This is a genomic window from Rhodococcus sp. IC4_135 (assembly GCF_011602025.1).
Classification (GTDB): Bacteria; Actinomycetota; Actinomycetes; order Mycobacteriales; family Mycobacteriaceae; genus Rhodococcus_F; species Rhodococcus_F baikonurensis.
Genome location: NZ_JAAOLG010000010.1, coordinates 1 through 112,509 on the forward strand (window position 1 = coordinate 1; position 112,509 = coordinate 112,509).

At 63.5% G+C, this 112,509-nt stretch carries 119 protein-coding genes, 4 tRNA genes and 1 pseudogene (1 of these 124 only partly in view); 90 read left to right on the forward strand and 34 right to left on the reverse strand.

The genetic code is table 11. The annotated features are described in order from the left end of the window. Together G8767_RS18640 and G8767_RS18645 are read left to right on the forward strand one after the other, a co-directional pair. A pseudogene (locus tag G8767_RS18640) lies at positions 1 to 708 on the forward strand (hypothetical protein); the annotation flags it as partial. Beyond that, on the forward strand, positions 705 to 1,463 hold the full coding sequence (locus tag G8767_RS18645; protein WP_166811117.1) for an ESX secretion-associated protein EspG: 759 nt from the start codon (positions 705 to 707) through the stop codon (positions 1,461 to 1,463). The pseudogene G8767_RS18640 and the gene G8767_RS18645, both read left to right, overlap by 4 nt. 15 nt (positions 1,464 to 1,478) lie before the next feature. Here G8767_RS18645 and G8767_RS18650 read toward each other — a convergent pair whose 3' ends face one another. From G8767_RS18650 to G8767_RS18660, 3 genes are read right to left on the reverse strand one after another with little or no spacing between them, the layout of a single operon-like run. Next, complete coding sequence (locus tag G8767_RS18650; protein WP_166811119.1) at positions 1,479 to 2,228, reverse strand: SDR family NAD(P)-dependent oxidoreductase; 750 nt, start codon at positions 2,226 to 2,228, stop codon at positions 1,479 to 1,481. A gap of 15 nt (positions 2,229 to 2,243) precedes the next feature. After that, positions 2,244 to 4,565, reverse strand: coding sequence for an arylsulfatase (locus G8767_RS18655; RefSeq protein WP_166811121.1), 2,322 nt, complete (start codon positions 4,563 to 4,565; stop codon positions 2,244 to 2,246). After that, the gene (locus G8767_RS18660) at positions 4,562 to 5,539 is read right to left on the reverse strand and encodes a TauD/TfdA family dioxygenase (RefSeq protein WP_166811123.1); all 978 of its coding nucleotides are present in this window, start codon (positions 5,537 to 5,539) and stop codon (positions 4,562 to 4,564) included. Before G8767_RS18660 ends, G8767_RS18655 begins: the two co-directional genes overlap by 4 nt. 342 nt (positions 5,540 to 5,881) lie before the next feature. Between G8767_RS18660 and G8767_RS18665 the strand changes: the two genes are divergently transcribed. Further along, positions 5,882 to 7,153, forward strand: coding sequence for an ROK family protein (locus G8767_RS18665; RefSeq protein WP_095970487.1), 1,272 nt, complete (start codon positions 5,882 to 5,884; stop codon positions 7,151 to 7,153). Positions 7,154 to 7,168: 15 nt separating this feature from the next. Here G8767_RS18665 and G8767_RS18670 read toward each other — a convergent pair whose 3' ends face one another. Next, positions 7,169 to 7,528 carry a nuclear transport factor 2 family protein gene (locus G8767_RS18670; protein ID WP_166811125.1) on the reverse strand — a complete coding sequence of 120 codons (360 nt, stop codon included), beginning with the start codon at positions 7,526 to 7,528 and terminating at the stop codon, positions 7,169 to 7,171. A gap of 71 nt (positions 7,529 to 7,599) precedes the next feature. Between G8767_RS18670 and G8767_RS18675 the strand changes: the two genes are divergently transcribed. Continuing rightward, on the forward strand, positions 7,600 to 8,469 hold the full coding sequence (locus G8767_RS18675) for a LysR family transcriptional regulator (RefSeq protein ID WP_124568175.1): 870 nt from the start codon (positions 7,600 to 7,602) through the stop codon (positions 8,467 to 8,469). Here the strand turns inward: G8767_RS18675 and G8767_RS18680 are convergent. From G8767_RS18680 to G8767_RS18690, 3 genes are all read right to left on the reverse strand, one after another. Continuing rightward, the gene (locus G8767_RS18680; RefSeq protein ID WP_166811127.1) at positions 8,435 to 9,439 is read right to left on the reverse strand and encodes a tocopherol cyclase family protein; all 1,005 of its coding nucleotides are present in this window, start codon (positions 9,437 to 9,439) and stop codon (positions 8,435 to 8,437) included. The two genes, G8767_RS18675 and G8767_RS18680, sit on opposite strands and share 35 nt — an antisense overlap. Beyond that, positions 9,436 to 9,828, reverse strand: a complete 393-nt coding sequence (locus tag G8767_RS18685; protein WP_042452984.1) for a PaaI family thioesterase — start codon at positions 9,826 to 9,828, stop codon at positions 9,436 to 9,438. Before G8767_RS18685 ends, G8767_RS18680 begins: the two co-directional genes overlap by 4 nt. A 64-nt stretch (positions 9,829 to 9,892) precedes the next feature. Next, complete coding sequence (locus G8767_RS18690; RefSeq protein ID WP_019744397.1) at positions 9,893 to 10,666, reverse strand: PIG-L family deacetylase; 774 nt, start codon at positions 10,664 to 10,666, stop codon at positions 9,893 to 9,895. A gap of 111 nt (positions 10,667 to 10,777) precedes the next feature. Here G8767_RS18690 and G8767_RS18695 point away from each other — a divergent pair, with 111 nt between their 5' ends. The 8 genes from G8767_RS18695 (at position 10,778) to G8767_RS18730 (ending at position 19,269) form a co-directional block, all read left to right on the forward strand. Further along, complete coding sequence (locus G8767_RS18695; RefSeq protein WP_166811129.1) at positions 10,778 to 12,004, forward strand: MFS transporter; 1,227 nt, start codon at positions 10,778 to 10,780, stop codon at positions 12,002 to 12,004. Then, positions 11,950 to 12,777: an alpha/beta hydrolase gene (locus tag G8767_RS18700; RefSeq protein WP_166811132.1), complete on the forward strand. Its 828-nt coding sequence runs from the start codon at positions 11,950 to 11,952 to the stop codon at positions 12,775 to 12,777. Before G8767_RS18695 ends, G8767_RS18700 begins: the two co-directional genes overlap by 55 nt. Positions 12,778 to 12,819: 42 nt before the next feature. Continuing rightward, positions 12,820 to 14,148 (forward strand): D-inositol-3-phosphate glycosyltransferase, encoded by a 1,329-nt coding sequence (gene mshA, locus G8767_RS18705; RefSeq protein WP_095970485.1) that lies wholly within the window; start codon positions 12,820 to 12,822, stop codon positions 14,146 to 14,148. Continuing rightward, positions 14,145 to 14,642 carry a YbjN domain-containing protein gene (locus tag G8767_RS18710; RefSeq protein WP_166811134.1) on the forward strand — a complete coding sequence of 166 codons (498 nt, stop codon included), beginning with the start codon at positions 14,145 to 14,147 and terminating at the stop codon, positions 14,640 to 14,642. Before mshA ends, G8767_RS18710 begins: the two co-directional genes overlap by 4 nt. Positions 14,643 to 14,781: 139 nt before the next feature. After that, a complete protein-coding gene (locus G8767_RS18715; protein WP_095970388.1) occupies positions 14,782 to 16,383 on the forward strand; it encodes an AMP-binding protein in 1,602 nt (533 codons plus the stop codon). Between the two features lie 46 nt (positions 16,384 to 16,429). Further along, on the forward strand, positions 16,430 to 17,185 hold the full coding sequence (locus tag G8767_RS18720; protein ID WP_003941992.1) for a phosphoglyceromutase: 756 nt from the start codon (positions 16,430 to 16,432) through the stop codon (positions 17,183 to 17,185). Between the two features lie 162 nt (positions 17,186 to 17,347). Continuing rightward, a complete protein-coding gene (locus G8767_RS18725; protein ID WP_019744391.1) occupies positions 17,348 to 18,583 on the forward strand; it encodes an ATP-binding protein in 1,236 nt (411 codons plus the stop codon). Beyond that, on the forward strand, positions 18,580 to 19,269 hold the full coding sequence (locus G8767_RS18730) for a response regulator transcription factor (RefSeq protein WP_003942020.1): 690 nt from the start codon (positions 18,580 to 18,582) through the stop codon (positions 19,267 to 19,269). The genes G8767_RS18725 and G8767_RS18730 overlap by 4 nt, the downstream gene beginning before the upstream one ends. Before the next feature lie 74 nt (positions 19,270 to 19,343). Here the strand turns inward: G8767_RS18730 and G8767_RS18735 are convergent, their stop codons facing one another. After that, positions 19,344 to 20,129: a hypothetical protein gene (locus G8767_RS18735; protein WP_003941928.1), complete on the reverse strand. Its 786-nt coding sequence runs from the start codon at positions 20,127 to 20,129 to the stop codon at positions 19,344 to 19,346. Positions 20,130 to 20,195: 66 nt separating this feature from the next. Here G8767_RS18735 and G8767_RS18740 point away from each other — a divergent pair, with 66 nt between their 5' ends. Genes G8767_RS18740 through G8767_RS18750 form a run of 3 tightly spaced genes read left to right on the forward strand, consistent with a single transcriptional unit; the run spans position 20,196 to position 23,162 of the window. Then, positions 20,196 to 21,146 carry a Ppx/GppA phosphatase family protein gene (locus tag G8767_RS18740; RefSeq protein WP_003941975.1) on the forward strand — a complete coding sequence of 317 codons (951 nt, stop codon included), beginning with the start codon at positions 20,196 to 20,198 and terminating at the stop codon, positions 21,144 to 21,146. Next, positions 21,146 to 22,270: a hypothetical protein gene (locus G8767_RS18745; protein ID WP_166811136.1), complete on the forward strand. Its 1,125-nt coding sequence runs from the start codon at positions 21,146 to 21,148 to the stop codon at positions 22,268 to 22,270. Before G8767_RS18740 ends, G8767_RS18745 begins: the two co-directional genes overlap by 1 nt. A 7-nt stretch (positions 22,271 to 22,277) precedes the next feature. Continuing rightward, on the forward strand, positions 22,278 to 23,162 hold the full coding sequence (locus G8767_RS18750; protein WP_095970386.1) for a sugar phosphate isomerase/epimerase: 885 nt from the start codon (positions 22,278 to 22,280) through the stop codon (positions 23,160 to 23,162). On the opposite strand, the gene G8767_RS18755 is transcribed toward G8767_RS18750, so the two are convergent. From G8767_RS18755 to G8767_RS18770, 4 genes are all read right to left on the reverse strand, one after another. Then, positions 23,142 to 24,575, reverse strand: coding sequence for an HAD-IB family hydrolase (locus G8767_RS18755; RefSeq protein ID WP_166811138.1), 1,434 nt, complete (start codon positions 24,573 to 24,575; stop codon positions 23,142 to 23,144). The two genes, G8767_RS18750 and G8767_RS18755, sit on opposite strands and share 21 nt — an antisense overlap. Continuing rightward, a complete protein-coding gene (locus G8767_RS18760; protein ID WP_166811140.1) occupies positions 24,572 to 26,908 on the reverse strand; it encodes a glycerol-3-phosphate 1-O-acyltransferase in 2,337 nt (778 codons plus the stop codon). The genes G8767_RS18755 and G8767_RS18760 overlap by 4 nt, the downstream gene beginning before the upstream one ends. A gap of 3 nt (positions 26,909 to 26,911) precedes the next feature. Beyond that, entirely contained in the window at positions 26,912 to 28,378 is a 1,467-nt protein-coding gene (locus tag G8767_RS18765) for a wax ester/triacylglycerol synthase domain-containing protein (protein ID WP_124568181.1), read from the reverse strand. Between the two features lie 159 nt (positions 28,379 to 28,537). Further along, positions 28,538 to 29,161 (reverse strand): TetR/AcrR family transcriptional regulator, encoded by a 624-nt coding sequence (locus G8767_RS18770; RefSeq protein ID WP_166811142.1) that lies wholly within the window; start codon positions 29,159 to 29,161, stop codon positions 28,538 to 28,540. A 155-nt stretch (positions 29,162 to 29,316) separates the two neighbouring features. On the opposite strand from G8767_RS18770, the gene G8767_RS18775 reads away from it, so the two are divergent. From G8767_RS18775 to G8767_RS18805, 7 genes are all read left to right on the forward strand, one after another. After that, entirely contained in the window at positions 29,317 to 29,952 is a 636-nt protein-coding gene (locus G8767_RS18775) for a MerR family transcriptional regulator (RefSeq protein WP_095970483.1), read from the forward strand. Further along, positions 29,952 to 30,797: a thioesterase family protein gene (locus G8767_RS18780; protein ID WP_124568184.1), complete on the forward strand. Its 846-nt coding sequence runs from the start codon at positions 29,952 to 29,954 to the stop codon at positions 30,795 to 30,797. Before G8767_RS18775 ends, G8767_RS18780 begins: the two co-directional genes overlap by 1 nt. 34 nt (positions 30,798 to 30,831) lie before the next feature. Continuing rightward, positions 30,832 to 31,647 (forward strand): pyrroline-5-carboxylate reductase, encoded by an 816-nt coding sequence (gene proC, locus G8767_RS18785; protein ID WP_166811144.1) that lies wholly within the window; start codon positions 30,832 to 30,834, stop codon positions 31,645 to 31,647. A gap of 150 nt (positions 31,648 to 31,797) precedes the next feature. Continuing rightward, positions 31,798 to 32,010 carry a helix-turn-helix domain-containing protein gene (locus tag G8767_RS18790; RefSeq protein WP_263284141.1) on the forward strand — a complete coding sequence of 71 codons (213 nt, stop codon included), beginning with the start codon at positions 31,798 to 31,800 and terminating at the stop codon, positions 32,008 to 32,010. Positions 32,011 to 32,254: 244 nt separating this feature from the next. Next, on the forward strand, positions 32,255 to 32,356 hold the full coding sequence (locus G8767_RS18795; protein WP_003402602.1) for an AURKAIP1/COX24 domain-containing protein: 102 nt from the start codon (positions 32,255 to 32,257) through the stop codon (positions 32,354 to 32,356). Between the two features lie 217 nt (positions 32,357 to 32,573). After that, positions 32,574 to 33,707, forward strand: a complete 1,134-nt coding sequence (locus tag G8767_RS18800; RefSeq protein WP_166811146.1) for an NAD-dependent epimerase/dehydratase family protein — start codon at positions 32,574 to 32,576, stop codon at positions 33,705 to 33,707. After that, positions 33,704 to 34,741, forward strand: a complete 1,038-nt coding sequence (locus tag G8767_RS18805; RefSeq protein WP_095970378.1) for a lysophospholipid acyltransferase family protein — start codon at positions 33,704 to 33,706, stop codon at positions 34,739 to 34,741. The genes G8767_RS18800 and G8767_RS18805 overlap by 4 nt, the downstream gene beginning before the upstream one ends. A 39-nt stretch (positions 34,742 to 34,780) precedes the next feature. Here the strand turns inward: G8767_RS18805 and G8767_RS18810 are convergent, their stop codons facing one another. Next, positions 34,781 to 35,776 (reverse strand): HAD-IB family hydrolase, encoded by a 996-nt coding sequence (locus G8767_RS18810; protein WP_124568188.1) that lies wholly within the window; start codon positions 35,774 to 35,776, stop codon positions 34,781 to 34,783. A 200-nt stretch (positions 35,777 to 35,976) separates the two neighbouring features. Between G8767_RS18810 and G8767_RS18815 the strand changes: the two genes are divergently transcribed. The 12 genes from G8767_RS18815 (at position 35,977) to G8767_RS18870 (ending at position 44,755) form a co-directional block, all read left to right on the forward strand. Then, entirely contained in the window at positions 35,977 to 36,237 is a 261-nt protein-coding gene (locus G8767_RS18815) for a glutaredoxin family protein (RefSeq protein ID WP_095970481.1), read from the forward strand. Between the two features lie 140 nt (positions 36,238 to 36,377). After that, a complete protein-coding gene (locus G8767_RS18820; protein ID WP_095970377.1) occupies positions 36,378 to 37,265 on the forward strand; it encodes a redox-sensing transcriptional repressor Rex in 888 nt (295 codons plus the stop codon). Further along, positions 37,262 to 38,623 (forward strand): glutamyl-tRNA reductase, encoded by a 1,362-nt coding sequence (locus G8767_RS18825; protein ID WP_166811148.1) that lies wholly within the window; start codon positions 37,262 to 37,264, stop codon positions 38,621 to 38,623. Before G8767_RS18820 ends, G8767_RS18825 begins: the two co-directional genes overlap by 4 nt. After that, the gene (gene hemC, locus G8767_RS18830; RefSeq protein ID WP_050656226.1) at positions 38,620 to 39,594 is read left to right on the forward strand and encodes a hydroxymethylbilane synthase; all 975 of its coding nucleotides are present in this window, start codon (positions 38,620 to 38,622) and stop codon (positions 39,592 to 39,594) included. The genes G8767_RS18825 and hemC overlap by 4 nt, the downstream gene beginning before the upstream one ends. Positions 39,595 to 39,654: 60 nt before the next feature. Next, positions 39,655 to 41,217, forward strand: coding sequence for a bifunctional uroporphyrinogen-III C-methyltransferase/uroporphyrinogen-III synthase (locus tag G8767_RS18835; protein WP_003941969.1), 1,563 nt, complete (start codon positions 39,655 to 39,657; stop codon positions 41,215 to 41,217). 75 nt (positions 41,218 to 41,292) lie between these two features. Further along, on the forward strand, positions 41,293 to 42,267 hold the full coding sequence (gene hemB / locus G8767_RS18840; RefSeq protein WP_021333925.1) for a porphobilinogen synthase: 975 nt from the start codon (positions 41,293 to 41,295) through the stop codon (positions 42,265 to 42,267). A gap of 73 nt (positions 42,268 to 42,340) precedes the next feature. Continuing rightward, positions 42,341 to 43,003 (forward strand): hypothetical protein, encoded by a 663-nt coding sequence (locus G8767_RS18845; RefSeq protein ID WP_095970375.1) that lies wholly within the window; start codon positions 42,341 to 42,343, stop codon positions 43,001 to 43,003. A gap of 57 nt (positions 43,004 to 43,060) precedes the next feature. After that, positions 43,061 to 43,216, forward strand: coding sequence for a hypothetical protein (locus G8767_RS18850; RefSeq protein ID WP_003941930.1), 156 nt, complete (start codon positions 43,061 to 43,063; stop codon positions 43,214 to 43,216). A gap of 15 nt (positions 43,217 to 43,231) precedes the next feature. Continuing rightward, the gene (locus tag G8767_RS18855) at positions 43,232 to 43,669 is read left to right on the forward strand and encodes a hypothetical protein (protein WP_019744370.1); all 438 of its coding nucleotides are present in this window, start codon (positions 43,232 to 43,234) and stop codon (positions 43,667 to 43,669) included. Beyond that, complete coding sequence (locus G8767_RS18860; RefSeq protein WP_124568190.1) at positions 43,662 to 44,177, forward strand: hypothetical protein; 516 nt, start codon at positions 43,662 to 43,664, stop codon at positions 44,175 to 44,177. Before G8767_RS18855 ends, G8767_RS18860 begins: the two co-directional genes overlap by 8 nt. Then, entirely contained in the window at positions 44,170 to 44,457 is a 288-nt protein-coding gene (locus G8767_RS18865) for a hypothetical protein (RefSeq protein ID WP_166811150.1), read from the forward strand. Before G8767_RS18860 ends, G8767_RS18865 begins: the two co-directional genes overlap by 8 nt. A 16-nt stretch (positions 44,458 to 44,473) precedes the next feature. Next, positions 44,474 to 44,755, forward strand: coding sequence for a metal-sensitive transcriptional regulator (locus G8767_RS18870; protein WP_003942012.1), 282 nt, complete (start codon positions 44,474 to 44,476; stop codon positions 44,753 to 44,755). Between the two features lie 12 nt (positions 44,756 to 44,767). Here the strand turns inward: G8767_RS18870 and G8767_RS18875 are convergent, their stop codons facing one another. Then, positions 44,768 to 45,379 (reverse strand): TetR/AcrR family transcriptional regulator, encoded by a 612-nt coding sequence (locus G8767_RS18875; RefSeq protein ID WP_166811151.1) that lies wholly within the window; start codon positions 45,377 to 45,379, stop codon positions 44,768 to 44,770. Positions 45,380 to 45,633: 254 nt separating this feature from the next. Between G8767_RS18875 and G8767_RS18880 the strand changes: the two genes are divergently transcribed. The 9 genes from G8767_RS18880 to G8767_RS18920 all read left to right on the forward strand — a co-directional run bounded on the left by G8767_RS18880 (position 45,634) and on the right by G8767_RS18920 (position 55,230). Beyond that, positions 45,634 to 46,380, forward strand: a complete 747-nt coding sequence (locus tag G8767_RS18880) for a 3'(2'),5'-bisphosphate nucleotidase CysQ (RefSeq protein WP_166811153.1) — start codon at positions 45,634 to 45,636, stop codon at positions 46,378 to 46,380. Then, positions 46,377 to 47,282 (forward strand): sulfate adenylyltransferase subunit CysD, encoded by a 906-nt coding sequence (gene cysD / locus G8767_RS18885; protein WP_124568194.1) that lies wholly within the window; start codon positions 46,377 to 46,379, stop codon positions 47,280 to 47,282. The genes G8767_RS18880 and cysD overlap by 4 nt, the downstream gene beginning before the upstream one ends. Then, on the forward strand, positions 47,282 to 49,192 hold the full coding sequence (gene cysN / locus G8767_RS18890; RefSeq protein WP_166811155.1) for a sulfate adenylyltransferase subunit CysN: 1,911 nt from the start codon (positions 47,282 to 47,284) through the stop codon (positions 49,190 to 49,192). Before cysD ends, cysN begins: the two co-directional genes overlap by 1 nt. A 15-nt stretch (positions 49,193 to 49,207) precedes the next feature. After that, positions 49,208 to 49,567 (forward strand): nuclear transport factor 2 family protein, encoded by a 360-nt coding sequence (locus tag G8767_RS18895; protein ID WP_166811157.1) that lies wholly within the window; start codon positions 49,208 to 49,210, stop codon positions 49,565 to 49,567. Next, positions 49,561 to 50,352: an SDR family oxidoreductase gene (locus G8767_RS18900; protein ID WP_166811159.1), complete on the forward strand. Its 792-nt coding sequence runs from the start codon at positions 49,561 to 49,563 to the stop codon at positions 50,350 to 50,352. Before G8767_RS18895 ends, G8767_RS18900 begins: the two co-directional genes overlap by 7 nt. 23 nt (positions 50,353 to 50,375) lie before the next feature. Further along, on the forward strand, positions 50,376 to 51,521 hold the full coding sequence (locus G8767_RS18905; protein ID WP_166811161.1) for a sulfotransferase: 1,146 nt from the start codon (positions 50,376 to 50,378) through the stop codon (positions 51,519 to 51,521). 39 nt (positions 51,522 to 51,560) lie between these two features. Next, positions 51,561 to 52,622: a DUF1214 domain-containing protein gene (locus G8767_RS18910; protein ID WP_166811163.1), complete on the forward strand. Its 1,062-nt coding sequence runs from the start codon at positions 51,561 to 51,563 to the stop codon at positions 52,620 to 52,622. Between the two features lie 23 nt (positions 52,623 to 52,645). Further along, the gene (locus G8767_RS18915; protein WP_166811306.1) at positions 52,646 to 54,286 is read left to right on the forward strand and encodes an ABC transporter substrate-binding protein; all 1,641 of its coding nucleotides are present in this window, start codon (positions 52,646 to 52,648) and stop codon (positions 54,284 to 54,286) included. A 68-nt stretch (positions 54,287 to 54,354) separates the two neighbouring features. Then, positions 54,355 to 55,230, forward strand: coding sequence for a TIGR03619 family F420-dependent LLM class oxidoreductase (locus G8767_RS18920; RefSeq protein WP_166811165.1), 876 nt, complete (start codon positions 54,355 to 54,357; stop codon positions 55,228 to 55,230). On the opposite strand, the gene G8767_RS18925 is transcribed toward G8767_RS18920, so the two are convergent. Then, positions 55,221 to 55,781: a TetR family transcriptional regulator gene (locus G8767_RS18925; protein WP_166811168.1), complete on the reverse strand. Its 561-nt coding sequence runs from the start codon at positions 55,779 to 55,781 to the stop codon at positions 55,221 to 55,223. The two genes, G8767_RS18920 and G8767_RS18925, sit on opposite strands and share 10 nt — an antisense overlap. A 131-nt stretch (positions 55,782 to 55,912) precedes the next feature. Here G8767_RS18925 and G8767_RS18930 point away from each other — a divergent pair, with 131 nt between their 5' ends. Further along, entirely contained in the window at positions 55,913 to 56,929 is a 1,017-nt protein-coding gene (locus G8767_RS18930; protein ID WP_166811170.1) for an ABC transporter permease, read from the forward strand. Positions 56,930 to 56,969: 40 nt separating this feature from the next. Here the strand turns inward: G8767_RS18930 and G8767_RS18935 are convergent, their stop codons facing one another. Together G8767_RS18935 and G8767_RS18940 are read right to left on the reverse strand one after the other, a co-directional pair. After that, complete coding sequence (locus G8767_RS18935) at positions 56,970 to 58,901, reverse strand: acyl-CoA dehydrogenase (RefSeq protein ID WP_095970479.1); 1,932 nt, start codon at positions 58,899 to 58,901, stop codon at positions 56,970 to 56,972. A 60-nt stretch (positions 58,902 to 58,961) separates the two neighbouring features. Then, positions 58,962 to 59,309 carry a hypothetical protein gene (locus G8767_RS18940; protein WP_166811172.1) on the reverse strand — a complete coding sequence of 116 codons (348 nt, stop codon included), beginning with the start codon at positions 59,307 to 59,309 and terminating at the stop codon, positions 58,962 to 58,964. Between the two features lie 110 nt (positions 59,310 to 59,419). Here G8767_RS18940 and hemL point away from each other — a divergent pair, with 110 nt between their 5' ends. The 7 genes from hemL to G8767_RS18975 all read left to right on the forward strand — a co-directional run bounded on the left by hemL (position 59,420) and on the right by G8767_RS18975 (position 67,391). Next, positions 59,420 to 60,745 (forward strand): glutamate-1-semialdehyde 2,1-aminomutase, encoded by a 1,326-nt coding sequence (gene hemL / locus G8767_RS18945; RefSeq protein WP_095970365.1) that lies wholly within the window; start codon positions 59,420 to 59,422, stop codon positions 60,743 to 60,745. A gap of 67 nt (positions 60,746 to 60,812) precedes the next feature. Then, a complete protein-coding gene (locus G8767_RS18950) occupies positions 60,813 to 61,472 on the forward strand; it encodes a histidine phosphatase family protein (protein ID WP_003941868.1) in 660 nt (219 codons plus the stop codon). Beyond that, complete coding sequence (locus tag G8767_RS18955) at positions 61,469 to 62,074, forward strand: TlpA disulfide reductase family protein (protein WP_095970364.1); 606 nt, start codon at positions 61,469 to 61,471, stop codon at positions 62,072 to 62,074. Before G8767_RS18950 ends, G8767_RS18955 begins: the two co-directional genes overlap by 4 nt. Positions 62,075 to 62,076: 2 nt before the next feature. Then, complete coding sequence (locus G8767_RS18960) at positions 62,077 to 62,925, forward strand: cytochrome c biogenesis CcdA family protein (protein ID WP_095970363.1); 849 nt, start codon at positions 62,077 to 62,079, stop codon at positions 62,923 to 62,925. Next, positions 62,922 to 64,586, forward strand: coding sequence for a cytochrome c biogenesis protein ResB (locus G8767_RS18965; protein WP_095970362.1), 1,665 nt, complete (start codon positions 62,922 to 62,924; stop codon positions 64,584 to 64,586). The genes G8767_RS18960 and G8767_RS18965 overlap by 4 nt, the downstream gene beginning before the upstream one ends. Beyond that, positions 64,583 to 65,545, forward strand: a complete 963-nt coding sequence (ccsB, locus tag G8767_RS18970) for a c-type cytochrome biogenesis protein CcsB (RefSeq protein WP_050656206.1) — start codon at positions 64,583 to 64,585, stop codon at positions 65,543 to 65,545. The genes G8767_RS18965 and ccsB overlap by 4 nt, the downstream gene beginning before the upstream one ends. A gap of 460 nt (positions 65,546 to 66,005) precedes the next feature. Further along, positions 66,006 to 67,391, forward strand: a complete 1,386-nt coding sequence (locus tag G8767_RS18975) for a MinD/ParA family protein (RefSeq protein ID WP_166811308.1) — start codon at positions 66,006 to 66,008, stop codon at positions 67,389 to 67,391. Positions 67,392 to 67,431: 40 nt separating this feature from the next. On the opposite strand, the gene G8767_RS18980 is transcribed toward G8767_RS18975, so the two are convergent. Continuing rightward, positions 67,432 to 67,638: a hypothetical protein gene (locus G8767_RS18980; RefSeq protein WP_019744349.1), complete on the reverse strand. Its 207-nt coding sequence runs from the start codon at positions 67,636 to 67,638 to the stop codon at positions 67,432 to 67,434. A 164-nt stretch (positions 67,639 to 67,802) separates the two neighbouring features. After that, positions 67,803 to 68,015: a BldC family transcriptional regulator gene (locus G8767_RS18985; protein WP_003942029.1), complete on the reverse strand. Its 213-nt coding sequence runs from the start codon at positions 68,013 to 68,015 to the stop codon at positions 67,803 to 67,805. Positions 68,016 to 68,389: 374 nt separating this feature from the next. Here G8767_RS18985 and G8767_RS18990 point away from each other — a divergent pair, with 374 nt between their 5' ends. Next, entirely contained in the window at positions 68,390 to 68,674 is a 285-nt protein-coding gene (locus tag G8767_RS18990; protein ID WP_007728513.1) for a DUF4229 domain-containing protein, read from the forward strand. Further along, on the forward strand, positions 68,671 to 69,774 hold the full coding sequence (locus G8767_RS18995) for a PLP-dependent cysteine synthase family protein (protein ID WP_166811174.1): 1,104 nt from the start codon (positions 68,671 to 68,673) through the stop codon (positions 69,772 to 69,774). The genes G8767_RS18990 and G8767_RS18995 overlap by 4 nt, the downstream gene beginning before the upstream one ends. Here G8767_RS18995 and G8767_RS19000 read toward each other — a convergent pair. Next, entirely contained in the window at positions 69,672 to 70,310 is a 639-nt protein-coding gene (locus G8767_RS19000; RefSeq protein WP_166811176.1) for a GNAT family N-acetyltransferase, read from the reverse strand. The genes G8767_RS18995 and G8767_RS19000 overlap by 103 nt on opposite strands. Before the next feature lie 122 nt (positions 70,311 to 70,432). Here G8767_RS19000 and G8767_RS19005 point away from each other — a divergent pair, with 122 nt between their 5' ends. Genes G8767_RS19005 through G8767_RS19020 form a run of 4 tightly spaced genes read left to right on the forward strand, consistent with a single transcriptional unit; the run spans position 70,433 to position 72,493 of the window. Next, a complete protein-coding gene (locus G8767_RS19005; RefSeq protein WP_095970358.1) occupies positions 70,433 to 71,170 on the forward strand; it encodes a 1-acyl-sn-glycerol-3-phosphate acyltransferase in 738 nt (245 codons plus the stop codon). 54 nt (positions 71,171 to 71,224) lie between these two features. Further along, complete coding sequence (locus tag G8767_RS19010; protein WP_166811178.1) at positions 71,225 to 71,476, forward strand: HTH domain-containing protein; 252 nt, start codon at positions 71,225 to 71,227, stop codon at positions 71,474 to 71,476. 5 nt (positions 71,477 to 71,481) lie between these two features. Beyond that, positions 71,482 to 72,063: a Clp protease N-terminal domain-containing protein gene (locus G8767_RS19015; protein ID WP_166811180.1), complete on the forward strand. Its 582-nt coding sequence runs from the start codon at positions 71,482 to 71,484 to the stop codon at positions 72,061 to 72,063. Between the two features lie 49 nt (positions 72,064 to 72,112). Next, positions 72,113 to 72,493 (forward strand): phage holin family protein, encoded by a 381-nt coding sequence (locus tag G8767_RS19020; RefSeq protein WP_003941998.1) that lies wholly within the window; start codon positions 72,113 to 72,115, stop codon positions 72,491 to 72,493. A 12-nt stretch (positions 72,494 to 72,505) separates the two neighbouring features. Here G8767_RS19020 and G8767_RS19025 read toward each other — a convergent pair whose 3' ends face one another. Further along, positions 72,506 to 73,375 (reverse strand): 1,4-dihydroxy-2-naphthoate polyprenyltransferase, encoded by an 870-nt coding sequence (locus tag G8767_RS19025; protein WP_166811182.1) that lies wholly within the window; start codon positions 73,373 to 73,375, stop codon positions 72,506 to 72,508. A 49-nt stretch (positions 73,376 to 73,424) separates the two neighbouring features. Here G8767_RS19025 and G8767_RS19030 point away from each other — a divergent pair, with 49 nt between their 5' ends. Then, positions 73,425 to 76,673, forward strand: a complete 3,249-nt coding sequence (locus tag G8767_RS19030) for a BTAD domain-containing putative transcriptional regulator (protein WP_166811184.1) — start codon at positions 73,425 to 73,427, stop codon at positions 76,671 to 76,673. 21 nt (positions 76,674 to 76,694) lie between these two features. Here G8767_RS19030 and G8767_RS19035 read toward each other — a convergent pair whose 3' ends face one another. Continuing rightward, on the reverse strand, positions 76,695 to 77,522 hold the full coding sequence (locus tag G8767_RS19035; RefSeq protein ID WP_095970354.1) for an ABC transporter permease: 828 nt from the start codon (positions 77,520 to 77,522) through the stop codon (positions 76,695 to 76,697). Then, positions 77,519 to 78,526: an ATP-binding cassette domain-containing protein gene (locus tag G8767_RS19040; RefSeq protein WP_095970353.1), complete on the reverse strand. Its 1,008-nt coding sequence runs from the start codon at positions 78,524 to 78,526 to the stop codon at positions 77,519 to 77,521. The genes G8767_RS19035 and G8767_RS19040 overlap by 4 nt, the downstream gene beginning before the upstream one ends. A 154-nt stretch (positions 78,527 to 78,680) precedes the next feature. On the opposite strand from G8767_RS19040, the gene G8767_RS19045 reads away from it, so the two are divergent. Next, positions 78,681 to 79,574, forward strand: a complete 894-nt coding sequence (locus G8767_RS19045) for a type IV toxin-antitoxin system AbiEi family antitoxin domain-containing protein (protein ID WP_166811186.1) — start codon at positions 78,681 to 78,683, stop codon at positions 79,572 to 79,574. A gap of 54 nt (positions 79,575 to 79,628) precedes the next feature. Here G8767_RS19045 and menE read toward each other — a convergent pair whose 3' ends face one another. From menE to G8767_RS19070, 5 genes are read right to left on the reverse strand one after another with little or no spacing between them, the layout of a single operon-like run. Beyond that, a complete protein-coding gene (gene menE / locus G8767_RS19050) occupies positions 79,629 to 80,768 on the reverse strand; it encodes an o-succinylbenzoate--CoA ligase (protein ID WP_166811188.1) in 1,140 nt (379 codons plus the stop codon). Next, positions 80,765 to 81,067, reverse strand: a complete 303-nt coding sequence (locus G8767_RS19055; RefSeq protein WP_095970351.1) for a DUF3349 domain-containing protein — start codon at positions 81,065 to 81,067, stop codon at positions 80,765 to 80,767. The genes menE and G8767_RS19055 overlap by 4 nt, the downstream gene beginning before the upstream one ends. A gap of 4 nt (positions 81,068 to 81,071) precedes the next feature. Further along, entirely contained in the window at positions 81,072 to 81,407 is a 336-nt protein-coding gene (locus tag G8767_RS19060; RefSeq protein WP_095970350.1) for a DUF3349 domain-containing protein, read from the reverse strand. 54 nt (positions 81,408 to 81,461) lie between these two features. Further along, a complete protein-coding gene (locus G8767_RS19065) occupies positions 81,462 to 81,725 on the reverse strand; it encodes a hypothetical protein (RefSeq protein WP_003942079.1) in 264 nt (87 codons plus the stop codon). A 15-nt stretch (positions 81,726 to 81,740) separates the two neighbouring features. Next, positions 81,741 to 82,940: an inorganic phosphate transporter gene (locus G8767_RS19070; protein ID WP_095970349.1), complete on the reverse strand. Its 1,200-nt coding sequence runs from the start codon at positions 82,938 to 82,940 to the stop codon at positions 81,741 to 81,743. A 284-nt stretch (positions 82,941 to 83,224) separates the two neighbouring features. Here G8767_RS19070 and G8767_RS19075 point away from each other — a divergent pair, with 284 nt between their 5' ends. Genes G8767_RS19075 through G8767_RS19095 form a run of 5 tightly spaced genes read left to right on the forward strand, consistent with a single transcriptional unit; the run spans position 83,225 to position 88,836 of the window. Continuing rightward, on the forward strand, positions 83,225 to 84,649 hold the full coding sequence (locus G8767_RS19075; RefSeq protein WP_124568215.1) for an ABC transporter substrate-binding protein: 1,425 nt from the start codon (positions 83,225 to 83,227) through the stop codon (positions 84,647 to 84,649). A gap of 60 nt (positions 84,650 to 84,709) precedes the next feature. Then, a complete protein-coding gene (locus tag G8767_RS19080) occupies positions 84,710 to 86,968 on the forward strand; it encodes an ABC transporter permease (RefSeq protein ID WP_166811190.1) in 2,259 nt (752 codons plus the stop codon). After that, positions 86,961 to 87,704 (forward strand): ABC transporter ATP-binding protein, encoded by a 744-nt coding sequence (locus G8767_RS19085; RefSeq protein ID WP_020968954.1) that lies wholly within the window; start codon positions 86,961 to 86,963, stop codon positions 87,702 to 87,704. Before G8767_RS19080 ends, G8767_RS19085 begins: the two co-directional genes overlap by 8 nt. After that, on the forward strand, positions 87,701 to 88,474 hold the full coding sequence (locus tag G8767_RS19090) for an ABC transporter ATP-binding protein (RefSeq protein WP_206029526.1): 774 nt from the start codon (positions 87,701 to 87,703) through the stop codon (positions 88,472 to 88,474). Before G8767_RS19085 ends, G8767_RS19090 begins: the two co-directional genes overlap by 4 nt. 2 nt (positions 88,475 to 88,476) lie before the next feature. Further along, entirely contained in the window at positions 88,477 to 88,836 is a 360-nt protein-coding gene (locus G8767_RS19095; protein ID WP_003942018.1) for a hypothetical protein, read from the forward strand. 64 nt (positions 88,837 to 88,900) lie between these two features. Here G8767_RS19095 and G8767_RS19100 read toward each other — a convergent pair whose 3' ends face one another. Further along, positions 88,901 to 89,290: a VOC family protein gene (locus tag G8767_RS19100; RefSeq protein WP_095970345.1), complete on the reverse strand. Its 390-nt coding sequence runs from the start codon at positions 89,288 to 89,290 to the stop codon at positions 88,901 to 88,903. A 29-nt stretch (positions 89,291 to 89,319) separates the two neighbouring features. Next, positions 89,320 to 90,213: a 1,4-dihydroxy-2-naphthoyl-CoA synthase gene (locus G8767_RS19105; protein WP_024487301.1), complete on the reverse strand. Its 894-nt coding sequence runs from the start codon at positions 90,211 to 90,213 to the stop codon at positions 89,320 to 89,322. Between the two features lie 83 nt (positions 90,214 to 90,296). On the opposite strand from G8767_RS19105, the gene G8767_RS19110 reads away from it, so the two are divergent. From G8767_RS19110 to G8767_RS19120, 3 genes are read left to right on the forward strand one after another with little or no spacing between them, the layout of a single operon-like run. Continuing rightward, a complete protein-coding gene (locus G8767_RS19110) occupies positions 90,297 to 90,941 on the forward strand; it encodes a PaaI family thioesterase (protein ID WP_095970475.1) in 645 nt (214 codons plus the stop codon). Position 90,942: 1 nt separating this feature from the next. Further along, complete coding sequence (locus G8767_RS19115) at positions 90,943 to 91,938, forward strand: o-succinylbenzoate synthase (RefSeq protein WP_166811192.1); 996 nt, start codon at positions 90,943 to 90,945, stop codon at positions 91,936 to 91,938. Between the two features lie 48 nt (positions 91,939 to 91,986). Beyond that, a complete protein-coding gene (locus G8767_RS19120) occupies positions 91,987 to 92,433 on the forward strand; it encodes a hypothetical protein (protein ID WP_003941973.1) in 447 nt (148 codons plus the stop codon). A 66-nt stretch (positions 92,434 to 92,499) separates the two neighbouring features. Here G8767_RS19120 and G8767_RS19125 read toward each other — a convergent pair whose 3' ends face one another. Together G8767_RS19125 and G8767_RS19130 are read right to left on the reverse strand one after the other, a co-directional pair. Continuing rightward, complete coding sequence (locus G8767_RS19125) at positions 92,500 to 93,327, reverse strand: siderophore-interacting protein (protein ID WP_050655828.1); 828 nt, start codon at positions 93,325 to 93,327, stop codon at positions 92,500 to 92,502. 58 nt (positions 93,328 to 93,385) lie between these two features. After that, a complete protein-coding gene (locus G8767_RS19130) occupies positions 93,386 to 93,988 on the reverse strand; it encodes a flavin reductase family protein (RefSeq protein WP_095970474.1) in 603 nt (200 codons plus the stop codon). A 69-nt stretch (positions 93,989 to 94,057) separates the two neighbouring features. Between G8767_RS19130 and menD the strand changes: the two genes are divergently transcribed. The 4 genes from menD (at position 94,058) to G8767_RS19150 (ending at position 98,061) form a co-directional block, all read left to right on the forward strand. Then, the gene (gene menD / locus G8767_RS19135; protein WP_095970341.1) at positions 94,058 to 95,671 is read left to right on the forward strand and encodes a 2-succinyl-5-enolpyruvyl-6-hydroxy-3-cyclohexene-1-carboxylic-acid synthase; all 1,614 of its coding nucleotides are present in this window, start codon (positions 94,058 to 94,060) and stop codon (positions 95,669 to 95,671) included. Further along, positions 95,668 to 96,111: a DUF3592 domain-containing protein gene (locus G8767_RS19140; protein ID WP_166811194.1), complete on the forward strand. Its 444-nt coding sequence runs from the start codon at positions 95,668 to 95,670 to the stop codon at positions 96,109 to 96,111. Before menD ends, G8767_RS19140 begins: the two co-directional genes overlap by 4 nt. 68 nt (positions 96,112 to 96,179) lie before the next feature. Continuing rightward, positions 96,180 to 97,325 carry a glycosyltransferase family 1 protein gene (locus G8767_RS19145; protein WP_346843010.1) on the forward strand — a complete coding sequence of 382 codons (1,146 nt, stop codon included), beginning with the start codon at positions 96,180 to 96,182 and terminating at the stop codon, positions 97,323 to 97,325. Positions 97,326 to 97,362: 37 nt separating this feature from the next. Further along, complete coding sequence (locus G8767_RS19150) at positions 97,363 to 98,061, forward strand: demethylmenaquinone methyltransferase (RefSeq protein WP_042925614.1); 699 nt, start codon at positions 97,363 to 97,365, stop codon at positions 98,059 to 98,061. Between the two features lie 56 nt (positions 98,062 to 98,117). Here the strand turns inward: G8767_RS19150 and G8767_RS19155 are convergent, their stop codons facing one another. Beyond that, positions 98,118 to 99,386, reverse strand: coding sequence for a geranylgeranyl reductase family protein (locus G8767_RS19155; protein ID WP_166811196.1), 1,269 nt, complete (start codon positions 99,384 to 99,386; stop codon positions 98,118 to 98,120). Positions 99,387 to 99,484: 98 nt separating this feature from the next. Between G8767_RS19155 and G8767_RS19160 the strand changes: the two genes are divergently transcribed. Continuing rightward, the gene (locus tag G8767_RS19160) at positions 99,485 to 100,534 is read left to right on the forward strand and encodes a polyprenyl synthetase family protein (protein ID WP_166811198.1); all 1,050 of its coding nucleotides are present in this window, start codon (positions 99,485 to 99,487) and stop codon (positions 100,532 to 100,534) included. Between the two features lie 174 nt (positions 100,535 to 100,708). After that, positions 100,709 to 101,572: a zinc metalloprotease HtpX gene (gene htpX / locus G8767_RS19165; protein WP_029254860.1), complete on the forward strand. Its 864-nt coding sequence runs from the start codon at positions 100,709 to 100,711 to the stop codon at positions 101,570 to 101,572. Positions 101,573 to 101,642: 70 nt separating this feature from the next. Here the strand turns inward: htpX and G8767_RS19170 are convergent, their stop codons facing one another. Then, entirely contained in the window at positions 101,643 to 102,134 is a 492-nt protein-coding gene (locus G8767_RS19170) for a YajQ family cyclic di-GMP-binding protein (protein WP_003941854.1), read from the reverse strand. Positions 102,135 to 102,358: 224 nt separating this feature from the next. Here G8767_RS19170 and G8767_RS19175 point away from each other — a divergent pair. The 17 genes from G8767_RS19175 to G8767_RS19255 all read left to right on the forward strand — a co-directional run. Then, positions 102,359 to 102,441, forward strand: a tRNA-Tyr gene (locus G8767_RS19175). A gap of 298 nt (positions 102,442 to 102,739) precedes the next feature. Further along, a tRNA-Thr gene (locus G8767_RS19180) sits at positions 102,740 to 102,812 on the forward strand. 45 nt (positions 102,813 to 102,857) lie between these two features. Beyond that, positions 102,858 to 102,930: transfer RNA gene (locus tag G8767_RS19185), tRNA-Met, on the forward strand. A gap of 61 nt (positions 102,931 to 102,991) precedes the next feature. Further along, positions 102,992 to 103,159: a 50S ribosomal protein L33 gene (rpmG, locus tag G8767_RS19190; protein WP_003941903.1), complete on the forward strand. Its 168-nt coding sequence runs from the start codon at positions 102,992 to 102,994 to the stop codon at positions 103,157 to 103,159. Positions 103,160 to 103,245: 86 nt separating this feature from the next. After that, positions 103,246 to 103,800 (forward strand): (3R)-hydroxyacyl-ACP dehydratase subunit HadA, encoded by a 555-nt coding sequence (hadA, locus tag G8767_RS19195; protein WP_019744315.1) that lies wholly within the window; start codon positions 103,246 to 103,248, stop codon positions 103,798 to 103,800. Beyond that, entirely contained in the window at positions 103,787 to 104,212 is a 426-nt protein-coding gene (hadB, locus tag G8767_RS19200; protein ID WP_047268906.1) for a (3R)-hydroxyacyl-ACP dehydratase subunit HadB, read from the forward strand. The genes hadA and hadB overlap by 14 nt, the downstream gene beginning before the upstream one ends. A gap of 173 nt (positions 104,213 to 104,385) precedes the next feature. Continuing rightward, positions 104,386 to 104,458 (forward strand) — tRNA-Trp (locus G8767_RS19205). A gap of 31 nt (positions 104,459 to 104,489) precedes the next feature. Continuing rightward, a complete protein-coding gene (secE, locus tag G8767_RS19210) occupies positions 104,490 to 104,993 on the forward strand; it encodes a preprotein translocase subunit SecE (RefSeq protein WP_166811200.1) in 504 nt (167 codons plus the stop codon). Positions 104,994 to 105,077: 84 nt separating this feature from the next. Further along, positions 105,078 to 105,914, forward strand: a complete 837-nt coding sequence (gene nusG / locus G8767_RS19215; RefSeq protein WP_166811203.1) for a transcription termination/antitermination protein NusG — start codon at positions 105,078 to 105,080, stop codon at positions 105,912 to 105,914. A 66-nt stretch (positions 105,915 to 105,980) separates the two neighbouring features. Next, the gene (gene rplK, locus G8767_RS19220) at positions 105,981 to 106,415 is read left to right on the forward strand and encodes a 50S ribosomal protein L11 (RefSeq protein ID WP_003941896.1); all 435 of its coding nucleotides are present in this window, start codon (positions 105,981 to 105,983) and stop codon (positions 106,413 to 106,415) included. 109 nt (positions 106,416 to 106,524) lie between these two features. Beyond that, a complete protein-coding gene (gene rplA, locus G8767_RS19225) occupies positions 106,525 to 107,244 on the forward strand; it encodes a 50S ribosomal protein L1 (protein WP_003941982.1) in 720 nt (239 codons plus the stop codon). Between the two features lie 119 nt (positions 107,245 to 107,363). Continuing rightward, entirely contained in the window at positions 107,364 to 108,056 is a 693-nt protein-coding gene (locus tag G8767_RS19230; RefSeq protein WP_166811205.1) for a hypothetical protein, read from the forward strand. Positions 108,057 to 108,458: 402 nt separating this feature from the next. Then, positions 108,459 to 109,043 carry a 50S ribosomal protein L10 gene (gene rplJ / locus G8767_RS19235; protein WP_003942074.1) on the forward strand — a complete coding sequence of 195 codons (585 nt, stop codon included), beginning with the start codon at positions 108,459 to 108,461 and terminating at the stop codon, positions 109,041 to 109,043. A gap of 78 nt (positions 109,044 to 109,121) precedes the next feature. After that, a complete protein-coding gene (gene rplL / locus G8767_RS19240) occupies positions 109,122 to 109,508 on the forward strand; it encodes a 50S ribosomal protein L7/L12 (protein ID WP_003941857.1) in 387 nt (128 codons plus the stop codon). A gap of 259 nt (positions 109,509 to 109,767) precedes the next feature. Next, on the forward strand, positions 109,768 to 110,889 hold the full coding sequence (locus G8767_RS19245; RefSeq protein ID WP_206029546.1) for an ABC transporter ATP-binding protein: 1,122 nt from the start codon (positions 109,768 to 109,770) through the stop codon (positions 110,887 to 110,889). A 9-nt stretch (positions 110,890 to 110,898) separates the two neighbouring features. After that, positions 110,899 to 111,693, forward strand: a complete 795-nt coding sequence (locus G8767_RS19250; protein WP_003942038.1) for an ABC transporter permease — start codon at positions 110,899 to 110,901, stop codon at positions 111,691 to 111,693. Positions 111,694 to 111,698: 5 nt separating this feature from the next. Next, positions 111,699 to 112,509, forward strand: partial view of an ABC transporter permease gene (locus G8767_RS19255; RefSeq protein ID WP_003941894.1) — the 5' portion only. 50 nt of this gene lie beyond the right edge of the window; only the first 811 of its 861 coding nucleotides appear in the window; its start codon is at positions 111,699 to 111,701; its stop codon lies beyond the right edge, outside the window.

The window sequence follows — 112,509 nt, forward strand, 5'->3', positions numbered from 1 at the left end:
GGTGGCGGTGGTTCCGGCGGCGGGAACACGTCGGGTTCGGGGAACGGACTCGGCGCGCCATTTACATCGGGTGGCGGAGTTGGTGGAGGAGCGGACGGTGGAAACTCCGGCGGTGCAAACCCGGCCGGAGACGGTTCCGGTCAGAACCCATCCGGCACCGCTTCCGAACGTGGTGACAACCGTAGCGGCGTTGATGCTCAAGGGAATTCGGGTGCCGATGCTGCCCGGTTCGCAAACGATTCCGGCCCGGCCGGGACTGCCGCGGCACATGCCGGCCCACTGCCGTCCGGTGCATTGCCAGGTGGCCTGGCAGGTGCAACTCCGAATGGTGCCCAGCTCGGTTCCGGAGTGCCTTCAGGCCTCATGGGTAGCGGTTCGGGTGGTGGTTCCGCAGGTGGAATCGGTACCGGCGGCTTCGGGCCTGTCGGAACCGGAGGTGGCGCTCTCGGGCCTGGCGGCTCCGGCGGCTCCGGCGGCCTCGCCGGTGGCGGACGTGGGGGCGTCAACGGAACTGGCGGTACCTCGGCGTCGGGCGCGCAGAGCGGTCGGGGCGCGATGGGTGGCGTCGGCGGCATGGCACCGGGACGCGGACAAGGACACGACGAAGACAACGTTCACGACACCCCCGGCTACCTCGTCACGGTCGAGAACGGCAACGCCCTGATCGGCGACCTGCCCATGGTCTCTCCGGCGGTGTTGGGCGAATGACGACCACGCGGTGGCAGTTCACCGGCCTCGAATTCTCGATCCTCTGGGAAGCGATCGGACGCGACCGACTCCCGTACCCGCTGCGATTTCGTCCGGCGGCCGAAACCATGGACGAGCTGACAGCGCAGCGTCGTCGAGCGGGAGCGCACCTGTCTTGCGTACTCGACGATCGGCTGCATCACGTTCTCGGTGTTCTTGCGAATCCTGATGCTCGCGTGGAGGTTTCCGGTTTTCACGGACAGAGAATGAGCACGGCGACGCGATTGCACGGTGCTGTCGCCGGCGACCTGGGTGTGCTCCTGGCTCAACTGCCCGGCAGGACTGTCGACTGTGGCTCCGACGTGGTTCTCACCGTGGCACGGCCATCGGCAATTCCACGGATGCTCGTCGATCACCTGCCGACCTGCCCCGCCGGATCGGAGCGTGGGGTGAGCATCGAAACGTCGAAACCTAATGGTAAACAGGGTTTTCTGCGCAGTGTCGACGGTGCGCGAGCGAGTGAGGAAGTGAGCAGGATCTTCGGCCCAGAGCGGACCTCGATCGGTGAAGTCACTGTATATCCGGGCGGAGCCGTCGACAGCAGGCCGACCGACGACGGCATGACTTTCCACTGGTACGACTATGCCGGTGACGGTCGGTACATCATCACCGCCGGTGAAACCGTGAGTGCCCGCAGCGCTTCCGCGGAAATGACGGAGGCCGAGATTGCACGCAATCTCGGCCTCGTCCTGCACCGGGCGATTCGGACTGGTTAGCCAGAGTTGTTCGAACTAGCTGGTGGTGCGGTGGAACCGACCGGGGCTTGCCTGATCCCGCGGCTTGACGACGATCTGATCGAGGTTCACGTGTGACGGCCTGGAGGCGACGAAACCGATGATCTCGGCGATGTCCTGCGCCACCAACGGTGTGATTCCCTCGTACACCTTGTCGGCCTTGTCCTGATCACCTTCGAACCGGACGAGTGAGAATTCGGTCTCCACTGCTCCGGGCGCGATTTCGGTCAGACGAACGGGCTTACCCAAGAGTTCACCGCGCAATGTCCGATGAAGGACGGCTTGAGCGTGCTTGGCTGTGGTGTAGCCCGATCCGTTGTCGTATGCCTCCAGCGCTGCTACCGAGGTGATGGTCACGACCAGACCGTCACCCGAATCGATCAGTTTGGGCAGCAGTGTTTTCGTCACACGCAACGTGCCCAGGACATTGGTCTCCCACATCCATCGCCAGTCGTCCAGATCGGCGTCCAGGACCGTCGCCAGGCCCTTCGCACCACCGGCGTTGTTGACCAGCACGTCGACACGGGGGACCACGGCGGCAAATGCGTCGACGGAATCCTCGTCGGTGACGTCGAGTTCGAGCGCGGTACCACCGATCTCCTCGGCGATCTTCTCGAGACGATCGACGCGGCGAGCACCGATCACGACATGGAATCCCTGAGCTGCCAGGGTGCGGGCGGTGGCCTCACCGATTCCGGAGCTGGCTCCGGTGACTACGGCGATGCGGGCATCGGAAGAAATGGTCATGACGCAATCGTAGGGCTAGTCGGCGGCATACTCTGCTTCCCGTTCGATGGATTCGATGTGACGACGCGGCACCTTGACCGGGCCGGGGGTGTAGGTGACGGCGCGCAGCGCGCCGCTGTACCGGAATGGTCCGTGGCGTCGTCGTACTTCCCACGACACAGGCCCTCGGGCGTCGACCCCGACCGAGATGCCGGTCCACGGCGCCATCCCGACCAGTTGTACCTGACCCAGCAGTTGACCGGCGTGGACGCCGTCGACGCTGACGTGGAGGTCCCAGCGCAACCGCGGTACCACCGTCACGGACACGTCGATGCGCTTGGTGCCGACCGCCAACGGGCCCGCATCGACCACGGAGTAGGAACCGAACGCGTTGTACCCGAGATGCAGGTGCCCGTCCTCGACGTACAGAAGATATCCACCCTGCGGATCACCATGGGCAACAAGGACACCGGCGTCGCCTTCGCGGTAGCCGTCGAGTTCGATCGTGATGTCGAAGTCACGGAACCCGATCAGTTTGGATGAGCGGTAGCGCTCGAGTGGAGGCGTTCCGGCAAGTAGTCGCACCGGGTGTGAGAGCGCCTCTTCCTCTGGACGGCGGACCGCGCCGACGGTGTTGCCGAGCAGTGGAAATACGGTGTTCGCCCACGCCGAGTGGTCCCAGGCCTCGGCGAGTTCGCGAACCTTGTCGGGAAACCGTGATGCGAGGTCGTCGAGCTCGGTCGGGTCGGTTCGGACGTCGAACAATTGCCAGTGCGGTTTGTCGATGTCAGCTGGAGCGAGCGCCAGCAGTTTCCATCCGTCCTTGTAGTAGCCGCGGATTCCGGTCACCTCGGTGTACTGCTCGGTGTGGGTACTCGGAGCGGTGGGTGAACGCAGAACCGGCGCGCTCGACGCGCCGTCGAACTCCTTGACAGGAAGCCCGTTTCGCACGGTTGGGGTTTCGATTCCGGCCAGTTCGAGAAGCGTCGGCGTCAGGTCGGTGACATACGCGAACTGGTCGCGGATCCCGTTGTCGCCCGCTTCGGGTTTCAGTCCCGCGGGCCAGGACAGGAGGAAGGGAACACGGATTCCACCGGCAAAGGATTGCCCTTTGTAGAACCGGAAGGGGGTGTTGGACGTCTGCCCCCATCCACGTGGATAGTGCACGCCCAATTCAGGTCCGCCGATGAGGGATTCGTCGTGGGGGACATCGCCGACCCAGTCTGGATCCTGGATATGCGCGAACTGCGCGAAGTAGCTTCGAGTCCCGTCCGAACCGCCCTCGGCGGTGCCGCCGTTGTCCGAGGTGAAGACGATGATCGTGTTGTCGAGCTCGCCCAGTTCGTCCAGGGTGTCGACAATGCGTCCGACGCTCTGATCGATCGAGTCGACCATCGCCGCGTACACCTCCATGTAGCGGGCGAACCGAGACCGCACCTCCGGCGTGAGCGAATCCCATTCGGGCACGTCGAAACCGGGTTCGGAGTTTCGTGGTGCCTGCCGTGTCCCCTCCGGAAAGAGTCCTTGCAGGAGTTGAGAGGCGAACCGCGACTCGCGGATTCGATCCCAGCCCTCGTCGTATCGACCACGGTATTTCGCCTGATCGGCGGGCTTGGCCTGCAACGGTCCGTGCATGGCGACGTGTGCGAAGTAAAGGAAGAACGGCTTGTCCTGATCGTGGGCGCGAAGGTCCTTGATGTACCCGACGGCCTTGTCGGTCAGATCGTCGGTGAGGTAGTAGCCCTCGGGATACTCGTCGACGTCGACCACTGAATTGTCGGAGATCAGTTGATTGGGGTAGTAGAAGGAGTTCAGTCCTTCGAGAGAGCCGTAGTAGCGATCGAATCCGCGCTGAGTCGGCCAGGAGTCACGACTTCGTCCCGGGGCGAGGTTTGCGTCGCGCACGAGATGCCACTTGCCCACCGCATAGGTGGCATAGCCCGCGCCGCGGAGGATTTCGGGGAGTGTCTGTACGTCGTCGGCCAATTCCAGGCGCAGTCCGGGGTATCCCGGATCGGCGTTGGCGACGAATCCGTATCCGGCGCGGTGCGGATTGAGGCCGGTGAGAAGAGCGGCGCGCGACGGCGAGCAGAGGGGCGTCGTGTGATAGTTGGTCATTCGAATACCCTGCGCAGCAAGGCGATCGAGGGTCGGAGTCTCGATCTCGGAGCCGAACGGCCCGATGTCGCTGTATCCCATGTCGTCGATCAGAACCACGACGATGTTGGGTGAGCCGGGAGCCGGGGCCGTGGCGGTGGGCCACGACGGGGTCGAATCGGCTGCAGTGCGGCCGATTCGACCTTCGAAGCCTTCGTAGCCGCGGGCATGCGGCGGAAGGGCGGAATCTGCGTGCGTCATGAGTTGGTCGAGGCACCTTCGATAACCGAGTATTCGGAAGCGTCGCCGGCTATGCTCCGGCTTCGTTCCCCGTGGATGTTGACCGGAATGTCACCGGCAAGTGTGATGCGCTCCAGACGGCGGTACTGGTCGTCGTAGTCGGCGATCGCGTAATGCTGGGTGGCGCGGTTGTCCCAGATCGCGACGTCACCCGCCGCCCAGTTCCATCGCGTCGTGTACTCGAGCTTGATGGCGTGATCCTGCAAGAGCTTGAACACACCGTTCGACTGTTCGGTGCTCAACCCGACGAAGTTCTTGACAAAATGCCCGAGGACGAGCGTGCGCTCTCCGGTTTCGGGGTGGACACGCACCACCGGGTGTTCCGTCTCGAAGTACGTGGACTGGAACTCCTCGCGGTAGGCGGCCGTGCGATCTTCGGTGAGCCGCTCGGCGCTTGTGGCCGCGTAGTCGTAGACGTTCGTGTGACGGGCCCAGAGGTTCTCCGCGAGCGCCTTGAGCGGATCCGGCAGTCCGTTGTACGCGGCTACTCCCGACGCCCACGTGGTGGAACCGCCGTACTCGGGGAGCTGCACCGCACGCAGGATCGAGGCCTTGGGGATGCGATCGACGAAGGTGACGTCGGTGTGCCAGCTGTTGGCCTTGCCCAGGTCCGAATCGATGGGCAGAACTTTTGCGCCGTGCGACTTCACCGTGGGGTGGGCAGTGGTCGGGGTGCCCAGTAGCTGGGCGAACTCGTACTGCGAATCGTTGTCGAGGTGGTCCTGCCCGCGGAAGAAGATCACCTTGTGCTCGAGAAGGGCCTGTCGGATGAGTGAGACCGTCGCCGGGTCGAGGTGCCCGCCGAGAGTGATTCCGTCGATTCGGGCGCCGATATGCGCGCCGAGGGTGGTGACAGTGCCGCGAGCGGCGTCAGCAGCCACCCCGTTCGTTGATGCCGTGTTCGTGAGAGTCGGCTTGGCGAAAGCTGTAGACATGGTGCACCTTTCGTGGGGAGTGTGCCCACCCAAACACGCGAGATTTCGCCACGACAGGGTTGCGTTCAGTGTGATCGTTACCGCACCTGATTTGTGAATCTCGGTGAAGCTGCTACTTTTGGAGCCATGTCGACCGACCAGCCTGCCGCTTTGCGGGTCACCTATGTGACCGCTGCGCTTGGTTCGCGTCTGCCTCTGGCGCGAGAGCTGTGTTGTCGCCGCCGTTCTTTCTGCAGCTAATTTCTGCGCCTTTTCTGTCTATTCCTTCGTATGACCAGTGGAAACGCTGAGTTCTCGGTCGGCAGAGATGTGCGCCTTCTCCTCCTTCTGCAAGGGACAGCCATGTCGACACCCACAATCTCCGCCATTCCGAACATCCGATCGCGAACCGCGCTCTCGGGAACCCGGACCCGAACCCAGATAGTTGCGCCGGAGCTGCGCATTGCCGACGGTCCGTCCGCGACGGTGTTGCGCATTGCTCGATCCCGCGGACCGCTCTCTCGCGATACCGCGGCCAAAGCGTCCGGGCTGAGTATTGCCACCGTGAACCGGCAGGTCACGAGCCTGCTGGACCTCGGGATCCTGCGCGAACGCGCAGACCTGACAGCTTCCGGTGCCATTGGGCGTCCGCGAGTTCCGTTCGAGGTCAATCACGAGCCGTACCTGACCGTCGGCATCCACATCGGTGCCGTCGTCACCAGCATCATCGCCAGCGACATTCGTGGCAAGGTGCTCGGCGCCGTCGAGATCCCGACGCCCGCCACCAACTCCGCTGTCGCGCTTGCCACCATTGCGCGCTCGGCCAAATCGTTCGCCTCGCGGTGGCACAAGCGTCGTCCGCTCGCGGTCGGGGTGGCCATCGGCGGTCGCGTCGATTCGGCTACCGGAGTAGTCGACCACGCGCGCCTGGGGTGGAAGGGCGCCAAAGTCGGATCCATCATCGGAGCCGGCTTGGACCTTCCCGTTTCGGTTGCCGCCCACGTCGAGGCGATGGCGGCGTCGGAACTTCTGCTCAGCACCGACCGCGCCGAGGCCCCGACGCCGGGAACCACCGGGCTCTACTTCTATGCCCGCGAGACTGCCGGTATCGCAATCACTTTCGAAGGGCGAGTGCACACGCCGTCCAGTGGGCCAGGCTCGATCGCACACCTCCCCACCGGTTCGTCGGCACGGTGCACCTGCGGTGCGGTGGGTTGCTTGGAAGCGACGATCAGCGACCGCGCTGTCGTCGCGCAGGCACTGTCTTCGGGCGCAGTGATCCAGGGCAGTGAGCGTGTGACGATCGCGGATGTCTACCGTGCTGCGTCGGCGGGTTCCATTCCGGCGCACGAACTTCTGGTTGATCGAGCACGTGTCCTCGGGCGAACGGTGGCGATGTTGCGTGACCTGTTCAATCCGGATCGGGTGATCCTCGGCGGCCAGGCCTTCACCGACTACCCGGCCGGCGTGCCGCACGTCGCCGAGGCCTTCTCGACGGCATCCTCGTTGGAGCGTAAGGACATTCGGATTACCGGGTTCGGCAATCGGGTTCAGGAATACGCGTCCACCGTCGTGTCGCTGAGTTCCTTGTTCGCCGATCCTGCGGCGGCAATGCGGCGTGCTTCGGCCATCTGACTGCGAAGAGGGCAGTCAGAGTTCCGGACGATCGAGCACCCGCAACCACGAACCGTCGGGCTGGCGGCGTGCCACCTGAGTGCGTCCGCCGGTCCCGTCGGAAGGTTTGGTCGAGGTCATGGCGAGGTCGCCGCTGATTACCGTGGGTAGCGCTTCCTCGACGGTGAATGTCGGTGCTGCGGCCAGCATCTGAGAAATGACGTCTCGGATGGCCGTCCTTCCCACAGTGAGTGACCCGGGTGGAAACGCCATCACGGCGTTTTCCTCGTAGAGTCCGGCGACGGCGTCCGCATCTCCGGCGTTCGCGAACTGGACGAACAATCGGGCGATGTCTTCCGGGGTTTCGGCCTTCTGAGCTTCATGTGTTGTTGTCATGTCTTCCATCTTGCGAGTCTGCCGACGATAAGTCCAAGATCTAGTTTGTCTCGAAGCTAGAATTATCAGTTATGGAACTTCGGCAGCTCGAATACTTCGTCACGGTAGTGGAGGAAGCCAACTTCACTCGCGCCGCCGAGCGGCTTCACGTAGCGCAGCCGGGTGTGAGTGCGCAGGTCAAAAGGCTGGAACGTGAGCTGGGTCAGGAATTGCTCGATCGGAGTGGTCGAACCGTTCGTCTGACCGAGGCCGGGCGAGCTGTCCTCCCACATGCCCACGCTGTGCTTGCGTCCGTTCAGAGCACCCGAGATGTCGTCGACGCCCTGAACGGACTGGTGCGGGGCTCGGTAGCGGTGGGGATGGTCACTGCATGCGCGTCTGCCGACCTGACCGACCTGCTCAGTCGGTTGCACAACAAACACCCCGGTCTGGACATCTCCCTGTCCGAGGACGACTCGCGCAGCTTGCTTGCCGGAGTGTTGGACGGAACCTTCGACATAGCCGTCATCGGGGTGGCGGGCGAACTGCCGGAAGGGCTCGAATCGAGGGTGATCACCGACGAGCGACTGGTAGCCGGAGTGGCAGCGGATCATCCGCTGGCCGAGGTGTCGGCTCTGCCGTTTGCCGAGCTCGCCACGCGATCGGTCATCTGCCTGCCGGAGGGAACCGGAATCAGAACGTGTCTGGACTTCGCGTGTGCCGCGGCCGGCACGAAGCCGACGGTGGCACTCGAGGCAAGCAACCTCGGCATCATCGTGTCCTTGGCCGCTCAGGGGTTGGGAATGGCCGTGATTCCCGAGTCGGCAGTGGGGGAGTTGCATCGGATCGATCTCGAACCGGAAGCGCGGTCTCGGCTGGAATTGGTCTGGCGTGCTTCCGGCGGCAAGAATCCGGCGGCCTCAGCTCTCATCGATCTTGCGAGAGCTGTTCCCGCCGAGTGAGTTCGGCCTGCGCCCGATCCAATCCGCCGTGCTCGAGAGCGGCCAATCGGGACCTGTCCTTCCAGACGATGGTTCCGCGTCGTCGGACGATGACGGACATGGTTCCACCGAGATGCTCGAGCGCTCCGGGCACGTTTCGGCGCTCGGCGGGTATCGGAACAGGAAGTATGTGTGCGTCGGCGATGGGCGCGGTCCCGTCGATGTCGACGCTCCACTTCCTGCTGTAACCCCGAAGCGTCCAGCGGTCGTCGGACACGGTTGTCTCCACCTGTGACGTCAGTGGATTGCCCAGCCGCAATACCGTTCCGTCCGGTAGCGCAGCAACGACGGCGGTGACTTCGGTGCGCAGAGGCCCGGCGCTGACCTGTCCGCCGGCAAACGCCACGCAGGCTCGAGGATCGGTGAACCCCTGTGCCTGTCCCCACCACCAGGATTCCGGGAATCCTCCCTTTCCCCAGTTTTTCTCGGCGTACACCTGCGCTCCGGTGAGATCCCAGCTCTGTCCGTCGATGACGGCGCTTCCCTCGACCCGGCCGCCGAGCAGCCACGGATGCCAGTACTGATTGAGCGCGGGAACTGATTGGAAGTAGCTCGATCCGCCGAAGCGGCGGTGCGGCCAGAATCGCTGATTGCTGATCCGCACGTCGAGGTGGCTGTCGCCGAAATCGACCTGCAGTCGATCGGCGTTACCGCGGAAAACGTTGTCGGCGTAGGCCCCCAGTGTGCGGGGATCCGCCGATCCACGCGGATGTTCGGCGGTACGGAGAAATCCGCCCGGATGCGCCGCGAGACCGAGCGTCGACCAGTTGCCACTGTCGGACTTGTTGATACCGGCGAGCGCGATCACCACCCGTCCGCTGGCTGGCATCGTGAATCGCCAGAAGTAACCCTCCATTGCAACGTCATGGGAGGCAAGCAGATTGCCGTACGGCAGGGTGGCGCCTGAAGCGCGGTACGCGGGAAGTTTCACGGTCCCAGTACTGCCTGTGATGCGGTGACCTGAGCGACGAGGCGGCCTTCGTCGTCGCGAATCTCGGTCACGACCGCGATGGTGCTGCGCCCCGCATGCAAAGGGCGGGCGGTTGCGGTGACCGTGCCCTTGCGGACCCCGCGTGTGAAGACGGTCGACGAACTGGTGGTGGAAGTGCTTGCACCGGGCGGAAGATTGAGGAACGCACAGACGGCGCCGACGCTGTCTGCCAGCGTCATCAAGGCGCCGCCGTGCATTCCGTTGCCGGCGGTGGTGCGGTGGCTGTCCCAATCCAGATGGCCGACAACTTGTTCGGGGGCCGCGCTGTCCAACTGAATTCCGGTGTGAACTGCAAAAGGCATGCTCGCGACAAGTTGTTCGAGGTCCATGCCTACCGATGGTAACGAGCCGCCGAAACCTCCGTCGGGACTTCGGTTTATCGAGGGCGGTGGCTCAGAGGGGAAGGGCGGTTTCGGACAGTCCCTCGGGCGCGTTGCGGCGACGGAACCACTCGGTGCCGAATGCCGCGGCGAGCTGCTCCGTCGGCATTTCGAGGAACGGGCCGAAATCGCCGACCTGCGTTGCGTGCGCGTACATGGCCGCGCGCTTGGACGAGATCACCGAACTGACGTCGACGGCGGTGGTGAGTTGATCTGCCGGAAGCCCGAACGATTCGATGTCCGGCGGCTGCGCCTCCTCGGTCCACTCGGGGTTGGCCTGCATCAGCATCTTCATGTGATCGCGGTTGGTGGACGCCTCGTAGACGAACGGCGTGCCTGCGAGTTCGGCCGCCCGGACGCCGACGTGGTGGACCTGGATGTGATCCGGGTGCCCGTATCCGCCGTTGGGGTCGTAGATGGTCAGGACATCGGCGTTCTCTTCACGAAGTACCTCGGCCAGACGCTCGGCGGCCTTCTCGACGTCGACGTTGCAGAACGCTTCCGGATTCTCGTTCTCGGGCGTACCCACCATCCCCGAATCCGGGTAGTGCAGGGACACGACGCGATTGGCGCCCAACGCGTCGGTGGACGCCTCGAGTTCACGGCTGCGGCGCTGAGCCAACGTCTCGTATTCGTCCAACAGGCCGTCGGGGAATTCACCGAGAGCACCGTCGGTAGCGGTGACGACTACGACGCGGTGACCTGCGTCGGCGGCCATTCTCATCACGCCGCCCGTAGTGAAAACTTCGTCATCGGGATGGGCGTGGAAACACACCAGGACACTCATTCGCGCAATCGTAAGGCAAGTTACCGACAGGTCAACCCGAGCGCACAGTGAAAACGATTTGTCGAGTCGGCCTCGGCTCTGTGAACCTTGTTCAGTGCACGAGAAGCTGACATGAGCGAATCCACCAACAAAGGCCTGTTGAGCGCCTACCGCGAGATCTTTGCCGCCCCCGGATCGGTCGCCTTCTCGGCCGCCGGATTTGTCGCAAGGCTGCCGATCGCCATGATCGGCATCGGAATCGTGACGATGATCTCGCAACTTCGTGGTGACTACGCGCTCGCCGGCGCGCTCGCCGCGGTTTTCGCGCTGTCGTCTGCGATCATCGCGCCCGCCGTCTCGCGTGCGGTCGACCGCTACGGGCAGCGAGCGGTCCTGCCGATTGCCGCAGCCGTGAGCGTCACCGCGATCGGGGCGCTCTTGCTCGCCGTACGGATGGAAGCTCCTGACTGGCTGCTTTTCGTTCTGGTCGTCCCCGGTGGCGCCACCCCGACGATCGGGGCGATGATCCGCGCCAGGTGGGTCGCGATCTACGTCGGAAAACCTCAGCTGCGCACCGCCTTCGCCTTCGAATCGGTGGTGGACGAACTCTGTTTCGTGGCGGGCCCGGTCATCTCGGTGGGCCTGAGTATCGGACTCTTTCCCGAAGCGGGACCGCTGGCGGGACTGATTCTGCTGGTGACCGGGACCTTGCTGTTGGTCATTCAACGTGGAACCGAACCGAAGGTGCACCCGCGTCGACCCGGCCGCGGACGATCGGTTCTCGGTAACCACGTGATGTGGATCGTCATCGTGATCATGGTGATGCTCGGAACGATCTTCGGCGTCATCGACGTCGGTGCCATCGCGTTCACCGAGGAACAGAATTCGCCGGGATCCGCGACGCTGGTCCTTGCGCTGTTCGCCGGCGGTTCGGGAATCGCGGGACTGATCTTCGGGTCGATGCACCCGGCGCGATCGCTGCGCGGTCAGCTGATGATCGCGTCCTCGGCGGTCGCCGTTCTCAGCGTCCCCCTTCTCCTCGTCGGCAACGTGGCCGCACTGGCGGGTGCATATGTGCTCGCGGGCGCGACCATTGCTCCGACCCTCATCATCGCGACGGCCTTGGTCGAGCAGATCGTCCCCCCGGAAAAGCTCACGGAGGGAATGACCCTGACGGTCACCGGCCTCGGCGTCGGCGTGGCGCTCGGGTCTGCGCTGGCCGGACAGCTGATCGATCGTTACGGCGTCCCGTCGGCCTACATGCTCGCCGTCGGCGCCGCAGTCGCAGCCTCTATCGTGACGGCATGTCTATTCGTGAAGCCGTCAGCGTCGACGGCACGTCCATCGTCTATCGAGTAACCGGAAATTCGGCTGGGACCCCGCTGGTGCTGCTGCACGGCTGGGCTCAGTCGTCGCAGTGCTGGGGTGAGCAGGTCCTCGCGGACCTCGCCGCGGACTACCGCCTGATCGCCGTCGATCTGCGCGGCCACGGTTACTCCGATGCGCCTGAATCCGGATACGACGACTCCGCGAACTGGGCCGGCGACGTCGCGGCCGTTCTCGCGGCAGAAGACGTCACCGAGAACGCGATCCTGCTCGGCTGGTCGTACGGCGGACTGGTGATCTGCGATTACCTGGCAGCACACGGAACCGGTGCGGTGGCGGGTGCGGTTCTGGTCGGTGCGATCACCAGCATCGGTCGCGGTGAGAAGGGCGGCAAGGTCGGCTCGGCGATGCGGAGTGCGGTTCCCGGCGCGATGTCCGAAGATCCCCGCGAGGCGATCCGGGCTCTCGGTGCCTTCGGCAACGCGCTCACCGGCCCACCCGAGGGCAAGGGCGCAGCGTCGCAGGCCTTGTTCGGGTACAGCCTCTCGACGCGTCCGCGGGTGCGCGCAGCACTGTTCAATCGTGCCGTCGGTCACGACGAGTTGCTCCGCAGCCTCGACATCCCGGTCCTCGTTCTGCACGGAACCGAGGACTCCGTCGTCGACGTGAGCGCAGGTAAGCACGCCGAGGAACTGATTCCCAAGTCCCAGGCGTCGTACTGGGAAGGCTGCAATCACGGACCGTTCGTGGAGGATCCGACACGATTCGTGTCCGAAGTGCGAGCCTTCATCTCGAGCCTCGGTTAGAGTTCGCGCCCGGTGAGGGGGCAGTATGGAGTGGTGACGCCCATGCACATTTCGCGCCCTCGCCGGGTGGCCGTTCTCTCGGTCCACACCTCGCCATTGGCGCAACCCGGCACCGGTGACGCGGGTGGGATGAACGTCTACGTTCTGCAATCCGCCATTCAGCTCGCCAAACGTGGCGTAGAGGTGGAGATATTCACCCGCGCGACGTCCTCGGCCGACGCACCCGTGGTGGACGCCGCTCCCGGAGTGCGGGTTCGGAACATCGCGGCCGGTCCCTTCGAAGGACTGGACAAGGCAGATCTGCCGACTCAACTGTGTGCCTTCGTCGCGGGAGTTCTGCGGGAGGAAGCGCGTCACGAGCCCGGGTACTACAGCCTGATTCATTCGCACTACTGGTTGTCCGGGCAGGTCGGATGGCTGGCCCGCGACCGCTGGGGCGTGCCCCTCGTACATACCGCCCACACCCTCGCGGCGGTGAAGAATCTGTCGCTGGCCGAGGGGGACACCCCCGAGCCCGCAGCACGTCAGATCGGTGAGCAACAAGTAGTCGCCGAGTCCGATCGCCTGGTCGCCAACACCACCGACGAAGCCAAAGCGCTGCACGAGTTGTACGGCGCAGATCCCACGCGTATCGACGTCGTGGCTCCGGGCGCCGATCTCACCCGCTACCGACCGGGCGATCGCGATTCCGCCCGCGCGTCGTTGGGGTTGAACCCGGGCGAGATCGTCGTGACCTTCGTCGGCCGCATCCAACCGCTCAAAGCGCCGGACGTTCTGCTGCGCGCAGCAGCCGAGGTGATCAGCCGTCGCCCCGGGTTGCCGCTGCGCATCCTCGTTGTCGGCGGGCCGTCCGGAACCGGTCTCGCGCGGCCGGACGTGTTGATCGAACTGGCACGCTCACTGGGCATCACAGCGCAGGTGACGTTCTTGCCGCCGCAGGCGCCGCAGCGTCTCGCCGATGTCTACCGCGCCTCGGATCTGGTTGCGGTGCCGAGCTATTCGGAGTCCTTCGGACTGGTAGCCATCGAAGCTCAGGCCTGCGGAACCCCGGTGATCGCCGCGGATGTCGGCGGACTGGGAGTGGCCGTACGCAACGGTGAGACCGGCCTGCTGGTTCAAGGGCACCGCACCGAAGACTGGGCCGGCGCTCTCGAATCCTTGGTGACAGCGCCGAAACGCTTGGCCGAACTCGCCGCGCAGGCACCGCGTCACGCCGAGAATTTCTCGTGGGAACACACCGCGGACGGTTTGCTCGAGAGCTATCGCAAAGCCGCAGTCAACTACAACAACGGAACCGGTCCCAGCGACTTCTCGCCCCGCCGTGCGCGGGGTCTGTGGCGCCTGCGCCGGACCGGAGGGGTGCGTACATGAGCAGCATTTCGGACACCATCGAGCAGGCTCTCTCGGAGCGTGAACTCGACTTCACCAGAAAAGACGACGCGCATTTCATCGTCGAACTTCCCGGCGAACACAAACTCAAGACGTCGACGCTGCTCACCGTCGGTAATCACGGCGTGCGGGTCGAGGCCTTCGTGTGCCGCAAGGTGGACGAGAACTTCGAAGGCGTCTACAAGTTCCTGCTCAAGCGCAACCGTCGTCTGTACGGAGTGGCCTACACACTCGACAAGGTCGGGGACATCTACCTGGTCGGCAAGATCGCCGAGCATGCCGTGACCGGCGACGAACTGGACCGAGTGCTCGGTCAGGTTCTCGAGGCCGCCGACGGCGATTTCAACGTCATCCTCGAACTCGGTTTCTCCTCGTCGATCAAGCGTGAGTGGGCGTGGCGGGTGTCGCGTGGTGAGTCGCTGGCGAATCTCGAGCCGTTCAAGCACCTCATCGAGGAAGAGCCCGCGCAAAGCTGATCGAACGGGGTGAGACACATCGCGGATGTGTCACGTAAAGTGGCCTTTACTTGTGACTGTCGTCACGGAATAATACTGTTCCCGTGAGTCACAGTAAGTTGGTCACACCACCCCGCCGCGCAACTTTTCGAGGAGCACAGTGAGCTTCAAGAGTCCGTTCCCCGACGTTGAAATCCCCAACCTCAGCGTCTACGACTTCCTGTTCGGAAACACCGACCCCGCAGACCTCGACAAGACGGCATTCGTCGAAGGCAGTTCGGGCGCCGTAACCACATACGCTTCGCTGATCGCGCAGATCAACGGCGTTGCAGGCGCTCTCGCAGCGCGTGGACTCGCCGTCGGCGACGTCGTCGGGCTCCATTCGCCCAACGTCCCGGCCTTCGGTTCGGTCTTCCACGGCATCCTGCGTGCCGGTGGCGTCGCGACCACGATCAACGCGCTCTACACCGCCGAGGACATCGCCAAGCAGCTCACCGATTCCAAGGCCAAGTTCCTCTTCACCGTCTCGCCGCTGCTGCCGCAGGCCAAGGCTGCCGCCGAGCTGGTCGGTATCCCGACCGAGAACGTGTTCGTGCTCGACGGCGCCGAAGGCCATCTGTCGCTGCGAGATCTGCTCGGTGAGGGCGCAGCGGCGCCCGAGGTTTCCTTCGATCCGGCCACCCAGCTCGCGGTGCTGCCGTACTCGTCGGGCACCACCGGCCGGCCCAAGGGCGTCATGCTCACCCATCGCAATCTCGTGGCCAACGTCTGCCAGATCATTCCGCGGATGGGGATCGAGACCGACGACAAGATCCTCGCGGTCCTGCCGTTCTTCCACATCTACGGCATGACGGTGCTGCTCAACGCTGCGCTCTACCGCCGCGCGAGCCTCATCACGATGCCGAAGTTCGATCTCGTCGAGTTCCTACGGATCGTCGCCGAGCAGAAGTCGACGTACATCTTCGTCGCACCGCCCGTTGCCGTCGCGCTGGCCAAGCACCCGCTCGTCGATCAGTACGACCTGTCGAGCGTGCACACCATCTTCTCTGGCGCGGCCCCCCTCGACGCGGCGCTCGGCAAGGCCGTCGCGGACCGTTTGAACTGCCATGTGCGCCAGGGATACGGCATGTCCGAGATGAGCCCCGTCTCGCATGCGATCCCGTTCGATCGTGACGACATCGCACTCGACACCTGCGGTCCGACCATCGCCAACATGGAATGCAAGCTCGTCGACCCGGGAACGGGCGAAGAGGTCGCGTACCCCGCGCTCGGCTCGGACGGCGTCAGCGAGCCCGGGGAACTGTGGTGCAAGGGACCGAACATCATGCTCGGCTACCTCGGCAACGACCAGGCCACCAAGGACACCCTCGACGACGACGGTTACCTGCACACCGGTGACATCGCGACCGTCGACGGCGACGGCGTCGTCAAGATCGTCGACCGCCTCAAGGAACTGATCAAGTACAAGGGCTACCAGGTTCCCCCGGCGGAACTCGAGGCTTTGCTTCTGACACACCCGCAGATCGCAGACGCTGCAGTGATCGGTGTGCTCGACGCCGAAGGCGAAGAGGTTCCGAAGGCATTCGTCGTGCTCCAGGACGGCGCCGAGTTGACCGAAGACGACGTGATCTCGTTCGTCGCCGAGCGCGTCTCACCGCACAAGAAGGTCCGCCAGGTTTCGTTCATCAGCACCGTGCCGAAATCCGCGGCCGGAAAGATCCTCCGCAAGGATCTGCGAACAGCGGAAGTAGCTCCGAGCTGATTTCCAGACAGGGTTGATCAAGAAGGGTTCCGGTACTCGTGCCAGGATGAACGCCATGAGTATCGGAACCCTGGTCCTGCTCCGCCACGGCGAGAGCGAATGGAATGCACTCAATCTGTTCACCGGCTGGGTGGACGTCCACCTGACAGACAAGGGCATGGCCGAAGGCAAGCGCGCCGGCGAACTGCTCGCCGAGCACAACCTCTTGCCTGACGTTCTCTACACATCTCTGCTCCGCCGCGCGATCAGCACGGCCAACCTCGCACTCGACGCCGCCGATCGCCACTGGATCCCGGTGGTCCGCGACTGGCGTCTCAACGAGCGCCACTACGGCGCTCTGCAGGGCAAGAACAAGGCTCAGACCAAGGAAGAGTACGGAAACGAGCAGTTCATGCTCTGGCGTCGTAGCTACGACACCCCGCCGCCCGCCATCGAAGCCGGCAGCGAGTACAGCCAGGACACCGATCCCCGGTACGCGAACCTCGACGAGGTTCCCTTGACCGAGTGCCTGCTCGACGTCGTCAAGCGCCTGATCCCGTACTGGGAGGACACCATCTCGCAGGAGCTGCTCGCCGGCCGGAACGTACTGGTCACGGCGCACGGCAACTCGCTGCGTGCATTGGTCAAGCACCTCGACGGCATCTCGGACGAGGACATCGCGGGCCTGAACATCCCGACCGGAATCCCGCTGCGTTACGACCTCGACGAGAACCTGAAGCCGCTCAATCCCGGCGGCACCTACCTGGATCCGGAGGCCGCAGCTGCCGGCGCCGCCGCGGTGGCGAATCAGGGCGGAAAGTAGCAACCCGATGATGTGCGTCGAGGCCCCCCGAACAGTGTTTTCGGGGGGCCTCGGCCAACAACAGATGAACGACGAACCAACGCCGTCCACCTGGCGGATTACGCGGGCGGGAACGTCCGAACCCGCCGTAACCGACACTTCGCGCGAACGTACGATTGCGCCGTGAGTGTCGTGATTGCAGTGCTGCTGGTCGTGGTCGCCGGCTTGGTCGGCTACCTCGTCGGCGGGGTGCTGGTCCCCAGGCTGTCGTCGCGTCAGAGTCAGCGCTCCGACGAACAGACCGGGCTCACGATGTCCCAGGTTCTGGACCTGATCGTGTTGGCGTCGGAAAGCGGCATCGCCGTCGTCGACGGTTTCCACGACGTCGTGCTCTTCAACCCTCGCGCCGAGGAACTCGGCCTCGTCAAGAATCGTCTGGTCGACGAGCGGGCGTGGCGTGCTGCTCAGGAAGTTCTACGGACGGGCCAAGCCGTCGAGGTCGATCTGACGGCGCAGACCGCTCAGCGCGGCCGCGACAAGATCGCGGTACGTGGCACGGCCCGGTTGCTCAGCAAGGACGATCGCAATTTCGTGGTCCTGTTCGCCGACGACGATTCCGAGCAGGTCCGCATGGAGGCGACGCGACGCGATTTCGTCGCGAACGTCAGCCACGAACTGAAGACGCCGGTCGGTGCGATGAGTTTGCTCGCGGAGGCACTGCTCGAATCTGCTGACGACCCGGAATCGGTGCGGCACTTCGGCGAACGGGTGCTGGGCGAGTCGATTCGTCTGGGCAAGATGGTCACCGAGTTGATCGCACTCTCGCGCCTCCAGGGCGCCGAGAAGCTGCCGGATCTCGACGTGGTCGACGTCGACACCGTGGTGTCCGAGGCACTGTCGAGGTCGAATCTGTCGGCCGAGGCCGCCGGGATCACCGTCACCACCGACCATCCGAGTGGGTTGGAGGTGCTCGGAGATCAGACTCTTCTCGTGACGGCACTGTCCAACCTCATCGAGAACGCTATTGCATACTCGCCCAAGGGTTCTCCGGTGTCCGTCAGTCGGTCGGTACGCGGTGACAATGTCGCGATCGCAGTCACCGATCGAGGAGAAGGTATCGCGAAAGCGGACCAGGAGCGAGTGTTCGAGAGATTCTTCCGCGTGGACAAGGCGCGGTCACGGCAGACCGGCGGAACCGGTCTGGGGCTGGCGATCGTCAAACACGTCGCGGCCAATCACAACGGCTCCATCGAACTGTGGAGCAAACCGGGAACAGGGTCTACCTTCACGTTGCAGATACCGGCACACGTGGAGTCGGACGACGACATCGACTCTGACGACGCGGGAACCGCCGGTTCCACGCGGATCGGCAGACGAGAACAAGGCAGTAGAGAAAACGGCATGGAGGCCAAACGATGACGAGTGTGCTGATCGTGGAGGACGAGGAGTCCTTGGCGGACCCGCTGGCGTTCCTGCTCCGCAAGGAAGGCTTCGAGACCACCATCGTCAACGACGGACCGTCGGCGTTGGCGGAATTCGATCGCTCCGGAGCGGACATCGTCCTGCTCGACCTCATGCTGCCCGGCATGAGCGGCACGGACGTCTGCAAGGCGTTGCGATCGCGTTCGGGCGTTCCCGTCATCATGGTGACGGCGCGTGACAGCGAGATCGACAAGGTCGTCGGCCTGGAACTGGGTGCGGACGACTATGTGACCAAACCGTATTCGGCGCGAGAGCTGATCGCCCGCATCCGTGCGGTGCTGCGCCGCGGGGTGGAGAACGAGGCGGACCTCGCCTCCGACAACGGGGTACTCGAGGCCGGACCGGTACGGATGGACGTCGAGCGCCACGTCGTGCAGGTCGCTGGAAACCCGGTGACGTTGCCGCTCAAGGAGTTCGACCTCCTCGAGTACTTGCTCCGCAACTCCGGCCGGGTGCTGACCCGCGGACAGTTGATCGACCGCGTCTGGGGCGCCGACTACGTCGGTGACACCAAAACCCTTGACGTACACGTGAAGCGGTTGCGTTCGAAGATCGAATCGGATCCGGCCAAGCCGGAACATCTGGTCACGGTCCGTGGATTGGGTTACAAGCTCGAAGCGTGATCTAAGTTCGTCGAGAAGAAATTCAGCCGCTCACACGATCGTGTGAGCGGCTGAATTTATTTGTTCTTGCGGAGTCAGCCCTGAGCTTTGTTCTGAGCGATCGTGGTCGCCGGATGGACTGCTATGAGGCCGAGGCCGGCACGACGCCTGCAGAGGCGAGCCAGCTCGTCGTACGCACGCTTTCCGAGAAGCTCCGTCAGTTCCGGCCCGTAGGACTGCCAGACCTGCCGTTCCCCGACATGAGCGTCAGGGGAGCCGGAGCAGTACCAGGCGAGGTCGTCGCCGCCCTCGCCCCAACCGCGGCGGTCGTACTCGGTGATCGTGGTCTTGAGGATCTGGACGCCGTCCGGTCGGTCGACCCAGTCCTGGGTGCGGCGGATCGGTAGCTGCCAGCACACGTCCGGCTTCACCTCGAGCGGCTCGATGCCCTTCTTGAGCGCCATGGAATGCAGTGCGCAGCCCTCACCGCCGGCAAAACCGGGCCGGTTGAGGAAGATGCACGCACCTTTGTAGCGGCGGGTGCGCAGCGCGGGCTCGTCCTCGAGGTCGTCTTCCTCGACGTATCCCTTCTTGCCGAGACCCTTTTCCATGAACTGCCAGTCTTCGGCTGTGAGCATTTTCACTGACGCGTCGAGCTTGTCCTGATCTTCCTGATCGGAGAGGAAAGCGCCGTGCGAGCAGCAACCGTCGTCCGGGCGGTCGCCGATGATGCCCTGACACGCCGGCGTGCCGAACACGCAGGTCCAATGCGAGAGCAACCACGTCATATCAGCGGAAATGAGGTGTTCGGAGTTATCCGGATCGACAAATTCGACCCATTCGCGCGGGAAATCGAGATCGACCTCGGGGCTCGGAGTCATCTTGTGGGACCGGTCTGGGTTACCTGCTGTCACAAGGGCCGACCGTAGACCCAGTAACGTGGCGATGTGCGACTAGGGGTACTCGACGTCGGAAGCAATACCGTCCATCTATTGGTTGTGGACGCCCATCGGGGCGGCCACCCAACACCCATGAGCTCGACCAAGTCCACGTTGAGGCTGGCAGAGAACACCGACGACCGCGGCGATATCACCACGTCAGGGGCCGATCGGTTGGTGTCGACGGTCTCCGAATTCGCCGGTATCGCCAAGACGTCCGGATGCGAGGAAATGATGGCTTTTGCCACGTCCGCCGTCCGTGACGCCAACAATTCCGAAGCCGTGCTCGCCCGCGTGCGCGCCGAGACCGGAGTCAATCTCGAGGTTCTCTCCGGGGTCGACGAAGCACGGCTGACCTTTCTGGCAGTGCGCCGCTGGTACGGCTGGAGCGCCGGACGCATCCTGAACCTGGACATCGGCGGCGGCTCGCTCGAACTCACCGCAGGTGGTGACGAGGATCCGGACGTCGCCTTCTCACTGCAACTCGGTGCCGGACGGTTGACGCGCGACTGGCTCCAGGCCGATCCGCCGGGCAAGCGCCGCGTCGCCGTCTTGCGCGACTGGCTGGACGCGGAGTTGGTCGGACCAGCCAAGGAACTGCGCGCGGCCGGCGACTGGGACCGCACGGTCGGGACCTCGAAGACCTTCCGATCGTTGGCTCGGCTCACCGGCGCGGCCCCTTCTGCCGCAGGCCCCCGGGCGAAACGGACCCTGACTTCCAGCGGACTCAGGCAACTCATAGCCTTCATATCCAGGATGACGGCAGCGGACCGTGCAGAATTGGAAGGAGTGAGCTCGGATCGGTCACAGCAGATTGTGGCCGGCGCGCTCATCGCAGAGGCAACCATGCGGGCGCTCGGAGTGGACGAACTGGAAATTTGTCCCTGGGCATTGCGTGAGGGTCTGATTCTGCGAAAGCTCGACACAGAAATGGGCGGTGAATTGGTGGTGAGTGCTTGATGACCGAGGACAGTCAGCAGATTTCCGTAGCGGAACTGCTCAAGCGGAACGGTCAGAGCGTCGAATCCCGAGGTGGACGACGTCGGCGCGGCGTAGCCGGTGGCATCTCCGTCGCAGAACTGACGGGTGAGATCCCGATCGTTCGCCAGTCGGGATCGCGCGCCGCCGCCGAGCCCGAGTCGGACGAAGCAGCAGCCCAGCCTGAAGCCGCTGCGCCAGAAAACGCTGCACCTTCTGCGCCGGCCGAGGCTGTCGCGGAAACCGCCAAGTCAGCCGAACCGGCACCGAAGGTTCCCGCCGACCGCACCGCAGCCTTCGCCGTCTCGTTCGATGACGATGACGACGATGACGACGAGCCGCAGACACCCAAGGCCGAGTCGAAGCCGGCCGCGCCGCCGGTCACCACTCCGAAGCCGACTTCCACACCGTCTCCGGGACAGACCTCGAAGTCCTCGCCCGGACAGTGGGTGAGCCGAGCGCCGCTCAACTCCTCCTCGCCGACGCAGGTAACGCAGGAACCAGCCCTGCTGTCGGGTCAGACCCTGGCGGGCGACCTGATGCGTCAGGAGCGCGCCGCAACCCAGTCGCCGTCGTTGCGTCCGCCGATCCTGCCGCCGCGTGTCCCGACTCCCGTCGCCAAGGCACCCACACCGACTGCTCCTGCTCCGGCCGCGCCGGAAGAGAGCACCGAACTGATCGACAAGATCGCAGACGCGGATGCCGGCGAGGCCGAATCGACCGCCGTGGTCGATCTGGTCAAGGCGACGGTGGTCGCTGACGGTGCGCCAAAGTCCACTGCCGTCGCCGAGTCCGAGACCGACATGGAAGCCGAACCGGCAGCGGAAGAGGCCGGCGAGCGTAACTCGATCCGTGAATGGGCAGTGCTTGCCGGTCAGGTGGTTGTTGCACTGATCGTCGGCGGCGCGATGTTCAAGGGTTTCGAGAAGCTGTGGGACATGCTGCCGTGGGTGGCGTTGGTGCTCGCGCTGATCGTGATCGTCGGCTTGGTGGCCGTCGTGCGGGTTCTGCGCAAGACGGACGACATCACGAGTTTCGTGATCGCGGTGGTTGTCGGCATGATCGTGACGCTCGGTCCACTGGCGTTCTTGTTGACCTCGGGTTGATCGGACGATGATCGGGGGATCGCAGCGCATGGTTCGTCGGCCGATAGCCGTCGGTTTGTCGACGGCCTCGGTGTATCCGGAGAACACGGAAGCAGCATTTCGCTACGCCGCCGATCTCGGATACGACGGTGTCGAGCTGATGGTGTGGGCCGAATCCGTCAGTCAGGACATCGGTGCTGTTGCTGCCCTCGTTCGCAAGTACGCGATTCCGGTGCAGGCCGTGCATGCGCCGTGTCTGCTGATTTCGCAGCGCGTGTGGGGTTCCGATCCGGTCGAGAAGCTCGAGCGTTCGGTACGCACGGCCGAAACCTTGGGCGCGACGACGGTGGTCGTCCACCCGCCGTTCCGGTGGCAGCGCAAGTACGCCGAAGGCTTCGCGGAACAAGTTGTCGATCTCGAATCGAAGAGCAGCGTCGTGGTGGCGGTGGAGAACATGTTCCCCATGCGCGCCGACAGCTTCTTCGGTGGCAAGGACAAGTCCGCGGAGCGTCTGCGTAAACGTGGCGGTCCCGGGGCAGCGTTGTCCGCATTCAGCCCGTCGTACGACCCGACCGATTCCGATCACGCTCACTACACACTCGATCTGTCGCACACCGCGACGGCGGGCATGGACGCTTTGGAGTTGGCCTCCCGGATGGGCAAGGGCCTCGAGCACCTGCACCTGGCCGACGGCCGAGGGGCGTCGATGGACGAGCACCTGATTCCTGGACACGGTTCACAGCCGTGCGCGGAGTTGTGTCGGCAATTGGCTGCGAGCGACTTCAGCGGCCAGGCTGTCATCGAGATCAACACTCAAAATGCGCGTACCCGTCGGGAGCGGTCGTCGATGCTGGCGCAGGCGCTCGCGTTTGCACGCGAGCACCTGGCACGCTCAGCGGTGGCCGGCAAGTAGCGCAGCTTCGAACTGCGCGCGCACCTTCTCGACGTGTGCGTCGAGGTCTTTGGTCTCCCAGCCTTCGGTGGAGATGGGATCGAGCACCGAGACGTAGACCGGACCGGGATGGGCGACAAGCGAATTGCGCCACATCCGTTCGCCCGCGTTGTGAATCACCACGGGCACGATCGGCACACCGGCCTGGATCGCCAAGTGGAAGCCGCCCTTCTTGAACGGGCCCAGGCGTGGCGTCGGAGAACGGGTGCCCTCCGGAGCGATGACTATCGAGACACCATTCTTCAGCTTGTCGACTGCCGGTTGCAGCGCAGCCTTCGCCTTTGTGGTGTCGGTGCGGTCGATGTAGGCGACGTCGAGCAGTGCACCGACGGGCATGAACCGTGGATCGCTTGCCGCTTCCTTCTTCGCGACGCCGGTCACGTCCCGCTTGATGACGGTGCCGAGGACCAACATGTCCAGGGAACTTTGATGATTGAACATGAACACCGCCGGGCGGTGATCCCACACGTTGTGCTCGCCGTCGATCTCGACGTCGATGCCGAGCAGTGAGAGTGAGATGTCGGGGCCGTACGTGCCCACCAGGTTCGCACCCAGTTGACGGTTGCCGGTGACGATGCCTGCCGACGCACCGAGGGCGGCGGTGGCAGCAAGCGCGCCCATGGCCGTCGCCGTTCGGATCGTCGAGATCGGTGTTGCGCCTCGTTGCGGTTTACGCAGGCTGACCGAAGGCCAGTGATTGCGCAACGCGATCTTGGCCAGACCACGATCGGGGTTCAACGCGACAGGTCGCCCGACGGCCTCGAGCATGAACACGTCTTCGACACCGTTGGAGTACGCAAACGCGTTCTTCAAGTCGGCGCCCATCTTCTCGGCATAGCCCGCAAGGGCATCGGCCTTGGCCGGCCCCCACAGAGCGGGCGAGGACAGTTCGCCGGTGAGCATGCCGTCGACGACTTCGGGCTCGGTGCACAGCACATCTTCGATATCGAGATCTTCGGCGACGTACTTGGCTTGGAACGGAGTCGCCGACGTGGCCATCACGATCGTGTGGCCGGCTCGCCGGTGCGCCGCCAGTAGTCCACGGGCTTCCGGGTAGATCATCGCGGCGATCTCCTGCTTGAACAACCGTCGGCCCCAGTCGTTCAGTTCCTCGACGGTACGGCCGCCCAGGGCGCGCACGCCGATGTCCATCAACGCTCCGACATCAGCGCCGCGGAACTGGGTGTCGATCGCGGCACCGGTGGTGCGCAACAATTCGCCGACGCTGATATCCAAGCGTCGCAGGCGGTCTCGATAGACGACGCTGGCCGAATATCCACTGATCAAGGTGCCGTCGAGGTCGAAGGCGGCGATCGTTCCGGGCCCGGGAGGGGCGGCTTCGATGGCGGAGTGCAGACGCTCGAGTCCGGTCACAGTCCTACTTCCTCGTTCGCGGCGGGCGCTCGGTTTGCTTCGGGAATGGTGACTACTGCAGCGGCGTCGGGCACCGGCATGGCCACCTGATCGAGCCGTGCATGCGCGAGCGCTCGGAGGTGGCGCAGACGCTCGACCTGAACCTTGATTTCCGCGGCGAATGCCAGGCGCCTGGCCCGGACGCCGTCGTCGTCGACTTCGATCAGGTTCCGGTTGCGCGCCAAATTCAGTGCAGTGGCGAACAATTCACCGGAAACCGATTCGTTGCTGGCGATCTGCTGCCGTAGGCGACGCTGATGTGCGACGTCGATGCAGTTGCTGACGAAGGACTTCTCGTCGAACGACGTCGAAATCGGGGCAAGCACAAGCTGATCGGCGACAACCTGGTACGCCTCGAGAAACGGTTGGAGCACACGGTGCGCGAGGTACGGCCGCACCGACTCGATCATGTGCTCGGTTCGTTTGTCGTCGGCCATGACGGTTTCCCAATCGGGATCGATCAGGGTCAGCTCGGTCCGCATCTCCTGCTCGAAGGTGTCCCGATCGCTGAAGAAGAACTCGAATTTCAACAGATCGCGGATGCGCTTGGCCTCGGCCCAACCGTCCCCGATGGGATCCTCGAACCGTTCTTCGACGGCTGCCTGCAGTACGAGTTCGGTGATGGCACGCACGACGAGAAAGTGAATTGTGTTGTTGCGGTAGAAGGCAGCGACAAGGTGCTGGTCCTTGCCGAGGTAGAAGACCTGCTCGCCGCCGCGATCGAAGCGCTCGAGGACACCGGAATCGACGTGTGTCTGCAACGCCTTCTCGATGACGCGCGGATCGGACAGTTCGACGTCGCCGGCGATCGGAAGATTTCGCGCGGTGATGTACCCGAACAGCGGCGTGAGGATCGCGGTGAGCTCACGAACGGTCAACGCCCGGTCTTCGATTCCGAGGAACGCCAGCATCGCAAGCGAAGACACGGTCACCGGTGTGACCTCGTTGATGCGGTGACACACCTCGATGCCGGCCTTTTGAATGGCGAGGCGCTGATCGGTTTCCTGGCTGAGTGCGTCCGCAAGTGAGAGCGGCCGGCCGATGGTCACGTGTGCGACACCGTTCCGTTTTCCCTGTGCGCGTACGTAACCCACCATCCAGCGCAGGCCTTCCGGTGTCTTCTCGGCGCCGAGAGCCTCCGCAGCCATGGCCCCGACCTCGTAGAGCTGGTCGTAGCTCAGCGCGACCGGGACGAGATACACGTCGGATGCGCCGCTGACCTGAAAGGCCTTGGTCAGGTAGGTCAGGAGACCGAAGCGCGGCGGGCGTAATTTCCCGGTACGCCCGCGCCCACCTTCGATGTACCACTCCAGATTGAAGCGCTTGGTCAGCAGGTAGCGCATGTACTCGTGCATCGACCACTTGTAGACCTCGTCGTTGCCGATGCTTCGACGAATGAAGACGGTGCCGCTGCGCTTGAGGATCGAGCCCATGGGCCAGAAGCTGATGTTGAGGCCGCCCATGACGTGATTGAGCGGCAAGCCGTTCGCGATCAACGCCGGGCGCAGGACGAGGGGATCGAGGTACGAACGGTGACTGGGGAGGAAGACCAGTGAGTGTTCCTTGTTCAGCTCACGGAGTTCCTCGAACCGGCTCGTGTCCACGTCGAGCTTGTAGGCGCGAGCGAAATAGCGCCCCAGACGATCCCACACCGCGATGGCTTGGCGACTCTGGGTGGCAACCATTTCTTCGAGAGCTTCACGCGCGCGGCGGTCGACTTCGGCGACGGCGATGTTCAAGCGGTCGGCCAGAGCCATGACCTCGGTGGCGAACCGGCGGGTGTCGGTGATCTCGTCGACGACGAACCGCGACACCTTGTACTGGCCACCCAGAAGGCCCAATTCGGCACGCTCGAGCGCCAGGGCGGCCTGCCGTCGGATGAACTCGGGTAGCGAACCGCCACCGCTCTTTTCGAGACGACGCTCGAGATCGCTCAGTGGCGCCGGCTCGCCTTCGATGACCTGGCACCGTGACGGGTCGGTGCGCAGAGTTCTGCGTTGTGCGCCGCGTCCGGGGTGGAGAGGATCGCGTGGTGCCAGTGCGTCACGCAGTCGCACCGCGACGTTGTGCTTGGTATGGGTGTCCGGAATCCACACCACGCGAAGCGGCGCGAGCATCGGGTCGTCGGTCCGTGCCGCCAGTTCGGCCAGAGTCTTGTCGGTGATGTTGACGGTGACCGGCCGAGTTTCGGATGCGGTCGCCTTGTCGGCGAGCCACTTTCGCAGCACTCCGGCTTCGGCCTCTGTCATGGTTTCGGTGAGGTACACGCGCGGGTTGGTCGTGTTTTCGCTCATGACTCACGCACCTTCCGTTGTGACTCCGAGAGCCACGATCTCGTCGAGGCTCTCCTGCAAGCACTGCATGAGCAGTGCGGGCTTCGTGACCGCGGCGGTGTCGAGATTGATTCCGATGCAGCACACTCCGACGTGGGAGACCAGCGTTGCCATTGCTGCGCAACCGGGGGCCGGGCCGAACGGGAACATCCGTTCGATCTTCGCTCCGGCGAGATACACCGGTACCGGTACGCCGGCGACATTGCTTGCCTGCAGGTCCAGTCCTGTCGACTGGGACAGATACCAGTTCGCGAGTAGATAATTCGGCAGGCGGGCGAGGATCGGGGCGGCGACGTCGAGAGCGTCCAACGCCGGTTCCTCACGCAGACCCAGAACGATTTCCCGCACCTGCCTGATGCGTTTGGCGGGATCCGTCTCGGCGACCGGACCGTTGAAGCGAACGGCTGCAAACCGGTTGCCGCCGTTGGCGTCCGCGCCGGTGCGCATGCTGATGGGCATACCCATCGGGATGCTCTCGACGGATTGTCCGAACGACTCGTGGTAGCGACGGAAACCGCCGAGCAGGGCGGCGACGTAGGCGTCGTTGAGTGAACCACCGGCAGCCTTCGCTCCGGCCTTGAGTTCGGGAACACCCACTTCGAGAGTTCCGAACCACCGTCCGAGACCACGATCGTGAAGAAGAGGGGAACCGGAACGAGCTGGGGGAGTGACGATCTTGCGGAGTGAATTGGCGTAGCCGAGGACCTCGGAAGCGGTGCTGAACGGACTCGAGATCGCCGTGGTCGCAACATTGGTGGCGCCGCGGACCAGCTTGGCGATACGGGAGGGCGCACGCCGGATCTCGCTGACGACCTCCTCGCCGAAGGCGCCTACCGACGACAGGTGCTCAGGAGCAGGCGGCGTGCGGTCGGGCTTGTTCGGGGTGGGGTCCGGGCGACGGCTGTGCAGGAGCGTCATCATCTGGATGCCGCCCATGCCGTCGGTGATGGAGTGGTGAGTCTTGACCACGAACACGGCACGACCGTCGTCGAGACCTTCGATGAGCAGCGCGCTCCACGGCGGTCGAGCCTTGTCGAAAGGTTCGGTCGCAAGGTGACGACACATGCGCAGCGCGTGATCGAAGTCCGCCGGTGCGGGCAAGCGGACGCGTCGTAGGTGGTAGCCGATGTCGAACTCGGGATCAACCGACCACACCGGATTGCCCAGTTGCATCGCCGGTTCCACCGCGCGCATACGAATACGCGGAACCACGTGCGATGCCCACTCGACTGCGTCGAGCAGCCGGTCCCAATCCGGGGCACGATCGAGAACCTCGACCGCAACGATCGGTGAGCGCAGTTGCGGCTGCGCCTCTTCCATCCGCCACATTCCCGTCTCGAAGTCGGACATCGTGCGGTTCGCCCCCCAGGCAACCGCGGAAAGGTCGACGTCGACCGCGCTCGGAGGAACAAATGGATTGCTGTTGGCCATACGTCAAGAACTCCCTCGGTCTGCGGATCCACCCCGCGCATCTCTGCTTCTCAGTGTGGACCCGTGACCGTGGGCGCGTCCCGGTTTCGGTGTCAGCCGACAGGTGTGACGTTCGTCAGTTAAGGGCTAATCGGACATGACTGGAAATTCGACCAGCGCTCACGCAGTGACACCGACGGCTTTCAGAGCTATCTCGCGATAGAGAACACTGACTTCGCGCGGAGTCTGCGGTCCGTCGAGTCGATACCAGAGGACGACGGACTGACACATGCCCAGCAGTGCGCGGCCCGTTCCGGTGATGTCGGGGACCGTGAACTCACCGCTCTGGACGCCTGCCGTCAGCACGTCGACGAGTAGGTTCTCGAGCTTCTTTCGTTTGGCGGCGTAGCTCTTTCGTTCCGCTTCCTCGAGGTACCGCAGTTCGGAATCGAGGAAGGCTATGTCGGAGCGACTGGTCATGTGCAGAACACACGCCTCGATGAGATTGCCGAACTGTGCCGTCGGCGACGGTCCGGCAGCGTCGACCGCAGCGCTCGCGCGTGCGGTGACGTTCTCGATGCCCGGTTCCATCAGCGCGACGAGGATGCCCTGTTTGTTGCCGTGGTGGTAATACAGCGTCGGCACGGTGACGCCGGCGCGTTTTGCGATGTCACGAACCGACGCTCCGTGGTAACCGAGTTCGTGGAAGACCTCGAGTGCGGCGGTCAGCAGGGGAGTCAGCGTCAGTGGTTCGACGATGCGCCACTGTTCGTCGGGCTGAGCCTCCGACTGCAAATCCGTCATTCCGCCTGTTCGCTCCGTTCGGAAATTTCTGGTGGTGTGCGCGAAGAAGGTTCAACCCTAGCGCAAGGCGTGTCCTCCTCATCGGTGCTCGGCCGTCATTGGATAGCATCACTATCCAGTAGTGGGCCGAAGCGAGTTGGATGGACGGAGGAGCGGTGAAGGTTTCCGAACTGGCCGCGCAGTCCGGTGTCGCGCTGGCCACGATCAAGTACTACCTCCGTGAAGGTCTGCTGATGCCTGGTGAGCCGACCAGCGCAACGGGAGCGAGGTACGGCGAACAGCACGTGCGGCGACTCGCGTTGATCAGAGCCCTGGCCGGGGCGGGACTCGCGATTCCGAGGATTCGCGCGGTGCTCGAACTGGTGGACAGTGACGAGCGATCCGAATTCGAGACGTTCGGCCGCGCAATCGCGCAACTACCGCCGTACGTCGAACCTGAACCGGATCCAGAGTTCCCCAGGGCTCGCAAGGTTCTGGAGTTTCTCGGTCAAGTCTTCGAGCCGAGGTACGTGGCGGTCGCTCACCTCGAGCGGGCACTGATCGGCCTCGAGGACGCAGGACTGAGTCTCTCGGACGAGCGTCTGCGCGCCTACGGTGACCACATCCGAGGGATTGCCGAGGTGGAAATCGAACTGATGCCCACCAGCACGACGGAGGACGGCATCCGATATGCCGTCCTCGGAACCGCCATGTACGAACCCGTTCTGACAGCTTTACGACGCTTGGCGCACCAAGACTTGGCCGCACGACATTTCTCGCAACACCGAGACAGCACCGAACAGGAAAATTGATGAGCACCAGCCCCTTTCAAGATCTCAATCGCCTCACCTCGCTCGGAGACGGGCGATACACCGCAACGATCGATCCGATCTGGACCATCGGGCCGAAAGTGCACGGCGGCTCCATGATGGCTGTGTGCGCCGCTGCCGCGCGTCAATGTCTGCGAGACGGCGCGGGTGAGAACGACTCGCTGGTGAAGATGCAGCCACTCGCGGTGAGCGCCAACTATCTGTCAGCGCCCGATCCGGGTGAAGTCGAACTGGAGGTGATCGTCCGAAAGCAGGGACGCCAGGTCGCGTTGTTCGACGTCGAGTTGAGCCAGGCGGGACGCAGCGCTGTTCGCGCGGCGGTCACGCTCGGATTCCCCGATGACGGCGATCCCACCTTCGTCACGGCCTCGTCGATCGACGACATGTCACCGGAACCGCCGGAGAGTGCGGTGGCAGTGATCGGCGATCACCCGATGGCGCAGGTCGTGCACGTCGGGCAGGGCTGCGACATGAGGATCGACACCACCTCGGCGCACTTCCTCACCGGGAGCCAAGGCGAGGCCGAGGTCAGGATGTGGGTTCGTCCTCGACCCGAGGACGAAAACGACCTCGACACCGCCGTGCTGTTCGCGATCATGGCCGGTGACATCAGCGCGCCGGTGACGATGAACCGCGGCCTGTTCGGGTGGGCGCCGACGGTGCAGTTGACGACGTACCTGCGCCGACTACCGACGCCGGGATGGCTTCGCGTGCGGGCAAGCTCGGATGTTCTGGGCAGCACGTGGTTCGAAGAGGATCATGCTGTTCTCGATTCGGCGGGCGCAGTCGTCGTACAGAGTCGTCAATTGGCGATGATGCCCCGCTAGGGTCGATCGCTGCGGTCGTGGCAGGCTGTTCGCCATGACAAGAATTGCGATTATCGGTGGCGGCAAGATCGGCGAGGCGCTGATTTCCGGGCTGTTGCAGGCCGGCCACGCCATCAAGGATCTGGTTGTCGCCGAGCCGTATCAGCCTCGCGCAGACGAATTGATTGCCGAATACTCCATCCGCGTCAGCACGATCGCCGACGCCGCCGAGGGTGCAGACGTCATCGTCATCGCGGTCAAGCCCAACGACGTCGAATCAGCGCTCACAGCGTTGACCAAGGTCGATCTGGACGGTGACCTCGAGCAGCTGATCGTTTCTCTCGCGGCGGGAATCCCCACCGGATTCTTCGAAACGCGACTGCCCGCAGGCTTTCCGGTCGTCCGGGTCATGCCGAACACCCCCATGTTGGTGGGAGAGGGCGTGAGCGTCCTGTCACCCGGACGCCACGTCAAGGCCGAGCATCTCGAGCTCGTACGCGGCATCCTCGGCAGCGTCGGCAAGGTGGTGACGGTTCCCGAATCGCAGATCGACGCGGTCACTGCTGTCTCCGGTTCCGGCCCGGCCTACTTCTTCCTCGTCGCCGAAGCGATGATCGACGCGGGAGTCGGTCTCGGCCTGACACGCCCGGTCGCCACCGAATTGGTGGTGCAGACGATGGTCGGTTCCGCAGCGATGCTCGATCGCACCGGCGACAGTGCGACGGATCTTCGCGCCGCAGTGACGTCACCGGGCGGAACGACGGCTGCAGCACTGCGTCAGCTCGAAGCGGGCGGCCTGCGGACGGCGTTCTTCGATGCCTTGGATGCCGCGAAGTCGCGTTCGGCCGCGATGGGTGCAGCTGCGGAATAGTCGTCCGTTTAGCCACACCCGTCGCTTTAACCCCACCAGTACAGCTAAGCTCGACTTAGTACGTACGTGTCTGTTCCGCCGGAGGGGAAGCCGGCGGCGCGAGTCGTGCTGGAGGTATGTGGATTAATGGTGTCTGCAAACAAGCCGTCCATGGGTTCGTCCCACGACGGAAAGCCGGCAGTGGCCGGCACGCAATTCCTCACTGTTGCTGAGGTAGCAACTTTGATGAGGGTGTCGAAAATGACTGTGTACCGTTTGGTACACAGTGGCGAATTGCCCGCTGTACGAGTGGGTCGTTCGTTCCGTGTACATGCGAAGGCAGTGCACGATTACCTCGAAACCTCGTACTTCGATGCCGGCTGACCAGCCGGTTCGAGGAGGATGAGCTCGGCGTGAGCCGAGTCGCGGGCACAGCGGTTGCTGTGCCGGAGGCTCGGTTTATGCCGAGTGACTCCACACCGGTACGATGAGTCACTGTCGTACCAGCAAGCTGGTGTCGTAAGGCGCTGAGCTAGTTAAAACGAGGGCCAGGCGCCAATTGCTTGGCGCAGGCGTACGTGACCGGCGTGCGCAGGAACGCTAGAGAAGAACGTGAGGGACACCCGCTATGGGTTCAGTGATCAAGAAGCGTCGCAAGCGCATGTCGAAGAAGAAGCACCGCAAGCTGCTTCGTCGTACCCGAGTACAGCGCAGGAAACTCGGTAAATAAGCAGTACCTGTTGATGCCCGCCGCCCCTTCCGGGGTGGCGGGCATCAGCATATTCGGGGGGAAGCGATGTGTGCCGCGTCTCATCGGCTGGGCGGTTTGTCTTGAATGGCCGAATTTTGGGTAGTCAGCGCGGGACCCCCTCTGCCCGTAAAGTGGGGGAAAATCGCGGGAGGGACGCTTCGGCAGAGCGCGTTTCTACTGGATATGGGGGTACTTGGTGGTTGAAGGTGACAACACTTCAGGGGGCACGACGCCTCGCGTCGTACTGGTGACCGGGGCGAGCAGATTCCTCGGCGGGTACCTGGTGACCAGGCTTGCGCAGAATCCGTCGATCGAGCGTGTCATCGCCGTCGACGCCGTCAGTCCGAGCAAGGACATGATGCGCAGGATGGGCCGCGCGGAATTCGTGCGAGCAGACATCCGCAATCCGCTGATCGGCAAAGTGATCCGAAACGCCGAGGTCGACACCGTCGTGCACGCGTCGACGCTTCAGAAAGCCCCCAAAGCCGGCAGCCGCGCCGCGATGAAGGACATGAACGTCATCGGCGCCATGCAACTGTTCGCGGTCTGCCAGAAAGCTCCGACGGTTCGCAAGGTGGTCCTGCGCTCGGCTTCGGTCGTCTACGGGTGCAGTGCGAAGGATCCCGCTCAGTTCACCGAAGAAATGAGTGCGCGCCGCCGGCCGCCGGGCGGATATGCCCGCGACAGTCTCGAGATCGAGGGATACCTTCGCGGAATGGGGCGTCGGCGCCCGGACATCTCGGTCGGGATTTTGCGGTTGGCGCCGTTGATCGGACCTCAGCTGACTGCGACCGTCGGCCACTACGTCACCGCCCCGCTCGTGCCGACCATCGTCGGCCGCAACGCGCGCCTGCAATTGCTCCACGTCGAGGATGCGCTCGCAGCGTTGGAGAAGGCGACCATCGGCCACGCCTCGGGTACGTACAACATCGCCGGCGACGGAGTGGTGATGATGTCGCAGGCGATCCGCCGGGCAGGACGCGTGGAAGTTCCCATGCCGCTCGCTCTGTTCCGCAGCGTCGGGAGCGCATTGGTGGGATCGTCCATGAGGCTCTACACCGACGAGCAACTCGAGTACTTCCGATTCGGCTGCGGACTCGACACCACTCGCATGCGCAGCGAACTGGGGTTCGAGCCGCGATGGACCACCATGCAAGCACTCGACGATTTCATGCGCGCGATGCAGACCCGCCGGATCATCAAGTCCGAGTGGATCGATCGGGCGGAGAATGCGTTGACCACCATCCTCGGCGGTGACTCCGCGGCGGCGACAGCAAGTGCAGACGTGATGCACATGCCGTTGGCGGGACGAAGTGCGGTGAAGGGGTGACTGACGTGGCGAAAGTAATTCCCCTGCGGCCCAGCGCAACTCACGCCGGAAAGTCGGCAACTTCTCGTTCGCGTGAGTCCGTCACCGGCGCGGAGCGTGACATCCGTGAACAAAGTGAGCGTCGGCATCCGTCCGGAGCGTCGTCGGCAGCCGACCACGGCGGCGAGAACACGTTCGTCGATGCGGCCCGGTCTGCGCTCGTCGACCAGATCGCCTCGGCAGCAGAATTCTTCCGACGTCGGGTCTCCGGCGACTACGAGGTCGACGAGTTCGGATTCGACCCGCATTTCGCGGACAACGTCGTCATGCCGATGTTGCGGCCGTTGTTCGAGAAATGGTTTCGCGTCGAGGTCAGTGGGATCGAGAACATTCCCCTCACCGGGGGAGCGCTGGTGGTCGCCAATCACGCCGGTGTGATCCCGATCGACGGACTGATGACGTCGGTTGCCGTGCACGATCATCATCCGGCGCATCGTCCACTGCGAATGCTGGCTGCGGACATGGCATTCGAGATGCCGGTGGTGGGCGGACTGGCGCGCAAGGCCGGTCACACGCTCGCGTGCAACCCCGACGCCGAGCGTCTGCTCAACGACGGTGAAGTCGCAGCCGTGTTCCCGGAAGGATTCAAGGGCATCGGGAAACCGTTCAGTGAGCGGTACAAGTTGCAGCGGTTCGGGCGCGGTGGTTTCGTGTCGGCCGCGATGCGTACCGGCGTCCCGATCATTCCGTGCTCGATCGTGGGTTCGGAGGAGATCTATCCCAAGATCGGTGATCTGACCACTCTCGCACGAGTTCTCGGTCTTCCGTACTTCCCGGTGACACCACTGTTTCCGCACTTCGGGCCGCTCGGCTTGGTGCCGTTGCCGTCGAAGTGGTACATCGAATTCGGAAAGCCCATCGTCACCGACACGTTCGAGAGCGGTGCTGCCGACGATCCGATGGTCCTGTTCGAGGTCACGGACCACGTTCGGGAAACGATTCAGCAGACGCTGTATCGGTTGTTGGCCAAGCGGCGCAACGTCTTTCTCGGCTGAGTTCGGTCCGGAGCGAGAATCGATCCGGACCGAACCCGCTCAGGCGTTCTGTTCTTTGCGCCGGGCGAGAATCGCCGCCAGCGCACCGCCGACCGCCCCGAGCACCAGTGCCGTCGGCACGCCGATCTTGGCGGCCTTTCGTCCGGTGCGAAAATCGCGAACTTCCCAGCCGCGGTTCTTGGCGAGTTCACGAAGATCCGCGTCGGGATTGATCGCCACCGGCGTTCCCACCAGTGAGAGCATCGGTACGTCGTTGTGGCTGTCCGAGTAGGCGGAACAGCGCTTGAGATTGAGTCCTTCACGCACCGCCAACGTCCGCACGGCGTGCGCCTTGCCCATGCCGTGCAGGATGTCGCCGACGAGTCGACCGGTGAAGACGCCGTCCTCACTCTCGGCGACGGTGCCCAACGCACCGGTCAGTCCGAGTTTCTCGGCGATCACCTGAGCCAGTTCGACCGGAGTGGCCGTCACCAACCACACCTGTTGCCCGGCATCGAGGTGCATCTGGGCCAACGCCCTCGTGCCTGGCCAGATCTTGTCGGCGATGACCTCGTCGTAGATCTCCTCGCCGAGGCGGGCGAGTTCGGCGGTGGATCGACCGGCCACGAAGGACAGTGCTTTCTCGCGGCCTTCCGCGACGTCGTCACTGCTTTCTCGGCCGGTGACTCGGAACTTGATCTGCTTCCACGCGAAATCCACCAGATCCGAGGTCTTGAGATACTTGCGTGCGGCGAGACCACGGGCGAAGTGGATGATCGAGGCACCCTGCACCATGGTGTTGTCGACGTCGAAGAATGCGGCGGCCGTGAGGTCGCGCGGAACGGCCGGGGGCTCTTCGCCGGTTTCCGGTTCGGAGGGGTTGGCAGCTTCGTGCAATGCCAGAGCTGCGTCAGCGCTCGCCTCGCCGGCGAGATTGGCTCGAACTTCCGACTCACTCGGGCCCAGCGGATTCTTCACATGTCGACGTCCGGGGAGAATGACCCCGGCCAGCCCTGATCCGAATCCGGAGCCGTTCGGTAGTGATCGCGCAGGCACCCGCACCTCCCGTGTTGCACTCTCGAGCAGAGAACTCTTCGAGTCAGCCTATCCTCCGCGATGAGGCCCGATGGGTTGGATGGCGACCTTCCCTGTGGTGTGTGACGTTCCTCTCCGCTGATTTGGTACCGAGTGGGGCTCTGGAGGCACACTCGACCGATCAAGTAGATGGCGTCCCAGTAGAAGAAAGGTATGCGTCGATGACTACAGCTACGCATGAAGTAACCCTGTTGACACGCGCAGGATGCGCGTCCTGTGTCGGCGCGGCGGAGGTACTACGACGGGTCTGTTCCGAGTTCCAGCTCGAATTGACGTGCATCGACGTGGACGAAGCTGCTGCGACGGATCCGGAGCTGAGAGCGGAATACGGAGACCGGTTGCCGGTGATTCTTCTCGACGGACGCGAGCACGGTTATTGGGAAGTTGACGAAGAGCGCCTTCGTGACGATTTACGCAAGTAAGGCAACCCTCAAAGTTGTCCGCGGAGCCGCTTTGCAGGTGAACGGCACATCGAACCCGTCTCGAGCAACTTTGTGCATGGGTTCACAAGCGGTTACCGTGGTGTGAACATTCCCCCGGAGCATCGTGGAGGTCGACAGTCGTGTCGACCGGACGAGGAGCCAGCGACGTGACCGAACCGCACCAGACGCATGAGCCTGTGGCTCAGCGCGTCACCGGCGCTGCGGGCTCTTCCGTCACCGACGCTGCCAGCGCCTCGGTTACCGACTCGATCACTCAGGATCGCGTCATCCCCCAGGCTACGGTGACGCGCTTGGCCGCATACCTGCGGGTCCTCGGAGTGATGTCCGATCGCGGTACCTCCATCGTCTCGAGCGAGGAGCTCGCCCAGGCGTCGGGCGTCGGATCAGCGAAATTGCGCAAGGATCTCTCGTTCCTCGGACCCAACGGCGTCCGCGGTGTCGGGTACGACGTCAACAGGCTCCGCATTCGCATCGAGCGTGCACTCGGACTCGATCGTGGGCACAAGGTCGTTCTCGTCGGAGTCGGAAATCTCGGCAAGGCGCTTGTCGGGTACGGCGGATTCAGTCGCCGAGGTTTCGAGATGGTCGGACTCTTCGACAGTGACGCAGATCGAATCGGAAGCCGAGTCGGCGACCTGGTCGTGCGTAGCACCGAGGAACTGACCGTCGCCTGCCGCGAACTGAACGCCACCATCGGCGTCATCTCCACTCCGGACGAGGCAGCGCAGGGCGTGTGCGACCAGTTCGTCAGCGCCGGGTTGCGTTGCATCATGAGTTTCTCGCCGATCGCCCTCGACGTTCCCGATCACGTGGAGCTGCGACGCGTAGATCTTGCCGTCGAGATGCAGGTTCTTTCCTTCAACAGCGCACGCAATGCCGATCAGGCATCCAGTGCGCCGCGAGTACGCGTGGCTCACGCCGCATCCGCTTCGTCAGTCCCATCCACCAGTTCACCCGCTCCGGTCGGAGCAGGTTCGACAAGAAACGGATCAGTGATCGCGCCGTGAGTGTTCTGCTTGTCGGGGTCTCGCATCGAACCGCGCCCGTCCCGGTGCTCGAGCGAGTGGCTGTTACCGACACCGATCGTCCGAAGCTGATCGACAAGCTTCTGGCGTCTTCGCACATCTCCGAAGCGATGATCGTCTCCACCTGCAACCGGGTGGAGGTCTACGCGGTGGTGGACGCGTTCCACGGTGCACTCACCGAGGTCGGTGAAATCCTGGCCGACCATTCGGGTCTCGATCTGACGGCGCTGCACACTCATGCGTACGTCCGATACAGCGAAGCAGCGGTCGAACATCTTTTCGCCGTGGCCAGTGGCCTCGACTCGATGGTGATCGGCGAACAGCAGATTCTCGGCCAGATCCGTTCGGCCTACGCATCTTCGGACGCGCAACACGCCGCCGGACGCGTCGTCCACGAACTGGCTCAGCAGGCATTGCGCGTCGGTAAGCGGGTGCATTCCGAAACCGGAATCGACTCCGCCGGAGCATCTGTCGTGTCCGTGGCTCTCGATCGTGCAGCCGGCATCATCGGCGAGGGAGGCCTGGTCGGCCGCACCGCCGTGGTCGTCGGGGCAGGTTCGATGGGCGGTCTGTCGGTTGCGCATCTCACCCGCGCCGGAATCGCACGCATCGTCGTCGTCAACCGGACCCAGGAACGCGCCGAGCACCTCGCCGAGACGGCACGATCCAACGGCGTCGACGCCGACGGTGTTGCCTTCGACCAGCTTTCGGCCGCGATGGCGCAGGCAGATGTCATGGTCACCTGTACCGGCGCGGTCGGGGCAGTGGTCACCCTGGCGGATGTGCACCGCGCACTCGCCGAGCCCGATCGCGACAACACCAAGCACCTGGTCATCTGCGACCTCGGGTTGCCGCGCGACATCGATCCCGCCGTCGCCGGCCTGCCGGGTGTCACCGTTCTCGACATGGAGACGCTGCAGCGTGATCCGGCGGCAGGCGCAGCCGCGTCCGACGCAGATGCCGCACGCACCATCGTCGCCGGCGAACTTGCGACCTACCTCGCCGGACAACGCCTCGCCGAGGTCACTCCGACCGTGACGGCTTTGCGTCAGCGCGCCGCCGACGTCGTCGAAGCCGAACTGATGCGTCTCGATTCGCGTCTGCCCGGCCTGGACGATCCGCAGCGCGACGAGGTTGCACGCACCGTGCGACGCGTCGTGGACAAGCTTCTCCACGCCCCGACCGTGCGCGTCAAGCAACTGGCGTCGGCCCCCGGCGGCGACTCCTACGCAGCAGCGCTGCGCGAACTCTTCGAACTCAGCCCCGGATCTCCCGCGGCCGTGGCCACACCCACCGATCTGGTGGACGGCGACCGCACTGGAAGGGACCTGCAGGCATGAGCGTCACCACCCCTCGATCGGGGAGCCCGCTGCGGATCGGCACTCGCGGAAGTCTTCTCGCGACCACGCAGGCCGGTACCGTGCGCGATGCCCTCATTGCAGCGGGACATCCCGCCGAGTTGGTCATCATCAAGACCAAGGGCGACCAGTCCACCGATCCCGTCCAGAAGATCGGCGTCGGAGTGTTCACCGCAGAGCTTCGGGAAGCCTTGCTGGACAACCGCGTCGACGTTGCTGTGCATTCCTACAAGGACTTGCCGACCGCTCAGGATCCGCGCTTCGTCATTGCTGCGATTCCGCCTCGTGAGGATCCGCGTGACGCGCTCGTCGCCCGCGACGGTCTGGTCCTCGGGGAGCTTCCGGCCGGTTCCAAGGTGGGAACCTCGGCGCCCCGCCGTGTGTCGCAGCTCAAGGCACTCGGGCTCGGCCTCGACATCGTGCCGTTGCGGGGCAACCTGCAACGCCGTCTCGGCAAGGTCGAATCCGGTGAACTCGACGCCGTGATCCTCGCTCGGGCAGGCTTGTCCCGGATCGGTCTGCTCGACCTCATCACCGAGAACATCGAGCCCGTACAGATGCTCCCCGCTCCGGCCCAGGGTGCTCTGGCCGTCGAATGCCTCTCTGCCAATACGGAATTGGCGGCGATCTTGGCCGAGCATGACGACGCCGGTACCCGCGCGGCGGTCACTGCCGAGCGTGCCCTGCTAGCCGAGTTGGAAGCCGGCTGCACCGCGCCGGTCGGTGCGATCGCGGAGATCGTCGAATCTCTCGACGACGACGGCAGAATCTTCGACGAACTGTCGGTACGCGGCTGCGCAGCCGCCATCGACGGTTCGGACGTCATCCGTACCGGCGCAGTGGGTGCGCCGGACAAGGCCGAGGAACTCGGCCGAGCGGTAGCGCGCGAGTTACTCGAACTCGGCGCCCGTGAGTTGATGAACGTGACTACAGGCGAGGCAGCCGATGTTTGACGCCCCACTTCGCACTTGCACCAAGTTCCCATTTCGATACAGCGCACTGGAGAATCACCGATGACCCGAGTCCGAAAGAACACTCCCGGACGGATCCTGTTCGTGGGATCGGGACCGGGCGACCCCGCCCTGCTCACCGTTCGCGCACGTGACGTCCTCACCGGCGCCGCAATGGCATTCACCGATCCGGACGTCGACAAGGGCGTCGTCGCGCTCGTCGGCATCGACATGGGCCGCGACGAGGAGACCGGCGAGCTGATCGCGGACGTGCGTCCGGCACTCGGTGAACCTGCCGAGGTTGCAAAGACATTGGTTCACGAGGCCAAGAACGGCCACGACGTCGTGCGTCTGGTCTCCGGCGACCCGCTGACCACGGATTCCGTGATCGCGGAGGTCACCGCAGTCGCCCGCACGCAGGTTCAGTTCGAGGTTCTCCCGGGTCTGCCTTCCGGTTCGGCTGTGCCGAGTTACGCAGGCATGGCGCTCGGCTCGGGTCACACCGAGGCCGACGTTCGCGGTGAAGTCGACTGGGCTGCTCTGGCCGCTGCACCGGGACCGCTTGTCCTGCATGCAACGTCAGGACATCTCGCCGAGACCGCCAGCGCGCTGGTCGAGAACGGCTTGGCTCCGCAGACGCCCGCTGCCATCACCGTCCGCGGCACCACTCGTCAGCAGCGAACCGTCGAGGCAACTCTCGCCACTCTCAACGAAGCCGGATCCGAACTGGTGGGCTCGCTCATCGTCACGGTCGGCAAGGTTGTCGCGCAGCGCAACAAGATGTCGTGGTGGGAATCGCGCGCACTGTACGGCTGGACCGTCCTCGTGCCGCGCACCAAGGATCAGGCCGGCGAGATGAGCGACCGTCTGGTCACTCACGGAGCCATCCCGATCGAGGTTCCGACCATCGCCGTCGAGCCGCCCCGCAGCCCGGCTCAGATGGAGCGTTCGGTCAAGGGTCTCGTCGACGGTCGCTACCAGTGGGTCGTCTTCACTTCCACCAATGCCGTTCGCGCAGTATGGGAGAAGTTCGAGGAGTTCGGTCTCGACGCTCGCGCCTTCTCCGGTGTGAAGATCGCCTGCATCGGCGAAGCAACCGCTGCCAAGGTTCGCTCGTTCGGTATCAACCCCGAGCTGATCCCGACCGGTGAGCAGTCCAGCGAAGGCCTGTTGGCCGAATTCGCTCCGTACGACGACGTTTTCGATCCGGTCAACCGGGTTCTGTTGCCGCGCGCGGACATTGCAACCGAAACCCTCGCCGAGGGCCTACGTGAACGTGGTTGGGAGATCGACGACGTCACCGCCTACCGCACCGTCCGGGCAGCGCCGCCGCCGGCCGAGACCCGCGAGATGATCAAGACCGGTGGATTCGACGCCGTCTGCTTCACCTCGTCCTCGACCGTGCGCAACCTCGTCGGCATCGCCGGCAAGCCGCACGCCCGCACGTTGGTCGCGTGCATCGGCCCGAAGACGGCTGAAACCGCTATCGAGTTCGGTCTGCGCGTCGACGTGCAGCCCGAGACCTCGCAGGTGGGACCGCTGGTGGAGGCTCTCGCCGAGCACGCAGCTCGCTTGCGTGCCGAAGGCGCTTTGCCGCCCCCGCGCAAGAAGTCTCGAAGGCGCTAGCGCACCCGTGAGTGGTTGAGGAGTCTGTGGACTCCTCAACCACTCACAGGTCCCGACGAAGGAGGGCTACTTCTCGTGTTTCCCACTCATCGCCCTCGCCGGCTCCGGCGCACCCCTGCGCTCCGGCGACTCGTGGCTGAGACCTCGCTCGAACCCCGGCACCTCGTTTTGCCGATGTTCGTTGCAGACGGCATCGACGCCCCGCGTGAGATCAGTTCCATGCCAGGCGTTTTCCAGCACACCCTCGATTCGCTGCGGTCCGCCGCGGTGGAAGCGGTGGAAGCCGGAGTCGGTGGCCTGATGCTCTTCGGTGTACCGAAGGCGGAGGACAAGGACCCGCAGGGGTCCGGCGCCTCCGATCCCGACGGCATCCTCAACGTCGGATTGCGCGCTCTGGCAGAAGAACTCGGCGATTCAACGGTCATCATGGCCGATACCTGCCTCGACGAGTTCACCGATCACGGCCACTGCGGCGTGCTTACCGCCGCCGGCGCCGTCGACAACGACGCAACTTTGATCCGGTACGTCGAAATGGCTCTCGCGCAAGCTGAATCGGGTGCGCACCTGCTCGGCCCCAGCGGCATGATGGACGGTCAGGTGGCCGCGATCCGCGGTGCGCTCGATGCATCCGGGTATGTCGAGGTCGGTCAGCTCGCCTATGCCGCGAAATATGCGTCAGCGTTCTACGGGCCGTTCCGTGAAGCCGTCGGATCCTCACTGCAAGGTGACCGTCGTACTTATCAGCAGGACGGCGCCAACCGCCGCGAGTCGATGCGCGAGGTAGACCTCGACATCGCCGAGGGCGCCGACATGGTGATGGTCAAGCCGGCAATGTCCTACCTCGACATTCTGCGTGAGACCGCCGACCGGTCTCCGGTTCCGGTCGCTGCGTACCAGATCTCGGGGGAGTACTCGATGATCACCGCCGCCGCGCAGAACGGGTGGATCGATCGGGATGCGGCGATTCTCGAATCGCTCACCAGCATTCGCCGCGCCGGTGCCGACGTGGTCCTCACGTACTGGGCGTCGGAAGTTGCCGGATGGCTGTGACGGAGTCACACATGGTGGCTGTGACGGAGTCACGCATGGTGGCTGCGCCGGCGTCGACCGATACGCTGGTGTCATGACCGAGCAGTGGCCGCCGTCGCGCCAGGAACCGCCCCGCCGGGAACCTCCCTACGACAACCAGCCGTTCGAGAATCAGCCGTACCGCGAACTCGGACCGATGCCGACGGGTCAGATCCCGGGATACGGCCCCGGTTACAACGGATACCCGGGGCCCCAGCCGAAGCTCGAGCCGCCGACGGACGTCGTGACTGCGATTCAGCTGTGGTGGGCCGTGACGGCTCTGGGGTTGGTCCAGGGCGGCGCGATGATCTGGATGCTGCTCGGGCAGAAGTCGATGTTCGTCGACGAGATGCTCAGAAACCAAGCAGCTGTCGACGCCGGCCTGACGCGTTCCGACGTGGAGGGCATGTTCCCACTGGTCATCGTGTTCTCTGCGGTTCTGGTCGTGATCGTCACCGCGGTGTTCCTCCTGTTCGTGCGCGCGATGAGTCGCGGCAAGAACTGGGCTCGAATGTTGCTGACGTTCTGTGGCGTCTTCATGCTGGTCTCCGCGATCCCGGTGATCTTCGGGCTCGGCGGCGACGGCGGTGCGGCCACTCTGCTGTTCGGCGGAGCGGAAATCCTGCAGGCAGTTGCGGCTGTCGGGGCGATCGTGATGATGCACCGAAAAGAGTCCAATCCGTACTTTCTTCGTTTCCCCCCGGCGGGGAACCGGTAGGTAGCTCGGGGTACTGTGAAACGGGTCACTGAAGTAGTAGGGGAGAGGTCGGACGCGATGAGTTCTCAGGAAGCCCTGCGTACGGAAAGCACCCACGACGCGCCACTGCGCCAACGTGGTTCACGCACCGAAGTGATCTTGTTCGCGATCCTCGGAGCCTCTGTTCTGGTGACACTCCTGATGCTCATGATTCCGGGCATCGTCAGCGGATAGCGCACACTTGAACCCGTGAGTATCTCTACGAAGGTCAGGCGCCCGACGGCCGTCGAGGCAGCATTCTGGCTGTGGATCGCCAGCGCGTTCCTGCTCATACTCTTCGGCCTGATCAATGTCACCAGCGCGTCGTATTCGCTGCGTGAGCAGTTCACCGATCAAGGCGTTTCGGCCGGAAACATCGACATCTACGTCACCTTCGTGAGGGTGTCCGGACTGGTTCTGCTGTTGACCGGCCTCGCGATCGGCGGCCTCGCCGGTCCCACCCGCGCCGGCAAACCTCTGTGCCGACGGATCCTGGTGATCGTGTCCGGGGTGTTCGCGGTGCTGCAGATCGCGCTGGTCGTCGCGGGGATCAGTACCGTGCTCGCGCTTGTCGTTCCCGTCATGCTGATCTGTGCCTGCGTCGCGATCTATCGCGACACCACCCGAAGTTGGTTCGCCCGTGGTTGACCGTGCTCCCGAAAGCGGCCCGGACGTTCTGTACTACGAACCGGGTTCTCGGTGGTGGGCCATCGCGTTCGGTCCGATCTTCTGCCTGATCGCCCTGGTCATCGAACTGTTCACCGGCCCGGTGGTGCACTGGTTCGGTCTGGCGATGTTCGCCGTGATCCTCACCGGATTGGTGTACGTGCAGGTGATTGCCGCGCGCCGGCATGCGAGCGTGCTTCTGACCGCGACCACGTTGCGTCAGGGAACCGAAGAGGTACCGATCACCGAGATCGCCGAGGTGTTCCCGGAGTCCGACGACGCAGCCTACGAGGACGAAATGGAGCCGTGGGAAACGGCTCGTGCGCTCGGTGAGTTGTCCGGAGTGCCCCGGCGACGGCACGGGATCGGCTTGCGTCTGACCACCGGGGGATTGGTGCGAGCGTGGGCGAAGGACGATCGGGCACTTCGCGAGGCGTTGAGCCAGGTTGTCACGGTTGGTGTAGAACCGGACGGGTCTGCCGATGAGTGAGCCGCAGCCGTCTCCATTCGTCGACGTGAAGACGTGGATCGGTGTCCTCGGGATCGTCGCCGCCACGATTCTGGCGGTCGTGTGCTGGCGAGCGGGTACCACGACGTCCGACTTCGGGCCGATACTCGAGGGCGCTCCGCCGTTCGAGAGCACACACTACGACGGGCTCTGGATCTCGGGTGCCGGGCTGTCGATTCTGGTGGCGGGGCTGATGGCCATCGATGTCGTGCGCCGCGTCCGGGTGGGCTTCGTCGCATCCCGGAAGCCCTCATACGGGTAGGGGGTATAGTTGCGGTATGAGTAGTTACAGCCCCGAGCAGGACGATCTGCTCAAGCGCCTTCGTCGTATCGAAGGTCAGGTAGCCGGAATCTCGCGCATGGTCGCAGACGACCGTTACTGCATCGACGTGCTCACCCAGGTGTCCGCCGCGACGAGCGCGTTGCAGTCCGTATCCCTGAAGCTTCTCGACGCCCACCTTGCTGGTTGCGTCGTCGAAGCTGCCAAGCAGGGTGGTCCGGAAGCGGACGTCAAGATCAAGGAAGCTCAGGCGGCCATCGCTCGTCTCGTTCGTTCGTAAGGTGCCGGTCCGTCACTGCGTGATGGACCGCGCGAGCGCCCGGGCGGAGAAGTTCACGAAATGCTCGGGTGTGATCTCTTTGGCGACGTTGATGACGATGGTGTCCGACAGGCCTTTGAGCCCGGAGAGCACCACATGGACAAGCGCGGGGTCGTCGATCAACCGGTTTCCTTCGGCTGCAGCAGATTCCGTGAGCGCTTGAACCAACGCCGAGTTGAAGACCGCTACGGATGCGTGAAGTTCCCGCATGCTCTCTCGGTCGGAGCCGGCCATGCCTTCGATGTCGCGCCAGGTGGTGGTGAGTCGGCCCACCCGTGCCCAGTGCCGAGCAAACTCGGAGATCACGGACTCGAGTAATGCGCTCAGCCCCTGCTCGCGGGGGAGCGAGTTCACGAAATCGGCCATTTCCAGCTGACTCTCGCTGAGGAGGGCGGCGAAGATGTCCTGCTTGTCGACGAAGTACTGGTAGATCAGTCCGGTGCTGGTGCCGGCTCGTTTGGCGACCGCGCGGATGGTGAGCGCGGAGTAGCCGCCCTCGTCCAGAAGCGAAATCGCCGCGTCGAGCGTTCGGCGTCGACGCACTTCGGCGTCGCCGTAGATCGACTTGCTGCTGGTACTGCTCATTTGATCACCGTAGTCGCGGTGGTCGGCATCCTCAATTCACATCGAACACCGTTCGTTGTTGAACGCCACCCAGAATGAAATGTGATACAGATCATAGAATGAACATTGTTCGAAATAGAATGAACATCGTTCATTCTGGTGTTACGGTATGGCGCAGACCACATCGAGACCAGTGCATCGCGCTGGACACTCTGCGGTCGGCCTGACCTTTCTTCCCGTATCGATCGGGAGGTCTACACAGTTGTGGAGTACCTATGACACGCACTAACGATGAACGCGCGGCGATCGACATCGCCACCGCGGCTGGAGAACTTCTGCTCGAACACCGCAAATCCCTCGGCGAAAACGACGGTGATGTCGCGACTTTCAAGAACGCGGCCGATCGACTCAGTCATGAATTCATCGTCGCCGAACTTGCCCGACGCTTCCCTGCGGATGCAATGCTGTCGGAGGAAGGTGTTGACGACCTCGCGAGGCTGGCTGCGGATCGGGTGTGGATCGTCGACCCTCTCGACGGCACCCGTGAGTACGGCGAGGCCGGCCGATCGGACTGGGCCGTGCATGTTGCACTGGCCGAAAACGGCGTCCTCACAACAGGTGCGGTCGCAATGCCTGCCCTCGGCGTCACCTATTGCAGCGGTGATGATCGAACCGGGCGGGATTCCGCGACGCCGGTTCGTGTCGTCGTATCGCGGACGCGGCGTCCGGAACCGGTCATGCGCATGGCCGACTCCATGGGCGCGGAGTTGATCGAAATGGGATCCGCCGGAGCCAAAGCAATGGCGGTCGTCTCGGGTGACGCAGACATCTATGCGCATGCGGGCGGACAGTACGAGTGGGATTCGGCGGCGCCCGTTGCCGTCGCACGTGCTGCAGGACTGCATGTTTCACGTATCGACGGCAGTGAGCTTTGCTACAACCAGGAAAAACCGTGGTTGCCGGATCTCCTCATCTGCTTGCCCGAACTCGCCCCGAAAGCACTGGAGGAACTGGGCCGATGACCGCGACACTGACGCACCTCGAACGACTCGAAGCCGAGAGTATTCACATCATGCGTGAAGCTGCCTCGCAGAGTGAGAACCCGGTGATGCTGTACTCGGTGGGCAAAGATTCCGCGGTGATGCTGCATCTGGCGCGCAAGGCCTTCTATCCGTCGAAGCTGCCGTTTCCGCTGTTGCATGTCGACACCACGTGGAAGTTTCGCGAGATGTACAAACTTCGTGACAGTACCGCTGCTGCAGGCGATCTCGATCTCATCGTCCACACCAATCCGGACTGCGTGAAGCAGGGGATCAACCCGTTCACTCACGGCAGCGCTGTCCATACCGACATGTGGAAAACAGAAGGTCTCAAACAAGCCCTCGATCACTACAAATTCGACGCGGCGTTCGGTGGTGCCCGGCGCGACGAAGAAAAATCCCGTGCCAAGGAACGGATCTTCTCGATCCGATCAGCTGCGCACCGCTGGGATCCCAAGCAGCAGCGACCAGAGTTGTGGCGGATGTACAACGTCCGCAAAGCGCCGGGCGAAAGCCTGCGCGTCTTCCCGCTCTCGAACTGGACCGAGCTGGATGTGTGGGAATACATACGCCAGGAAGAGATTCCGATCGTTCCGCTGTATTTTGCCGACAAGCGGCCCGTCGTCGAGCGGGACGGTGCGCTGATCATGGTCGACGACGACCGGATGCCGTTGCTGCCGGGCGAGACTCCGGAACTCAAGAGCGTTCGTTTCCGCACCCTCGGCTGTTACCCGCTGACCGGTGCCGTCGAATCGGCCGCAACGAGTCTGACCGAGATCATCTCGGAAATGTTGCTCACCACCACTTCCGAACGCCAGGGACGGGTCATCGACCACGACTCGAGTGCGTCGATGGAAAAGAAGAAGCAAGAGGGGTACTTCTGATGACTGTTTCCTCTGAATTGATCGCTGACGACATCGAGGCGTACCTCGAACGTCATGCGAACAAGAGCATGCTGCGATTCATCACCTGCGGCAGCGTCGACGACGGCAAGAGCACCTTGATCGGCCGTCTGCTCTACGAATCGAAACTCGTCTTCGACGACCAGCTCACGGCGCTCGAAGCCGATTCGCGCAAGAGCGGAACGCAGGGGGAGGGGCTCGATTTCGCTCTCCTGGTCGACGGTCTCGCCGCCGAACGTGAGCAGGGCATCACGATCGACGTCGCCTACCGCTACTTCACGACCGAGCGACGCAAGTTCGTCGTCGCTGATACTCCGGGGCATGAGCAGTACACCCGGAACATGGTGACGGGCGCATCGACGGCCGATCTTGCTGTGATCCTTGTCGATTCCCGCAAGGGCATACTGACTCAGACCCGTCGGCACTCGTATCTCGTGTCCTTGCTCGGGATCAAGCACGTGGTGCTGGCCGTGAACAAGCTAGACCTCGTCGACTACTCGCAAGAGGTCTTCGATGCCATCACCGCGGATTACGCAGAGTTCGCTCACGAGATCGGTCTCGACGGGTTCGTCGCCATTCCGATGTCGGCATACATGGGTGACAATCTCACCGAGCGCAGCGCGAATACCCCGTGGTACTCCGGACCCAGCCTGATCGAACATCTCGAAAGCGTGGACATCGACGATGCTGCCGCTGCGGCTCCGTTCCGGATGCCGGTGCAGTGGGTCAACCGACCGGACCTCGACTTCCGGGGATTCTCCGGCCAGATCGTCTCCGGCACCGTATCTCCCGGAGATCCCATCCGCGTACTCCCCAGTGGAAAGACGTCCACGGTCGAGCGCATCGTGACCATGGGTGGCGACCTCGACGTTGCCGGCGCGGGCCGCTCGGTCACCATCACGCTCGCCGACGAGATCGACATCAGCCGCGGTGATGTGCTGTCCATCGGCGACAACCCGCCGGCCGTCGCCGATCAGTTCGAGGCCTGCATCGTCTGGATGGGTGAGGCTCCCATGCTGCCTGAGCGACCGTTCCTGTGCCAGATCGGTACCGTCACCGTCACTGCGCGCATCACGAAACCCAAACACAAGATCAACGTCAACACTCTCGAGAAGACTGCAACGACTACTCTCGCGCTCAACGAAATCGGAGTGTGCAACCTCAGTTTCGATCGGCCCGTCCCGTTCGACCCGTACGTCGGCAACCGTGACACCGGTAGCTTCATCCTCATCGACCGCCTGACCAACAGCACTGTCGGTGCGGGCATGATCACGCACTCGCTGCGTCGATCGGACAACATTCACTGGCAATCCGTCGACGTCGACGAGGCCGCGCACACCAGGCTCAAGGGTCACCAACCCGCAGTTCTGTGGTTCACGGGCCTCTCCGGTTCGGGAAAGTCGACCATCGCCAACGATGTCGAGCGTCAACTGCACGCACTCGGCGCGCACACCTACCTCCTCGACGGAGACAACGTCCGTCACGGGCTGAATCGAGACCTCGGATTCACCGAAGCCGACCGCGTCGAGAACATCCGCCGCGTCACGGAAGTCACCCGCCTGATGGCGGATGCCGGCCTGATCGTGCTCGCGTCCTTCATTTCACCGTTCGAGGCCGAGCGTCATGCCGCCCGTGAATTGATCGGCGACCAACAGTTCGTCGAAATCTTCGTCGACACCGCTCTTGCCGTCGCAGAGGAGCGAGATCCCAAGGGGCTGTACAAGAAAGCTCGACGTGGGGAATTGGTGAACTTCACCGGCATCGATTCGCCGTACGAACCACCTCAGCACCCCGATATCCACATCGACACCAGTGTCACGACGACCGAGGACGCTGCGATCGCGATCATCGACTATCTCCGCGCCCGCGGAACCATTTCTCGATCCGTCTGAACTCGAGGAGCATCCATGCCTGACAGGGCTGAAATAGTTTCTGCTGTAGAAGATTACGTCAATTGTCTCGCAAGTCACGACGTCGACGGCCTGGTTGCGCTGTTTGCGCCCGACGCAGTTCAACATGAGCCGCTGGGTGTCACGACTTACCGCGGGATCGACGAGATTCGCGCATTCGACACGGCGTGCGCCCAGGTCGACTTCACCGTCAGCCTGCTCGGGCCGATTTCGGTGACGGGAAAGTACGCAGCCATGCAGCTTCGGGTTCAGCGGGTCGGGATGCCCGACTTCGCCGCCACCGACCTGTTCGAGTTCGACGATGACTGCAAGATCGTTTCTCTCAGTGTTGTTCTCGATCCGCAGGCACAGTGCTGACCCATCCGGGCCTGTTGGCAGGCAAGGTTGTCGTCGTCTCGGGAGTGGGCCCGGCGCTGGGTCGTTCGATTGCGCTGCAGAGTGCGGCGTCCGGAGCGAAAGTTGTTCTGGCTGCCCGCACACCCGAGCGCTTGGAATCAGTGGCAAGGGAGATCCGAGACCGCGGCGGAATTGCGTTGGCCGTACCGACGAACCTCACCGACGTCGATTCGATCGCTTCGTTGGCGGAGACAACTGTCGCTGAGTTCGGTGCGGTGCATTGCCTGGTGAACAATGCGTTTGTTCAACCCGCGCAGGTGCCAATCCTGGACGCCGACGTGGCGTCCATCCAGTCGGGCATCGACATCAACTTGCTCGCGGCGTTGAACGTGACCAGGGAATTTGCTCCGGCATTGATCGAGTCGCACGGGTCTGTCGTGATGGTCACGTCCATGGTGCTGCGCAACCAACTTCCCGGTTTCGGGGCCTACCGCATCATGAAATCCGGGCTCCTGGCAATGGCACGCAGTTTGTCGATCGATCTCGGCCCCAAAGGCGTTCGAGTCAATTCGGTTGCTCCCGGCTATATCTGGGCGGACTCGGTGAAGAACATGTTCGAGAAGAAGGCAGCGGCAGCAGGAGTCGACCCCAAGGCCATTTACGACGAAATCGCGGCGGGCACCGATCTACGCCGGCTACCGGAGCCGGACGACATTGCCAATGCTGTGGTCTTCCTCCTGTCCGATTCGGCCAGGGCCATCGCGGGGCAATGTCTCGACGTCAACTGCGGTCACACCCACCACTGAACCCACCCCACAAGGAATTACAGATGACACAGGATTGCGACGGCATCGGTTCCGTCGACGACTTGCACCAGGTCGCGCGTGAGGAGACCGGGTACGAAAACTTCGGCAGCGACAGCTATCTCGAAGGGCTTCGAGTTCTCCTCGAGTCGTTCCAGAACGAGGCCGACCTCACTCCGCACGGCAAGGTGATCGCTCGCAAGATGATCATCGGCGCGCTCGCGGGTCGCCTGACCAGTGAGGCCGGATTTGCGAAATATCCAGAGCACATGGACGTTCCGATCGAGCGCCCGATCTTCGTGGTTGGGTTGACCCGCACCGGCAGCACCGCGCTGCACCGCTTGCTCGGTGCCGACCCAGCGCATCAGGGCGCCGAGATGTGGCTCGCCGAGACGCCGCAGCCGCGCCCCGAGCGCGACAAGTGGTCGGAGAACGCAGACTACGTTCGCTCCGACACTTTCTATCGTGCGCGCCAGCGCAACGAGGCGGACCTGATGAAGGTGCATTTCATGGGGGCGGAGGAAGTCGAGGAATGTTGGCGTCTGCTGCAGCAGACGATGCTCTCGACCGCGTTCGAGACCGTGGCGTACGTACCGAGCTACACCCGGTGGCTGGCGAAGCAGGACTGGACCGAAACATATGCGCGGCACAAGAAGAACCTGCAGTTGATCGGGCTGCACGACCAGGACCGACGGTGGGTGCTCAAAAGCCCGAGTCATGTCTTCGCGATCGACGAGATCATGTCGGTTTATCCGGATGCGCTGTTCGTCCGGACCTTCCGGGACCCGTTGACGTCGATGGCGTCCACCTTCAGCCTTGCCGAGCAGGGCGGACACGACATGTCGAGAGCCTTCGACCGTCCGGCCATCGGGCGCACGCAACTGGACCTGTGGGCAAGAGGGAATGCGAACTTCAACAGTGCCCGTAGCCGCTACAACCCGGATCAGTTCATCGACGTCGACTACAAGGACTTCATCTCCGACGCGGTCGGCACAGTCGAGAAGATCTACGCACAATTCGATCTGCCCTTCACAGACGACGCCCGCGCCGCGGTGGAGGCGTCGCATCAGGCGAGCCTGGCCGAGCACCGTCGTCCGTCGCACCGCTATTCGCTCGAGGAGTTCGGCGTGAGCGCTGCCGACGTCGAAGCGAAGTTCGCCACCACACCCTGATCGACCCAGACCTAGCCCCACTACAACAAGGAGATTTACATGAACGCTGTTTGGGAAAAGTTTTGCGCAGATCTGCTCGAGGTCGGAAAGGTCCTGGAAGACGAGATCGTCCCTCAGGATCCGCTGACTCGAGCCGAGGGCGTTCGCTACCTGAGCCGGTTGCTTCGGTACGGCACGATCAACTGTGTCGAGTACACCGATCCACGGTGGCCGCAGTTCTCGTCCGCGCCGAACCCGAACATGATGACGAAGATCGGTGCCGACAACCCGGACAACGTCTACATGCGTGCCAACATCTCCGGTAAGTACAACTACCGGATCATCGGCACCCGAGGCACCGTCCCGCTGATCACCTTCGGCTCGCGCGTAAATCGGTACCACATCGACGGCACCATGCTGCAGACCGGCGATCTGCATATCCACGACCTCGAGGTCGACGAGAACGGCCGTTTCGAGTTCATCGCGAGCGTCGACAAGCCCGCCGAGGGTGCCTGGCTGCCTTTGGCGCCCGAAAGTAACCTCATCTCCGTTCGGCAAACCCACAAGGATCGGCGCAACGAGGTCGTCGGTGATCTGACCATCGAATGCCTGAACCCGGACGGGGAGTTCGTCCCGCTGACTCCGGAAGAGATCGGCGAGCGCCTCACCAAGTCCGTCGGGATCGTGAAAGGGATGGCGGAGACCTTCCTGGAGTGGTCGCGCAAATTCCAGCCCCGCGCCAACGAGATCTTCGACTGGGGACAGGACTACTTCCAGGACGCCGGCGGTGATCCGACGATCTTCTACTTCCACGGTTACTGGAAGCTCGCCGAGGACGAGGCGTGGGTCATCGAGACCGAGGTCCCGAACTGCGAGTACTTCAACTTCGTGCTGCAGAACTTCTGGGTCGAGTCTCTCGACTACAACCGCACGAACATCTACATCAACAATCACACCGCGAAGCTCAACGACGACGGCACCATGACGATCGTCGTGGCGGCGAAGGATCCCGGCTACGGCAACTGGATCGACACCGATTCGCACACCGAGGGGACATGGGCGCTGCGCTGGATCAAGGCGGACTCGCATCCGATCCCGACGTCGACGGTAGTCAAGATCTGATCAGCGGACGAGATTGGGAACGTATGTACACCAGAAAGATTCGGTTCGTACCTCGCTTTGTCGCGCTCGGGCTTGCCGGTGCATTGTGGTTGACCGGGTGTGCCTCCAGTAGTGGGGGCACCGCGGGATCGGATTCACCGACAAGTAGTGGCGCAGCGGGTTTCGTGGGAGCTCGGGATACTGGGGAACGGGTCGACGGAGGTGTTCTCACCTTCGGGTCCTATTCGTTCCCTTCCTCGTTGGACCCCGCCAGAACGCAAGCCGCCGGTTCGACCGGCGGAACCGAAATGGCCGCAATTTACGACACGCTGGTACGCAGCGATTCCACAAGCGGGGGCTTCGTACCGCAACTCGCGAAGACTCTGTCGAACAACAGCGACTTCACCTCGTACACCGTCACTTTGGCTGATGGTCTCACCTTCAGTGACGGGAGCCCGCTCGACGCGGAAGCGGTGAAGTGGAGTATCGATCGATTCGTGGCAGGTAAGGGCGATGTATCGCAGACCTGGCTCAACATCGTGGATCGGATCGAGACGCCCGACGCCACCACTGTCGAATTCATCCTCGAGCGGCCCTGGAGTCAATTCCCGGCGCTGTTGTCGCTCGGCCCCGGAATGATCGTTGCGCGAAGTTCAGGCGGAGAGGCAGGGTCTGTTTCAGGAACCGGGGACGGAGCGTTCACGCCGATCGGGGCGGGCCCGTTCACCTTGGCCAAGTTCGCGCCGCACGAAGAACTGGTACTCGCCGCACGTACGGATTATCAGGGCGGTAAACCTTCACTGGACACACTGCGGTTCGTTCCTACTTCGGGCGCACAGTCTCAGTACGAATCGCTGAAGAGCGGTCAGATCGACATGACGTACATTCTGCGAGACGAGGCCGTCATCAAACAAGCTCTCGACGACGGATACTCGGGTTACCTCAGTCCGACCGGACAGAACGGGATCGGCACGATCAACAATCGCGAGGGCAAGCCCGGGGCCGATGTGCGTATTCGTCAGGCGATCGCCTCCGGGGTGGATCCGGCGGCAGTCAATACCCGTGCGAACAACGGATTGGGCACCGCCAGTTCCGAACTGGTCCCGCGGACATCACGTTGGTACAACAACACAGCAGGCATTCCGTTCGACCCGGCGAAGGCAAAAGCGCTGCTCGATCAAGCGAAGTCCGACGGGTACGACGGGAAACTCCGTTATCTCACCACCTCGGAGCCGAGCCAACAAGCGACGGCACTGACGGTTCAGGCGTCGCTGAACGCGATCGGTTTCGACGTCACCATCGACTACGCCACCGATGTGACCGATCTGGTTCGACGGGTATACAGGGACCACGATTTCGACATGACCAGAGGTGGCGCTCCGGTCGGAGAAGAAGCGCCGTACCTCAATGTGTACAACAGTATGGCCAGTGATTCGAAGAACAACCCGTCCGGCTTCGCGGACCCGGAGATGGACGCGCTGATCACGGCTGTGCAGACTGCATCGACGGACGATGCTGTCCGTGAGGCGATCAGCAGGGTGCAGGAGTACGCCAATGTGACTGTGCCTTACGTGATCTGGGGTCCCGCATCGGTGTTGACTGCTTGGGACGGCAACATTCACGGCGTCGTACGCACTATCACCGACATCATGTTCTTCGGCGATGCTTGGATGTCGCCGGCGTGAGTTCCTGCAGATGGAAGGGTTTTCGACGTGCGATTGACGAAATGGTGTAGCGGCGAAATGGTGGAACGATGAAGTGGTCCTTGGCGGGCGCGATGATCGACGCCCTGGAGTTGTGCGAGTTGGCGCAGGTCGCAGAAGAGGTGGGTTTCGACGGAATCGCGATGCCGGATTCCGTGTTCTATCCAGAGCGGGTGTCGGCGCCGTATCCGTACACCGCTGACGGGAAGCGGATGTGGTCGCCCGAGACACCGATGCCCGATCCCTTCATTGCCATGGCCGCAATGGCGGCCGTCACGTCGCGAATTCGGTTTTACACCAACGTGTTCAAACTCCCACTGCGTGATCCGCTGTTGACGGCCAAGCAGGTATCGACCATGGCGGTGATGTCGCGGAACCGCGTCGCTCTCGGCGTCGGTTTGTCCTGGATTCCCGAGGAATTCACTTTCACCGGTACCGAGATGCGAACCCGCGGTGCGCGTACCGACGAAGCCATCGAGATCATCAAGGCCGTGTGTGCGGGACGTGGACCCGAATGGGTCGAATTCCATGGCAAGCACTACGATTTCGACGCGCTGATGATCAGTCCTGCTCCGGAGATTCCTGTTCCGATCTACATCGGTGGGCACAGTGAACCGGGATTGCGGCGCGCAGCCAGGTTGGCTGACGGTTGGATGTCGGTGAACACGACGAAAGCCGAATTGGCCTCCGCCATCGATCGTCTCACGGAATTGCGGGACGAGTACGGTCGTGCCGATGCTCCCTTCGGCGTCAACGTCTCGCCGACGGATGTTCGCGATCTGGACGGATATCGCGAACTCGAGACTCTCGGAGTCACGGAAATCAGAGTGTTGCCGTGGTATCGCTACGGAGTTGATGTCGGTGATCGTCAGGCGCGACTCGACTCGATTCGACGGTTTGCCGACGAGGTCATCGCTCAGTACTGATCGATCAGCGTCTGCATCGCCCGGCCGTAGAGTTTTGCCAACTCGTCGCGATCTGCCGACTGGGGGATGCTCTCGTCGCTGAGGACGCTCAACAAGCCGGACACCTGGGCGGAGACCAGGAGTGCTCGGGTGTACGCGTCTTCGCCGTCGAGGCGAGCGGCGAGATTGGTGGCAAACGTACCGGTCATCTCGCGCAGTCGCTCCCGGATCCGTGGACTGTCCGACGCCCGCATGAGCGCTGTGTACACCGACAGCATCCGGGCGTCGGCCTTGCCCAGGACGAATGCTGCGATCCGCTCACCGAGGGTGTCGAGTGGGCCGTCGAACTGGCCTTCGAAGTAGTCCGCAACCGGCGTGGTTTCCAGGAACAGCGCTTCTTTCGACCCGAAATGCCGGATGACCAGGGCCGGATCGATTCCGGCAACTTTGGCGATGGCGCGAACCGACGTGCCACCGAACCCGTGCTCACCGAATAGTCGGAATGCTGCGGCGCGAATCGCCTCGGACGTCGAGGGCTGTTCCTGCTCTGGCGTGTGCTTCGTGGGTGTCACGACATCGACCTCTGTGCTCGCGTGCCGACTTCGTTGTCAACGACGTTGACTATAACGTGTCAACGGTGTTGACTGTTGAGTCTGTCAACGGTGTTGACAGCTAGATGTGGTGAGTGAAGAGAGCGTGGAATATGACAGATACCGACGTCCGGGTTCCCAGCGAAGAGGTTGTCGATCCGCCGACCAATTGGAAGATGGTGGGCAGTGGACTCGCATTTCCGTTGTTCTTCGTCATCATGTTCTGCCTGTGTTACGTCAGCGCGTTCCACTCACCGACGCCGAATCAGGCCCCGATCGTGGTGGTCGGTCCGTCGTCCGTCACGGCCCCGCTGATCGACGGAATCCAGGCGTCGTCGGGTGACAAGTTCGACATCGTTGCCACCGCCAACGCCGCCGACGCACTCTCTCGGATCGACAACCGCGACGCGATCGGCGCCATCGAGATCGGTGACACCGTGACCGCACATATCGCCACCGGCGCGGGCGCCTCGACGGTTTCCGTGGTGAGCAGCTTGGCGCATTCCGTCGCGGAGCAGACGGGGCAGCAGGTCACGGTGATCGACTCGGCGCCCGTCACGGCGCGCGACTCCTCGACCGTCGGGCTCTTCTACTTCTTGATCGTCTGCACCCTCGGTGGCTACCTGACCATCACGGTGCTCAGTCAGGTTGCGCCGAGAATGCGGCTGCGAGAGCAGTATTCGATCCTGGCCGGTGCGGCGGTACTCACCCCGCTCATCGCCTTCGGAATCACCAGCATCTTCATGCACGCCTTCGGGGCGTCGGTCGGTCAGATCGTGCAACTGCTGGGGATCTCGATGCTCTACACGTTCACCGTCGGTGCGGTGAGCATCCTGCTCAATCGACTGCTCGGGCAGGCCGCGATCTTCGCGGTGCTGACGGTGCTCGTCTTCATCAACTTCCCGAGTTCGGGCGGTGCCATCCCGGTGTCGTTCCTGCCCGGATTCTGGCAGCACATCCATTCGTTCTGGCTCGGATCAGCGGCCATGGAGCCCATCCGCTCCGTCATCTACTTCGGTGGGAACGGCGCCGGACCGCACCTGCTCGTTCTGGGGATCTGGCTGGTCGCGGCACTCGGCCTGACCGGACTGCTCGCCTCTCGGCAGTCGAAGAAGGCAGCAGCACACTGAGCGTGGTGGGGCCGGCGATTGCCGACCCCACCCGAACTTTTTACTTCAGCCGTACGGCGTCCGTGCCCGGACCGTCCAACATCGCCGACCCCAGCAGGATGTCCGGGATGCCGAAGCCGTCGATCAGCGTCTCGACGTGCGGACGCAGGGTGCGGCACCGCTCGTTGATTCCGCGCGTCACGGCCTTCGAACGCTCGACCGACAGATGTCGGTGCTCCATGAACCAGGCCTTGTCCTCCTCGATGACGGACAGCGCGTAGAGATCGCACACCTCGCCGAAGAGTTCCTTTGCGGTCTCGTCCTCACACGAGTCGATGCCCGCGACGAATGCTTCCAGGATGACGCGCTCGATGTGCGCCTGAGCGGCTTTGAGCACGTGGTCCTGTACGAAGTTGAACGCGTCGAACGGGTTTTCCTCGCGCTTCTGTGCTGCCTGCAATCGCCTTGCCGCAGTGGAGAGTAGGTACTCTTCGCGATCTTCGAACATCTTCATCTGGGTGCCGCGGTTGAAGAGGCTGCCGTCCTCTTCGTTGTCCTGGCGGGTGTCGACGATCGTCTGCAGGATCTGCTGCGCTGCCGTGCGCTTCTTGACCACGTCGGAGACCGTCGTAGCGGCGAAGCGCATCCAGTCGACCGGGCTCATGCCGCGAACTTCGTCGGCGTAGGAGGTGAGTAGTTCCTTGGCAACCAACTGAGTCAGAACGTGGTTGTCACCCTCGAACGTGGTGAAGACGTCGGTGTCAGCCTTGAGCGCGGTGAGGCGGTTCTCGGCGAGATAGCCTGCGCCACCGCAGGCTTCGCGTGCCTCCTGGATGGCCCGAGTGGCGTGCCACGTGTTGGCGGCCTTGAGTCCGGCGGCGCGACCCTCGAGTTCGCGCTGCTCCTGCGGGTCCGGGTCGTCGCTGCTCTGAATGTCGTGCATCGCGGCGACCAGTTCGTTCTGTGCGAACTGCAGAGCATACGAGCGGGCGATCAACGGCAGCAGACGCTTCTGGTGGACCAGGTAGTCCATGATCAGGACCTCGTCGTCGCTCTTCGGAGCACTGAACTGTCTGCGCTGCAGGGCATATCGACCGGCAATGGCCAATCCGACGCGGGCGGCCGCTGCCGCCGAACCACCGACGGTCACACGTCCGCGAACCAACGTGCCGACCATCGTGAAGAAACGACGGTTCGGGTTCTCGATCGCCGAACTGTACGTGCCGTCCTCGGCGACGTCGGCGTAACGGTTGAGCAGGTTCTCACGCGGGATGCGGACCTGGTCGAAGACGATGCGGCCGTTGTCGACTCCGGGTAGCCCGCCCTTGAGCCCGCAGTCGGACGTCGTGACACCGGGGAGGTCGTTGCCGGCGTCGTCACGAATCGGCACGACAAAGCAGTGGACGCCCTGACTTTCGCCTCCGGTGATCAGCTGTGCGAACACTGCCGCGACGGTCGCGTGCTGGGCAGCGCCGCCGATGTAGTCCTTACGAGAGGACGGAGTGGGGGAGTTGACGACGAACTCACCCGTCTCGACGTCGTAGGTTGCCGTGGTTTCGAGTTCCTGGACGTCGCTGCCGTGACCGGTCTCGGTCATCGCAAAGCAACCGAGCAGGTCCAGATCGATCAGCGGCTTGACGTATGCCTGGTGGTGACGCTCGGTGCCGAGGTTTTCGATGGCGCCGCCGAACAGACCCCACTGGACACCGGCCTTGACCATCAGTGAGAGGTCGGACATCGCGAGCATCTCGATGCTGGTGACGGCGCCACCCGCGTCGCCCGTTCCGCCGTGAGAGACCGCGAAACCGTTTGCGGCGTAGCCGAGATCGGCGAGGACGCGCATCTGTTCGAGAGCCTTGGAGCGCGCAATGGCGGTGTTGGGTGTGTAGTGCGGAGCAAAACGTTCGTCGTTCAATTCGCCGCGAACGCGCTCACGCACCTCCCGCCAGCGTCCGTCGAGTGTTGTCCTGAGGTGGTCCGCTGTGGTGGCCATGGAACCGACGATAGCGCGTAGCGCACCGCGGGCAACCCGGTTCGATCCCAACCCTCACATTCAGCAGGAGCCCGCGGCACCCGCTTCGATTCCTTGGCGGAAGAGTTCCTTCTCGCTCTCGGACATAGCCTGGTACGAAGGGTCGTTCTCGACGATCTTCAGGAAGTCGGCGCCCGCTGTCTGCGTCGACGTCTCGCCGCTCTGAACACGCTGCTGAACGTAGACGGACACCGCTGAACACCCTCCGAGAAACGCCGGGTCGGTGCTCGTTGCCGCGGTGGTTCGAGCCGAGTCGGTGGCGCTCGGCGGCGACGACGTTGTCGCCTTGTCGTCATTCGAAGCGTCCGAACCACACGATGTGAGAAGAATCGCAGCCGAGACCATCAGCGTCGTCAACAGTCGCTTCATGCCGGAAATCGTCTCACGCGGGGCCCGGTTCGACCGGAAAACTCGCCTCGAGCACCGAAGTCCTACACCCTGTCGTTGTCAGATTCGACAGAACTGGGACACTGGAAGCCGTGACTGTGTCTTCCGGTGATCCCGACGTGCATGCAACGAACTCCGCTCGGCTCTTCGAACGTGCCGGCAACGTGATTCCGGGTGGCGTCAACTCGCCCGTCCGCGCGTTCGGTTCGGTCGGCGGAACACCGCGGTTCATCCGCGAGGCGTCCGGTTACACCCTCACCGACGTCGACGGAAACGATTACGTCGACCTGGTGTCGTCCTGGGGTCCGATGATTCTCGGGCACGCTCACCCGGCAGTCGTCGAAGCAGTTCGCGAAGCAGCCCTCGGTGGTCTCTCCTTCGGTGCGCCGACCGAAGGCGAAGTTGCCCTCGCCGAGGAAATCGTCGCCCGCGTCGCGCCCGTGGAAAAGGTTCGCCTGGTCAACTCCGGAACCGAAGCCACGATGAGCGCAGTCCGCCTCGCCCGTGGATTCACCGGACGCACCAAGATCATCAAGTTCTCCGGTTGCTACCACGGCCATGTCGACGCCCTTCTCGCCGATGCCGGATCGGGCCTCGCGACGTTCGGGCTGCCGACCTCTCCCGGTGTGACCGGCGCTCAAGCCGAAGACACCATCGTCGTCCGCTACAACGATCTCGATGCAGTGGCCGCGGCGTTCGCCGCCAATCCGGGCGCCATCGCGTGCGTCATCACCGAAGCTGCCGCCGGAAACATGGGCGCCGTCGCGCCGCTTCCCGGTTTCAACGAGGGTCTGCGTCGTCTCACCCGTGAGCACGGCGCGCTCCTGATCATGGACGAGGTGATGACGGGATTCCGCGTCAGCGCCTCGGGTTGGTACGGCATCGACAACGTCGCCGGCGACCTCTACACCTTCGGCAAGGTCATGAGCGGCGGACTGCCCGCCGCAGCATTCGGCGGCCGCGCCGACATCATGGGCCACCTCGCGCCAGACGGTCCCGTCTACCAGGCCGGCACCCTTTCGGGTAACCCCGTAGCTGTCGCCGCCGGACTCGCAAGTCTGCGCGCCGCCGACGCCGAGGTGTACGCCAAGCTCGGTCGGAACGCGACCGCCCTCGGCGACCTCATGACCCAAGCCCTCACCGCCGAAGGCGTCGAGCACCGAGTGCAGTACGCAGGCACCTTGGTGAGCGTGTTCTTCACCGAGAACACCGTGACCAACTACGACGAAGCCAAAGCCGCGCAGACCTGGCGATTCCCCGCGTTCTTCCACGCACTGCTCTCCCGCGGCGTGTACCCGCCGCCGAGCGCGTTCGAAGCGTGGTTCGTCTCCGCAGCACTCGATGATCGAGCATTCTCGATCATCGCCGACGCCATGCCCCACGCTGCCAAGGCCGCAGCCGCTGCCGTCAAGTCCTGACACGTTCAAGCTCGAGCAACAACCGCACGCTTCCGACATCCATCTTCTTCAGCGAGGACCCTCGACTGTGACCGACGCCGATCACCCCGACCACACGTCCACCCGCACCATCGTCCACGTCCTTCGCCACGGCGAAGTTCACAACCCGCGCGGGATCCTCTACGGACGGCTCCCGGGCTTCCGGTTGTCGGTGGCGGGCGAAGCCCAGGCGCGTGCGGTCGCGTCGGTGCTCGCCGATCACGACATCACGCACGTGGTCGCGTCGCCGCTGCAGCGAGCACAGGAAACTGCGACGCCGATCGCCGAGGCACACAAGCTCGACATCGTCACGGACGAAAACCTCATCGAGGCAGGCAACGAGTTCGAAGGTCTCAAGGTTGCCGTCGGGGACGGTGCGCTCTCACGTCCGCGTCACTGGTGGAAACTGCGTGACCCGTTCACCCCGTCCTGGGGCGAGCCCTACCTGCAGATCGCGCATCGCATGCTCGCAGCCGTCAACGCCGCACGCGTCGCGGCAGTCGGACACGAAGCCGTCGTCGTCAGCCATCAGCTTCCGGTCTGGACCCTGCGCCGATTCCTGCAGGGCGAGCGACTCTGGCACGACCCTCGCCACCGTCAGTGCGGCCTGGCCTCGTTGACTTCACTGGTCTACGAGGGCGACACCCTGGTTGACATCGTCTACTCCGAACCCGCCGGCGCCTCCGACCCGAGAGTGACAGGAGCATGATTTCGCGCCGCATCGCTGCAGCACTCGCAGCCGCTGCGTCCGCGATGCTTCTTCTCTCGTCCTGCGCGACCGGCGACGACGCCGTCGCACAGGGCGGAACTTTCGACTTCGTATCACCGGGCGGACAAACCAAGATCTTTTACGATCCGCCGTCCGACCGAGGCACCATCGGCAAGCTCTCCGGGCCAGACCTGATGAACGAAGGCCAGAAGGTCGGCGTCGACGACTTCGAGGGCAAAGTCGTCGTCCTCAACGTCTGGGGTCAGTGGTGCGGACCGTGCCGGGCCGAAGCCGACGACCTGGAACAGGTCTACGAGCAGACCAAGGATTCGGGCGTGCAGTTCCTCGGCATCAACGTCCGCGACGACACCAAGAACAAGGCGCAGGACTTCGTGGTCGACAACAAGGTCTCGTACCCGTCGATCTACGACCCGTCGATGCGTTCGCTGATCGCCCTCGGTAAGGGCTACCCCACGTCGGTCATTCCGACGACGATCGTCCTGGACCGTCAACACCGCGTCGCCGCGGTGTTCCTCCAAGAACTACTCGCCGAGGATTTGCTGCCCGTCGTCCAGCGAATAGCTCAGGAAGACGCGCAGTAGACATGACAACCACGACCACCACGCTGCTGGCCGGCAGCGAAACACTGAGCGCCGGTGTGGGCGAGGCATTTCAGAACGCGGCGTCTTCGGGTCCGCTCCTGCTGGCCCTCGGCGCCTGCGTGCTCGCCGGTCTGGTGTCGTTCGCTTCGCCGTGCGTCGTTCCGCTCGTTCCCGGCTATCTGTCCTACCTCGCCGGCGTCGTCGGTGCCGACGCTCCCGCGATCACAGCCGAAGAGGCGAAGACACGAACGATCACCCGCAGCAGTCGCCTGAGGGTGGCCGGTGCGGCCGGACTGTTCGTCGCCGGCTTCACCGTCGTCTTCGTTCTCGCGACTGCGTCGGTGTTCGGCGTGATCTCGACTCTGCTCGTCAACCGCGAGGTCCTGATGCGTGTCGGCGGCGTGATCACGATCGCGATGGGCCTCGTGTTCATCGGACTGATCCCCGCCCTCCAGAAAGACGTTCGCTTCGAACCCCGTCGCGTCTCGTCACTGGTGGGCGCCCCGTTACTCGGGGGAGTGTTCGCGCTGGGCTGGACGCCGTGCCTCGGACCCACGCTGGCAGGCGTGATGTCCGTAGCCGCGGGAACCGACGGGATGACCGCCGCGCGTGGTGTCACGTTGATCGTCGCGTACTGCATCGGACTCGGCCTGCCGTTCATCATCTTGGCGCTGGGATCGGCGCGTGCGCTGACCGGCGTCGGCTGGTTGCGTCGTAATGCACGCACCATTCAAATTTTCGGCGGAATCATGTTGGTGGCAGTGGGAATCGCCCTCGTCACAGGCGCGTGGGACCAGTTCGTCGGCTGGGTTCGCGACGCATTTATCTCGGAGGTGACGCTGCCGATATGACAGCTGACGACAATAACGACAACCCGAAACCCGCGCTCCCGAAGCAGTCGGTGATCGGTCGAGTCGTTGCACTCGGGCGCAACACCTGGCGCGGACTCACCTCGATGCGGACCGCGTTGGTTCTGCTGTTCCTCCTCGCGCTGGCTGCTATCCCCGGCGCCCTGCTGCCACAGCGAACCCTCAACGAGGGCAAGGTCGCCGACTACATCGCCGCGCGTCCGACGCTCGGCCCGTGGATGGACCGCCTCGAACTGTTCGACGTGTTCAGCAGCTTCTGGTTCACCGCGATCTACGCATTGCTCTTCATTTCGCTGGTCGGCTGCATCCTGCCGCGTTGCGTGGAGCACGCGAAGGCGCTGCGTACCCGTCCGGTGAATGCGCCGCGCAATCTTGCTCGCCTGCCGCACCACACCAAGAGCGTCGTCGACGGCGAGACTCCCGACGAACTCGCTGCCCGGGTGTCGAAAGAACTGCGTGGGTGGCGCGTCGAAACGCGTCGCGGCGATACGAAATCGCGCCGTGAAGGCGAGATCACCATCTCGGCGGAAAAGGGATACCTCCGCGAATTCGGCAACCTCGTGTTCCACCTGTCGTTGGTCGGATTGTTGATCGCGATCGCCGCGGGCAAGTTGTTCGGCTACGAGGGCAACCGCATCGTCATCGCCAACGACGGACCTGGCTTCTGCACAACCTCGCCGGCCGTGTTCGACTCCTTCGTCGCCGGTTTGAGCCTCGACGGCACCGGCATGACCCCGCTGTGTGTTCGTGTGAAAAATTTCCAGGCCGACTACCTCGAGACCGGTCAGGCCGAGATGTTCACCTCGGACATCTCGTATCAGGCAGGCGACGACCTCGAGTCCGATACTTGGCGGGACACGACCATCCAGGTGAACCACCCGCTGCGGATCGCCGGCGATCGTGTGTACCTGCAGGGACACGGATACGCGCCGACATTCACCGTCACCTTCCCGAACGGCGAGACCCGCACCGAGACGCTCCAGTGGCGTCCCGACGACGCCACGACGTTCCTGAGCAGTGGCGCGATGCGTTTCGACCCGCCGGGCGGCATGTATCCCGATGCGGACGAGCGTCGGAAGAATCAGATTGCCATCGAAGGATTGTTCGCGCCCACCGCGCTGTTCCACGGCAACCTTCTGTCGTCGAGCTACCCGGCGATGAACGACCCGGCAGTCGCCATCGACATCTACAAGGGCGATACCGGACTCGACACCGGCAACCCGCAATCGCTGTTCGAACTCAACACCGAACTGATCAATCAGGGTCGACTGGTCAAGCAGGATCGAGTCAATCTCTTCCCAGGGGAGAGCGCGACGCTTGCCGACGGCACCCAGGTGCGATTCGATGGTGCCGTCGACTTCGTGAACCTTCAGGTGTCCCACGATCCCGCTCAGGTGTGGGTGTTGGTTTCGGCGTTGACGATGATGGCGGGTCTGCTCGTCTCGCTCGTGATCAAGCGTCGCCGCGTCTGGGCACGTATCTATCCCGATGACGAACGACGTACTGTAGTAGAACTTGGTGGGCTTGCCCGCACCGACCACGCAGGCTGGGGCGACGAGTTCGACCGCCTCGCCGACCGCTTGCTGAAAAGCAATCCGACCACCGCGGTGAACCAACCGCACGCGCAGGAGAACGCCCGATGACAACCAACGAGACACTCGCGCAGTACAGCGACTGGGCCTTCAAGTCCGCCTTCACCGTGCTCGTTCTGGCGTTCGTGCTGCTTATCGTGCAGTACGCGTCGGCCAGAGCCAAGGCGGTTCAGGACAAGGAACTGGTCTCGGCCGGCGGAGTCGACGCTTCCGTGCCGGGCAGGGTCGCGGAGACTCCGACCAAGTCGCTCTCGGAGCGGTTCGGCGGAATGGGCCGAGCTGTCCTGGTTGTCGGAACGGTTCTGATCATCGCGTCGATCGTGCTCCGCGGATTTGCGACGGAACGGTTCCCTCTCGGCAACATGTACGAGTTCGTGGCGATGGCGTGTGCGGCGTCGTTGCTGGTCGGGCACGTCCTGCTGATCAAGCCGGCGTACCGTCCGATGTGGGTCTTCCTGCTGGTTCCCGTCCTGATTCTGATGTTCCTCGCCGGCACGGTTCTCTACGCCGACGCGGCTCCCGTGGTTCCGGCGCTGCGCTCGTACTGGCTGCCGATTCACGTGACGATCGTCAGCGTCGGCTCCGGCATTTTCATGATCGGCGGTATCGCTTCCCTCTTGTTCCTGCTGCGACTGAAGTTCCCGCCCGGTGACGAAGGCTCGAGCATCGGTGGCCGGATCGCGGAGCGACTGCCGGACGCCCAGACCCTCGACCGCTTGGCCTACAAGAGCACGATCATTGCCTTTCCGCTGTTCGGCGCCGGTGTGATCCTCGGTGCCATCTGGGCGGAAGCTGCGTGGGGACGCTTCTGGGGTTGGGATCCCAAGGAGACGATGTCCTTCATCGCCTGGGTGATTTACGCCGCTTACCTCCATGCGCGAGCAACGTCCGGTTGGCGAGAGACGAAGGCGGCCTGGATCAACATCGCCGGATTCGTCGCGATGTTGTTCAACCTCTTCATCATCAACATGGTCGTGTCCGGCCTGCACTCCTACGCGGGACTCAACTGATCCTCTCGAGGTACCGTGGGTGGCTGCCGACCGGTCTGTAGGTATTACCGGTAGGTAGGTCAGGGGCGGCAACAGTTACGATGCAGCTCGGTGAGTTACTAGCTGCTTGGTAGCTGCGGGATCGACGAGGGGGAACGGCGAGATGGCCGACAAGATCGAAGACGCCGGAGCAGGATTGTGGGAGCCTGTGCGCCCTGCCGAGCCGACGCGGAGCGAGTTGCGCACATCCGCACCCGAGACGTCATCCGACTCGGTTCCCAGCGATGTTCGTAGTCTCTTCGTGGCCCCGGTCGACTCCGGTCCGCTCCAGCAGGTCGCCGGCCCGGGGCCCAGTGCACCCGCCGCTCAGCCACCGCTGACGACGCCGGCAGCTCCGGCGCCAGGTCCCAAGACCCCGGTCATCCAATATCCGGAAGCACAACCAGGCCCCGTCAACGGCCAGTTCTCGACCTCGCCCGCGATGCCGATGCAGACCTACGAACCCACGAATCGTGCAGGGTCGGTTCCGGATTCGCGAACTGGCGCTCCACAGTCCTTTCAGCACCCACAGTCCTTTCAGCACCCACAGCCCGTCCAGAGCGCGCCGCCCCTCCAGAACCAGCCCGCTCCGGCCGCGCGACCGTCCGCGGGACCACCCCAGCAACCACATGCACTTTCTTCGCCTGCCGTTCAGCCACCCAACCCCGAGATTCGGCAGTTCGGCCACCCCGGCGCTGCGCCGGTGCAGAACGGCCACACCCTGCAATACGGTCAACCGCTGCAAAACGGGCAGGCGATACCGAACGGACAGGCGCTGCCGAACGGACAGGGGCTGCCAGTTGCTCCGGCGGCGCCGGTTCATCCTCAGATGCAGCAGAGCGGATTCAACTCCGCTCCCGGCAATCTCCCTGAGCAGGCTCTCCCCATGACGGCACAAGACCTTTCGGCCGCGCTGCTCGTCAAGCCCGTCCGACCCGCCCCGGCCGGTGGTTGGCGCAAGGCGTTGTACACGATGTCCGGCCGATCGGTGAACCTTGGAAACGGTGCAAAGGATCAGCATGTCGTCGAGTTGACGCGCCAGATCAACCAGCCACTGCAGGGCTGCTACAAGGTTGCGGTTCTCAGTCTCAAAGGTGGCGTCGGTAAGACCACGACCACCGCGACGCTGGGATCGATATTCGCGTCGATTCGCGGTGATCGCGTCGTCGCAGTCGATGCAAACCCCGACAGAGGAACCTTGAGCCAGAAGATCCCGCTCGAGACTCCAGCAACAGTGCGGAACCTGCTGCGCGACGAGAACAGCATCGAGAAGTACAGCGACGTCCGTGGTTACACATCACAAAATCGCCACCGGCTCGAAGTGCTTGCATCCGACAGTGATCCAGCAGTTTCAGAGGCCTTCAGCGGCGGGGACTACACGCGTACTGTCGACATGCTCGAAAAGTTCTACAGCATCGTTTTGACGGACTGCGGTACCGGATTGATGCACTCGGCGATGCAGGCCATTCTCGAAGGTGCAGATTCGTTGATCGTCGTCAGTTCCGGATCCGTCGACGGTGCACGTAGCGCCTCCGCAACACTGGACTGGCTCGATGCTCACGGTTACAGCAGGTTGGTCGCCACGTCCGTAGCCGTCATCAATGCGGTACGCCCTCGCTCGGGCAAGGTTGATCTGCCACGGGTCGTCGAGCATTTCGAGCAGCGCTGTCGAGCGGTGAGACTTATTCCGTTCGATCCGCATCTGGAAGAAGGTGCCGAAATCGATCTGGACCGGCTGCGTCCAGGCACCCGCCAAGCGGTGTTGGAATTGGCCGCCGTGGTTGCGCAGGACTTTCCGACCTCCCCGTTCGGCTTTCCAGGGCGGTAACTTTCCGGGGCGGTAAGCGGTAGCCGGGTGAGCCCGGACGCTACGTCGACGTGTCAGTCGGCGGTACGTCCGGACCTTCCGTGCGCTTGCGTCGTGTTTGCTGGTTCACATTCCACAGGAATTCGGGATCGTCGTCCGGCCCGCGCACGCCGCTCACCGGGGTACGCGTCGACGGATCGGGCCCGAATGCCTTCCACATCAGAACGATCAATGTCACCAAACCCACCAACGCCAACAGATACAACACGGCGCACCTCCTCAGGGAACTGAGGTCGAGCCTACTCAGTCTCCGGCCCGCTTCACCAGAAGCGGTGTGGAGAAGGGTTTCGGTTCAGTGCGTCAGTGCTGTATCTGTCGGGTACTGCAAGATCTGTCGGGTGCTACAAGTACTTCGAAGTGAGCTGAAGTTGCTCAGTTGTTGTCCGCTTCGGTGGTCAGTGAGCGCAGAAGCTGCATGACCTCGGTCTCACGGAATCGACGATGCCCCCCTGGCGTGCGAAGCGAGCCCAGTCGTCCTGCGTGTGCCCAGCGGGTCACGGTCTTGGGATCGACATGAAACAATGCCGCTACCTGTCCTGGCGTCATGAGTGCGTCTGCGGCGGTATTGAAGGTTGGTGCGCTCATTGTGAGGTCCTCCATGTTGATGTCGAACGTTGACGAGCAGTGACTCTGAACAGTGATACCGAACCGGTGTGTCGAGCAGTTGCCAAAAACCTGCGTCGAGTTTGTTTCGAAGTCCTTCGCTCACATTCGACCGTTTTCTGAGTGGTAGCGCAATGTTTGCACAGATATAGCCGGGTAGTCGATCTTTCAAGACAAAGTAATGTTTAAGTAAAGGACAAAATGGATATAGCGGGCTTGATCCCACCCGCATTCGGAATGGGTAACCTGAGAGGGTGAGCCAGTTGTCTGAAAACCCCGAAAATGTTCCTTCTGAGCCGGTCAAAGCCAGTAAACCCTCCGCAAACTCTGCACAGGCAAAGTCGACTGCCGGGCCGGTGACCAAGGGTCAACTGGCCCGCGACGTGGTGCTGTACTCGGTCGCTCGACTGCTCTTGGTCGTCGTGATCGGTGCCGTCATCATCGGCGGTGGAAAGCTCGCCGGCACTGACGTTCCCCTGATCGTCGCGGCACTGTTCGCAGTTCTGATCGCGCTGCCGCTGTCGCTGCTGCTCTTCGCGAAACTCCGCAAGCGTGTCAATGCGGGCATCGCGGCCGTCGACGCCCAGCGCCGGTCCGATCGTGACGATCTTCGCTCCAAGCTGCGCGGGGACGGGCGGTGACCACGGGGTCGCTCGACGTCGACCGTCGGACGTCACGCCAGTGGGTCGACAACGCGGTGCGGTTGATCGAAGCCGACGCGCAACGCAGCGCGGACACTCACCTGCTGCGGTATCCGCTACCGAGTAACTGGACCGTCCAACTCTATCTGAAGGACGAGTCGACCCACATCACGGGGAGTCTCAAGCATCGACTCGCGCGGTCGCTTTTCCTGTACGCGATCTGCAACGGCTGGGTTACCGAAGAGACCACCGTCATCGAGGCGTCGTCCGGTTCGACGGCTGTCAGCGAGGCGTATTTCGCGAAGTTGCTCGGCCTGGATTTTGTCGCGGTGATGCCCGCGAGTACGAGTCCCGCCAAGATCGCATTGATCGAGGCGCAGGGTGGACGTTGTCATTTCGTGAGCGATCCGTCCTCGATCTACTCGGAATCGCATCGGCTCGCGAGTGAGTCGAACGGCCACTACATGGACCAGTTCACCCATGCCGAGCGCGCAACGGACTGGCGCGGAAACAACAACATCGCCGAATCCATCTTCACTCAGCTCGAGCACGAAGAAAACCCGATCCCCGACTGGGTCGTCGTCGGAGCCGGGACCGGCGGAACCGGCGCCACGATCGGCCGCTTCCTTCGCTACCGGAAATTCGACACCGGACTGTGCGTCGTGGACCCGGAGCACTCCGTGTTCTTCGACGCGTGGCGGGCCGGCGATCCGTCGATCGTCGGTACTCGGGGTTCCCGGATCGAGGGCATCGGCCGTCCGCGCGTCGAACCGTCGTTTGTCGGTCAGGTGGTCGACCGAATGATCAAGGTCCCTGATGCAGGCTCGATCGCGGCTGCACGGCACGCCAGCGCCGCCCTGGGGCGCAAAGTCGGCGGCTCGACGGGTACGAACTTGTGGGGCGCCTTTGCGTTGATCGCGGAGATGATGGCGGCCGGACGCAGCGGCAGCGTCGTCACGCTGCTGTGCGACGGCGGAGAGCGTTATTCGGGCACATACTACAACGACGAATGGGTGGCGTCGGAAGGGATCGACCTGCTCGGTCCGACGGCCGTGCTGGACGAGTTCGTACGGTCGGGTGTGTGGACGGCGAATTCCTGAGCCGTGTACTTCTGCGCTGGTGACACGTGACCACGGGCGGGGCGGCTCATCGTCACGCGTGGCCAGGCATCCAGCCCGGACGATTGCTCGTCGGTTCTGATGCGGATCAGTCCGGGGGAGAGCCTGTTCTCGGCCAGGCGCACGAACCCGAGTCGCTCGTAGTACGGCGCGTTCCACGGGACGTCGACGAAAGTCGTCAGAGTCACGAGATCGTGGTGATGGTCCGCCGCCCATTCGGTGACGGCGTCGATCAGCTGGGCGCCGAGGCCTTGGCGGGCATGATCGGGGTGAACGGAAACCTGCTCGATGTGTGCGCCGCCGTCCACGATTTCGACGAGCGCGTACGCCACGGGTACGTCGTTAGCGTCGGTCTGAACCCAGATGTGCTCGGCCGCGAGGAAATCGTTCAACTCGTCGAGCGTGGGCGGTGGATCGTCTGCGATGGCGTCCATCCCGATGTCTCGGAACGGTTCGCCCGCGGCGATCTCGATCTGTTGCAGTGCGGGTAGGTCGGTGGATATGGCCGAGCGGATCACAGAAACCGTTTTACCTCGAGAGCGGAGTTTCGCCCAGCGCTACGCCGTGTGAAACACAAACCTACGCAACCGTAGGTTGTGTATCGTTTGTCCAAAGGGCACTTCTCCAGCGAGGGCGGATCATGGGCAATCCTGAAGTTTCACTCGACAATTACGAAGCGGTGTACGAGTACTACCGCAGCCATCAGCAGAACCGGTTTGTGGCGAAGCTCGCCTACGCCGCCTTGGCGCTGAAGTACCGCCCGCGAGTGCGATACGCGCCGGGGGCGGAGGCTGCGCTGAAGACTCTGCTCGAGCGCAAGACGCAATTGGTCGTGGCGGTCAATCATCTGACGGAGAGTGACCAGTTCACGCTCGCCGCGACCGCGTGGCGCACTCCGTTGCGCCGAGTGATCGGACGGACCAGGGTCCTCGCCAAAGACGAACTCTTCGTTGATCCCTCGCAGCGCAAGAAGATCGACATGATGGGCAGTATCCCGGTTTTTCGCAGCAAGAACTACGGCCTTCGCGCTGTTTCGGATGCCGGCCGAGTGATGATGGACGTCGCGGCGGAGCGTCTGGGCAATGGCGATTGTCTGGCGATTTTTCCCGAGGGGACGTGCAATACCGAAGATCCGACGCAGTTGCAGCATGTCAACAGCGGAATCGGCCACATCGTGGCCCGGGCCGAGAAGTTGGGGTGCTCGCCGGCTCTGGTGTCGATCGGCATCAACTACGGCCCGGTCTCCGGTGACGTCAAGGCGGCGAGTGTCTTTGTCGGAATGCCGGTGACCGAACTTCCGGACAAGCCGATGGATATCGCCCGAACTGTGCAGGCTGATTTGCAGGTGGCAGTGAACGGGGCAGTCGCAGGGTACTGAGGCATGTTGTCAATTTTGGTTGACAGATTCCGTGTGTCAACCTAAATTGACAACATGACCGAAGCAACCTCTCTAGCCGCTGCCGCCGGCAGCCCGGATCCCACCGAGGGATTGCGTGCCGTTCGAGCGCTGCGACGTCTGCTCGACAAACTCGAGGCCATTCAGGTCGCCAATGCGCGCCGGCACGGATGGTCCTGGCAGGCGATCGCGGAAGCTCTCGAGGTCAGCCGTCAAGCCGTCCACAAGAAATATGCGTCCGCGCAGTCGGAATCGATGCTGCGTCCACTGCGCGAGAAGGGCAGGTAAGTGCCATGTTCGAAAGGTTCTCCGCGCAGGCGAGGGGAGTAGTCGTCGATGCTGTCGCCGGATCCGGTCCTGTCACGCCGACGGAACTTCTGACCGCCCTGCTCACCGCTGATCGGGGCATCGCCACCGAGGTGCTCACCGAGTCGGGTGTCACCCTCGACGCGATCCGCCGCGCCGGCGCCGGCGCGAAAGGCGGTGACTCGAAGGGCGGTGACTCGCACAACCTCGACGACGACGCCGAGATACTCAAGTCGATCGGCATCGATCTCGATGCGGTGCGGGAAAGTCTGGAGCAGTCGTTCGGTGAAGGTGTGCTGGACGAGACTCCCGTGCCGGACGGTGTCGGTACGTCGCGGAAAGGCCGATTCGGGTTTCCTCGATCGCGATTCGAGAAGGACTCCAAGAAGGTGTTGGAACTCTCGCTCCGTGAAGCGCTCGCGCACAAGGACAATCGAATCGGTGCCGAACACATCCTGCTCGGCATCCTGCGTGTCGCCGACGGGCCCACCCGTCAGGCCCTCGAAACGCAGGTCACGATGTCGGTGATCCGTGAGCGATTGGAAGCGAAGATGAATCGCGCCGCCTAGATTCGGCACGGCTCCGCATGCACGGGGCGGGATGTGCCAGCATTCAGACATGACATTTCTGGCACGTCTCATCATCAACGGCATAGCCATCTGGCTGGCGTCGGCGTGGGTCACCGGCATCACGATCGCCAACCACGACAACGGCACCTGGGGCACGGTTCTCGTGATCGCGGTGATCGCCTTGATCTTCACGGTGGTCAACGCCTTCATCAAGCCGGTGGTGCAGCTTCTCTCGCTACCGCTGCTCATCCTGACTCTCGGACTGTTCACACTCGTGATCAACGCCCTGATGCTGATGCTGACGGCGTGGATCTCGTCCGGAACGTCCTACGGCTTGACGGTCGACGGCTTCTGGACGGCAGTCTGGGGCGCGCTGATCATCTCGATCGTGAACTTTCTGCTCAGCGCGTTCGTCCCCGACAACCGTTGAGTACGGCGAAGTTCAGGCGAGACTGAGCGCAACTGCGGTCGCGGCGCCCCAGACGAGCATGGCGAGTCCGGTGTCGCGCAACGCGGGGATCAGAGCCATTCCCTGGCCCCCAGAACGCAGCGGGGCGTTGGCTCGGATTGCGAGTGGCAACGCGAGCAATCCGAGCAATGCCCACGGAGTACGCAGGATCAGCAGCAGGGTCGCGACGAACGGGACGGCCAGCAGGATCACGTGCAGCGTGCGGGTCTTCGCGTCGCCGAGTCGGACTGCAAGAGTGATCTTTCCGGACTCGGTGTCGGTCGGGATGTCCCGAAGATTGTTGGCGACAAGCACTGCGCTCGAGAACGAACCGATGGCTATCGCTCCGGCCAGTCCGGCCAGGTCCACCCGCTCGGCCTGCACGAACTGAGTTCCCAGCACTGCGATCAACCCGAAGAAGATGAACACGGCGATCTCGCCGAACCCGCTGTATCCGTACGGCTTCGTGCCGCCGGTGTAGAACCACGCACCGATGATGCAGAACACTCCGACCGCGACCAGCCACCAGGCCGTGGTCGCAGCCAGAACGAAACCGGCTACCGCGGCAACGGCGAAGCAGCTGATCGCTGCGGCCTTCACCGCTCCGGGACTGACCAACTTCGATCCGACCAAGCGCAGTGGCCCGACGCGGTCGTCGTCCGTTCCGCGGATTCCGTCGGAGTAGTCGTTCGCGAAATTCACCCCGACGATCAAGGCCAAGGAGACGATCAGTGCCAGGAGCGCCTTCCACCACACTGCGAGGTCCAGTGACGCCGCGGCTCCGGTGCCGACCAGCACGGGCGCAATCGCGTTCGGGAGTGTGCGCGGCCTCGCGCCTTCGATCCATTGAGCAGCTGTTGCCATACGACGATCTTTGCACTGTGCAATACGATCGAACGCGGTGGATCAGCACATGACTCGAGACGTGAGTGAGCGCGCCAGGTACGCGCAGTCGGGCGCAGACCTGGCAGACATTGCCTTGCTCGGACCCGTTTCGACCAAAGTGGGTGATCGTCTGGTGCCCCTCCCGGGGCCGCGAGCTCGAACTCTCCTGGTGGCGCTGGCTCGTAATCCCGGTGAGCCACGTACCGCGCAGAGCCTGATCGACGACGTCTGGGGGCTGGAGCCGCCGCGCTCACCGATGAACGCGCTCCACACTCAGGTCTCGCGCCTGCGATCTGCACTCCCGGACGGGGCCCTCGAGGTGACGGCGGCCGGATACCGGCTCACTCTCGCTCGGGAGCGTGTCGACCTGGCCAGGGCAGCGGACGCGGCCCGTCGGTTGCGCTCGGGCGGCGCCGACGCGTCCGAGGCGCTTGCCGTCACGACCGACGCGCTGCGCCTGTGGCGCGGTACCCCCGGAAGCGACGTCGTCGGCGACGTCGCAGATCGCCTCGCGCTCGACGCGGGCCGCGTGTACGACGAACTGGAGTCGGCGCAGATCGACGCATTCCTCACGTTGGGGGAGTACGCGGCAGCCATTCCACTGGTGCGAGGACGGCACCTGGCGAGTCCATTCGACGACACGGCAGCCGAAGCACTGATGCGCGCGCTCGCCGGAGCCGGCCGCGTCAACGAGGCACTGGAGGTGTTCGCAGAGTTTCGAAACCACCTCGCCAACCGTCTGGGCGCTGATCCGTCACCTGCGCTGGTGACTCTGAACGCAGAACTTCTGGGCGCGCCGGCAGCTACACCACGGGCTGCGCGTGCGATCGGTCTACGCGCTGCCCCCAACACCTTGCTCGGTCGCGATGGCGACATCGACCAGATCGAATCCTTACTCGCCCGCTCTCGCGTCGTCACGATTCTCGGACCCGGCGGTGCCGGAAAAACCCGTCTCGCACACGAATTGGGCCTGCGCGCATCCGTGAACCGGCCTGGCGTCTCGGTGGTACTCGTGGAGCTGGCGTCGTTGCGCAGCAGCGAAGACGTCATCGCGGCCATCGGCGGCACCCTCGGAATCAGCGAATCCGATCTGGCGCCAGGAAAATTGACCGTCGGCCGGACGCATTCGGCGCGAGAGCGACTCAAAGAGGCGCTGTCGGCCGGTCCGATGTTGCTCATCCTCGACAACTGCGAGCACGTGATCGGCGCGTGTTCGGAGATCGTGGCCGAGATGATCGCGGCCGGTCCTCAGTTGACGGTACTGACCACCAGTCGTTCGCCGCTCATGATCAGTGCCGAGGCGGTGTACCCGTTGCCGCCGTTGGCGATCGACGACGGATCCGGGTCGGCAGTCGAACTCTTCTCGGCGAGAGCCCGCGCGGTGCGGCCGTCCGTTCATCTGGACGTCGACGCGGTCGTCAAGCTGTGTACGACGCTCGACGGACTCCCGCTGGCGATCGAGCTCGCTGCCGCTCGGGTCCGCACGATGAGCGTCGACGAAATCGGTTCGCGACTGCGAGATCGGTTCGCGTTGTTGCGCTCCGACGATCCGACGTCTCCGGACCGGCATCGGACGCTGCACGCGGTGATCGACTGGAGTTGGAATCTGCTGGGCAGCGGGGATCAGATCGCGCTGCGTCGGCTGTGCCGATTCCCGGCAGGCTTCACGCTTTCTTCGGCGCAGGCAGTTGCAGGGTGGGGCGAGCTGACCGATGTGGCGGGCGCCGTCGAAGCTCTGGTCAATCAGTCGCTTCTTTCCGTCAGCGACGGACAGGGCGATCTTCGGTACTACATGCTCGAGACGGTCCGTGAATACGGCGAGGAGCAACTCGCCGCGTCCGGGGAGGGGCCGGAAGTGATTCGGCGCCTCGACGACTGGGCGATCGCGATCGCCGAGGACGCCGTCGTGCGATCACGAACGGACCAGCTTCGCCTGATTGCCGACTTGGACGCCGAGCACGACAACCTTCTCGCTGTTCTTCGCTGGGCCGTGGAGCGCGGCGACGCGGTTACGGTGGCCAACGTCTTTCCCGTCCTCGCGATTCTGTGGGCCGTACGAGGATCGAACTCGGAAATCTCGAATTGGGCGTCGAAGATCGTGGGGGCGACCGCGGACAACGATCTGCGCGACGTGAATGCGGAACTGGTCGGCGCGACGTTCATCCTGGTGGCAATGCATCTCTTCTTCGGGGAGGCCGATCGAAACCATGCCCGTGCGCGGGTCCGCCTTCGAAAGCTGTTGCGTGAGCGCGATGATCTCGGTCCGTTGTTCGCATTTCTGATCAAGCTGACCACGAGTGGGATCGCCAACCACAAACTTGCGCGGTTGGTGGCCGAAGGCGTTCGCAGTTCCGATCCCGAGACCCGAATGGCGGCGCTGTCCGCGCGTTCGAACATGCGGGAGAACATCGGGGATCTGCGCGGTGCATTGCTGGACGGCGAGGCGTTGTTCGACTACGCCACCAGCATCGGTGACGAGTGGGGTCTGGCGATGGCGGCCCAACATGTCGGGTCGGTTCACAGCCAATCCGCCCGTTACGGCGAGGCCATCGAGTTCTACGCGATCGCGGCGGCGTCGATGGAACGTCTCGGTGCGCGTGACGAGGCGATGCAGCTCATCTGCTTTCAAGCCGGAGCAATGATCGCGGCCGGTGACACCGCTGGTGGTCGGGTACTTCTCGATCGGGCACGCCCGGCCTTGGCCCACTCGGGTGGGACCGGAGCCATCGAAACCGATCAACGGCGCGCGGCGCTCATGGCGAGTATCGCCGAGGCGGATCTCGAGGACGGCCGTATCGAGGACGGCCTGGCTCGGTATCGAGAAGCGCTGGAGCTGTTGGGTTCTGCGATCGAGAACATCTTCGGTGATCCCTTCGTCGTTCTGCTCGGTGCCGCGGCGGTGTGCGCTCACGCGGTTCACGGCCGGCACGAACTCGTGGCGGGTCGCGTTCTGCAGATGAAGGAGTCGAGTGCTCTCAAGCTCGATCCCAACGGTTACGCGGACCTGCCGCTCGCGGGTTCGTTGGCGTCGGCGATCGGGTCGTTCGATCTTGTGACGGGCAACATCGATCGCGGGGTCGAACTGATGGCACTGTCGTTGAAAATGCCGGGGAGACAGGACTTCGTCTCGCTCCACCATGCGCGCCTGTCCGACTTCGCTGTCGGTGTGGTCGGGTCCGACAGGTGGTCTGTGGAAACCGAGAAGGTGTCGGGCTATTCGCGCAGAGCGGTCCGCGAAGCAGTGTTGGCTGCGCTTCGCGGACCGGTGCTGGACTAGAGCTGGACGATGTTGCGGGACTTACGTCTTGCGCATGTACATCCGGACGGTCAGAGGTGCCATGACGGCAACGATCACCGCGGCGCCGACCAAGGACCAGACCACGTGGATGCCGAAATGGCCGTCGTTGGCCAGCTCGCGAACCGCGGTCACCAAGTGCGAGACCGGATTGACGTTGACGAACTTCTGAAGCCAACTCGGCATGGTGGCAGGATCGACGAACGCATTCGACAGGAATGTCAGCGGGAACAGCACGAGCATCGAAACGCCCTGCACCGTGGACGCTTTGTTCATCAGCACGCCCATGAGGGCGAAGATCCAGCTGATGGAGAACGCACACACCATGACCAGGATCGCAGCGGACAGGATGCCGACCACGCCGCCTGCCGGGCGGTATCCCATCGCGAAACCGACGATGAACGTGATCGTCGTGGCGATGCCGTAACGCACGACGTCGGCGAGCAATGCACCGGACAGCGGGGCGATGCGCGCGATAGGAAGGGACTTGAAGCGGTCGAACACACCCTTGTCCATGTCTTCACGAAGCTGGGTGCCCGTGACGATGGAACCGGTGATGACGGTCTGAACGAGAATGCCGGGGATGATCGTCGGCAGGTAGGCAGTCACGTCACCGGCGATCGCGCCGCCGAAGATGTAGGTGAACATCAACGTGAAGATGATCGGCTGGATGACGACGTCGAACAGTTGCTCGGGGTTGTGCTTGATCTTGAGAATTCCGCGGTACGCCATCGTGAACGTGTTCGCGAAGCTCTGCTGCAGACTGATCCGGCGGGGCGCAGAGTCCGGTTGCGCAATCGGCGACCGGGGTTTGGTGAGGGTGGTTGTCATGCGACGCTCCGATCGGAGTCGTTGTCGGACTGGGCGTCGTTGCGTCCACCGTCTTCGGGCTGGTGCCCGGTGATGGTCAGGAACACTTCGTCCAGGCTGGGTTTCTGTACGTTGATCTCGTCGACGGCGATACCTTGCTCGCGCAGGCGGATCAACAGGTCCGCGGTGATCGACGGGTCGCTCAGCGGGGCGGTGATCCGACCGACCTCGGGCGTGACACCCACCTCGACGCTCAGCGCAGCGGCGATGAGCGAGCGAGCTTCCTCGGTTCGATCACGATCGACCAACTTGAGCTGTAGCGAAGAGATCCCGACCGACGCCTTGAGTTCGTCGGCGGTGCCGTTGGCGATCACGCGGCCGCGGTCGATCACCGCGATGCGATCGGCCAACTGATCGGCCTCGTCGAGGTACTGCGTGGTGAGCAACACCGTCGAACCCTCTGCGACGAGTCGCCGGATGGTCACCCACATCTGGGCGCGGGTGCGCGGATCGAGGCCGGTGGTGGGCTCGTCGAGGAACAGCAGCGGCGGGCGAGCGATCAGGCTGGCCGCCAGATCCAGGCGTCGACGCATACCGCCGGAGAAGTTCTTCAGCGGTTTGGTTGCGGCCTCGACCAGGTCGAACTCCTCGAGGAGTTCGAGGGACTTGCTGCGTGCGTCGCGGCGGCTCAGACCGAGTAGTCGCGAGAAGATCACGAGGTTTTCGGTTGCAGTGAGGTCCTCGTCGACGGAGGCGTACTGCCCGGTGACGCCGATCAGGGAACGGACCGCGGTGGGTTCACGGCTGACGTCGTGGCCGAAGATGCGTGCCTCACCGCCGTCGGGGCGTAGGAGGGTCGCGAGCATGCGGACGGTGGTGGTCTTGCCGGCACCGTTCGGCCCGAGGACGCCGAACACCGAGCCGGTGGGGACGGTCAGGCTGACGCCGTCGACCGCGCGGTGCTCGCCGAACTTCTTGACGAGTCCGTCGGCCTCGATGGCAAGAGGCGAAGCTGTGTGGTTCATGGAGTGAAGCTTGGCAGATCGATCTTGCATGGACCTTGCGTGGAACTTGCGGTTACTTGCACAGCGCGCGAGGTCGGTGCTCCACAACCGGCAAACACTCCCCAGACGGATCTTGCTCGTCGGTCCGCGGGCGCGGTGGCATCAGGCTCACTGCATGGAAATTCTCACGCGGGCACAGGCACACCGCGACGGCACCAGCGACGAACAGTTGCAACGAGCGGTCAAGCGAGGTGAGCTGCACCGAATCGCGGCGGGGATCTACATGCGGGCCGATCACTTCCGCGAACTCGATGCGAGAGCACGCCATCGCTGCGCTGTCATGGCAGCCGTCGAAACCTGTGGACCCGGCGCAATCGTGAGCCATGCTTCGGCAGCCGTCGTGCACGGATTGGATTGCGGCGGATTGCGATTGGAGACCGTACACATGACGCGTAGCCGACCCTCGGGTGGGCGGAAGGGCCAGACCTTGCATCTTCACCCGGCGGTGGTCCCGCCCGAGGAAGTCGTGCTGATCGACGGTGTCGCAACCACGTCGTTGGCGCGAACGTTCGTAGACCTCGCGCGGACGACGTCGTTCGAGAACGCCGTGGTGATCGGTGATTGCGCCCTGCGACGCGGGATGAGACGTGAGGACGTCGACGCCTCTCTCGATCATGCGCGCGGACGGCTGGGGATGAGCCGGGCGCGGGTCGTGGCCGAGTTCGTCGAACCGGGTGCCGAGAGTCCCGGGGAGTCCATCAGCCGCGTACGGATGCGCGACCACGGTTGGCTGAAGCCGACTTTGCAGCACGAGATCCGTCACGGTGGACGGTTTGTCGGAAGGGTCGACTTCTTCTGGAAAGAGCACGGTGTGGTGGGCGAGTTCGACGGGATGGTCAAGTACCGCGGCGACGATCCGGGTAGGGCGGTCGAGCGCGAGAAACTGCGCGAGGACGCGATTCGGGACGCGGGGTTCGAGGTGTTCCGGTGGGTATGGGCGGATCTGCGTGACTTCGAACGCGTCCGGGAAAGGTTCGAGCGGGCTTGCCTCCGCGGAGCCGCGCGCTGATTGTGCAGCCGCACCCCTGATCAGGCCTGCGGCTGAAGAAACGTGCTGCGGCTGCTAGCTGAACCGAGCAACCAGGGCGGCGCGATCGAGCTTGCCCGGGCCACGGAGGGGGAGCGCGTCCACCACGAACAACTCGCGCGGCGCTGCGGTCACGTCGAGTGTCCGCTGAGCATGTGTGCGCAGCTCCTCGAGCGTCGGAGCTTCGCCCTCGGCTACGACGACGGCCACCACCCGCTGCCCGAGTCGCCGGTCTTCGATGCCGATCACCGCGCACTCGCGAACGGCGGGGTGATCGGCCAGCGCGGCCTCGACGACCTGCGGTACGACGGTCAGTCCGCCGGTGGAGATTGCCTCGTCCAACCGGCCGCTGATGCGCAGAACTCCGTCGACCACTGATCCGGCGTCGTCGGCCCGGAACCATCCGGGTTCGGCGAACGCGGGGTGGTCGGGAAGCCCACGATACCCGGACGCGAGCATCGGTCCACCCAGTAGAACCCGGCCGCCGTCGATGCGAATCTTTGCCCCGGACAACGGGATTCCGTCGTACACGCAGCCGCCGGAGGTCTCGCTCATCCCATAGGTGCGGACGACGGTGACGCCCGCTTCGGTGGCCTGCGCGAGCACCGGCGCAGGCGTCGCAGCGCCGCCGAGCAGAACGGCGTCGAGCGAGGCCAACGCCTCGACCGCGGCGCGATCACCGAGTGCCTTGACCAACTGAGTCGGCACCAACGAGGTGTAGCGGCGCGGTCCGCTCATCGCGGCGACGGCGCCCGGAAGCGCTGCCGGGTCGAAACCCGCACTGACGTCGACGATCACCGGCTGTGTTCCGGCGAGCACACTGCGCAACAGAACCTGCATACCGGCGATGTGGTGCGGGGGCAGGACCAGCAACCAGGATCCGGTGCCGCCGAGGCGTTCGTGGGTCGCGTCGCCGCTGGCTCGCAGTGCAGCCGCGGTGAGCATTGCCCCTTTGGGAGTGCCGGTGGTTCCCGACGTGGCGACCACCAGCGAAATACCGTCGTCGATGGGCTGATCGGGGTGCAGAGCGTCGCTCAGGCGAGCTGTCTCGCGTGCGTCGGCCGCCGGGACGGGGAGCACGGCGTCGTGCTCGCCGCCCAGGATCTGCGCGATGCGCGGCAATACCTCGAAGACCGCCTCGCCCTGCGGAACCGCGAGCGTGCGAAGAACGTTCACCGGATGTCCGGCCCGGCAAGCGGCCAACCACCGTCAGCCAGATGGCTTCGCACGCGGTCGACGTCGGTTTCGAGAGGCATCTCGTTGGTGATCTTCGTGATGAGGACCTGGATGTCGGTCTTCTCGATAGGCAGATCGCCGTCCTCGATCAACGCGTCGGCGACGGCGTCGACCTCGGATTCGGAGAGTCTGCGGGTGAGGAGCGCGAAGAGCGGGATGTAGTCCTGTTCGGGGACGCCGTTGGGATAGCCGGCCCGCAACCAGCCGACTATCGACGTGAGGAAGGGCGGAAGGGCCATGACGTCAGCTCACGTCTCGAACTTCGTTGTCGGCGTCCGCGTCTTCGATGACCGGCCATCCACCTGCGCGCAGTCTTTCGGTGACACGATCGACGTCGTCCTCGGACGGCTCCTCGTTGAGGATTCCCTCGATGATGGCGCGGATGGTGTCGTAGTCGACGTGCCGGTCCGGTACCTCGTGTGCGGACTCGATGGACATCGAAACGACCTGCTCGATCTCCTCGTCGGTCAGTCGGCGACGGAGAACCGCGAGCAGCGCGAAATGATCCTTGTCCGGGATGCCCTCGGGGTACCCGGCACGCAGCCAGTCGAGCACGCTGCGCAATGAATACTTGCTCAAATCCTCGGCCTCATTTTCGTTTCGGTGGTTTCAGTGGTGTACCGCGACGACCACTCAGAAGACGTGTATTCCGAACGTGCTGGCCAAGAAGTTCTTCATCAACAACAGTATTCCGGCGAAGATCGTGACGAGCACGACCGCAAAACAGAGGTACGCACCCATTTTACCCAGGGTGGACGGTCCTTCGGTGCCGTCGGCGTTCGGCAGGCTCAGCGACTTGAGGCCGAAGGCGAAGATCGCCGGAAGTCCCGCTCCGAAGAGCAGTCCGACTGCCACTACCTGCCAGAGCGAATCGAGGGTATCGGTCAGTAGATGCATTCTCTTGCGCCCCTTTCAGGAGTTGCGGGTGGCTTCGGTGGACGGAGTGGGTTCGGCTGCCGGGATCTCGGCAACTGCCGCATCTGAATTCTCGTCCCATTCGGCAGTCACGTTCGCCGCGTCTACGGGTTCCTTACGCGAGCGTATGTACATGAAGATCGCGAAGGCGATGAGTGCAGCGAAGACGACCAGCACGCCGGCCAGTCCGCCGATCAGATGCGCGAGTGCCCAACAGATGGCGCCGACGACCGCGGCCGACGGCAACGTGATCAGCCAGGCAGCGGCCATCCGGCCCGCGACGCCCCAGCGGACCTCGGCGCCCTTGCGGCCGATGCCGGTACCGAGGATGGAGCCGGTGGCGACGTGAGTGGTCGAGAGGGGGAGTCCGAGGTGGCTCGACGTGAGGATGATGGCGGCGGACGACGCTTCGGCAGCAAGTCCCTGCGGAGCGGCGATCTCGACGAGGCCCTTGCCCAGGGTGCGGATGATGCGCCAACCGCCGAGGTAGGTCCCGAGGGCGATCGCGACGGCACAGGTGAACTTCACCCAGAACGGCATCTCGGTCTCGGCGGTGATGGTGCCGTGAGCGACGAGGGCCAAAAAGATGACGCCCATCGTCTTCTGGGCGTCATTGGTGCCGTGTGCAAGTGAGATCAGTGAGGCGGTGCCGATCTGTCCGAAGCGGAAACCGCGCTCGCGCTCGTCTTCCTTCACGGATGCGGTGATGCGGTACACGAGCTTGGTGCCGACGCCTGCGACCAGAGCCGCGACGACCGGCGCGAGGATTGCGGGGACGACGACCTTGGTCAGAACTCCGCCCCACTCGACTCCGCCCATACCGATGGAGGCGATTGCGGCGCCGATCAATCCGCCGAACAGTGCGTGCGAGGAGCTCGACGGCAATCCGAGAAGCCAGGTCGCCAGGTTCCAGATGATTCCGCCGACAAGACCGGCGAACACGATCAGCAGCAGATCCTGCCCGCTGACCGCGCCGAGGTTGACGACACCTTTGGCCACCGTCGCTGCCACCTCGACGGACAGGAACGCACCGACCAGGTTCAGGATCGCGGAAAGTGTGACCGCAACTTTGGGCTTGAGTGCACCGGTCGCGATGGAGGTGGCCATTGCGTTACCGGTGTCGTGAAAACCATTCGTGAAATCGAACGCGAGGGCGGTGACAACTACCACCAGGAGGATTACGAGCTCTGCGGTCACAACGTGAATTGTGCGTATCGAACGCGTAAAAGTACAGCGAACGGGATGCGAACAGGGGCTCAGTGGAGTACGTCCCCGTGCGTGGGCTGCGGCGCTGCCGTTCGCGATGTGTTCAGCGCCACGAAATCGGAACCCTGTGTGGGACCTCACTTTTTGGTCTCACTCACCGGGAAGGCACATTCGGACCGTTTTAAACGCTGATTACCTACGGGCACCGAGCGCACCGGAACAGGGGTTTCACCCCTGTTTCTCGGTGTCTGTCAGTGAGAAGGAGAGCTCCGACCGTGAAGCCCAACAAGTCCACGAAGCTGATCGTGGCACTCGCCGCGACCGCCGTTCTGGCGTCAGCCTGCGCATCGAATCGTGGTGACGATCCCTACGCCGTCGCTGTCGGCGGATCCGGCGTCGGCGCCGACCTTGCGTCGAGCACCTCCGATGCGAAGTTCGGCACCCTCGATTCGCCGTGTGGCGAAGGCGACGCCACCGGCGCAACCGATCAAGGCGTCAGCGACACCGAGATCAAGATCGGGTTCGGTGACGACCGCGGGTACGTGAAGTCACCGGGGCTGAACAAGGAAATGAGCGATGCCGTCAACGCGCTCATCTCTTGGTGCAACGATCAGGGCGGCATCAACGGCCGCAAGGTCGTCGGTACCGACTACGACGCCGCGATGACGCAGGCCAACTCGGTCATGCAGGAAGCGTGCGCGAGTCAGTTCATGATGGTCGGGTACGGCTTCGCCATGGATCAGACCGCCGAGCAGACGCGTGTCGCCTGCAACCTGGTGTCCGTACCGGGCTTCACCGTCTCGCCGGACGCCGCGAACGGACCCATGACCTTCCAGGGAGTTCCGTTCCCCGTCGACTACGCGAACGGTTCGCAGTGGTTCCAGATGGCCGAGATGCACCCCGATCTGGTGAACGACTTCGACGTCGTCAACAGCACGATGCCCACGATCATCAGCTCCACCACGAAGATTCGTTCGATTGCCGAGGCCGCGGGCTTCAAGCTCAAGGATTGCGGCGTCACACTCAACTACGAGGGCGAATCGAGCTACGTGCCGTTTGCCGAGAAGTACAAGGAGTGCGGCGCGAAGGGTATCTGGACGTCACGATCGGCGAGCCCGTCGGAGCTGAACTTCGTGAAGGCCCTCGACCAGGTCGGGATCGACCCCGTCTTCTTCGGCGAAGCCACCTGGTACGGCGCGACCGTCTCGGATTGGAACAAGGACACCGGACTGCTCGACAACCTCAACGCGGGCATGACCTTCCAGATGCTCGAGAACGCGGACAAGGTGCCCGCAGTGAAGAAGTACGTGGATCTGGTCTCCGAGCAGGGCGGCAAGACTGCGCTCCTCGGGATGCAGGCGGCGTCGTCGTTCCTGTTGTGGGCCGCCGCCGCGGACGAGTGCGGCAGCGATCTGACGCGCCAGTGCATGGTCGACGAACTCTCGAACATTCACGAGTGGGACGGCGGCGGATTGCATGCCGTCACCGATCCCGGCAAGAACATGCCGGCCACCTGCGGCCTCATGACCTCGCTGAAGGGCAATACCTACGCGCAGGCGTTCCCGTCCACCGCGGGCGAATTCAAGTGCGACCCCAAGTACCTCGTCGCGACCGACAAGAGCACCTGGGGAACCGAACTCGGCGCTGACCGCGTGTCGACGAAGTACCAGAACGCCAACGTCATCAAGCCGCAGTCCTGATTCTTCCGACTCGGGCGGCGCGCGCCAACCGCCGCCCGAGTCCCTAACGAGGGTTCAGCCATGAACACTTTTGTCACTTTCACGATCCTGGGCCTGGTCCTGGGGTCGGTGTACGCGATCGCCGCCTCCGGGTTGGTGCTCACGTACAACACGTCAGGCATCTTCAACTTCGCGCACGGTGCACAGGCAATGCTCGGTGCGTTCATCTACTGGCAGTTGCGCTACGGCTGGGAACTTCCCACCGTCGTCGCCTTGCTGATTTCACTGGTCCTCGTCGGTCCACTGATGGGTCTCGGGCTCTACGTCCTGATCATGAAGGGCCTGCGCGATACTGCCGAGGTCACAAAAATCGTTGTGACGGTGTCGATCCTGCTCGGAATGCTCTCGATTTCGCACTGGTTCTGGCATCCCGAGACCGCCCGAACGATGCAGATGTTCTTCGGCGACCAGTCCAAGATCACGGTGTTCGGAGCGAGCATCCGCTACCACGAGTTGATCTGCATCCTCGTTGCGATCGCAATCGCAGTCGGCCTGCGTGTTCTTTTCACACGCACCCGCGCCGGTGTTGCGATGCGCGGCGTCGTCGACGATCCGGAACTACTGCGCCTCAACGGCCACAACCCGGAGCGTCTCGCGGCACTGTCCTGGGCGATGGGTTCGACGCTCGCAGTGCTGGCCGGCATCCTGATCACCCCGATCAGCGGCGGCACACTCGAGGCGAACATGTTGACGCTCTTGGTGATCGACGCGTTTGCCGCGGCCATGTTCGGCCGGTTGCGCAGCATTCCGCGCACGTTTGTCGGCGCCGTGGTTCTCGGCCTTGCCGGTACGTACGTGTTGGCGTACTTCCCGACCAGTTGGAGTTGGACGTCGAACTTCCGTGTCTCCCTGCCGATGATCGCGCTGTTCGTCGTGCTCATCGTCCTACCTCAGGACCGGCTTCGCGGTGCGGTCACTCGTACCCGTGAGCGCTACCACGTGCCGAGCGTGCGCAAGGCCGTCGTCTGGGGCGTGGCGCTGATCGTCATCGTGTACCTGATCCGTCTGCTGATGGTGACGTCCGCCGTCACGACACTGACCATCGGAATGACGTTCGCGATCATCGCGCTCTCGCTCACACTCCTCACCGGCTACGCGGGTGAATTGAACTTGGCGCCGGTGTCTTTCGGTGCTATCGCCACCATCGTGGCCTTTCACTTCGGGATCTCCGGTTCCGGGTTGGCTGCGCACCTCAACCTGTGGGGCATCGTCGTCGGAGTCCTGGTCACCGCAATCATCGGCGGCCTCGTCGCCCTGCCGGCGCTGCGGCTGAGAGGGCTGTATCTTGCGCTTGCAACCATGGCCTTCGGAGTGTTCCTCTCCAACATGGTTCTTCGTGACACCACCGAACACGAGATGTTCGGCATGAAGTACTCGCTGTTCAAGGACGGCAACATCGCCCTCCCGCCGCTGAAAATCGGCCCGCTCGATCTGAGCAACGAGACGGTGTTCCTGATGACCGTGACCGCCCTGTTCTCGGTACTCGGCGTCGGCGTCATCGCGTTGCGTAACAGCGGTTACGGGCGCCGACTCGCTGCGATGAAGGACAGCCCGGCCGGTTCGGCCATGCTCGGCCAGAGCCTGGTTCGGCTCAAGCTGAGCGTCTTCATGATCTCTTCGGGGATCGCCGGACTCGGCGGCATTCTGATGTCGAGCGCGATGGGTTCGGTCTCGGGTGAGAGCTTTGCCATCATGGTCAGCCTCTCGCTGCTCATGCTGACCGTCGTCGCCGGAATCGGATACGTCACCGGCGCACTGTTCGGTGGGCTCATGGCCGGAATCGGTTTTGCCGTCATCATGGTCTCGTTCACCAATCTGGCTTCGGCGCAACCGGAGCTGGAGGGAATGTGGCTGCTCTTCGGCAACATCGCCGCGGTGAGCCCGGCGCTGATCGGTATCGGTGTCGGCGCGAACCCCAGTGGCACCGTGCACAGCGTGATCGAGGGCTACCGACGGCTCGCCGATGCCAAGCCGGTTCTGATCGGCGGCGCCGCGGTCGTTCTGCTGACCTACGTCCTTGCTCTGACCGGCGTTTTGGGCAACTGGTGGTTCGCGTCCATCACGATCGCAGTGGTGTTCATGCTGCCGGTGATCGGTGAGATGGTGATGCCCCGTGCGGTTCTCACCACGGAAGAACTGGCCGCCAAGGCAACAGTCGTCCCCGAGGACGTCGGGATCGACGTCCCGTACAGTCCCGAGATCCGTGACGAGATCGACCGCGAACTGGGGCTCCCTCAGTACCAGGGCAGCTCGCGGAAGGAGTTGACCGCCCATGTCTGATGCACCACTACTCGAAACGCGCGGTGTGAGTGTTCGTTTCGGCGGGCACGTCGCGGTCAAGGACGTTTCGCTCACCGTGCAACCCGGAACCGTGACCGGACTGATCGGACCGAACGGCGCCGGCAAGACGACGCTCTTCAACACCATCACCGGGCTGCAGAAACCCACCTCCGGTCAGGTGTTTCTCGGCGGCGTCGACGTGACGAAGCTGCCGCCGCACAAGCGGGCAGGTCGCGGGCTGGCACGTACCTTCCAGCGGCTCGAGTTGTTCGTCTCGCTGTCGGTGCGTGACAATCTGCGCGTCGCCGGCGACATCCACAAGGCGAACGGCCGCAACAAGATCGACGTGGACAGCGAGACAGATCGTCTGCTGGAGCTGACCGGGCTGACGGATGTCGCGGACAAGGATGTCGCAGACATCCCCACCGGACGCGCTCGCGTCGTCGAAGTTGCGCGAGCCCTCATGACCGACCCGCGAGTGCTTCTGCTCGACGAACCGGCCTCGGGTCAGACCGAGCAGGAAACCGAGGTCTTTGCCGAGATGCTCACCGAACTGGCAGCGGGGGGACTCGGAATCTGTCTGGTCGAGCACGACATTCCACTGGTGATGAAGGTGTGCTCGACCATCCACGTACTGGACTACGGCGCAGTCCTCGCCTCGGGTGATCCGGAGAAGATCCGGACGGATCCGGAAGTGATCGCGGCCTACATCGGGACCGAGGAGGAGGCAGTATGACTTCAGCGAAATTTGGCGAGGAGAAAATTGGCGCGGTGAAAATCGACGAGGGATTACGCGGCGCCGACCGCCCCGAGCCGCTGCTCGAACTCTCCGGTGTCCGTGCCGGTTACGGATCCATCGAGGTTCTGCACGGGGTCGATCTGGTTCTCGAACCCGGCGCCGTGGTGGCGCTACTCGGACCCAACGGTGGTGGCAAGACGTCGACGCTCAAGATCTGCTCGGGTGTCCTTCCGGTCACCCGCGGCGAGTTCCGGCTCGCGGGCCAGGTCGTGAACGGCGTCGAGCCTTCGGAGTTGGCTCGGCTGGGGGTGTGCTCCATCCCCGAGGGACGCGGGATCTTCGCCAACCTCACTGTGCGGGAAAATCTGTGGATCGCGACCGGAACGGGCGTCGGCTTGGCCGAACTCGAAGAGGTTGCGTACGGCAGGTTCCCGATCCTGGGGGAGCGGCGTGGTCAGTTGGCGGGATCGATGTCCGGTGGCGAGCAGCAGATGCTGGCGCTGTCTCGGGCACTCGGCACTCACCCGACGGTGCTCCTGCTCGACGAGCTGTCGATGGGTCTCGCACCTCGAATCGTCTCGCAGATGTACGACGTCGTCGGCTCGCTTGCAGCCGAAGGCATTTCCATTCTGGTTGCCGAGCAGTTCGCACGAGTGGTGCTCCCCATCGCGACCTCGGCCGCACTGATGTTGCAGGGACGCGTCGTGAAGACCGGCGATCCACACGACATCGAAAACGAACTTTCTACCAGTTATCTAGGAGGATGACGATGACTACTCTCGCCGAAGATCGCCGTGAGGAATTCAAGAAGAACATCGCAGAGTTGAAGCTGGACAAGAAGCAGGCAGGCGGCGACGCGGCGACGCGCATCGCAGGCCTGGTGCTCATGGTCGTCGGAGTGGTCGGCGCCTTCGTCGTCTACATCTCTTCGCTGACGCTCTCGGACCTACGGGATCTGGTGTCGTACCAGATTCTCACCGTGGTTTTCCTCGCCCTGACAGTGGTCGGTGCTGCGCTCTTCCTGGCCGCATCGGTGGCAAAGGTGCTGCGGCTGTGGTTGGTTCGCCAACTGCTCGAGGGCCAGGCCCAGACAGATCAGATCTCGCAGGCGCTGAGCACGCGCAACTGATCTCTGCGAAGAACCGACAGATGCCCGCCACGGAAGTTCGTGGCGGGCATCTGTCGCTGCTCGACTATTCCGCCGGCGGCCGGGAATCTTTTCGGATCGGATGATCCTCGGGAATCTGCACCATCACGATCGGCGTCCCGTCGGGGTCGGCGATCCACATCTCGTGCAGACCCCACGGTTCCTGCCTCGCCTCGCGGGCGATCTTGACTCCGGCGAGAACCAGTTCGGTCTGCACCGCAGTGAGATCACGGACCTGCAGCCAGATCGCGCCGCGAAACCCACCCTCGCCGGTGCCACCGTGAGCGGCGACTTCGATCAGCCCTTGGCCGGCGAAGAAGACTGTGCCGCCGGGGTATTCACGAGCGATCGCCAGACCGAGGGTGTCTCGGTAGAAGCTCAGCGTTCGTTCGTACTCGCTCGGGCGCAATATGGTACGGCTACTCAGAATCTCCACGTCCGGCCTCCCGTCTCACACCTACTGTCTCAGAAGTACCAGGGATATGGTGACCAGTCGGGGTCACGCTTTTCGAGGAACGAGTCGCGACCCTCGACGGCCTCGTCGGTCATGTACGCCAAACGTGTTGCCTCACCGGCGAACAGCTGCTGGCCGACCAACCCGTCGTCCTGCAGGTTGAACGCGTACTTGAGCATCCGCTGTGCCTGCGGCGACTTGCCGTTGATCTTGCCTGCCCAGTCGATCGCGACGTTTTCGAGTTCCGCGTGGTCGACAACCTTGTTGACCGCGCCCATCTGATGCATTTCCTCGGCGGTGTACGTCTCACCCAGGAAGAAGATCTCGCGGGCGAACTTCTGGCCCACCATCTTTGCCAGATAGGCGCTGCCGTAGCCGCCGTCGAAGCTTCCGACGTCGGCGTCGGTCTGCTTGAACCGTGCGTGCTCGCGGCTGGCGAGCGTCAGGTCGCACACCACGTGCAGGCTGTGACCGCCGCCCGCAGCCCAACCGTTGACCAGGCAGATCACGACCTTCGGCATGAAGCGGATCAGGCGCTGGACCTCGAGGATGTGAAGGCGTCCGGCGCGTGCTTTGTCGACGGTGTCCGCCGTTTCACCTTCGGCGTACTGGTAACCGCTGCGGCCACGGATGCGCTGGTCTCCGCCCGAGCAGAACGCCCAGCCGCCGTCCTTCTCGCTCGGTCCGTTGCCGGTGAGCAGGACCGCTCCCACGTCGGAGGTCATACGGGCGTGATCGAGCGCGCGGTACAACTCGTCGACGGTGTGCGGGCGGAACGCATTACGTACTTCCGGTCGGTCGAAGGCGACGCGAACGGTGCCTTGGCTGACGTGCCGGTGGTACGTGATGTCGGTGAGGTTCTCGAATCCGGGGACAGGGCGCCAGAGCTGCGGGTTGAAGGTCACCTGAGCCACGATAGAGGCAAGCGTCGCGCGTCTAACGGATACCTGAGGTAGAACATGTTCCCGGGCGCGCTAACGTGCAGGTCATGAGCGAACAAACCGCAGATGGCACGGAGATCGTCACAGACGGTGAGAACCGGGGCGGATTTCCGCGGTTCCGGCACACTCCCGCAGGTCCGGACTTCGGGCGTTTCGTCGAGGCTATGCGCAGGTTGCAGGACCTTGCGGTCTCGACCAACGTTCCCGACGACGTACTCGCTGACATCGCCACGCAAGCCGAAGAGCTTGCCGATCGGCTGACGCCGTACGAGGTGCCGGAGGGCAAGTCACCTGCGGGCTCCAACATCCAACTGCCCGGACGCGGCAGCCTCCTCATGCTCCCGTGGATGGTCGAGAAGTTCGACACCGAAGGAGTCCGCAGTACCGGCGTCTTCCGCCGCTACCACCTGGGTGGCAACGGCGCCGCTCACGGCGGTGTACTGCCCCTGTTGTTCGACGACATTTTCGGGATGACGGTCCACGCGGGCGGCCGTCCGATCTCCCGGACCGGCTACCTCCACATCAACTACCGCGCGATCACTCCGCTCAACACGCAACTGGTGATCGAAGGGAAGGTGGATCGGGTCGAGGGGCGCAAGACCTTCGTCAGCGCGCGCCTGACCGACCTCGACGGCAAGCTCCTCGCCGACGGTGATGCGCTCATGATCGAACTGCTTCCAGGACAGCCCTGACATGTTCCCCTCGTTCGACGATCTGATCGCGGACGCCGTGGTGCTCGCGCTGCCGATGCGAGTTCGCTTTCGCGGCATCACGACTCGTGAGGCTCTGCTCGTTCGTGGCCCGGCCGGGTGGGGAGAATTCGCACCCTTCGTCGAGTACGACGACGGCGAGGCGTCGCAGTGGTTACTCGCCGGGATCGAGGCGGCGTGGCTGGGGCCACCGCCTGCGCTTCGTCCGGCAGTGCCCGTGAACGCCACTGTTCCGGCGATCGACGCGTCTGCCGTTCCGCAATTGTTGGAGCGTTTCCCCGGGGCCCGGACCGCCAAGGTCAAGGTCGCCGAGAAGGGACAGACGTTGGCGCAGGACGTCGCCCGGGTGAACGAGGTGCGTCGGCACATCCCGAACGTGCGCGTCGACGCCAACGGCGGTTGGAGCGTGGACGAGGCGATCACGGCTTTGCGTGCCGTCACCGAAGACGGTGAACTCGAATACGCCGAGCAACCGTGCGCAAGCGTCGAGGAACTGGTCAGGGTCCGCGCGGCGGGGACCGGTGTGCGGATCGCTGCCGACGAGAGCATTCGCCGTGCCGAGGACCCGCTGCGTGTCGTACGAGCCGGGGGAGCGGACGTCGCCGTCGTGAAGGTGCCGCCGTTGGGCGGGATGCGTGCTGTGGTGGCCCTGTCGGCGCAGCTGGCGGACTACGGGGTACCGGTGGTGGTCTCGAGTGCGCTGGACACGGCTGTGGGGATGTCCGCGGGACTGGCGGCCGCGGCAGCCTTGCCCTCGCTTCCGTTTGCCTGTGGTCTCGGCACGGGTGGCTTGTTCGTCCGGGATGTCGCGGTCACCGAAGCAGCCGCCGACGGCGCTTTGTCCGTTGGTGCCGTCGAGCCTGATCCGGTTCTGCTCGAGACGTTGGCGGCGCCCGCCGACCGGCGCGACTGGTGGTTGGAGCGCGCCAGGCGCTGCCATCGGATACTCGGCAGTAGAGACCAGCCGAATTTCGTATAGTCTCGGGCGCGACCTGATGAACATCAGTGAAGAATGAAGGGATCGAAAGTGGTTGCAGCTCTGAACGAAACCCTGCTCGAGGAATCACGGGTTCCCGCGGTCGTCGCGGACGTGCAGACCTTGATCGACGCAGAGGTTTCGGATAAGTCGGGGGCCTCAGGGCTGGCTCTCAAGGGTGGCTACGGCGCGGTCAAGAAGGTGAGCCCGTCCATCGTGCCGGACGCCGTCACCGCGCTTCTGCCGGCTTTCGTGGCAAAGCTCGAGCCGTACTGGCAGGAATTCTCGGCTTCCGGTGAAGGCAGCTTCGCCGATTTCATCAGTGCCCGCGGCGACGCGGTCGCCGATTCCCTCCTCGAGGTGACGGACGAGCGCATCGAGGGTAGCGACAAGGCTGTCGTCAAGTCGATGTACTCGAAGCTGCGCGGTTCGGCCAAGAAGCATGTGACTGCAGCTCTGCCGCGTCTGGGCGATGTGATCCAGAAGCACGCTGCATAAGCGAACGTAAAACAACGAGTGGCCCGGGAGTTTCTCCCGGGCCACTCGTCGTTGTCGGTGCTTTTGTCAGTGAGCCGAATGTCCGTGACGCCAGAAACCGGTGAAGGTGATGTCGGTTTTGGCGAACTTTCGATCGTTCACGAGATGTCGACGCAGCCCTGTGGTGAGAGCCTGTTCGCCGGCGACAAACGTGTACGACGGCCCCTCGGGCAGCTCGGCAGCGCGGACGGTTTCGAGCGTGAGAACACCCGGCGTCGCATGTTCGTCCTCGCGAACGAGCCAGTGAACGTTGACGTTCGCCAGCTCCGGAATGTCTTGCTTGTCTTCGATGTTCGGAATCTCGACGAAGACCTCGGCACGCAGATCTGCTGGCGCGGTTTCCAGAATGCCGATGATCGCTGGGAGCGCACTCTCGTCGCCGACGAGCAGTTGCCACTTGGCCTCGGGTGTGGGGTTGTAGATGCAGCCTTCGTCCAGCAGCGCGACCTTGTCGCCGGCCGACGCGGTGTCCGCCCACGCGGATGCCGGGCCGATGTCGCCGTGGTAGGCGAAGTCGATGTCGATCTCCGTGGTCTCGCCGAAGAGGCCTGCTCCGGCAGCACGGTAGGCGCGAATCGTGTAGTTGCGCACGACGGGTCGCGTGTCCTTGGACATCAACAGATACTGCGCGTACCAGAGATTGCTTGCCGCGCTCGGCAATCGGAGTTCACTCTGGCCGACCTGTGGGATGAACATGCGGAACCACTGATCGGCACCCATCGGTGCGATGGTGGACAGTTCTTCGCCGGCGATGGTCACTCGGATGAAGCTGGGGCTTATACGTTTGTTCGCCACGACCTGCGCCGACACGATGCTGCGTGAGGCCGGTTTCACGAACTTGGCGCGCTTGGCCATGACTGGTTGCTCCCTGATTATCTGTTACTCGTACCTAATCAGGTAACCCTAACCTGATTTAGGGTCGCTGTGGAGTGGTGGGTCTGTCCTTTTCGACGACTTCGGGCGGAAGACCCCATTGCGCTCGGCCGAGTCGGCTCATCGGTGCGATTGCCGCGAAGTCCGGTAGCCCGTCGTCGGCGACGGCCTCGGGACGTACTGCGACCGCGACCACGTTTCCCATCACGACAAAGGAATTACCGACCTCGATGACCTGGTGGAGCGTGCATTCGATGGCGATCGGGGAGTCGGCGACCCGGACGGGGCGAACCCGCTCGCTCGGCTCGCTACGAACGTTCAACTCGAGAAATTCGTCGGCCTCGGCGTCGTAGAAGGCGGAACTCTCGTTCACCACGTCGGCGAGCGCGGCGGTCGCCAGGTTGATCACGAATTCGCCGGTCGCTTCGATGTTGCGCAGACTGTCCTTGCGTCCGACCGACGTGAACTGCACGATCGGCGGCGCCGAACTGGCCACGGTGAAGAAGCTGTACGGAGCCAGATTGCCGACGCCGTCGCCCGACACCGTGGACACCCACGCAATCGGCCGGGGAACCACCGAAGCGGTGAGTAACTGATAGAACCGGCGGGGTTCGAGCTCGGCTGGATCGAAGAGTGTGCGCACCCACACATAATGCCGCCCCTCGCTGCCCCTCGGCACGCCTGCGCCTGAACATCTGACACTCTTGAAGGCGTGAATCCGTCCACTGCACAAGCCACAGCCGTCGTCGACGAACTGGTTCGTGGTGGCGTGCGTGAAGTCGTGCTGTGTCCAGGCTCTCGCAACGCACCCCTCGCTTTTGCCCTCCAGGCTGCCGATCTCGACGGCCGGTTGCGTCTGCACATGCGGATCGACGAGCGGACGGCAGGCTTTCTGGCACTCGGACTGGCAATCGCCGGTAAACGTCCGGTCCCCATCGTGATGACCTCCGGGACCGCCGTCGCGAATCTCGGACCTGCGGTCCTCGAGGCCAACTACGCGCGAGTGCCGTTGGTGGTCCTGAGCGCTAACCGGCCGTACGAGATGCTCGGCACCGGAGCCAACCAGACCGTCGAGCAACTCGGGCTCTTCGGCAGTCAAGTCCGCGCAACCATCAGCCTGGGCTTGGCCGAGGACGATTCGACACAGAACAGCCAATGGCGCTCGGCGGTTTGCCGGGTCCTCGCCGCTGCCCGCGGAACCCGATCCGGAAACGCGGGTCCGGTGCATTTCGACATCCCACTCCGTGAGCCGCTGGTGCCGGACGTGCACGTCCAGGGACCGGTTCCGGAAGGCCGTCCCGGCGGTGCAGCCTGGACCACCACCCAGAACGCGACGCTCGATGTTCCGGTCGATCTGGACCTCACCGCAGATACGGTGGTCATTTCCGGACACGGCAGCGCACTTCGACCCGAGCTGGCCGGCCTGCCGACGGTGGCCGAGCCGACGGCTCCGATGCACGGGATCGCACTGCATCCACTCGCGCTCTCGCAACTCAAGCCCAAGCAGGCGATCATCACCGGCCGCCCGACGTTGCATCGTCAGGTCTCGAAGGTGCTGGCCGACCCGAGCGTCGACGTCTATGCGCTGACAACCGGGCCGCGCTGGCCCGACGTGTCCGGCAACGTACTCGCCACCGGAACCAGGGCAGTGGTCACCGGGACGCCCGATCCCGCCTGGATTGCTCGCTGCGCCGCGCTGACCGAACACGCCGAAACTGCCGTCCGCAAACAACTCGACGCCCACCCCAAGGCCACCGGCCTACACGTGGCAGCTGCTGTGATGGATGCTCTCGCGGACGGCGACCAGCTTCTGCTCGGCGCATCCAACCCTGTTCGCGATGCGGCACTCGTGAGCTATCCCAAGCCCGCCGTGCGGGTGCTGTCGAATCGCGGCGTCGCAGGTATCGACGGCACCGTCTCGGCGGCGGTCGGTGCCGCATTGGCGTACGAGGGCGGACGGACCGTCGCTCTCATGGGCGACCTGACCTTCCTGCACGACGCGTCCGGGCTGCTGATCGGGACCGGTGAGCCGAGGCCGAGCGACCTCACCATCGTCGTAGCCAACGACGACGGCGGCGGTATCTTCGAGCTCCTCGAACAAGGCGACCCGCAGTACGCCGGCGTCTTCGAGCGAGTGTTCGGAACACCCCACGGCATGGACCTCGCTGCGCTGTGCGCCGCCTACCGCGTGCCGCACGCAGCCGTCAGCGTCGACGCCCTGGCAACGACGCTGGCGCAACCGGCCAACGGCATTCGGGTTCTCGAGGTCGCGACGGATCGCAGTGGACTGCGCGAACTCCACGCTTCCGTGCGGGCACAGCTGTGACGCAAACGGTTCTGCGTCGCCTCCGCATCGGCGTACTGGTGGTTGCGGTCGGCATTTCGGTGCTCGCGGTGATCCTGGTTCTCGGTGCCTGGCGCAACGATCGGACCATCGAATCGAACATGGGGACCGCAACCGCCGAGGTGCTCTCGGCGGGCTCGCTACGGTCGGCGATCAGCTTCGTGACTCCGGACGGCGCGAATCACAACCCTGAACTGGGCGTGCTCTATCCCACCAATCTGACTGTGGGACAACGTATCGAAGTCGAGTACTCCAAGGTCGACCCCGATTTGGTCCGGGTGGCAGGACGCAACGCGACGGTGGCGCTGATCCCGGCCGGATCCGTGATCGTCGTGACATGGCTCCTGGCCGGATCGTCGATCTGGTACCTGCGCAAGCGGGAAGCGCAGGCGGCAGGTTCGGCGCCGGTCGCCTCGAGTTAGTTCGCGCTTCGCCCGAACTTCACACGAACATGACGTGGACTTTTCCTGGCCCTGTCACCGTTCTCGATGTGAGAGTAGCCATCGTTGCGGAGTCATTCCTGCCCAACATGAACGGCGTCACCAACTCGGTACTACGCGTGCTCGAACACCTCGATCGCACTGGCCACGACGCCATGGTCATTGCGCCAGACACCGTCGGATCCGACACCTCTGCCGCCACCGAACACGACGGCGTGCAGGTGGTTCGGGTGCCGGCGGTCATGGTTCCCAAAGTCAGTTCACTTCCCGTCGGTCTGCCGCAACCACGATTGACCACAGCCGTGCGGACCTTCGCGCCCGACGTCGTCCATCTGGCATCGCCGTTCCTGCTCGGCGCCGGGGGAGTGGCCGTCGCCAAGAGGCTCGGAATCCCCACCGTCGCGGTGTATCAGACCGATGTCGCCGGATTTGCCGAAAGCTACGGGCTCGGCGTCACGAGCCGCGCCGCGTGGGCGTGGACCCGTCGAATCCACAAGAGCTGCAACAGGACCCTCGCGCCCTCCACGTCGGCAGTCGACGCGCTCGAAGAGCACGGCATTCCGCGTGTGCACCGATGGGCCCGGGGCGTCGACGCACAACGATTCGCGCCTTCGCGTCGTAGCTCGGTGTTGCGGCAGTCCTGGATCGGCGACAGCGACCGGTTGGTGGTCGGTTTCGTCGGTCGCCTCGCGCCCGAAAAGCACGTCGAGCGACTGGCCGTGCTGGCCGCCGATCCCAGTGTGCAGATCGTCGTCGTCGGCGACGGCCCGGACCGGCAGAATCTGCAGCGACTGATGCCGGACGCGATCTTCACCGGACAACTCGGCGGTACCGACCTGGCCGATGCGTACGCGAGCCTGGACGTATTCGTTCACCCCGGCGAGCACGAGACCTTCTGCCAGGCGGTCCAGGAAGCTCTCGCCAGCGGTGTCCCCGTCGTGGGACCGGACGCCGGCGGCCCGCGTGACCTGATCTCGCATTGCCGCAACGGCTACCTTCTGCCGACCGACAGGTTCACCGAACTCCTGCCAAGCGCGGTCGACGCACTTCGTCAGCGGGATCTGCGGGTGCAGTTCGGCTCCGCGGCAAGGCGCTCGGTGCTTCACCGGACCTGGCCGGCACTCTGCGAAGAGTTGCTCCGTCACTACGAGGACGTGCAGGGCCTCGGGCGGCGAACAGGTGTCAGAGCAGCCTGAACGCCCTCGCTGCCCGAGGGTTGGTAGCGTTTCGGGTGTGGCCACTACACACGGAACCCGAGCAACTCTCGAGAAGCAACCGCACGAAGTCGCGTCGATGTTCGACGACGTCGCGGAGCGATACGACCTCACCAACACCGTGCTGTCCTTCGGCCAGGACAAGGGTTGGCGCAAGGCCACCCGCGAAGCCCTCGACCTCAAGCCGGGCGAGAAGGTACTCGACCTCGCCGCCGGAACCGGTGTCTCGACCGTCGAACTGGGACGCTCCGGTGCGTGGTGCGTCGCCACCGACTTCTCCAAGGGAATGCTGAAGGCCGGAATCTCGCGCAAGGTTCCGATGGTCGCAGGTGACGCGATGTACCTGCCCTATGCCGACAACGTCTTCGATGCCGCGACGATCTCCTTCGGCCTGCGCAACGTCTCCGACTTCGAGGCCGGACTGCGTGAGATCGCCCGCGTCACAAAGCCGGGCGGACGTCTCGTCGTCAGCGAGTTCTCGACGCCCGTCTTCGGACCCTTCCGCACGGTCTACATGGAATACCTCATGAAGGCGCTCCCGCGGGTCGCACGCACTGTCAGTAGTAATCCCGACGCCTACGTCTACCTCGCCGAATCGATCCGTGCCTGGCCGACCCAGGAAGAGTTGGCCCGCAAGATCGAGGCAGCCGGGTGGAAGAACGTCAAGTGGCGCAACCTCACCGGCGGAATCGTGGCGCTGCATTACGCAACTGCCTGAACCTGCTGTGCGCCTTTATTAACCCCCGGCGGTTAATAAAGGCGCACAGCACTTGCTCAACCGAACAGCGGTCGGGAGTCGATCTTTCTCGACGCGGCCCCCGACGCGCGCCAGGCCTTCGCCGTCAGATCGGCGTCGGCATCGGTGACGAGGTTCCCCATGACCCGCACGGCGACCGTCATCAGCGCCCGTGAGCGCATCGCGATCGGACCCGACGCCGGCAGGAATTGCGGAACTGTCAGCAGGCCTGCGAGCCGGCGCGCGACCGAGAACGCCTGCCCGTAATGCTCCCGAAGCACGCTCGGCCACAGCTGCGTCAGATCGTCGGCGCCGAGCTGTTCGACCACCAAACGTCCGCCTTCGAGGCCGTAGTCGATGCCCTCACCGTTGAGCGGGTTCACGCACGCCGCGGCGTCACCGATCACGGCCCAGTTGCGTCCGGCGATGTTGGAAACTGCTCCTCCCATGGGTAGCAAAGCCGAAGCGACGGAATGTATTTCGCTGCTCCACTGCCACTCGCCTCGGCGCTGATCGGTGTAGAGGTCGAGCAAGGGTCGCAGGGCACCTGGTGCCGGACGCTTCGACGTCGCCAGTGTCCCGACGCCGATGTTCACCTCGCCGGTGCCGAGCGGGAAGATCCAGCCGTACCCCGCCTGCAACGTGCCCTCGCCGTCCCGCAGTTCCAGATGCGAGGTGATCCACGGATCGGCGCTGCGCGGCGTCGCGACATACGCGCGTGCCGCGACGCCGTACGCGGTGTCCCGGTGCCACTGCCGTCCCAGCTTCTTGCCGAGCGTCGAGCGAACGCCGTCGGCGATGATCAGCGTCCGACAACGAAGGGTGCTGCTTCCCGAGGGGCCGGCGAGTACGACGGCGGCAACTCGATCACCGTCGAGTTCGACGTCCACTGCTTTGGTGCCCTCGACCATGACCGCGCCGGATTCGACTGCGCACCGGCGAATGGCGTCGTCGAGTTCGGTGCGGGGGATGGCACTGCCGATCGGCGGGAACGACGTCCCCGGCCACTCGAGTTCGAGTTCTTGTCCGAAACCGGACAATCGCAGGCCCTTGTTCGTCGTATGTGACCGAACCCACTCACCCAGGCCGAGGAGATCCAGTTCCGCTACGGCGCGCGGAGTGAGTCCATCACCACAAGTCTTGTCTCGCGGGAACACGGCAGCGTCCACGAGGACGACGTCTCGGCCGCTGCGGGCGGCCCATGCAGCGGCCGAAGAACCCGCGGGACCTGCGCCGATGACCACAATGTCGGTTTCGGTCGGAAGCGAATCGACGACGGGGGACTGCTCTTCTACGGACACACTCACATCTTCCCAGGCTCGCGATCGCCACCGTGGCGAGGCCGTCCCGAGTGCGAACCGCTAGGTTCACTACCGTGGGAACCGAGCCGTCACTGACGACAGGAATGGGTACTGACATCGTGAGCACCGAAAAGACTGCTGCCGACGCAACCGCATCGAGCACCGTCGTTGCAGGCATCGACCTCGGCGACGAACAGCTCGCCGCAGTAGTGCGTGGTGGACTCTCCGATGTCGAGGAGTTGTTGGTCAGCGAGCTGTCCGACGGAGAAGACTTCCTCACCGAGGCAGCGCTGCACCTCGCGCGCGCCGGGGGAAAGCGCTTCCGTCCGTTGTTCACGATCCTGACCGCGCAGCTCGGACCGGTGCCGAACGATCCGTCGATCATCACCGCAGCGACCGTCACCGAACTCGTTCACCTCGCAACGCTCTATCACGACGACGTCATGGACGAGGCCTCCATGCGGCGCGGAGCACCCAGCGCCAACGCCCGCTGGGGAAACAGCGTGGCGATCCTGGCCGGCGACTATCTGTTCGCGCACGCATCACGCCTGGTATCGACGCTCGGGCCTGAAGCCGTTCGGATCATCGCCGAAACCTTCGCAGAGCTGGTCACCGGCCAGATGCGCGAGACGATCGGCGTCAAGAAGGAACAGGATCCGGTCGAGCATTACCTCAAGGTCGTGTGGGAGAAGACCGGTTCGCTCATCGCTGCATCCGGACGATTCGGCGGCACTTTCTCCGGCGCCGACGCAGCTCACATCGAGCGCCTCGAGCGCCTGGGTGACGCCGTCGGCACCGCATTCCAGATCTCCGACGACATCATCGACATCTCGTCCGTGTCGGCGCAGTCCGGCAAGACACCGGGCACCGACCTGCGCGAGGGCGTGCACACCCTGCCTGTTCTGTACGCGTTCCGCGAAGAAGGAGCCGACGCAGATCGCCTGCGGGAGCTGCTCGCGGGCCCGGTCACCGAAGATGCACTGGTAGACGAGGCACTCGAACTGCTCGAGCGTTCGCCGGGCATGGTCAAGGCAAAGGCAAAGCTCGGCGAGTACGCCGTCGCGGCAAAGGCTCAGTTGGCCGAACTGCCCCAGGGGCCGGCGAACGAAGCGCTGGTGCGTCTCGTGGACTACACGATCGAACGAGTCGGCTGACACTCGACGAATCGGGGTTCCCGGGTGGAAACCCCGATAGTCCCTGGGGTGAATCCCTGACGACCCTGGGTGGGAACCCTGATGACCCTGTCCTTCGTTGACTGAACAGACCCGGTGCACACGCCGGGCAGTTCGGGTGAGCCTTCGGCTCCGGCGAGGCAAGAGGTGAGCAGTTTGCACGGCTACGCGAACGGTGCGAAGACATTCGGGTTGTTGGTGGGGATGTCGGCGCTGATCGTCTTCATCGGCTCGCTGTTCAACAGCCCGTTCCTTCTGTGGGGATCCGTTCTGTTTGCCGTCGGCATGAATGCCTACGTCTACTTCAACAGCGACAAACTGGCGCTCCGATCGATGCGCGCGCAGCCCATCACCGAGGTCGAGGCACCGGCGATCTACCGGATCGTGCGCGAACTCGCCACGACAGCGCACCAACCGATGCCTCGGCTGTACATCAGCCCCACGAACGCCCCGAACGCGTTTGCCACCGGTCGTAGCCCTCGTCACGCCGCGGTATGCGTGACCAGCGGAATCATGCAGATCTTGAACGAACGCGAATTGCGGGCCGTGCTCGGGCACGAACTCTCCCACGTCTACAACCGGGACATACTGATTTCGTCCGTTGCCGGCGCGATGGCCAGCGTCATCTCGGGTCTGGCCAACTTCGCTATGTACGCGAGCATCTTCGGTGGCCGAGGGAACGGGCAGGGAAGTAATCCGATCGCGCTGCTGCTCGTCTCCCTATTGGGACCGATCGCGGCAACCGTGGTCAAGCTGGCCGTCTCGCGCTCTCGCGAGTATCAGGCCGATCAATCGGGAGCCGAGCTCACCGGTGACCCGTTGGCGTTGGCGTCGGCGCTACGGAAGCTCGAGTCGGGCGTCGCGGCCGCGCCGTTGCCGCCCGAACCGAAGCTCGCCGCGCAGTCTCACCTGATGATTGCCAACCCCTTCAGAGCGGGGGACAAGGTGAGCAAGCTGTTCTCCACGCATCCGCCCATGGCGGACCGGATCGAGCGTTTGGAGAAGATGGCCGGGATGTAGGGCCTTCGGCCCCTGTGCGCGGTTAGGCAGTCCCAGGACTCCTTAACCGCGCACGGGGGCGCAGCCCCTACTACCGGTAGTTCACGAACTGCAGGGCGATCCCGAAGTCCTCACCCTTGAGCAGGGAGATGACGCCCTGGAGGTCGTCGCGCTTCTTGCTGCTCACACGAAGCTCTTCACCCTGGATCTGCGCCTTGACGCCCTTGGGGCCCTCGTCGCGGATCTTCTTGGTGATCTTCTTCGCGTTCTCGCTGCTGATGCCCTGGACCAAGGTTCCGGACAGCTTGTAGATCTTTCCGGACTGCGCCGGCTCGCCGGCATCGAATGCCTTCAGCGAGATGTCACGACGGATCAACTTCTCCTTGAACACGTCGAGGGCGGCCAGCAGTCGCTCCTCGGTGTCGGCGTTCAACGTGATCGTCTCTTCACCAGACCACTCGATCGACGCTCCCGTGTTTCGGAAGTCGAAACGCGTGGTCAACTCCTTGGCAGCCTGATGTAGGGCGTTGTCCACCTCTTGACGGTCAACCTTGCTCACCACGTCGAAGGACGAATCAGCCACTTCACACTCCCGCTTTCCGGTAGTTCACGAACATCGAGTTCCGCCCACCTTCCATACCGGTGGACACCTCGACGTTATCGGGTCGGCACCGCCCGTTACCACCCGGTTTGCAAAATGGGGGTGTGTTCGTTGTATTCTTCTCACCGCACCGAGGAAGCCGTTTTCGGCCGCCGCACGTCGCGATATACTTGCGAATGCGCCGGATCGAAACCTGGTGCAAGCACGGCAGATTGCCCGAGCGGCCAATGGGAGCGGACTGTAAATCCGTCGGCTTATGCCTACGTAGGTTCGAATCCTACATCTGCCACCCCAAGTCAGCCCCGATTCTCTTCACGAGAGTCGGGGCTGACTTTTTTGTGCGTGTTCCGAGGTCGGACGCGCTGGTGACGCCGACGCCGGCCGCGGCTCAGGGGCCTCGGGGGAGGGTTTCGGGGGAGTGCAGGGTCAAGCGGGTTCCCGCAAAGCCCTCGCCAGCGGCCCCGATCGGTGCAACAATGGGCTCCGGCACCATTTTTGCCCCGATGACCAGCGGATTTGGTGCTGGCGCTCGTTCGTGTGTAATCTTTCGGAGGCTTCAAGAGAGCGGCAACGCACTCCTGAGCCACGCCCCCTTAGCTCAGTCGGTAGAGCGTTTCCATGGTAAGGAAAAGGTCAACGGTTCGATTCCGTTAGGGGGCTCGCTGGATTGTGGTGCCGTGCTTTCCGCGCGACACTCGACACCGAGGCGGTGTAGCTCAGTTGGTAGAGCAAACGACTCATAATCGTTGCGTCGCCGGTTCAAGTCCGGTCACCGCTACACAATATGCATGATCCACCCTGATTGCTCGTAATCAGATACACCCGAAAGAAGGCATCCCGTGGCCTCCTCGACCGACGTTCGGCCCAAGATCACCTTGGCCTGCGAGGTATGCAAGCACCGCAACTACATCACCAAGAAGAATCGGCGCAACGACCCCGATCGCCTGGAGCTCAAGAAGTTCTGCCCCAACTGCGGAACCCACCAGTCGCATCGCGAGTCGAAGTAGTAAGTCCTTAACAGGACGACGATTTTCGCGGAAGACCCTCTCTGGGCCTGCGTCTTCGGGTCCTAGCTAGAAGAGAGTCTCACCGCGTGACAGATTTGCAAGAGAACCAGGCAGCGGCCGAGGTCCCTACGGACCCGGCCGCTCATGCCGTCCAGATGGTCGGTCACCACTATCGTGTCGAAGACTTCTACGAGGTCGGACGCGAGAAGGTGCGCGAGTTCGCTCGCGCCGTCCAGGACGCTCATCCCGCGCACTACGACGAGTCGGCAGCCAAAGGCCTCGGATACGACGGCCTGATCGCTCCCATCACGTTCGTCGCCATCGTGGGTGCCATTGCTCAGCGACGTCTGTTCGAAGAGATCGTCACAGGCTACGACCTGAGTCAGATTCTTCAGACCGATCAGCGACTGGTGCTGCACAAGCCCATGCAGGTCGGTGACCGACTCTTCTGCGACGTTTTCCTGGATTCGTTCAGGCAGGCCGCAGGTAGCGACATCATCGTGACCAAGAACATCATCACCGATCAGAACGACGAAGCAGTTGTCACCACGTGGACGACGCTCGTTGCTCGTACGGGTGGGGAAGTGGACGAGAACATCGCCCACGCAGTCAAGGACGTGATGATGCATGTCGCTTCGTAAATTTTCCGACGTCAGTGTCGGCGAACTTCTCCCCGAGAAGTCCGTCACCCTGACGCGTGGAAACCTCGCCAACTACGCGGGTGTTTCGGGAGATCCTAATCCGATTCACTTCAGCGACGAGGTCGCTCGACTTGCCGGCTTGCCGGACGTCGTCGCGCACGGCATGCTCTCCATGGGTATCGGTGCCGGCTACGTCACTGAATGGCTGGGAGATCCGGGCGCAGTGACCGAGTACAACGTACGGTTCACGAGCCCGGTGATCGTGGCAGCCGACAAGGCGGCCGAGATCGAGTTCACCGCCAAGGTGAAGTCGGTCGACGAAGAAAGCAAGACTGCAGTACTGGCAATCGTGGCCAAGTCCGAAGGTAAGAAAATCTTCGGTCGGGCCACCGCCACGGTCCGTCTAGCCTGATCGCAGGGCGGATTGTGTTTGTTCCGGGGCTTTGAAGTACACTGAGATTTCTGGGATTCCTCAGCGCTGCGCGCTGCCCTGAATGTTGCAAGGCATTCACCTCGGGTAGCGCGTATGTTGTGTGATCGCAGAACGGTTGATTCAGGCAGGGTCTACCTGTCGAGGTCAACCAAAGGGGCGTAGCTCAACTGGCAGAGCAGCGGTCTCCAAAACCGCAGGTTGCAGGTTCAAGTCCTGTCGCCCCTGCCCCCGGATGCCAGCGACTGAGAGGAACGACGTGAGCGAGGAGCGCGCCAAGCGCGACGCCGACACTTCGGATGCGGAGACTTCAACGTCTGCCGATTCGACCGGTGTCGACGACACTGCAGCTGACGCGACTACGCGTTCCGATCTGTCGCTGGACAAGGAGGGCGCCGAGAAGGCACCCTCCGCACCTAGTGGGGTTTCCAACAAGCCGACCGGCAAGCGCGCTGCACGCGGCGCCTCGGTCAGCGCGTCCACCGTGAAGACTCCGGCCCGGACGGCATCCCGGACATCTTCGGCCAAGCCGACTGCAACGAACCCAGGCAAGAAGCCCAAGGCGAAGAAAGACAACATCTTCAAGCGCCTGCGCAAGTTCTTCCGCGAGGTAATCGCAGAACTCCGTAAGGTCATCTGGCCGAACCGCAAGCAGATGATCACCTACACCAGCGTCGTGCTGACGTTCGTGGTCTTCATGGTCGCTTTCATCAGCGGCGTCGATATCGCTGTGATCAAGGGTGTCACCTGGCTGTTCGGCTGATCGCCGTAGCAGCCGGGCGTCTTTGCCTGCGAGCGCGACAAGACCCGACCCGGGTCCGAGTAACGAGAGGAAGCGAGTGCCCCAGTGAGCACCCCCGAGAACGACACGAATGAGGCTTTGGCCGAAGAGCGTGTTTCTGCCGAGGCGGCAGCCGAAGTAGACGTCGTGGTTGCCGAAGGCACCGATGCAGACGTTGCCGAAGGCGCCGACGCAGACGCTGCAGCGACCGAGGACGTCATCTCCGACGATGCCGAGAACTCCGACGAGGCCGCTCCCGCCGCCGAGCTCGAGGTCGAGGATCCCGTTGCCGAACTCAAGGCTGCGCTTCGTCGCGCCCCGGGCGACTGGTACGTCATCCACTCGTACGCCGGTTACGAGAACAAGGTCAAGACAAACCTCGAGACTCGCGTTCAGAACCTCGACGTCGGTGACTACATCTTCCAGGTGGAAGTTCCCACCGAAGAGGTCACCGAGATCAAGAACGGCCAGCGCAAGCAGGTCAACCGCAAGGTTCTGCCCGGATACATCCTCGTTCGCATGGAGCTCAACGACGAGTCGTGGGGCGCCGTGCGCAACACGCCTGGCGTCACCGGTTTTGTCGGTGCCACGTCGCGTCCCTCGCCGCTGACCCTCAACGAGGTCGTCAAGTTCCTGCTCCCGCAGCAGGAGCAGAAGAAGCAGCAGGCTGCAGCGGCCGCCGTCGCAGCAGGCGAGGCACCGTCCGAGTCCTTCGGCAAGCCCCTCATCGAGGTCGACTTCGAGGTCGGCGAGTCGGTCACCGTCATGGACGGCCCGTTCGCAACCCTTCCGGCCAGCATCAGCGAGGTCAACGGCGAGCAGCAGAAGCTCAAGGTTCTCGTGTCGATCTTCGGTCGTGAAACCCCGGTTGAGCTCAACTTCAACCAGGTCGCGAAGATCTGACCACCCCAAAACTTGCAATTTGTTCGACGCAAGACACACACCCAAGCTAGAAACTAGGAACTAGAGATGCCCCCAAAGAAGAAGAAGCTCGCCGGGCTCATCAAGCTGCAGATCCAGGCAGGTCAGGCTAACCCTGCACCTCCCGTGGGTCCCGCGCTCGGTCAGCACGGCGTGAACATCATGGAGTTCTGCAAGGCCTACAACGCGGCGACTGAGTCCCAGCGCGGCAACGTTGTGCCGGTCGAGATCTCGGTCTACGAAGACCGGACCTTCGATTTCAAGCTGAAGACCCCTCCCGCCGCCAAGCTGCTCCTCAAGGCAGCCGGCGTCGCCAAGGGCTCCGGCGAACCGCACAAGACCAAGGTCGCCTCGGTGACCATGGATCAGGTGCGCGAAATCGCGAAGACCAAGGCTGAAGACCTCAATGCCAATGACATCGAGCAGGCCGCGAAGATCATCGCCGGCACCGCTCGTTCCATGGGCATCACGGTCCAGGGCTAGTAGTCCGCTCCACAGCATTACGTGGGAGGGCCGGCCAGGCCCCGACCACAACTGAACCATTCACCACTGCACAGGTAATTCGCTGCAGTGATAAGTAAGGACAGAACAAATGGCAAAGCGCAGCAAGGCGTACCTCGCCGCCGCTGAGAAGATCGACGCAGACAAGCTCTACAGCCCGCTTCAGGCTGCAAAGCTCGCCAAGGAGACGTCGTCCACCAAGATGGATGCAACCGTTGAGGTTGCAGTTCGTCTGGGCGTCGACCCCCGTAAGGCTGACCAGATGGTCCGCGGAACGGTCAACCTGCCCCACGGCACCGGTAAGACCGCTCGCGTCATCGTGTTCGCTGTTGGCGAGAAGGCAGCAGAAGCCGAGGCTGCAGGCGCTGACGTAGTCGGTGCAGAAGACCTGATCGAGCGCATCCAGGGTGGATGGGTCGATTTCGACGCCGCAATCGCGACTCCTGATCAGATGGCCAAGGTCGGCCGCATCGCTCGTGTCCTCGGACCGCGTGGCCTGATGCCGAACCCGAAGACGGGCACCGTCACGGCGGATGTCACCAAGGCTGTCAACGACATCAAGGGCGGAAAGATCAACTTCCGCGTCGACAAGCAGGCCAACCTGCACTTCGTCATCGGCAAGGCATCGTTCGACGATGAGAAGCTGGTGGAGAACTACGGCGCAGCCCTGGACGAGATCCTGCGTGCGAAGCCCTCGTCGGCCAAGGGACGCTACGTGAAGAAGATCACGGTCTCGACCACCACCGGTCCGGGCATCCCGGTGGATCCGAACCGTACTCGCAACCTCCTCGAGGATGCTGCAGACGCGTAAGCAGTCCGCATACGAACAAGAAGGCCGGCAGGGATCAACTCCCTGCCGGCCTTCTTGTCTGTTTCGGGAGGGAGTGATCCCTGCCGGTGGTATCGGTCCAACGGTGGCATCATCGGGGTATGCACGAAGCGTTCCAGTTCCTCGGAAACTTTTGGTGGCTGATCTTCGTTTTCGGCGGCACCATCGGTGGGGCGCTGAAAGGTGTCGCGGTTGCCAACGAAAAGCGGATCGAGCGCCGGCAAGAGCGCTTTCGGCTCAAGCAGCAGACCAAGGTCGCCATCGCGCAGGCCAATGCACAACATCACGCCGACGAAGAAACACAGCGCCGAGAGCTGGCGAAGGTAATCGAGCAGCACGATGCGGTCGACGCCCGATGGTTCTCATATGAGCTCGATCCGGTCACACTGCTCGACACCCCGATGATGACGGACATGCGTGAGCCTTTGACGGCCGATTTTCATCGAGCCAAATATCGTGCCGATCTGCTCCGTCCAGGCAATCCGGAGACGATGATCGGCAACCAGCAGGCACAAACCGAGTATCGCGAGGCGGTGCACGCGTACTCGATCGCCTTCGAGATCGCGGAAGCGGAGGCGAAGCGTCGCCGACGGAGCGGATTCACCCTCGACGAACAAGAGCGCCTGGTACGGGCGCAGCGTCTGCTGCGACTGGCCATGGACGAGGGCGCGACGCCACAGGAACGTCAGAGTGCGTATCGGAAGGCCCACAAGGAACTCGATGGGCTGCTGGTGTTGCCGGACCGAGCTCGGGCAGAGATCGAACACAAGATCGCCAGGGCTATAGGCGCGTGACGAACCCGATTTGGTTATACAGCGAGCAGTCAGGTAGTCTTCGACGCGGAGTTCAGTGCTGGATATGAACTTCACCCCAAAATCATGTTCTACCCAAGACCGTTGGTGATTGCACTCAGTGATGAGTGTGGTTGAAAGTCCGGGAGTGCCCGGCGGCCCACGTAGGTGAACGAGGTAGGGGGATAGCTTGATGTAGTGGTTCTACAGTTTGCCTGGTTATGCACTGCTTTGCGTTGCATCGTTATGCTGATTCGTAAGCCTCTTCTTCATGTTTCCTCTGTACGCCCCGTGCGCTTGCGCCGGGGCGTTTTGCATGTCGCGGACTGTGTCTTCTCGGGTTCACCCCGATGAGGTGCAGCGGTTCCTGAGTGGGACAACGACTGTCACGAGAGGAGGCGAAGTATGGCAAAGCCTGAGAAGGTTTCCGCAGTTGCGGAAATCACCGAGCAGTTCAAGGGTTCGACCGCCGCTGTGGTCACGGAATACCGTGGCCTTTCGGTTGGCAACATCACGACACTGCGACGCGCTCTCGGAGAAGGTGCCACCTACTCCGTCGCCAAGAACACCCTGGTCAAGCGTGCCGCCGCAGAGGCTGGCATCGAGGGCCTTGATGACCTGTTCGTTGGTCCGACCGCCATTGCATTCATCAAGGGCGAACCGGTCGACGCTGCGAAGGCTCTGAAGAACTTCGCTAAGGACAACAAGGCGCTCATCATCAAGGGCGGCTACATGGACGGCGCTGCGCTGTCCGTGGAAGAGGTCAACAAGATCGCGGATCTCGAATCCCGCGAAATCCTGTTGGCAAAGCTTGCCGGCGCGATGAAGGGCAACTTGGCAAAGGCCGCAGGCCTGTTCAATGCTCCCGCTTCGCAGATGGCCCGTTTGGCCGCTGCCCTGCAGGAGAAGAAGGCTGCAGAAGGCGGAGCCGCAGAGGCCCCCGCAGAGGCTGCCACCGAGGCTCCGGCCGAGGCCGAAGCCGAAAGCTGATCCGCACCCGCGCATCACTGCTATAACCCCGCCCGGTCGCGGATCAGCGACATGGGACTTACAGGAAGGACCGCCACAATGGCGAAGCTCAGCACCGAAGAGTTGTTGGACCAGTTCAAGGAGCTCACCCTCCTCGAGCTCTCGGAGTTCGTTAAGGCATTCGAGGAGACCTTCGAGGTCACCGCTGCTGCTCCCGTCGCCGTCGCCGCTGCAGGCGCACCGGCTGCCGGCGCAGAAGCTGCTGAAGAGCAGGACGAGTTCGACGTCGTCCTCGAGTCGGCTGGCGACAAGAAGATCCAGGTCATCAAGGTCGTCCGTGAGGTCGTTTCCGGCCTCGGCCTGAAGGAAGCCAAGGACCTCGTCGAGAGCGCTCCGAAGGCCATCCTCGAGAAGGTTGCCAAGGACGCCGCAGAGGCTGCCAAGGAAAAGCTCGAAGCTGCCGGCGCAAAGATCGTCATCAAGTAAGACGGTTTTCCCGCTGCTCTTCGCGAGTAGTAACGAAGAGGGCCACTCCCCACGGGGAGTGGCCCTCTTTTTTTGAACTTTTTTCGCGGGTGATATGTCGGAATCCATGCAGGTGGGAGGGGTGTCCGAACTAGGCTGTGACCTGAATTATGCTTCTTCCCTACTCGTTAGTAGTATTCGCAGTCACGGGTACCACTCCCATGCGATAGAGTGACCCAACCCACACGGGTGCATGCATGCAACGGACGTCGCGGAGGTAATGGTGGGAGTCGAGGTAGCGGTACAAGGACTGACAAAGTCTTTCGGGTCGCAGAGGATTTGGCAGGACGTGTCGTTGACACTTCCCGCGGGTGAGGTCAGCGCACTGCTCGGGCCTTCGGGTACCGGTAAGTCGGTGTTCCTGAAGTCCCTGATCGGACTGCTCCGCCCTGAACAAGGCTCCATCGTCATCGACGGCACGGACATCCTGCAGTGCTCCTCCAAGGAGCTCTACGAGATCCGCAAGCTGTTCGGCGTTCTCTTCCAGGACGGCGCGCTGTTCGGCTCGATGAACTTGTACGACAACATCGCCTTCCCCCTTCGTGAGCACACCAAGAAGTCGGAATCCGATATCCGCAAGATCGTGATGGAGAAGTTGGACCTCACGGGTCTGGTCGGCGCCGAGGACAAGCTTCCCGGTGAGATCTCCGGCGGTATGCGCAAGCGTGCCGGTCTGGCGCGTGCACTCGTGCTCGATCCCGAGATCATCCTCGTCGACGAGCCTGACTCCGGTCTGGACCCGGTGCGTACGACGTACATCAGCCAGACGCTGATCGACATCAACGCCCAGTCCGACGCCACGATTCTGATCGTCTCGCACAACATCAACCTCGCACGTACGGTGCCGGACAACATCGGCATGCTCTTCCGTCGTCAGTTGGTGATGTTCGGTCCTCGCGAGGTGCTGCTCACCTCGGACGAACCCGTCGTCAAGCAGTTCCTGAACGGAACGATGATCGGTCCGATCGGTATGTCGGAGGAGAAGGACGAGGCTCAGATGGCGCACGAGCAGGCGCTCGTCGACGCCGGTCACCACGCTGGTGGTGTCGACGACGTCGAGGGCATCGTGCCGCAGATGAAGGCCACCCCCGGAAACCCCGAGCGTCAGGCTGTTCGTCGTCGCCAGGAGCGCGTCCGCCAGATCATGCACACCCTCCCAGCTAACGCTCAGGCGGCAATTCAGGACAGCCTGGACGAGGTTGACGGAACTGGGCAGTACGATCCCCAGTACGCCGACGCGAGCGGCTATCAGGGGGAGTGGAACGACAACTCGCAAGACACGCAGGTCATTCCTGCATACGAGGGCGATCCCTACGGAAACACGACACACGGGCAAGGGTAGGCATATCGGATGGGGGTTACCCGCAACTCGGTTCTGAGTCCGGTCAACGGAGCATTAACTCAGGCCGGAAACATCGTCGAACTGTTCGTCGACGTCGTCAGGAATACGTTCCGGCGTCCATTTCAGTTCCGTGAGTTCATCGAGCAGGCCTGGTTCATCGCCAGCGTGACAATTTTGCCGACGGCATTGGTAGCCATCCCTTTCGGCGCCGTCGTCTCACTGCAGACCGGTTCGCTGATCAAGCAGTTGGGTGCAGAATCGTTCACCGGCGCTGCCAGCGTCCTGGCGGTGATCCAGCAGGGTAGCCCTCTGGTGACAGCGTTGCTGGTCGCCGGTGCGGCCGGATCGGCCGTGACGGCCGACCTCGGTTCGCGAACCATTCGCGAAGAGATCGACGCGATGGAAGTCCTCGGAATCAATCCGATTCAGCGCCTGGTGGTTCCGCGTGTACTCGCGATGGTGCTGATCGCTGTGCTGCTCAACGGACTGGTGTCCGTGGTCGGTATCGCGGGTGGTTACTTCTTCAACGTCATCCTGCAGGGCGGTAACCCCGGTGCTTACATCTCGTCGTTCTCAGCTTTTGCCCAGCTACCGGACATTTGGAGCGGAGAGATCAAAGCCGCGGTGTTCGGTGTCATCGCTGGTGTGATCTCCGCGTACAAGGGACTCCACCCATCCGGTGGCCCGAAGGGCGTCGGTGAGGCGGTGAACCAGGCCGTCGTCATCACGTTCCTGCTGTTGTTCTTCGCCAATCTGATTCTGACGATGGTGTACCTCCAGATCGTGCCGGCGAAGGGATCTTGACCTAAATGACCATCGCACGAGGCCGCGGCGATCAGTTCCTGCTGAAGAGCCGCAAAGTTGCCAGAATTCCAGTGAACGCGTTGGACCGCGCAGGCGAGCAGATGTCGTTCTACGCGCGCGCCATCGCGTGGACTCCGCGCACCCTGCACCGGTATCGGAAGGAGACGCTTCGGCTACTCGCCGAAGTGACGTTCGGTAGCGGTGCGCTCGCAGTCATCGGCGGAACGATCGGCGTCATCGCGATGATGTCGGGATTCACCGGTGTCGTCGTCGGTCTGCAGGGCTTCGCAGCTCTCGAGCAGTTGGGAAGCTCGGTTCTGACCGGCTTCCTCTCCGCCTACGTCAACACCCGTGAGATCGCTCCGATCGTTGCGGCTCTTGCGCTCTCGGCCACGGTGGGTTGTGGTTTCACCGCGCAACTCGGTGCCATGCGAATCTCCGAAGAGATCGACGCACTGGAGGTCATGGCAGTTCCGTCGGTGCCGTTCCTGGTCACGACGCGCATGATCGCCGGCTTCGTCGCCGTCATCCCGCTGTACATCGTGGGTCTACTCGCGGCGTATCTCGCCTCGAGAGTGATCAGTACGGTGTTCAACGGGCAGTCGACTGGCTCGTACGACCACTACTTCAATCTGTTCCTGCCACCGCAGGACGTGCTGTATTCGTTCGCGAAAGTCCTGGTCTTCGCCTTCGTGCTGATTCTGATCCACTGCTACTACGGTTTCCATGCCTCGGGTGGTCCCGCAGGCGTCGGTGTGGCCGTCGGCCGCGCTGTTCGCGCCGCAATCGTGACGATCGCCGTTCTCGACTTCTTCC

Bases quoted from the DNA above. Each gene is read 5' to 3' on its own strand.
- G8767_RS18710 (WP_166811134.1), top strand. From the start codon at position 14,145: ATGAGCAGCATTTCGGACACCATCGAGCAGGCTCTCTCGGAGCGTGAA.
- G8767_RS18870 (WP_003942012.1), top strand. From the start codon at position 44,474: ATGAGTAGTTACAGCCCCGAGCAGGACGATCTGCTCAAGCGCCTTCGT.
- G8767_RS19125 (WP_050655828.1), bottom strand. From the start codon at position 93,327: ATGGCCAAGCGCGCCAAGTTCGTGAAACCGGCCTCACGCAGCATCGTG.
- G8767_RS19250 (WP_003942038.1), top strand. From the start codon at position 110,899: ATGGGGGTTACCCGCAACTCGGTTCTGAGTCCGGTCAACGGAGCATTA.
- G8767_RS18700 (WP_166811132.1), top strand. From the start codon at position 11,950: ATGTCTATTCGTGAAGCCGTCAGCGTCGACGGCACGTCCATCGTCTAT.
- G8767_RS19045 (WP_166811186.1), top strand. From the start codon at position 78,681: ATGGAAATTCTCACGCGGGCACAGGCACACCGCGACGGCACCAGCGAC.
- G8767_RS19245 (WP_206029546.1), top strand. From the start codon at position 109,768: ATGGTGGGAGTCGAGGTAGCGGTACAAGGACTGACAAAGTCTTTCGGG.
- rplA (WP_003941982.1), top strand. From the start codon at position 106,525: ATGGCAAAGCGCAGCAAGGCGTACCTCGCCGCCGCTGAGAAGATCGAC.
- G8767_RS19040 (WP_095970353.1), bottom strand. From the start codon at position 78,526: ATGAACCACACAGCTTCGCCTCTTGCCATCGAGGCCGACGGACTCGTC.
- rplJ (WP_003942074.1), top strand. From the start codon at position 108,459: ATGGCAAAGCCTGAGAAGGTTTCCGCAGTTGCGGAAATCACCGAGCAG.
- G8767_RS18915 (WP_166811306.1), top strand. From the start codon at position 52,646: ATGTACACCAGAAAGATTCGGTTCGTACCTCGCTTTGTCGCGCTCGGG.
- G8767_RS18750 (WP_095970386.1), top strand. From the start codon at position 22,278: ATGATCGGGGGATCGCAGCGCATGGTTCGTCGGCCGATAGCCGTCGGT.
- G8767_RS19095 (WP_003942018.1), top strand. From the start codon at position 88,477: ATGACTACTCTCGCCGAAGATCGCCGTGAGGAATTCAAGAAGAACATC.
- G8767_RS19055 (WP_095970351.1), bottom strand. From the start codon at position 81,067: ATGGCCCTTCCGCCCTTCCTCACGTCGATAGTCGGCTGGTTGCGGGCC.
- G8767_RS18845 (WP_095970375.1), top strand. From the start codon at position 42,341: ATGACCGAGCAGTGGCCGCCGTCGCGCCAGGAACCGCCCCGCCGGGAA.
- G8767_RS18730 (WP_003942020.1), top strand. From the start codon at position 18,580: ATGACGAGTGTGCTGATCGTGGAGGACGAGGAGTCCTTGGCGGACCCG.
- proC (WP_166811144.1), top strand. From the start codon at position 30,832: ATGACAAGAATTGCGATTATCGGTGGCGGCAAGATCGGCGAGGCGCTG.
- G8767_RS19035 (WP_095970354.1), bottom strand. From the start codon at position 77,522: ATGACAACCACCCTCACCAAACCCCGGTCGCCGATTGCGCAACCGGAC.
- rplK (WP_003941896.1), top strand. From the start codon at position 105,981: ATGCCCCCAAAGAAGAAGAAGCTCGCCGGGCTCATCAAGCTGCAGATC.
- G8767_RS18880 (WP_166811153.1), top strand. From the start codon at position 45,634: ATGACACGCACTAACGATGAACGCGCGGCGATCGACATCGCCACCGCG.
- G8767_RS18720 (WP_003941992.1), top strand. From the start codon at position 16,430: ATGAACGCCATGAGTATCGGAACCCTGGTCCTGCTCCGCCACGGCGAG.
- G8767_RS18955 (WP_095970364.1), top strand. From the start codon at position 61,469: ATGATTTCGCGCCGCATCGCTGCAGCACTCGCAGCCGCTGCGTCCGCG.
- G8767_RS18735 (WP_003941928.1), bottom strand. From the start codon at position 20,129: ATGACTCCGAGCCCCGAGGTCGATCTCGATTTCCCGCGCGAATGGGTC.
- G8767_RS18940 (WP_166811172.1), bottom strand. From the start codon at position 59,309: ATGAAGCGACTGTTGACGACGCTGATGGTCTCGGCTGCGATTCTTCTC.
- G8767_RS18660 (WP_166811123.1), bottom strand. From the start codon at position 5,539: ATGTCTACAGCTTTCGCCAAGCCGACTCTCACGAACACGGCATCAACG.
- G8767_RS18655 (WP_166811121.1), bottom strand. From the start codon at position 4,565: ATGACGCACGCAGATTCCGCCCTTCCGCCGCATGCCCGCGGCTACGAA.
- G8767_RS18790 (WP_263284141.1), top strand. From the start codon at position 31,798: ATGGGTTCGTCCCACGACGGAAAGCCGGCAGTGGCCGGCACGCAATTC.
- rplL (WP_003941857.1), top strand. From the start codon at position 109,122: ATGGCGAAGCTCAGCACCGAAGAGTTGTTGGACCAGTTCAAGGAGCTC.
- G8767_RS18795 (WP_003402602.1), top strand. From the start codon at position 32,255: ATGGGTTCAGTGATCAAGAAGCGTCGCAAGCGCATGTCGAAGAAGAAG.
- G8767_RS19090 (WP_206029526.1), top strand. From the start codon at position 87,701: ATGACTTCAGCGAAATTTGGCGAGGAGAAAATTGGCGCGGTGAAAATC.
- G8767_RS18760 (WP_166811140.1), bottom strand. From the start codon at position 26,908: ATGAGCGAAAACACGACCAACCCGCGCGTGTACCTCACCGAAACCATG.
- cysN (WP_166811155.1), top strand. From the start codon at position 47,282: ATGACTGTTTCCTCTGAATTGATCGCTGACGACATCGAGGCGTACCTC.
- G8767_RS18835 (WP_003941969.1), top strand. From the start codon at position 39,655: ATGACCCGAGTCCGAAAGAACACTCCCGGACGGATCCTGTTCGTGGGA.
- G8767_RS18675 (WP_124568175.1), top strand. From the start codon at position 7,600: ATGGAACTTCGGCAGCTCGAATACTTCGTCACGGTAGTGGAGGAAGCC.
- G8767_RS19030 (WP_166811184.1), top strand. From the start codon at position 73,425: ATGACTCGAGACGTGAGTGAGCGCGCCAGGTACGCGCAGTCGGGCGCA.
- G8767_RS18960 (WP_095970363.1), top strand. From the start codon at position 62,077: ATGACAACCACGACCACCACGCTGCTGGCCGGCAGCGAAACACTGAGC.
- G8767_RS19115 (WP_166811192.1), top strand. From the start codon at position 90,943: ATGTTCCCCTCGTTCGACGATCTGATCGCGGACGCCGTGGTGCTCGCG.
- G8767_RS19230 (WP_166811205.1), top strand. From the start codon at position 107,364: ATGCACGAAGCGTTCCAGTTCCTCGGAAACTTTTGGTGGCTGATCTTC.
- G8767_RS18770 (WP_166811142.1), bottom strand. From the start codon at position 29,161: ATGACGGATTTGCAGTCGGAGGCTCAGCCCGACGAACAGTGGCGCATC.
- G8767_RS18650 (WP_166811119.1), bottom strand. From the start codon at position 2,228: ATGACCATTTCTTCCGATGCCCGCATCGCCGTAGTCACCGGAGCCAGC.
- G8767_RS19025 (WP_166811182.1), bottom strand. From the start codon at position 73,375: ATGGCAACAGCTGCTCAATGGATCGAAGGCGCGAGGCCGCGCACACTC.
- G8767_RS18670 (WP_166811125.1), bottom strand. From the start codon at position 7,528: ATGACAACAACACATGAAGCTCAGAAGGCCGAAACCCCGGAAGACATC.
- cysD (WP_124568194.1), top strand. From the start codon at position 46,377: ATGACCGCGACACTGACGCACCTCGAACGACTCGAAGCCGAGAGTATT.
- G8767_RS18665 (WP_095970487.1), top strand. From the start codon at position 5,882: ATGTCGACACCCACAATCTCCGCCATTCCGAACATCCGATCGCGAACC.
- G8767_RS18850 (WP_003941930.1), top strand. From the start codon at position 43,061: ATGAGTTCTCAGGAAGCCCTGCGTACGGAAAGCACCCACGACGCGCCA.
- G8767_RS19085 (WP_020968954.1), top strand. From the start codon at position 86,961: ATGTCTGATGCACCACTACTCGAAACGCGCGGTGTGAGTGTTCGTTTC.
- ccsB (WP_050656206.1), top strand. From the start codon at position 64,583: ATGACAACCAACGAGACACTCGCGCAGTACAGCGACTGGGCCTTCAAG.
- G8767_RS19110 (WP_095970475.1), top strand. From the start codon at position 90,297: ATGAGCGAACAAACCGCAGATGGCACGGAGATCGTCACAGACGGTGAG.
- G8767_RS18935 (WP_095970479.1), bottom strand. From the start codon at position 58,901: ATGGCCACCACAGCGGACCACCTCAGGACAACACTCGACGGACGCTGG.
- mshA (WP_095970485.1), top strand. From the start codon at position 12,820: ATGCACATTTCGCGCCCTCGCCGGGTGGCCGTTCTCTCGGTCCACACC.
- hemC (WP_050656226.1), top strand. From the start codon at position 38,620: ATGAGCGTCACCACCCCTCGATCGGGGAGCCCGCTGCGGATCGGCACT.
- G8767_RS18920 (WP_166811165.1), top strand. From the start codon at position 54,355: ATGAAGTGGTCCTTGGCGGGCGCGATGATCGACGCCCTGGAGTTGTGC.
- G8767_RS18895 (WP_166811157.1), top strand. From the start codon at position 49,208: ATGCCTGACAGGGCTGAAATAGTTTCTGCTGTAGAAGATTACGTCAAT.
- G8767_RS18815 (WP_095970481.1), top strand. From the start codon at position 35,977: ATGACTACAGCTACGCATGAAGTAACCCTGTTGACACGCGCAGGATGC.
- G8767_RS18685 (WP_042452984.1), bottom strand. From the start codon at position 9,828: ATGGACCTCGAACAACTTGTCGCGAGCATGCCTTTTGCAGTTCACACC.
- G8767_RS18690 (WP_019744397.1), bottom strand. From the start codon at position 10,666: ATGAGTGTCCTGGTGTGTTTCCACGCCCATCCCGATGACGAAGTTTTC.
- hadB (WP_047268906.1), top strand. From the start codon at position 103,787: ATGTCGCTTCGTAAATTTTCCGACGTCAGTGTCGGCGAACTTCTCCCC.
- G8767_RS18985 (WP_003942029.1), bottom strand. From the start codon at position 68,015: ATGAGCGCACCAACCTTCAATACCGCCGCAGACGCACTCATGACGCCA.
- G8767_RS19020 (WP_003941998.1), top strand. From the start codon at position 72,113: ATGACATTTCTGGCACGTCTCATCATCAACGGCATAGCCATCTGGCTG.
- G8767_RS18780 (WP_124568184.1), top strand. From the start codon at position 29,952: ATGAGCACCAGCCCCTTTCAAGATCTCAATCGCCTCACCTCGCTCGGA.
- G8767_RS18965 (WP_095970362.1), top strand. From the start codon at position 62,922: ATGACAGCTGACGACAATAACGACAACCCGAAACCCGCGCTCCCGAAG.
- G8767_RS18695 (WP_166811129.1), top strand. From the start codon at position 10,778: ATGAGCGAATCCACCAACAAAGGCCTGTTGAGCGCCTACCGCGAGATC.
- G8767_RS18910 (WP_166811163.1), top strand. From the start codon at position 51,561: ATGAACGCTGTTTGGGAAAAGTTTTGCGCAGATCTGCTCGAGGTCGGA.
- G8767_RS18745 (WP_166811136.1), top strand. From the start codon at position 21,146: ATGACCGAGGACAGTCAGCAGATTTCCGTAGCGGAACTGCTCAAGCGG.
- G8767_RS19080 (WP_166811190.1), top strand. From the start codon at position 84,710: ATGAACACTTTTGTCACTTTCACGATCCTGGGCCTGGTCCTGGGGTCG.
- G8767_RS18865 (WP_166811150.1), top strand. From the start codon at position 44,170: ATGAGTGAGCCGCAGCCGTCTCCATTCGTCGACGTGAAGACGTGGATC.
- G8767_RS19005 (WP_095970358.1), top strand. From the start codon at position 70,433: ATGGGCAATCCTGAAGTTTCACTCGACAATTACGAAGCGGTGTACGAG.
- G8767_RS18875 (WP_166811151.1), bottom strand. From the start codon at position 45,379: ATGAGCAGTACCAGCAGCAAGTCGATCTACGGCGACGCCGAAGTGCGT.
- G8767_RS18930 (WP_166811170.1), top strand. From the start codon at position 55,913: ATGACAGATACCGACGTCCGGGTTCCCAGCGAAGAGGTTGTCGATCCG.
- G8767_RS19015 (WP_166811180.1), top strand. From the start codon at position 71,482: ATGTTCGAAAGGTTCTCCGCGCAGGCGAGGGGAGTAGTCGTCGATGCT.
- G8767_RS18765 (WP_124568181.1), bottom strand. From the start codon at position 28,378: ATGGCCAACAGCAATCCATTTGTTCCTCCGAGCGCGGTCGACGTCGAC.
- G8767_RS18645 (WP_166811117.1), top strand. From the start codon at position 705: ATGACGACCACGCGGTGGCAGTTCACCGGCCTCGAATTCTCGATCCTC.
- G8767_RS19010 (WP_166811178.1), top strand. From the start codon at position 71,225: ATGACCGAAGCAACCTCTCTAGCCGCTGCCGCCGGCAGCCCGGATCCC.
- G8767_RS18905 (WP_166811161.1), top strand. From the start codon at position 50,376: ATGACACAGGATTGCGACGGCATCGGTTCCGTCGACGACTTGCACCAG.
- G8767_RS18975 (WP_166811308.1), top strand. From the start codon at position 66,006: ATGCCGATGCAGACCTACGAACCCACGAATCGTGCAGGGTCGGTTCCG.
- G8767_RS19160 (WP_166811198.1), top strand. From the start codon at position 99,485: ATGGGTACTGACATCGTGAGCACCGAAAAGACTGCTGCCGACGCAACC.
- G8767_RS19065 (WP_003942079.1), bottom strand. From the start codon at position 81,725: ATGCATCTACTGACCGATACCCTCGATTCGCTCTGGCAGGTAGTGGCA.